This window comes from Acidipila rosea (assembly GCF_004339725.1).
Classification (GTDB): Bacteria; Acidobacteriota; Terriglobia; order Terriglobales; family Acidobacteriaceae; genus Acidipila; species Acidipila rosea.
The window spans coordinates 1-115343 of record NZ_SMGK01000007.1; the positions used below are offsets into that span (position 1 = coordinate 1).

84 protein-coding genes, 3 tRNA genes and 1 pseudogene (1 of these 88 running past the window's edge) are annotated in these 115343 nt (G+C 55.5%); 33 read left to right on the forward strand and 55 right to left on the reverse strand.

Going from position 1 to position 115343, the window contains the following annotated elements; translation table 11 throughout:
• Positions 1-195 precede the first annotated feature (195 nt).
• From C7378_RS16215 to C7378_RS16245, 8 genes and pseudogenes are all read right to left on the reverse strand, one after another.
• Positions 196-1968 carry a hypothetical protein gene (locus C7378_RS16215; protein WP_243648314.1) on the reverse strand — a complete coding sequence of 591 codons (1773 nt, stop codon included), beginning with the start codon at positions 1966-1968 and terminating at the stop codon, positions 196-198.
• 315 nt (positions 1969-2283) lie between these two features.
• A pseudogene (locus C7378_RS18235) lies at positions 2284-2556 on the reverse strand (glycosyl hydrolase family 28-related protein); the annotation flags it as partial.
• Positions 2557-2677: 121 nt separating this feature from the next.
• Positions 2678-2752, reverse strand: a tRNA-Gly gene (locus tag C7378_RS16220).
• A gap of 23 nt (positions 2753-2775) precedes the next feature.
• Positions 2776-3834, reverse strand: coding sequence for an acyltransferase family protein (locus tag C7378_RS16225; RefSeq protein ID WP_131999075.1), 1059 nt, complete (start codon positions 3832-3834; stop codon positions 2776-2778).
• Between the two features lie 24 nt (positions 3835-3858).
• Positions 3859-5190: a hypothetical protein gene (locus C7378_RS16230; RefSeq protein ID WP_131999077.1), complete on the reverse strand. Its 1332-nt coding sequence runs from the start codon at positions 5188-5190 to the stop codon at positions 3859-3861.
• A complete protein-coding gene (locus tag C7378_RS16235; RefSeq protein WP_165876857.1) occupies positions 5184-6371 on the reverse strand; it encodes a glycosyltransferase family 4 protein in 1188 nt (395 codons plus the stop codon). Before C7378_RS16235 ends, C7378_RS16230 begins: the two co-directional genes overlap by 7 nt.
• A gap of 34 nt (positions 6372-6405) precedes the next feature.
• Positions 6406-7248, reverse strand: a complete 843-nt coding sequence (locus C7378_RS16240; protein ID WP_131999081.1) for a glycosyltransferase family 2 protein — start codon at positions 7246-7248, stop codon at positions 6406-6408.
• A gap of 119 nt (positions 7249-7367) precedes the next feature.
• On the reverse strand, positions 7368-8162 hold the full coding sequence (locus tag C7378_RS16245) for a WecB/TagA/CpsF family glycosyltransferase (RefSeq protein WP_131999083.1): 795 nt from the start codon (positions 8160-8162) through the stop codon (positions 7368-7370).
• A 328-nt stretch (positions 8163-8490) separates the two neighbouring features.
• Between C7378_RS16245 and gmd the strand changes: the two genes are divergently transcribed.
• Together gmd and C7378_RS16255 are read left to right on the forward strand one after the other, a co-directional pair.
• Positions 8491-9576: a GDP-mannose 4,6-dehydratase gene (gene gmd / locus C7378_RS16250; RefSeq protein WP_131999085.1), complete on the forward strand. Its 1086-nt coding sequence runs from the start codon at positions 8491-8493 to the stop codon at positions 9574-9576.
• Between the two features lie 40 nt (positions 9577-9616).
• Positions 9617-10591 carry a GDP-L-fucose synthase family protein gene (locus C7378_RS16255; protein ID WP_131999087.1) on the forward strand — a complete coding sequence of 325 codons (975 nt, stop codon included), beginning with the start codon at positions 9617-9619 and terminating at the stop codon, positions 10589-10591.
• A 5-nt stretch (positions 10592-10596) separates the two neighbouring features.
• Here C7378_RS16255 and C7378_RS16260 read toward each other — a convergent pair whose 3' ends face one another.
• From C7378_RS16260 to C7378_RS16280, 5 genes are all read right to left on the reverse strand, one after another.
• Positions 10597-13299: an IPT/TIG domain-containing protein gene (locus tag C7378_RS16260; RefSeq protein ID WP_165876858.1), complete on the reverse strand. Its 2703-nt coding sequence runs from the start codon at positions 13297-13299 to the stop codon at positions 10597-10599.
• Between the two features lie 383 nt (positions 13300-13682).
• Positions 13683-14648: a polysaccharide biosynthesis/export family protein gene (locus tag C7378_RS16265; RefSeq protein WP_165876859.1), complete on the reverse strand. Its 966-nt coding sequence runs from the start codon at positions 14646-14648 to the stop codon at positions 13683-13685.
• Positions 14641-16959, reverse strand: coding sequence for a GumC family protein (locus C7378_RS16270; RefSeq protein ID WP_131999093.1), 2319 nt, complete (start codon positions 16957-16959; stop codon positions 14641-14643). The genes C7378_RS16265 and C7378_RS16270 overlap by 8 nt, the downstream gene beginning before the upstream one ends.
• Positions 16960-17289: 330 nt before the next feature.
• Positions 17290-18339, reverse strand: coding sequence for a glycosyltransferase (locus tag C7378_RS16275; protein WP_279388606.1), 1050 nt, complete (start codon positions 18337-18339; stop codon positions 17290-17292).
• Between the two features lie 44 nt (positions 18340-18383).
• On the reverse strand, positions 18384-19592 hold the full coding sequence (locus tag C7378_RS16280) for a glycosyltransferase family 4 protein (protein WP_165876860.1): 1209 nt from the start codon (positions 19590-19592) through the stop codon (positions 18384-18386).
• Between the two features lie 191 nt (positions 19593-19783).
• Between C7378_RS16280 and C7378_RS16285 the strand changes: the two genes are divergently transcribed.
• From C7378_RS16285 to C7378_RS16295, 3 genes are all read left to right on the forward strand, one after another.
• Positions 19784-20920 carry a glycoside hydrolase family 27 protein gene (locus C7378_RS16285; RefSeq protein WP_243648315.1) on the forward strand — a complete coding sequence of 379 codons (1137 nt, stop codon included), beginning with the start codon at positions 19784-19786 and terminating at the stop codon, positions 20918-20920.
• Between the two features lie 103 nt (positions 20921-21023).
• Positions 21024-23195 (forward strand): glycoside hydrolase family 3 C-terminal domain-containing protein, encoded by a 2172-nt coding sequence (locus tag C7378_RS16290; protein WP_131999101.1) that lies wholly within the window; start codon positions 21024-21026, stop codon positions 23193-23195.
• Positions 23196-23208: 13 nt separating this feature from the next.
• Complete coding sequence (locus C7378_RS16295) at positions 23209-25590, forward strand: glycoside hydrolase family 31 protein (RefSeq protein ID WP_131999103.1); 2382 nt, start codon at positions 23209-23211, stop codon at positions 25588-25590.
• Positions 25591-25936: 346 nt separating this feature from the next.
• Here the strand turns inward: C7378_RS16295 and C7378_RS16300 are convergent, their stop codons facing one another.
• The 5 genes from C7378_RS16300 to C7378_RS16320 form a co-directional block, all read right to left on the reverse strand.
• Complete coding sequence (locus C7378_RS16300) at positions 25937-27454, reverse strand: ABC transporter substrate-binding protein (protein ID WP_131999105.1); 1518 nt, start codon at positions 27452-27454, stop codon at positions 25937-25939.
• On the reverse strand, positions 27447-28625 hold the full coding sequence (locus C7378_RS16305; protein ID WP_131999107.1) for an anhydro-N-acetylmuramic acid kinase: 1179 nt from the start codon (positions 28623-28625) through the stop codon (positions 27447-27449). The genes C7378_RS16300 and C7378_RS16305 overlap by 8 nt, the downstream gene beginning before the upstream one ends.
• Positions 28622-29734 (reverse strand): beta-N-acetylhexosaminidase, encoded by a 1113-nt coding sequence (nagZ, locus tag C7378_RS16310; RefSeq protein WP_131999109.1) that lies wholly within the window; start codon positions 29732-29734, stop codon positions 28622-28624. Before nagZ ends, C7378_RS16305 begins: the two co-directional genes overlap by 4 nt.
• Entirely contained in the window at positions 29700-32285 is a 2586-nt protein-coding gene (gene mutS, locus C7378_RS16315; protein WP_131999267.1) for a DNA mismatch repair protein MutS, read from the reverse strand. Before mutS ends, nagZ begins: the two co-directional genes overlap by 35 nt.
• A 90-nt stretch (positions 32286-32375) precedes the next feature.
• Positions 32376-32639 carry a hypothetical protein gene (locus C7378_RS16320; RefSeq protein ID WP_131999111.1) on the reverse strand — a complete coding sequence of 88 codons (264 nt, stop codon included), beginning with the start codon at positions 32637-32639 and terminating at the stop codon, positions 32376-32378.
• A gap of 228 nt (positions 32640-32867) precedes the next feature.
• Between C7378_RS16320 and C7378_RS16325 the strand changes: the two genes are divergently transcribed.
• The 4 genes from C7378_RS16325 to C7378_RS16340 are packed head-to-tail and all read left to right on the forward strand — an operon-like array spanning position 32868 to position 36614.
• Positions 32868-33623 (forward strand): cytochrome C assembly family protein, encoded by a 756-nt coding sequence (locus C7378_RS16325; RefSeq protein ID WP_341539159.1) that lies wholly within the window; start codon positions 32868-32870, stop codon positions 33621-33623.
• Positions 33620-34927 (forward strand): glutamyl-tRNA reductase, encoded by a 1308-nt coding sequence (gene hemA / locus C7378_RS16330; protein WP_131999115.1) that lies wholly within the window; start codon positions 33620-33622, stop codon positions 34925-34927. Before C7378_RS16325 ends, hemA begins: the two co-directional genes overlap by 4 nt.
• Positions 34924-35832 carry a hydroxymethylbilane synthase gene (gene hemC, locus C7378_RS16335; RefSeq protein WP_131999117.1) on the forward strand — a complete coding sequence of 303 codons (909 nt, stop codon included), beginning with the start codon at positions 34924-34926 and terminating at the stop codon, positions 35830-35832. The genes hemA and hemC overlap by 4 nt, the downstream gene beginning before the upstream one ends.
• The gene (locus C7378_RS16340; protein ID WP_131999119.1) at positions 35829-36614 is read left to right on the forward strand and encodes a uroporphyrinogen-III synthase; all 786 of its coding nucleotides are present in this window, start codon (positions 35829-35831) and stop codon (positions 36612-36614) included. The genes hemC and C7378_RS16340 overlap by 4 nt, the downstream gene beginning before the upstream one ends.
• Positions 36615-36684: 70 nt before the next feature.
• Here the strand turns inward: C7378_RS16340 and nth are convergent, their stop codons facing one another.
• The 5 genes from nth to C7378_RS16365 form a co-directional block, all read right to left on the reverse strand.
• Positions 36685-37401: an endonuclease III gene (gene nth, locus C7378_RS16345; protein ID WP_131999121.1), complete on the reverse strand. Its 717-nt coding sequence runs from the start codon at positions 37399-37401 to the stop codon at positions 36685-36687.
• A 2-nt stretch (positions 37402-37403) separates the two neighbouring features.
• Positions 37404-38162 (reverse strand): chlorite dismutase family protein, encoded by a 759-nt coding sequence (locus C7378_RS16350; RefSeq protein WP_131999123.1) that lies wholly within the window; start codon positions 38160-38162, stop codon positions 37404-37406.
• A 43-nt stretch (positions 38163-38205) separates the two neighbouring features.
• A complete protein-coding gene (locus C7378_RS18240) occupies positions 38206-38481 on the reverse strand; it encodes a 4Fe-4S dicluster domain-containing protein (protein ID WP_131999125.1) in 276 nt (91 codons plus the stop codon).
• A gap of 16 nt (positions 38482-38497) precedes the next feature.
• On the reverse strand, positions 38498-39496 hold the full coding sequence (locus C7378_RS16360) for a cytochrome D1 domain-containing protein (RefSeq protein ID WP_131999127.1): 999 nt from the start codon (positions 39494-39496) through the stop codon (positions 38498-38500).
• Positions 39497-39599: 103 nt separating this feature from the next.
• Positions 39600-40346 (reverse strand): carbohydrate-binding family 9-like protein, encoded by a 747-nt coding sequence (locus C7378_RS16365; protein WP_131999129.1) that lies wholly within the window; start codon positions 40344-40346, stop codon positions 39600-39602.
• 125 nt (positions 40347-40471) lie between these two features.
• Between C7378_RS16365 and C7378_RS16370 the strand changes: the two genes are divergently transcribed.
• From C7378_RS16370 to C7378_RS16380, 3 genes are all read left to right on the forward strand, one after another.
• Positions 40472-41113, forward strand: a complete 642-nt coding sequence (locus tag C7378_RS16370; RefSeq protein WP_131999131.1) for a DedA family protein — start codon at positions 40472-40474, stop codon at positions 41111-41113.
• Between the two features lie 173 nt (positions 41114-41286).
• Positions 41287-42633, forward strand: coding sequence for an inositol-3-phosphate synthase (locus C7378_RS16375; RefSeq protein WP_243648316.1), 1347 nt, complete (start codon positions 41287-41289; stop codon positions 42631-42633).
• Positions 42634-42765: 132 nt separating this feature from the next.
• Positions 42766-43152 carry a YidH family protein gene (locus C7378_RS16380; RefSeq protein ID WP_131999271.1) on the forward strand — a complete coding sequence of 129 codons (387 nt, stop codon included), beginning with the start codon at positions 42766-42768 and terminating at the stop codon, positions 43150-43152.
• 21 nt (positions 43153-43173) lie between these two features.
• On the opposite strand, the gene C7378_RS16385 is transcribed toward C7378_RS16380, so the two are convergent.
• Genes C7378_RS16385 through C7378_RS16410 form a run of 6 tightly spaced genes read right to left on the reverse strand, consistent with a single transcriptional unit; the run spans position 43174 to position 51370 of the window.
• The gene (locus C7378_RS16385) at positions 43174-45699 is read right to left on the reverse strand and encodes an alpha-L-rhamnosidase-related protein (protein WP_131999133.1); all 2526 of its coding nucleotides are present in this window, start codon (positions 45697-45699) and stop codon (positions 43174-43176) included.
• A 57-nt stretch (positions 45700-45756) separates the two neighbouring features.
• Positions 45757-47013 carry an ABC transporter substrate-binding protein gene (locus C7378_RS16390; RefSeq protein ID WP_131999135.1) on the reverse strand — a complete coding sequence of 419 codons (1257 nt, stop codon included), beginning with the start codon at positions 47011-47013 and terminating at the stop codon, positions 45757-45759.
• Positions 47014-47065: 52 nt separating this feature from the next.
• A complete protein-coding gene (locus tag C7378_RS16395) occupies positions 47066-48178 on the reverse strand; it encodes a glycoside hydrolase family protein (protein WP_131999137.1) in 1113 nt (370 codons plus the stop codon).
• A gap of 14 nt (positions 48179-48192) precedes the next feature.
• Positions 48193-49056, reverse strand: a complete 864-nt coding sequence (locus C7378_RS16400; protein WP_131999139.1) for an IclR family transcriptional regulator — start codon at positions 49054-49056, stop codon at positions 48193-48195.
• Between the two features lie 2 nt (positions 49057-49058).
• The gene (locus C7378_RS16405; protein WP_131999141.1) at positions 49059-50204 is read right to left on the reverse strand and encodes a CaiB/BaiF CoA transferase family protein; all 1146 of its coding nucleotides are present in this window, start codon (positions 50202-50204) and stop codon (positions 49059-49061) included.
• A complete protein-coding gene (locus C7378_RS16410; protein WP_207901459.1) occupies positions 50201-51370 on the reverse strand; it encodes an ABC transporter substrate-binding protein in 1170 nt (389 codons plus the stop codon). Before C7378_RS16410 ends, C7378_RS16405 begins: the two co-directional genes overlap by 4 nt.
• A 112-nt stretch (positions 51371-51482) precedes the next feature.
• On the opposite strand from C7378_RS16410, the gene C7378_RS16415 reads away from it, so the two are divergent.
• The 5 genes from C7378_RS16415 (at position 51483) to C7378_RS16435 (ending at position 58151) form a co-directional block, all read left to right on the forward strand.
• Positions 51483-51947, forward strand: a complete 465-nt coding sequence (locus C7378_RS16415) for a MaoC family dehydratase (RefSeq protein ID WP_131999143.1) — start codon at positions 51483-51485, stop codon at positions 51945-51947.
• 47 nt (positions 51948-51994) lie between these two features.
• Positions 51995-53569: an alpha-L-fucosidase gene (locus C7378_RS16420; RefSeq protein ID WP_207901460.1), complete on the forward strand. Its 1575-nt coding sequence runs from the start codon at positions 51995-51997 to the stop codon at positions 53567-53569.
• Between the two features lie 93 nt (positions 53570-53662).
• Complete coding sequence (locus C7378_RS16425) at positions 53663-56149, forward strand: ABC transporter permease (protein WP_131999145.1); 2487 nt, start codon at positions 53663-53665, stop codon at positions 56147-56149.
• 87 nt (positions 56150-56236) lie between these two features.
• On the forward strand, positions 56237-57112 hold the full coding sequence (locus C7378_RS16430; protein ID WP_131999147.1) for an acetyl-CoA carboxylase carboxyltransferase subunit alpha: 876 nt from the start codon (positions 56237-56239) through the stop codon (positions 57110-57112).
• 46 nt (positions 57113-57158) lie between these two features.
• Entirely contained in the window at positions 57159-58151 is a 993-nt protein-coding gene (locus C7378_RS16435; protein ID WP_131999149.1) for a CPBP family intramembrane glutamic endopeptidase, read from the forward strand.
• An 11-nt stretch (positions 58152-58162) separates the two neighbouring features.
• Here C7378_RS16435 and C7378_RS16440 read toward each other — a convergent pair whose 3' ends face one another.
• The 11 genes from C7378_RS16440 to C7378_RS16490 form a co-directional block, all read right to left on the reverse strand.
• Positions 58163-59881, reverse strand: a complete 1719-nt coding sequence (locus tag C7378_RS16440) for an amidohydrolase (RefSeq protein ID WP_165876862.1) — start codon at positions 59879-59881, stop codon at positions 58163-58165.
• An 83-nt stretch (positions 59882-59964) separates the two neighbouring features.
• Complete coding sequence (locus C7378_RS16445; protein ID WP_131999151.1) at positions 59965-61179, reverse strand: M20/M25/M40 family metallo-hydrolase; 1215 nt, start codon at positions 61177-61179, stop codon at positions 59965-59967.
• Positions 61180-61234: 55 nt separating this feature from the next.
• A complete protein-coding gene (locus C7378_RS16450) occupies positions 61235-61984 on the reverse strand; it encodes a HoxN/HupN/NixA family nickel/cobalt transporter (protein ID WP_131999153.1) in 750 nt (249 codons plus the stop codon).
• Between the two features lie 117 nt (positions 61985-62101).
• Positions 62102-62623, reverse strand: coding sequence for a GNAT family N-acetyltransferase (locus C7378_RS16455; RefSeq protein ID WP_131999155.1), 522 nt, complete (start codon positions 62621-62623; stop codon positions 62102-62104).
• On the reverse strand, positions 62610-64076 hold the full coding sequence (argH, locus tag C7378_RS16460) for an argininosuccinate lyase (RefSeq protein WP_131999157.1): 1467 nt from the start codon (positions 64074-64076) through the stop codon (positions 62610-62612). The genes C7378_RS16455 and argH overlap by 14 nt, the downstream gene beginning before the upstream one ends.
• The gene (locus C7378_RS16465) at positions 64073-65287 is read right to left on the reverse strand and encodes an argininosuccinate synthase (RefSeq protein WP_131999159.1); all 1215 of its coding nucleotides are present in this window, start codon (positions 65285-65287) and stop codon (positions 64073-64075) included. The genes argH and C7378_RS16465 overlap by 4 nt, the downstream gene beginning before the upstream one ends.
• Before the next feature lie 39 nt (positions 65288-65326).
• Positions 65327-66325: an ornithine carbamoyltransferase gene (gene argF, locus C7378_RS16470; protein ID WP_243648317.1), complete on the reverse strand. Its 999-nt coding sequence runs from the start codon at positions 66323-66325 to the stop codon at positions 65327-65329.
• Complete coding sequence (locus C7378_RS16475; protein WP_131999163.1) at positions 66318-67565, reverse strand: acetylornithine transaminase; 1248 nt, start codon at positions 67563-67565, stop codon at positions 66318-66320. The genes argF and C7378_RS16475 overlap by 8 nt, the downstream gene beginning before the upstream one ends.
• On the reverse strand, positions 67562-68344 hold the full coding sequence (argB, locus tag C7378_RS16480) for an acetylglutamate kinase (protein WP_131999165.1): 783 nt from the start codon (positions 68342-68344) through the stop codon (positions 67562-67564). The genes C7378_RS16475 and argB overlap by 4 nt, the downstream gene beginning before the upstream one ends.
• Positions 68341-69387 carry an N-acetyl-gamma-glutamyl-phosphate reductase gene (argC, locus tag C7378_RS16485; RefSeq protein WP_131999167.1) on the reverse strand — a complete coding sequence of 349 codons (1047 nt, stop codon included), beginning with the start codon at positions 69385-69387 and terminating at the stop codon, positions 68341-68343. Before argC ends, argB begins: the two co-directional genes overlap by 4 nt.
• 2 nt (positions 69388-69389) lie before the next feature.
• On the reverse strand, positions 69390-69839 hold the full coding sequence (locus tag C7378_RS16490; protein WP_131999169.1) for an arginine repressor: 450 nt from the start codon (positions 69837-69839) through the stop codon (positions 69390-69392).
• A 182-nt stretch (positions 69840-70021) separates the two neighbouring features.
• Between C7378_RS16490 and gltB the strand changes: the two genes are divergently transcribed.
• From gltB to C7378_RS16520, 6 genes are all read left to right on the forward strand, one after another.
• Positions 70022-74524 carry a glutamate synthase large subunit gene (gene gltB / locus C7378_RS16495; RefSeq protein ID WP_131999171.1) on the forward strand — a complete coding sequence of 1501 codons (4503 nt, stop codon included), beginning with the start codon at positions 70022-70024 and terminating at the stop codon, positions 74522-74524.
• 164 nt (positions 74525-74688) lie between these two features.
• Positions 74689-76518: an AMP-dependent synthetase/ligase gene (locus C7378_RS16500; protein WP_131999173.1), complete on the forward strand. Its 1830-nt coding sequence runs from the start codon at positions 74689-74691 to the stop codon at positions 76516-76518.
• A gap of 190 nt (positions 76519-76708) precedes the next feature.
• On the forward strand, positions 76709-77458 hold the full coding sequence (locus C7378_RS16505; protein ID WP_131999175.1) for a YebC/PmpR family DNA-binding transcriptional regulator: 750 nt from the start codon (positions 76709-76711) through the stop codon (positions 77456-77458).
• Between the two features lie 87 nt (positions 77459-77545).
• On the forward strand, positions 77546-78277 hold the full coding sequence (locus C7378_RS16510) for an acyloxyacyl hydrolase (RefSeq protein ID WP_243648318.1): 732 nt from the start codon (positions 77546-77548) through the stop codon (positions 78275-78277).
• Positions 78278-78363: 86 nt separating this feature from the next.
• The gene (ftcD, locus tag C7378_RS16515) at positions 78364-79299 is read left to right on the forward strand and encodes a glutamate formimidoyltransferase (protein WP_131999177.1); all 936 of its coding nucleotides are present in this window, start codon (positions 78364-78366) and stop codon (positions 79297-79299) included.
• On the forward strand, positions 79238-80335 hold the full coding sequence (locus C7378_RS16520; RefSeq protein ID WP_243648319.1) for a hypothetical protein: 1098 nt from the start codon (positions 79238-79240) through the stop codon (positions 80333-80335). Before ftcD ends, C7378_RS16520 begins: the two co-directional genes overlap by 62 nt.
• Before the next feature lie 30 nt (positions 80336-80365).
• Here C7378_RS16520 and C7378_RS16525 read toward each other — a convergent pair whose 3' ends face one another.
• The 4 genes from C7378_RS16525 to C7378_RS16540 all read right to left on the reverse strand — a co-directional run bounded on the left by C7378_RS16525 (position 80366) and on the right by C7378_RS16540 (position 85092).
• Positions 80366-82222, reverse strand: a complete 1857-nt coding sequence (locus C7378_RS16525; protein ID WP_165876863.1) for a sensor domain-containing diguanylate cyclase — start codon at positions 82220-82222, stop codon at positions 80366-80368.
• Between the two features lie 479 nt (positions 82223-82701).
• Positions 82702-83502: a response regulator gene (locus C7378_RS16530; protein WP_131999181.1), complete on the reverse strand. Its 801-nt coding sequence runs from the start codon at positions 83500-83502 to the stop codon at positions 82702-82704.
• Positions 83503-83554: 52 nt separating this feature from the next.
• Positions 83555-84553 carry a UDP-3-O-(3-hydroxymyristoyl)glucosamine N-acyltransferase gene (gene lpxD / locus C7378_RS16535; RefSeq protein WP_131999183.1) on the reverse strand — a complete coding sequence of 333 codons (999 nt, stop codon included), beginning with the start codon at positions 84551-84553 and terminating at the stop codon, positions 83555-83557.
• Positions 84550-85092, reverse strand: coding sequence for a DUF6982 domain-containing protein (locus C7378_RS16540; protein WP_131999185.1), 543 nt, complete (start codon positions 85090-85092; stop codon positions 84550-84552). The genes lpxD and C7378_RS16540 overlap by 4 nt, the downstream gene beginning before the upstream one ends.
• A gap of 242 nt (positions 85093-85334) precedes the next feature.
• Between C7378_RS16540 and C7378_RS16545 the strand changes: the two genes are divergently transcribed.
• The 3 genes from C7378_RS16545 to trxA all read left to right on the forward strand — a co-directional run bounded on the left by C7378_RS16545 (position 85335) and on the right by trxA (position 88123).
• Entirely contained in the window at positions 85335-87251 is a 1917-nt protein-coding gene (locus C7378_RS16545) for a CCA tRNA nucleotidyltransferase (protein WP_131999187.1), read from the forward strand.
• 126 nt (positions 87252-87377) lie between these two features.
• Positions 87378-87454 (forward strand) — tRNA-Glu (locus C7378_RS16550).
• A 231-nt stretch (positions 87455-87685) separates the two neighbouring features.
• Positions 87686-88123 carry a thioredoxin gene (gene trxA / locus C7378_RS16555; protein WP_131999189.1) on the forward strand — a complete coding sequence of 146 codons (438 nt, stop codon included), beginning with the start codon at positions 87686-87688 and terminating at the stop codon, positions 88121-88123.
• Positions 88124-88181: 58 nt separating this feature from the next.
• Here trxA and C7378_RS16560 read toward each other — a convergent pair whose 3' ends face one another.
• Together C7378_RS16560 and C7378_RS16565 are read right to left on the reverse strand one after the other, a co-directional pair.
• Positions 88182-89570: an aminotransferase class V-fold PLP-dependent enzyme gene (locus tag C7378_RS16560; protein ID WP_131999191.1), complete on the reverse strand. Its 1389-nt coding sequence runs from the start codon at positions 89568-89570 to the stop codon at positions 88182-88184.
• Positions 89571-89599: 29 nt separating this feature from the next.
• Positions 89600-90049, reverse strand: coding sequence for a RidA family protein (locus C7378_RS16565; protein ID WP_243648320.1), 450 nt, complete (start codon positions 90047-90049; stop codon positions 89600-89602).
• 616 nt (positions 90050-90665) lie between these two features.
• On the opposite strand from C7378_RS16565, the gene C7378_RS16570 reads away from it, so the two are divergent.
• Positions 90666-92852: an alpha-amylase family protein gene (locus C7378_RS16570; RefSeq protein ID WP_131999193.1), complete on the forward strand. Its 2187-nt coding sequence runs from the start codon at positions 90666-90668 to the stop codon at positions 92850-92852.
• A gap of 13 nt (positions 92853-92865) precedes the next feature.
• Entirely contained in the window at positions 92866-93834 is a 969-nt protein-coding gene (locus C7378_RS16575; RefSeq protein ID WP_243648321.1) for an RraA family protein, read from the forward strand.
• A 180-nt stretch (positions 93835-94014) separates the two neighbouring features.
• Here C7378_RS16575 and C7378_RS16580 read toward each other — a convergent pair whose 3' ends face one another.
• The 3 genes from C7378_RS16580 to C7378_RS16590 all read right to left on the reverse strand — a co-directional run bounded on the left by C7378_RS16580 (position 94015) and on the right by C7378_RS16590 (position 101694).
• Positions 94015-96096, reverse strand: coding sequence for a beta-L-arabinofuranosidase domain-containing protein (locus C7378_RS16580; RefSeq protein WP_131999195.1), 2082 nt, complete (start codon positions 96094-96096; stop codon positions 94015-94017).
• A 105-nt stretch (positions 96097-96201) separates the two neighbouring features.
• Positions 96202-98046 (reverse strand): beta-L-arabinofuranosidase domain-containing protein, encoded by a 1845-nt coding sequence (locus C7378_RS16585; protein ID WP_131999197.1) that lies wholly within the window; start codon positions 98044-98046, stop codon positions 96202-96204.
• Positions 98047-98397: 351 nt separating this feature from the next.
• Positions 98398-101694 carry a TonB-dependent receptor gene (locus tag C7378_RS16590; protein ID WP_207901461.1) on the reverse strand — a complete coding sequence of 1099 codons (3297 nt, stop codon included), beginning with the start codon at positions 101692-101694 and terminating at the stop codon, positions 98398-98400.
• Positions 101695-101880: 186 nt separating this feature from the next.
• On the opposite strand from C7378_RS16590, the gene C7378_RS16595 reads away from it, so the two are divergent.
• Positions 101881-103743 (forward strand): HAD family hydrolase, encoded by a 1863-nt coding sequence (locus tag C7378_RS16595; protein ID WP_207901462.1) that lies wholly within the window; start codon positions 101881-101883, stop codon positions 103741-103743.
• Positions 103744-103806: 63 nt separating this feature from the next.
• Here C7378_RS16595 and C7378_RS16600 read toward each other — a convergent pair whose 3' ends face one another.
• Positions 103807-105471, reverse strand: coding sequence for a PQQ-dependent sugar dehydrogenase (locus C7378_RS16600; RefSeq protein WP_424221500.1), 1665 nt, complete (start codon positions 105469-105471; stop codon positions 103807-103809).
• Positions 105472-105692: 221 nt separating this feature from the next.
• Here C7378_RS16600 and C7378_RS16605 point away from each other — a divergent pair, with 221 nt between their 5' ends.
• On the forward strand, positions 105693-106640 hold the full coding sequence (locus C7378_RS16605) for a GlxA family transcriptional regulator (RefSeq protein WP_131999201.1): 948 nt from the start codon (positions 105693-105695) through the stop codon (positions 106638-106640).
• A 110-nt stretch (positions 106641-106750) separates the two neighbouring features.
• Here C7378_RS16605 and C7378_RS16610 read toward each other — a convergent pair whose 3' ends face one another.
• Positions 106751-107398 (reverse strand): HD domain-containing protein, encoded by a 648-nt coding sequence (locus C7378_RS16610; protein WP_131999203.1) that lies wholly within the window; start codon positions 107396-107398, stop codon positions 106751-106753.
• Positions 107399-107628: 230 nt separating this feature from the next.
• Here C7378_RS16610 and C7378_RS16615 point away from each other — a divergent pair, with 230 nt between their 5' ends.
• Complete coding sequence (locus tag C7378_RS16615; RefSeq protein ID WP_131999205.1) at positions 107629-108990, forward strand: D-arabinono-1,4-lactone oxidase; 1362 nt, start codon at positions 107629-107631, stop codon at positions 108988-108990.
• Between the two features lie 56 nt (positions 108991-109046).
• Here the strand turns inward: C7378_RS16615 and C7378_RS16620 are convergent.
• The 3 genes from C7378_RS16620 to C7378_RS16630 form a co-directional block, all read right to left on the reverse strand.
• Positions 109047-109120, reverse strand: a tRNA-Gln gene (locus C7378_RS16620).
• Positions 109121-109177: 57 nt separating this feature from the next.
• Positions 109178-111751: an ABC transporter permease gene (locus C7378_RS16625; RefSeq protein ID WP_131999207.1), complete on the reverse strand. Its 2574-nt coding sequence runs from the start codon at positions 111749-111751 to the stop codon at positions 109178-109180.
• A 2-nt stretch (positions 111752-111753) separates the two neighbouring features.
• Positions 111754-112437, reverse strand: a complete 684-nt coding sequence (locus C7378_RS16630) for an ABC transporter ATP-binding protein (RefSeq protein ID WP_131999209.1) — start codon at positions 112435-112437, stop codon at positions 111754-111756.
• Between the two features lie 102 nt (positions 112438-112539).
• On the opposite strand from C7378_RS16630, the gene C7378_RS16635 reads away from it, so the two are divergent.
• Both C7378_RS16635 and C7378_RS16640 read left to right on the forward strand, forming a co-directional pair.
• Positions 112540-113088: an arylesterase gene (locus tag C7378_RS16635; protein ID WP_243648322.1), complete on the forward strand. Its 549-nt coding sequence runs from the start codon at positions 112540-112542 to the stop codon at positions 113086-113088.
• Positions 113089-113146: 58 nt separating this feature from the next.
• On the forward strand, positions 113147-113593 hold the full coding sequence (locus C7378_RS16640) for a DoxX family protein (protein WP_131999211.1): 447 nt from the start codon (positions 113147-113149) through the stop codon (positions 113591-113593).
• On the opposite strand, the gene C7378_RS16645 is transcribed toward C7378_RS16640, so the two are convergent.
• Positions 113590-115343: the 3' portion of a family 20 glycosylhydrolase gene (locus tag C7378_RS16645; protein WP_131999213.1), read on the reverse strand. The gene runs 313 nt beyond the window's last position; the window shows 1754 of its 2067 coding nt (coding positions 314-2067); its start codon lies off the right edge, out of view; the stop codon is at positions 113590-113592. The two genes, C7378_RS16640 and C7378_RS16645, sit on opposite strands and share 4 nt — an antisense overlap.

Below are 115343 nucleotides of genomic sequence, written 5' to 3' on the forward strand. Positions count from 1 at the left end.
AATCTGCATAGCGATGATCCTCCTTGTTAGAAGCTGCCTTCACGATCCTCCTGCTCAGGCAGGGGAATCAAGCGGCGGACCATCTCATTAGTCGGTACTCGACTACCTGATGCCCATAGATTTTCGAAGGGAAAGGAGTGTGGCCTCTCTACCTTCACTGACGTGCATGAATCCCCGACAGATATTCCTGCGCTATTAGAGTGGCAGGCAGGTAATGTTGTATGCCTTCGAAGTGGCGGCCGGATAATTTTGTTTTTGACCCATCACGGCACTCCTCGGTCCACTTTTTAGAGAGGAATCCAAACGCACAGAACAATCTTCTGATTTTTCTTGAGTGAGTAGTGATGATGCGGATGTGGTGTCACCATAGACCTTCATATCTGAAAAAGCCGTTTTGCGAATAAGTCCGATGGTGGGCGGCATAACTCTAATGTGTTGGGTAGCTCCTGAATCCGAATTATTCTTCAGGTGTATAGTCTGGTTTGATAGACCATTATGTTCGTAGCCTCCCATGATGACAAACATCGCGTTAGGAAGCGAAGAGGATTGTCGGGCGGTAGCGCCTAGGATTTCTACTCGATTATGATCGAAAGTGAAGTTAACATAGGCACAAGTACTAGGACCTCCTTCTCCACTTCCGATGCCGAATGCGGCGATACCATCGCTACTGCCTGCTGTATATCTGAAAGTTGCTTCATTGTCGTAAACATGGACATCACTGATGGAGCATCCGTCAGGATTTACAAACTTCTGCTGGAAGCCAGAGAAGGATATAAAGTTAAAAGTGTTTCCTGACGAGAATAGGTGCGCGTCCACTTTAAGATTATGGATAGTTATATTGGAAAATGTGTTTGGCGTAGCTCTTGCGCCGGGGGAGAATCCAACACATCCTCCGGTGACGTTATAAATATCTAAATTTGATCCTGCAACTTCAATGAAACCACATGGAACATCTTTGGGGAAATTGCCAACTATTCTGCTATCGTGAATATTCATGCCATCTGCAAAGGCGGAGATAAGGCCTCCTCCTTGTGAATTCCTCCATATCATAGTGTTATGAGCAAACTCAACTCCATTGATGATACTTCGCGTAGGACTCCCTGAGTCAGCGGGATTATAGACGCCGAACATAAAAGGCTGGAGAAGCGAGTCATAGTTTGCATAACTTGGAGGCACTCCAGCATCTGTGGAGTCGAAGGGGGCGAATGTGGAGTTAACGAAATTGATGTTGCCTTTACCTAACACACAATTACTGACACCCCCGGTACTCAAGGCGTCGGCCATTCCCGCGGGATTCATCCTGGAATCGAGGTTCCAGCCGATTCCTGCGAATTTAGCACTATTAACATGGAGATTTTCCGGACAGTTCGCATTAATAACGGTTGTTCCTATATCGGTAAAGTTGTCATAGGAGAAAGACACATTTGCGCTATAACCAGCATCGATTGCAACGTTCGAATAATTGGTGAAGTCAACGTCAACTACATCGATATTTGACGCACTCGTGCTGATCGAGGGTCCCCTGAGCGCTAACAAGTAATTACCATAACTTGTCCCTTTACAGGATCTATAGCTGCAATCGCCCGTGATGGTTAGGTCTCGTATTTCGGTGTTATGAGCCCCTTTGTTGAAATCGGGGTTCGGTGCTCCGGACGAGAGATGCGACCTTGTGTCATAGGCCTGAATGGCGTTAGTGGGAATGAAAAATGTTCCCCCGGTACCTGATGAGGCGGTGGGTCGCACGCTGGAGCCTACTGTAAAAGTGAGTGCTGATCGCTGTGCTTGGACGGGAAAAGTAGGGTGGATACAGTTCTTGCAGGATCCCAATCGCAATACTGCTGAAGGCACTGCCAAGGCAGGGTAGCCAGCTGCATATGTTCCACCTGTAGAAGCATAACTGATGTCGGTAGGTGGCACCGTGTAGGAGCCGGGATCGGTGATTTTGAAGTGTAGGCCGCGATAAGACACAGTTGCGGAACAGGTAGCCTTCTTTGAATACTTCCCCCCATTGACACTGCAACTCCAGGTTCCTTGATATCCCGAACCTGGCCTTTCACTTGAAATGTATACTCCCACTGGAATACCGGCAGCACCATAAAAATCTGTACTAGAGGGGAAGAGCCCGTAGATAGTGGTTAGCGGACATGTCATCCCGATCGGAGGACAGTAAAATGTTTTGAGAGTACCGAGAACTGGCTTTGTCGTTGTGATCGTCAAAATGTAGGGCGGGATTGAGCCCTCATAGGACCACTTAGCGATCGGAAAAGATATTCCGTTCGAACTTTTAAGGATAGTACTTCGTCGCCCTTGGCCTTTAACTATTTTATGGCTAGGGAGAAAGAGAGGGCTAGTGCTGCCAATTAAATAAGTTCCCTTCGGGATAAAAACGATGCTTCCGGGAGCATCCAAAATGCGCTGAATAGCAGCAGTGGAGTCTCGAGTACCTGTTGGGTCGAGATTTTGGCCTACTACAGCCGGTCCCAGTTGCAAAGCTAAAAAGTAAACGATAAGAACCGCTAAATTACCTTTCGATCGCCGTGCTCTGTATGGAAACATAGTTGACACATTTTCTACCTGCCGATCTCATACGCCAAGGTTGGCTGCTGTATGAAGAGAGGTGATCGACCAACTCAACTTCCCTCATCAAGGCTAAATCGCGAGTTCACTTAGATGACCTTGGAGCGGGAGACGGGGATTGAACCCGCAACCAACGGCTTGGGAAGCCGCTACTCTACCATTGAGCTACTCCCGCTCTTCAAAACAATTATATACAAATCAGGATGAAGCCAATGAAGTGGTCGTATCAAGCTCTTTTTCTATCTTTACTTGGCGCGCTTTCTGATGGCCCCATCGCATGATGGGCTCCTCATAGAGGCGGTACGATACCCACGCAAGTAGGAGAGACCCCGCGAGAGTTAATGGGGAAAGCACACGATTGTGATGGAAATGTATTGCGGTTCCGAAGCGATCTACAAGGGTAATTACCAGCGGATGATAAAGATACAATCCGTAACTGATGAGACCAACAAAAGCTAGTAAGGGGTTGGAAAGAATTGCAGTCGCTGCTGAGTCGCGCTTTGTGGCTGCAAATACGAGAAATAAACCAATCAGTGATATCAAGCTGTAACCGATGGAATTAAATACGACAGTGTTGGCCACCCGATCAAAGGCAGGAAAAAAGCAAAGCGATATGAAACTGCCTGTAGTCAGCAAGAGTGCTGGCATGGACCATGGCTGATATCGTTTGGTCCATACGGCGTCCTCCATAAGGACCGCCAGGAGACTTCCCATTACCAATCCATCAAGCCTAAAAGGAGTGAGGAAAAATATAAACCAGAATGAGTGCGTGTAGGGCGTCACGACAGCACGTAGCAGTGGCTCTGCAAAGATGATGGCGACGGAAAGGTATATTAGACGTCGGCGACTCAGGAGTCGTACAGCTATAGGCCAGAAGAAGTAAAAGTGCTCTTCGACGGCCAGAGACCAGAGCACACCTAAGGATGCGAATTGGCCACGGGCTAAGTACTCACCGATGTTAGCCCCGAAGAAAATATACAAGACTCCATAGTGTCGCCAAGGCAGATGATACAGAAGTGCGGCGCCAAGGAATGCTATTACCAGCGGCGGAAGGATTCGAGTTGCACGCTTGATATAGAACGGCTTCCAATAAGAAGCCGAATGGCGCTCTTTTCGCAGGATGCCTGTAATAAGAAATCCCGATAGGACAAAAAATAAATCTACCCCGATCCAGCCCCAACGAAATCCAAGGACATGGGTAGCTAAGACTAGCCCGATGGCTAGTGCACGGATTCCGTCAAGGCTTTTTATTCTCATGTAGGAAAACCGAATAGATCAAAATCAGTTAGTGCTGCAAAGACTATTTACAGGCGACGCTTGGATGGTGAACTGTTTGTCTGACAAGGTAGGGCTATAGGCAAGTATTGAACCTATTAGCGCCATCTGATAATAGTCCGGGCCATAGGTGACGCAATAACCGAATATCAAGAGCATGAGTGCGACCATGATCCGTCCCGGATTCTCTTGGCCTCGATTGTTGCTGTAGTTTAGCTTAAGTGACTGCCAGAATGTTCCCAAAAGAAGGACGATCACGAGAACTACCCCAGCTGCACCGAGCCTTGCCAGGGTGTCTACCAAATAATCATGGGATGACATATCCACTGTTGTTCCATTGCTCATGACGCGTGGATTTGCCACTCCAAACGGAATGCCAAATATGTGAGAGATTGCGTCGGAGTTCTGCCAATTGGAGATGGTCCCCTGCCAGCTGTTGATGCGCCAGAGCATGGTGCCGTCGCTGGTGGCGGATAGGGTGAGAGCCTCCCGGAGCGCCGGTGCGATATTGGTAGTTAAGATAATTAAGAGTCCGACGCCGGTGGCTGCAACAATAACTATTGAATAGCGTCGAAAGTTTTTATCTTTGAGTCCAAGCCAGAAGATCGGGGCCATCAATCCCACCCACAGAGTGCGGTGTTGCAGAAGCACAACTGAGACGATGAGCACCAAAGGAGTTATTTGGGACCAGCGCGTTTGGGGGCGACGACTAAGATAAAAGCTTTCGATCAAAAAAGATTCAGCGACGGCAAGCGCGCAGATCGATGGTACAACCCGAAGGCCTCCTCCCGCGGACTCGTCCCCAGGAACTGCAAACATGGCAGAATTTGCGAGGCCAGTGCCAATCATCCCCCATCGGCAAATGGCAATAACCATTATCCCGAATGTCATCCAACGGAGTGAGATGAGAATTTCGTTCCACTCTTCTTCGCCAATCACAAAACTCAGGACATAGAGCAGAACTGCAAATGTGTAAAACCAACCACGTGCTTCCTGTCCTGCTGGCTTGACCCCGACCTCCAAGGCGCCTCGCAGGGACTCTACGAACGTTAAAATCATGCCAGATACAGCTAGGAAGCGTTTCCACTCAAGGAACTTAAAGTTAACTAGATACCGGACGGTTGCGGCAAGGAAAAGTACCGTGCAAACGAGATCTTCAGGGTAAATATTGATGCCGAGTTGTAAGCCCTGGGATCCGGAAAGAGCGGTGGTAGTTAGAAACGTCACAACGAGGGCGCCTAACCCTACTTTGAGTGAGCCCGCGGCCGCGCCTACGGCGTAGTACATAACCCAGGCCACCCCAAGGCCTACGGCGGCCATAATCAGCATGTTCAGCATGGATGGGTCTCCTTCTCGTCGAGTCTCATCGTGGGAACGGGGGCGTAGGCATAAGGTAAGCTGGTCGGAAGGCCTTTCTTAAGGCTCAGCGTAATCATCTCACCGACTTCATTACAGGTTTTCAGGCGGCGGAGTTCCGGCGGCGCAAGGTGGCCATCGATGGCATCGATCAATGCGGCGTCGAAGCTCTTTTTATCGAGCGGGTCGAATTGAGCTTCTGGTGGAACCAGTTCAGGGGCGCAGCCCGCGTATTTAGAACACAGAACCGGAAGCTCACATAGCATCGCTTCGTTAACTACCAGACCCCATACATCCTCAAGGGTAGGGAAGATCATGAAGTCTGCCGCGTAATAGAGGTTACGAAGTTCGAGCGGCTTCAGCGCGCCCCGGAATTGAATATGCTTGAGGCCAAGCTCAGACGCGTAACCTTCGAGGAGCTTATGGTCCACCCCGCTGCCGGCGAAGACCAGCGTAAAATCGCGGCCTGTCTGCTGTACACGGGCGGCGCTCTCCAGCAGGTGCTTAAGCCCTTTGCGAGCGATGAGTTGACCTACGATCAAGGCGGCAGGCCTGGCGGGGAAGGATTCTGGTGACGAACGCTTGTCCTGATAGAGTGTGTCGTCGACGCAGTTCTGTATCTGCAGGATGTTCTGTCTTTTCACGCCAATGGATTCGAGGTATTCGGTGGAGGTTGCGCCGTAGCTGATCCAGCGCTTTGCTCTGCCTGCTATGAAGGTGCGGAGTTGGCGTTTGAGGTTTGAGACGTCTTTTTCGGAGTGCATGGTGCCACCCCACCATATCCATACAGGGACACGCGCTATTGCGCCGTAGGTCATGGCAAGCAGTGTCCGGACGCCCATTTCGTTAGCGATAACTACATCAGGACGGAAGCGCCCGAGATCCCAAATGGCCCCCAGGTTGAAGTGGATGAATTGCTGGTCCTGCACTCCACCGGTCTTGATCTTCTTCTTCGCGTTGAGTTTGAAGCTCCAGGTTTTCTTGATGCGCAGGTGAGGGTTGCGTGAAGAAGCTTCCTCCCAGGCGCGGTTACTCTCTGCCCCACCATGAAGTACAAGTACATCAAAACTGCGCGCGAGATATTCATATACCGGCAAACGGTAAGGTGCGACCACGTTGACCATGATGGCTAGCCTTCGTCGTGGTTCGTGCGCTTGGCTCATGCCTAGAAGATCCTCTTCCGTAATATTGTTGAGTCTATTGAGGCTTAGACTGTGGTGCGATCGCCGTACGAAGGTAGGGCCATAGCCAGTATATAAACCAGAACGGACCAGCATGAGCACTGGTGAATGCCCGCCATTCCTGTAGGGGAAGGCCCTTTCTCTGCTGCATCGCCTTCAGGCGGGTGCTGAGAGTCAGCTCAGTGCTTCGCCATTTCGGTTGGCCAGGATTGCGAGCACAGGTGCCAACGGTTCCTGGTGCAACCACTACTTCAAATCCACAGCGGCGGGCACGAAGTCCGTAATCCATATCACCCATTGCATGGGAATAAGCGCTACTCATTGGCCCTGTGCGGTTATAAATTTCCCTGGGAATCAAAACGCAATTACCGTTCATGGTATCGCAGGAAACGGCGGCTTTACTCTCCGGCACCAGACGGAAGCTGACTGGCTGGGTCCAACCTGCGCGATTTACACCTCCGTAGGTCAAATCTCCCGAGATTGGATCACGGGTTGCGCCCACGACAATAGCTTGATCTTGGAGCTGATCAACAATCGCAAGGAGTCGCGAGATCGCATCCGGATCGAGATGCGTATCGTCGTTTAGCCAGAGATAGTAGTCGGGGTCAGTCCGGGCCGCTTCTGCCATAGCAGCTCGCATGCCCCCGTTCCAAAAGAGTTGACCAGTGCCGCGGATCAAATGAACTTCGGGAAATTCAGCTCGTACTGCATCCTCTGTTCCATCTGTGCTTCCGTCGTCGGTCAGGAAGATAGAGATGGATATCGAATGCAGATTGCTTTGGACCACCAGAGCGTGTAGAGCTGTGAGTGTTTTCTCCCGTCGATTAAAGCAGGTTAGAACCGCAGCTATATTTTTCATGTTCTGGCTGCACCTGGACTGAGACTGCGATCAATGCCTTCCTTTGGAACACTTAGAGAACATATTGACCAATAATCTGGCAGCAAAGGGATTTGCAATGACATTCGAGCACTCCGCATCTATTTGCAATCCTCAGCGGGTGCGGTAACAGTCGCTAGTTTCCTGCCTGAAAACAGGTGCCACAAACTGCACAAAACAAACTCGGTATTTGTGCTGATATAGCGGCCAGCCAGGCGGCGAGGTTCACAGGCCATGCGGTAAGCCCATTCCAGTCCCGCGCGGCGAAGCATGGCGGGAGCGCGGCGCTGTGTACCAGCCGCAAGGTTGAACGCCTGACCCACTCCAAGGAGCGCCCTTGCGTTAATAAGATCTTGATGTTCAGCGATCCAGATTTCCTGTTTTGGGCATCCAAGCCCAACCCAAACATAATCAGGTTCAGTGGCATTGATCGTGGAACAGAGTTGCTCATCTTCTTCCGTGCTGAGTTGGCGAAACGGTGGACTCATGAATCCCGCAATCTGAAGACCATGGAAGCGTTCCTGAAGGCGAACTGCTGCCTGCTCTGCGACGCCAGGAGCGCCACCTAGAAAATAGTGGCGTCTGCCAAGAGGAACGCCAGCCTTGCAGAGTTCAATCATGAAATCAGGCCCGGGTATCCGCGATGCATTTCCTGCTCCTGCTGTGGAAGCACACCACACTAAGGGAGCCCCATCCGTAAAGACGCGGTTAAAACCCGAAATGCAGTTTCGGAATTTCGCCTCCCGGTTGTGCAGCATTGCCATATGTACGTTCGCGAAGGCAACGGTGAGAGGGCGCACGCCTGCCGGTGTATGCAAAAGATCGTTTACGGCTGCAGCCATCTTTGTGACGTCTACTACAAAACCTAATGTCCGGATGCGCTTGGATGTATCCATGGATGCAGTTCTCACAAGGGTTCTGCAGTTTGGATGCAAGTGTATTTGCCCACGCTAGCTAGTGGACGCAATGGAAGACTCACAAGGAACTCTGACTGTATCTGAACTCTTCCGGACACAGTCAGCATGCTATGCTGAATTTGACATTTCAAGGCAGATATCCAATTAAATCTCATAAAAGGTTGTGATATTAATTTGCCAGTTCCCCTAGTAGCCACATTGCATGTAGATTTATAGAAAAATCCTCTCCGACTTACGATGGACTCTAGTTTTCATTTGTTCGGGGCTTTTTACGATTTTAACACATACCCTTGCAGGAGCATATTGCTTGAAGAAAGCACTCATTACTGGAATTACGGGGCAGGACGGAGCCTACCTTGCAGAGTTTCTTCTGTCGAAGGGCTATGAGGTGCATGGCATCAAGCGCCGCACTTCACTTTTTAACACTCACCGGATCGAACACCTGTACGAGGATCCGCACGAGGAAAATCGGCGCCTCTTTTTGCATTACGGAGATCTGACTGATTCTTCGAGCCTCATCCATGTAGTGGAAAAGACGCAGCCGGATGAGATCTACAACCTCGCTGCTCAGAGCCATGTCAAAGTATCCTTCGAGGAGCCAGAGTACACCGCTAATTCAGATGCTCTTGGACCACTACGTTTACTTGAGGCAATGCGCATCTTGGGACTTACAGAGAAAACGCGCTTCTATCAGGCATCAACTTCCGAACTGTATGGGCTGGTGCAGGAGATTCCGCAGACAGAACGTACTCCGTTTTATCCGCGTTCGCCCTATGGCGTGGCAAAGCTCTACGCTTACTGGATTACGGTCAACTACCGCGAATCCTATGGCATGTATGCCTGCAACGGTATTCTTTTTAATCACGAATCTCCGAATCGCGGCGAAACATTTGTGACGAGAAAGATTACTCGTGCGCTTGCTCGAATCAAGGTGGGATTGCAGTCGCGTCTGTACCTTGGCAATCTGGATGCGAAGCGTGACTGGGGCCATGCGCGTGACTATGTGGAAATGCAATGGTTGATGCTGCAACAGAAGGAGGCTCGCGACTACGTAATTGCGACAGGAGAGCAATACAGTGTGCGCGATTTCGTCACTATCGCTGCCGAGCACCTCGACATTCACGTTCGCTGGGAGGGTCACGGTATTGATGAAAAGGGGTATGACCAGAATGGCAATCTTCTCGTTTCAATCGATCCGCGATACTTCCGTCCTGCAGAAGTAGAAACGTTGCTGGGTGATCCATCGAAGGCGCGTGAGGAATTGGGCTGGACGCCGCGCATAACCTTCCGTGAACTTGTAGAAGAGATGGTCTCGGAAGATCTCAAATCCGCGGAGCGGGATGCCCTTGTGAAGCAACATGGCTACCAGACTTTCAGCTTCCACGAACTGTAAACTTTCAGACGCAAATATAGAAGCGAGGACGATTTCCAAGATGGACAGACAAAGCCGCATCTATGTGGCCGGCCACAGAGGTCTTGTAGGTTCGGCGATAGTGCGTAGTTTGAGGCAGCAGGGCTATGACAACCTGCTGCTTCAGACTCACGGTCAACTTGATCTTACCGACGCAGGTAGGGTAGATCGCTTCTTCGCGGAGCATGGCCCAGATTATGTATTTCTCGCGGCTGCCAAAGTTGGGGGCATCCTCGCCAACAATACCTATCCCGCGGATTTCATTCGGGAAAACCTTGCCATCCAGTCGAACGTAATCGAGAGCAGCCGTAAGGCAGGCGTGAAGAGGCTGCTCTTTCTTGGATCAAGCTGCATCTATCCAAAACTTTGCCCTCAGCCGATCAAGGAAGAATATCTCCTCACTGGGCCGCTTGAGCCAACAAATCGGCCGTATGCCTTGGCGAAGATAGCTGGCATCGAGATGTGTTGGGCCTATAACCGGCAGTATGGGACAAATTATGTTGCGGCTATGCCGACCAATCTCTACGGGCCTGGCGACAACTATGATCTCAAGAATTCCCATGTGTTGCCCGCTCTGATACGGAAAGTAGTCGAGGCGAAAGCGGCTGGAAGTAATGAATTGATTGTCTGGGGCAGTGGAACGCCGCGGCGGGAATTGCTCTACAGCGACGACATGGCAGAGGCATGTGTCTTTCTGATGAATCTCGATGATCAGAAATATGGATTGCTGCTGAAGGAAGACGAACCACCTCTTATTAATGTGGGTACCAATCAGGATGTGACAATTCGGGAGCTGGCAGAGACGGTGTGTGAAGTACTTGAGTTTGATGGGAAGCTCATTTTTGACTCAAGTAAACCTGACGGTACACCGCGCAAGCTGATGGACTCCAGCCGCATTAATGCATTGGGCTGGAAAGCTGCAACAGATCTGAGGACTGGCATACGCTTGACCTTTGAAACGGCAAAGCAGCAACTTCTCGGACATGCAACGGTGTGATCGCATTACGATTGAGGTACTACTAGAACGCCCTTATGATTGGCGGGCAACTGAAGTTGCGGCTCACCTCCCGCTGATGCATTTATTTGATTGTTACGAATCAATAGATTGCTGATTTGGCCGTTGCCTGTCGTGAGTATGCTGATGAGCGGCGTGGTGTTGTTCTCGATGATCACGTCGCTTAGGTTGGCAGAGGATGCTTGGCCTCGTATGAACCCTTTTATGCCATCGGCAAAGACGTTATCGCGGATGATCTGCTGTGACGCGGCGAACCCGCTATAAGCAGGTGAAGACTGCAATGCAGAACTCAGGAATTCTCCACTGTTGTTAGCTATGTGATTGCCAATAGCTTGGATGTGCCAGCCCGGGATGATCCCTGTACCTACTTTGCCATTTTTGAATCCGAGGAAATTTTGCCCAGTCGCTGATTCCATGATGTTATTTGCATGAATGACGTCATGCGACATGTAGTAATCCTGGTCGGTCGGATCCATGCCGAAATCATTATTCACGAATAGAGCTCTTCCTTCAAAAGCACAAATGCTGACGATTGAACTTGCATCTGGCGGTACATCCCAAGGCGCATTGACCATAACATCTGGACTGCCCGGAGTGTTGGAGGTCACGATCCGGTATTGACCCGTACCTCTCCCACTTACAACCATGACAACTCCGCCGGTCCAGAAAGCCGAAGGTGTCTTGGCTGAAGCTGCGCCATTGATGATGGGCAAAGTTGGTCCCGCAAGATGAAGGCTTGTTCCGGAGACTGAAGCTACTTGACCGAAGTAGACAACCGAGTCTCCGTCAGAAGTAATGCCGTAAAAACCCGGCTCTCCAGGGCTAAATGACTGCTCGCTGGTACTCGTATTATTTGCGTAATAAAGATCGCGGACATATGGGGAGGAGTAGGCCGCAAACCAAAAACCTGGATTTGGATTGTTCCCGTATCCATTGATCATCGCATTTCCGCGAAGTGTGTAGCGATTATTCGAAATGATCATGTCCTGCGAAACGCTGCCCATGCTGATAGTTCCGTAGCGCCAGAAGAGATTGCAGTTTTCTATACGGACGTGGAAGACACTATTTTGTTCGATGATTCCAGATGGTGCGTCGATGTCGGCATTAGTAATCTCTACATTCTGTATCTGACGCAAAATGATGCCCGTTGCCGATCCATGACCGGAGTCTGTATTTGCGAGCAGAATCTTCACATTGCGTGCAAAGACATGCGAACTGGATTCCGTCGTTGGCATGTATGCCATAAAAATGCCACTGCCAGAAGTCTTTTCAGGCGCCGCTATCGTTAGATTCTCGACGGAAAATAGTCCCAATCCCCAACTGTTGAGTTTAGCTCCAGAGATCAATGGTTCACCTCCGGAGAAATTGAGGACAGTCTCAGCCTTTCCGGCCCCGGTAAGTAAGGTATGGTTTGGCAGTAAAAGACTCGCCCTCAGGTGATAGCTGCCACCCGGTATCTGAATGATCCCCCCATGATTTACTTTTGCCCACGCGTTCGCTACGGCAAAGCTATCGTCGTCTGGGCTACCATCCGGATGGGGAGGCGCAACTCGGTATACTACCTGGGGCCAAACAGATGGATGCATGATACTTATTGTCGAAATGGGCTGAGGTATGACATTAGTGAAGTCTGGCGCAGCACCTGGGCCAAAGGAGGAAAATCTCGTCCAGGCGGCAGGCCCTCCTGCGCCGTTATGAACATACAACTGATAGTCGCCTGCTGGCATGTCTGGAGGTATAGCGTAGGATTCAGCGTAGCTGGCCGTCGCTGCATTCTGGGCGAAGCCGGGGTCTGCATTTATTGTTTCGACCACTACGCCATTGCTTACTAACGCAATCTGCGGGAGTTGATTACTTCCCAGAATCGAGAGCGAGTTGCCGAATATACGTAGCCAACCGCTAGGTGATGCCGTACGCCCCTGGTCCCCTTGAATGAACCAGACGTCAGGGCGGTTAACCAGGTAAGTTGCGCTCGTAATACTTCCACCGTGAGTCTTTAGCCGATAGGCAAAGACCCCATTTTCGTCCGTAGCGGGAATTACAAACTTAATCGAGGAAGCGCTGACTTGCAGTGGGCTGACTGAAGTCCAGTCAGAAGGCTCAGGAGGTATGGATAATGTGGGGTCACCCGGATTGTCGTCTGGCAAGCGAGCAACTTCAACAGTTGCATCAGGTGAGATATTGGCCCCACTTACCAGTACTGTTTCATTTGGCTTAACCGGCTGAGAAGCCCAGAATGCCAGCGCAGCATTCCCTTGAACGTTAAATACTTCGTTCGATGTCGCAATGCCTTCAGGTGTTGTGACTGTAATGGACCCGGTAGTGCCTTCGGCTGGTATCTGCGCCAGAATCTGACCATCGTTGACAACCGAGAAGGCAAGTTGGACTCGATTTAAGGCGACGACCTTAGCCTTGTTAAATCCAGTTCCCGTAATTTCTACAACTGTTCCGCCAGGGCCGCTAGTGGGAGCGACTGCAGTGATTGCAGGCGGGGGCGGATTCACCTTGAGCGACGTTTTAGTTGTGCTCTGACCTTGGGTTGCGTAGACAGAAATTGGCCCTGTGGTCGCATGTTTACTAATGATGAAACTAAGTCGTGTGGGACCACTGAGAGTGAAATCCACTGGAATGCCATTGACTGTAACGCCGTCGACATATTGAAGATTCAGGCCAGTAAGATGAACCACCATTCCCGGCGATGCGCTTGCTGGGCTGAAGGTGCTTATATAGGGTGCCCCACTCGAGGCTATGCCACTCGTCTTGAACTGTCGGGGGCCGCCGCAAGCCAACAGGCTCATAAAGGGAATCGTTAAAGCAAAGTATGTAGACAGTCCAGGTATGGACAGGCTAGCTAGCTTGGAAACTATGTGAACGCAAAAGCCTGGAAGTATGTCTGAGTTGCGCGGCATCTCGGCTTGCCACGGCTCCCAGATGGAGTATCGTGGGCCTCCACCGTACGCGTGGGGCAAAAGAGGTGCCGGACGAAGCAGAGATGAGTTAGAGCTTGCTAAGACGGGGTTGTGTAGGGGGAAACGGCCGTCCAAGGACGGCCGCTGGTGAAACCGGAGTCATTTTACTGATAGATGTAGAGAAGGGGCGCTACAGTATTAATTGCTATGATGCGTATTGCCTGTGTTGTCTGTTTCCAAGCGCTGTTCGGGACATACACGATATCGTTAGGCTGAAGTATGATGTCCTGCTGTTTCCCCTGAGTTACCTTGTTTGAATCTACTTTGATTACGGTGATTGTGCCATCCGGCATCTTTCGAATAACTCTGGTCTTGTTTTCGGCCGCTGTATCCCTGTAGCCGGAAGCCAGTGAGCAGAGACGAAGGGCCGTCATGCTCCCGCCATCGAGTGATGCATATCCGCCAGGATGGCTTAGTTGTCCGAGAGCGTAATAGATGAAGGCCTTTCGCACAATTACGGTATCTCCAGGATAAACCTTGAACGAAGACAATTGTGTGCGGTCGTCGGCAAGATCCAGTCCCAAGCGCAATGTCTTTTCCTTGCCGAGTGGAGTGCGAATAGTAGCAATATCACCACCGTCTTGTGACAAACCTCCAGCCATACCGATTAGTTGCGGCAAAGTTACAGCGTGAGTAAGGGGAACAGGGCCAGGCGTTTTAACTCCACCGAGTATTGTCACGAGCTGGGACTGCGATTCCTGCAGATAAACAAGTACCTGAGGGTCATAAAGTATTTCTTTTGCCAACAGGGCCTTCCGTATTGTCAGTTGAACATCTGCAACCGTCATATTGCCGATGTGGACAATTCCCAGCAGTGGAAGGCTTGCATCTCCGCCCTCACTTAAGCGTGTGGAGATGTTGTAGCTGGGCAGGTTAAGCACTGAGATGGTAACCAGATCACCAGGGTGCACAATGGCATCGGGAGCAGACTGCATGGTTGCCATAGTCGCTGCCCCGGTTTGAGCTGAGGAGCTTCCTGATCCACCCGCTTGAGAAGGAGCCTGCATCTGCGCCACAGAAGTGCAGGTATAGAGAGCTGCAAAGCTGAGTAGTAAGTATAGTTTACGCATCTGCATCCGTTTTGACGTAATAGTTGTCGTAGGAAGAATAGCCGTAATATTCGTGATATTCCTCGCGTCCCTGTGCAATGTCGTTAACCACAACTCCCAGAAATCGGGCATGATTATTAGAAAATGTAGTGGCCGCCCGTGAAAGAGCCTGACGAGTGGTTTTAGAAAAGCGCACTACAAGAAGGGATGCATCTGCGAGGTGGGCAACGATAGCAGCATCGCTGACAGCAAGCAATGGCGGCGTATCGAGCACCACATAATCATATTTCTCCCGCCACTCGTCCATTAGCTCGCGCATACGCATCGAGGCGAGCAACTCGGGTGCATTCAAGGATGCCTGTCCGGCCGTTAGCACTGAGAGGCCAGGCAGCTCTTCCGAGATAGGTTGCACCAGCGTGTTTGTGTCTGCACCCAATAAGGCACTTGCTAGCCCTCCGTTATTAGGCAGGTCAAGATAGCGTTCAAGCGAAGGCCTGCGCAGATCGGTTTCGGCTAATAGGACCCGCGCTCCGCGCTTCGCCAGGGTAATGGCGAAGTTGATTGAGACCACGCTCTTACCTTCGCCGGGAAGTGAGCTTGTAATCATAATGACCTTTGGAGGATGGTCGACAGAGGAAAGTAATATCGCTGTGCGCAATGTTGTAAACGCTTCAGCCTGGATAGAGCCCGGGACCTTTAGAGAGATGCTGGCGGGCTGAACGATCTCATTCTTATGGTCACGGTTGCGCACATTATCGAGGTTAGGAACGACCGCAAGAATCTTCGCACCTACGATGTGCTCGGCCTCATCGATTGTGCGAAGCGTCCGGTCAAGATGTTCCAGAGTAAATGCCGTAAATATGCCGAAAAACATTCCAGCAAAGACTCCGAGAGCCATATTAATCTTAGGATTCGGCACGACCGGCGTTACAGGCGGCCGCGCAGGATCTATGACGCTGACATTGGTTGAGCGGAGACCTGCAAGGACGCCGGCTTCACGAAGCTTTGAGTCCAGATCGGTGTAGAGGGTGTTGCTGGCCTCAGCATCACGCTTGGCAAATCCATATTGCAGAACAATGTCGTTAAGCGCAGTCACCTGCTTGCGCTGCGCTTCAAATGCATTGCGTATTTGGTTTTCCGTCCGCTGGGATGTTGCATACTCGGCTTGGAGCCGCTGCATTACTTGCTGCGACTGCTCCGCGATTAACTTGTCTGATTCCGCGAGCTCACGTTGCAACTCCTGTACGTGCGGATAGCCCCGCCCGTAGGTTGCCGCTGCCTGCGCGATTTGCAATTGAAGTCCAGCCTTGTGGCCTTCGAGTTGCTGCAGGATACTACCCTCGCCGCTATTGATGGAGCCCTGATGAGCCTGAGCGGCACCATCACTGCTAGACGAGGTAGTAGCTGCCTGCTGGCTTCCTTGGCCGCCACTTTCAGCTTCCATGCCAGACGAGGCTGGCGTACCGGTGGAAGCTGCTAACCCAGCATCCATTTGGTCGGCTACAGTAATATTGCCCCGTCTCGCCGTCTCCAGAATAGCCTGATGCGCGATGCGATTGGATTGAGCGAGTAACAGTTCGTTATTGAGCTGTTCGAGACGGGCGAGTTCGATATTGCCGCGGTCTGTTTCACTGAAGAAGCCGGCCTTGTGCTGCAGTTTGGCAAGTGTCTGATCCGAGTCATTGATTTGATCTTTAAGTCCCTGGATCTGCTGACCAAGCCACTGAGACGCCTGCTGAGTTGCTTCATATTTGCGTTCAAAGTTGTTGGATATGAATTCCTGAACTGATGTATTGACGATCTCAGTCGCGAGACGGCGATTCGGATCCATATAGCTGACATCAACAATGCGGGATCCAGCCAGAGGCTTGACTTTCAGTCGCGAGTGAAATGTTCCAAGCATGATGACTCGGAGCTGATCATCTGTTGCGGGATCAATCTTTGGATCGTAAAGCTTCCCAAGGAGATGAGGTGCGAGGTGCATTTTCTTGATGACGCGTAGGCCCAGCGTATCGCTGGTCAGAATCTGCAGCTGGGACTTCAGCGTGATGTTATAGTCCATCGAGTCGCCGCCCATCTGACTGCCAGCTTCATCGCCGAGATTAAGTGAGTCTGTGCTCTGCTTATCGATCATGATGCTGGAGATGGCCTGATATTGCTTAGGAGTACGCAGGGTGGTGATGGCTGCAGCCGCGATGAAGAGGCAGAGAGCCCCGATAATGATCCACTTGCGTCTGCGGATGACCCGTAGAAACGAGTTTAAGGAAAACTCACCCGAAGTCTGCGCCGCGCGGGAGGTGCCAATATTTCTAATCTTAGCTGTATCTTGCATATATCAGATGAATTTTCTCTCGTTGTGCGCGTGAGCAATCGCTAAGTCCGTCAGGCAGAATTTGAGTATCTTTGCTTGCACCTGAATCTCGTGACTAGACAATTCATTGCCGATTAATACGGTTAAATCCCTGTCTGAGGAAAGGAGTAGTGTGATAATTTGCCTTGCAGGCCCTAGTCTGATTTGGATGATTATGTACGTGTTAGATATCCCATGGTAACATGGCATCCGCTGAATATCGCAAACTTAAGTCATGCCATTCTTGCATAATATTCGTTTACGCGAGTTACCCTGCTATGGCAGACTAGGAGAATCTCAATCGCGGTAATTCTATGAAACTTTTGCATATAATTTAATAAAAGCCTGAAGACTATGCGGCATGCTAAATGACTCCTTGATGGCTGCAGCGTCTGAAATCGAAACATCCCGACGCTGTCGTTGAGGAATGTTTCGTATTTTGATGATTCCTTCGTAGATTTCTTTTGGACTTGTGCCAGTCCAGGAAATTCCTTGGCAGTATTGCCGAAAGTCTTGGAGGCCAGGAGCAGCTGACATAAGTGTAGTCGTCGCTGAGCCAAGGGCTTCAATGCCAGCTATTGGGATCCCCTCATAAAGCGATGGCATAAGAAAGCAGTCCGCCGCCCAAAGAAATTTTCGTACCTCGCTTTGCTGTCCAGAGAAGACCACCTTTTCCGTGAGCCTGTTTCGGCTGACAAATTCGCGCTCGGCTGATTCCTGTAAGCCGCGGCCGACGTGAAAGTAACGAAAGTTCAGATCGGATGGCAACATGGCCAATGCTGCAAGAATGCCCATGTGATTCTTGGCTGGGGCGCAATTTGAGACGCTGACCAGAACAAATTGATCGTCGATAACGCCGATTTCTTGTCTCGCCGCTAGCCTCTGCGCGTCAGATGGGGGGACGAAATGGGCAGAGTCGTACCAGTTGGGCACGTATACAGTTTCATTGCGGAAATGCTCACGCTCGTGCTGTTGGACAGACCTGCTCACCGACGTTGATACGACTCCCATACGAGCCATTAGCTTGCGCTGTAATGTTCTCCTGCGGCGCAAGCCGCCGGAGAATGGGAATGCATTATGAATCGTGCGAACGATGCGAGGAATTCCTGCGGCCTTGGCAGTCAGGGCAAAATAGGGAAAAGCGCGTTCTGCATGAATATGAACCGCGTCATAACCCTCACGTCTCAGAAATCCCGCCAGTTCAAAGAAAAATCCAGGAGATTTCCTGAAGGGAAGATGATGGACTCTCCACCCAGCTTGCTGTAACGTCGGCGCGTATTCTCCTGTTGTGATCCCCGTCGAGAGTATCTCAGCGGTCACCCCATACTTTGGCCATTCGCGAGCGCTAAGCATCAGCATCACTTCCGCGCCCGAGGGGCGCAGCTCATTCAGGATATGAAGAACCTTCAGCGGTGGCCTCCTCGCATCCGTTCATACGATCGTTCGTACCCGTCCGCAACTAAAGCCATGGTGAGGCGCTGTTTCGCGAGCTGAATCGCTTTGGTATTGTAGGCATGTCGCTGTTCTGGCGATTTAGCAAGGTCGGTCATATGCTTGGCCAACTCGTTGGGCTGTCGCATATCTGTGAGAATTCCAGCCTCGCCCTCGCCGAGCAGGTATTTCATTCCAGCCGTGTTCTTATCCGCAATTACGGGAAATCCCATGCACATTGCCTCGGCGACCGCCATGCAGAGCGCTTCTTCGAGGGCTGGATGTACAAAGACATCCACATCGTCCTCCAGTCGCTGAGCAAGCTGATCGTAGGGCACCATGCCGATGAATTCAACACCGCCCGTGAGTCCGTGCTCTTTTGCCCATTTATGACCGGGCTCGCCCACCGCGTGCCCAGCACCAAAGAGCAGAAGGCGTGTCTCTGGATTCTCGCGGTGCACCTTGGCGAAGGCCGTCAGTGCGGATGGGCCATTCTTGCGCCCGGCCCATCCTACAAGGACACATGCAAACGTTACGGGACGGTCGGGCCTGGTTTTTCCCAGCCGCCGTTGAGCGCGCTCAAAGAAGCTCTTTGGCATGCCATTGGGTACACTCTCGATTGAGCCGGAGAAGCCCATCTTCTGCCGCCAGTGATCCACTACCTCATCTGAAACGGCCGTCATAAACTTCGCCTTCTTCGCGACCCGGAGCGCCATCAGTGTCCGGAGCAGGCGGTAGGGATGCTTATCAAACTCCAGCACGCTGAAGGGCGCGTCGTGTGCTGTTACCAGAGTCGGCAATCCAGTCGCTAGAGCCCCTAGCGCAAATTCGTATGTCCAGTGAGCATGAACGAAGTCAGGCTGATCCTGCCTGATAAAGCTTTCGATGGCAGAGCGCTCGACTCTGAAGAAATCTACAGCTCGCCAGCCCGAGGGGCGATATGGTCCTACGTACATCTTTAATTGTGGGCCAGTGAGAACGACAGGCTTTGTGAGCTTAGCGTCGAGGGTGTAAACAGAGACCTGATGACCGCGGCTTAAGAACTCATTCACCAGATGAATGACTGGAGTACCACCCAGGCCTTTGGGCAGTGTGGCAGGGTCACTCCCCCTTAAATCAAAATGATCGAGGAAGGGGCGCACATCGCATGGGCCAGCGATTCCTATGCGTCCAAATTTGCTCACACTCCCCCTGTATCTACCTGAATGAAAGAAGCTCGTTGTGAAAGATGGCTTAGCCAAAGGCTACCATACCCGCTCGATACGCAGAAGTATTTCTTGGCGTAGAATTGCTCCTTTTGCAGATGTTTAACAGGGGGATAGAAGGAATGAACTTTGTGCAGAGGCTTCTCGGTTGGGCAGCTTTTTCGTGTTTGATGGTTACGCCATTTGCCGTCGCGCAGACGCAGTTGGCTGCGACGCCGCCTATGGGGTGGAACAGTTGGAATCATTTCGCGGGCAACGTGACGGACGCGGATGTTCGCGCTGCCGCCGACGCATTGGTATCCAGCGGGATGCGCGATGCCGGATATATTTACGTCAATATTGACGACACATGGGAAGGGCAGCGCGATGCTCAGGGCGTGATACAGACCAATAGCAAATTTCCTGACATGAAGGCGCTCGCGGACTATGTGCATTCAAAAGGGCTGAAACTTGGTATCTATTCATCGCCTGGACCGAAGACCTGCGCTGGTTATGCCGGGAGCTACGGCCATGAAGAGCAGGACGCGAAGACCTATGCTGGATGGGGGATCGACTATCTGAAATATGACCTCTGCAGCTTCGGAAAGATGATGAAGGACGAGGCAGGGGACGACCGCACCAAGGCCTTTGCAATGGAGAAGGCCGCCTACGACAAAATGCATAAGGCGCTTGTCTCCACTGGGCGTCCGATTGTCTTCAGCATGTGCCAGTATGGTTGGAATAACGTGTGGGAGTGGGGCCCGGAGGTGGGCGGCAATCTGTGGCGCACCACCGGCGATATCAACGACCACTACAGCCGGATGACCGAAATCGGCTTTTCTCAGGCAGGGTTGGCGAAGTATGCAGGGCCCGGTCACTGGAATGATCCCGATATGCTCGAAATCGGTAATGGCGGCATGACCGAAGATGAATATCGCACGCACATGACTCTCTGGTCGATATTGGCCGCACCGCTGCTCGCAGGCAATGATCTGAGCAAGATGACTGCTGAGACCAAGGAATTGCTGATGAACAAGAGCGTGGTCGCGGTCGATCAGGATCCACTCGGCAAGCAGGGGGATAGGGTATGGGCTGTGGGTCCGATGGAGCTCTGGTCGAAGCCTCTGTCAGGTGGCGCGAAGGCGGTGGCGCTCTTCAATCGTGCGAGCACTGCACGTGAAATGACGCTCAAACTTTCTGATGTCGGCGCCTCCGCCAGTGCGAAGTTGGAGGATCTGTGGGCAGGGAAAGTGGTGCAGTCTACCGATGGCAGCTACACGGTTCTGGTGCCCAAACATGGTGCAGTCCTTTTGAAGGTAAGTGAGTAAAAGATGCCTTGCTGCCGGCGACAGGATCAAGATCCTGTTGCCGGCTTTGCCAAATAATTCGATTTAGTGAATCATGGTCTGCGGGTCAGCCCCGGAGAATCTCATGAAGTCGAAGATCATCGCCATCTGCTGGACTGGAGTGCTCACTGCCATTCCGCTCTGCGCACAGTCGCAGTATCCCTTTCAGAACCCCTCTCTTCCAGCCGAGCAGCGCATCACTGATCTGATTTCACGGATGACAATCCAGGAAAAGATCGATTGCCTGGGGACGGACCCGAGTGTGCCGCGGCTCGGCGTAAAAGGAACGAGGCATGTTGAGGGACTACATGGCCTGGCGCTGGGTGGACCCGGACACTGGGAGGGCCGCAAGGGCGAGACCGTGATTCCGACGACCCAGTTCCCGCAATCGCGTGGGCTGGGGCAGACCTGGGATCCGGCGCTGCTGGAACAGGCAGCAGCTGTGGAAGGGTATGAAACGCGCTACGCCTACCAAAGTCCTAAGTACCACCGGGGCGGCCTGGTCGTGCGTGCGCCAAATGCGGATTTGAGCCGCGATCCGCGGTGGGGCCGCAGTGAAGAGAGCTACGGCGAAGACCCCTATCTGGTGGGAACACTTGCTGTTGGCTTCGTTAGAGGACTCCAGGGGGGCAGTCTGCATTACTGGCAGACCGCTTCGCTGATGAAGCACTTTCTCGCCAACAGCAATGAAGATGGACGCGACGGGTCGTCGTCCAATTTTGATACGAGGCTATTCCACGAGTATTACTCGGTCCCTTTTCGAATGGGTATCGAAGAAGGACTCTCGAATGCCTTCATGACTGCTTATAACGCCTGGAACCACATCCCAATGGCCGCGCAGCCTGTGCTGAAAGATGTGGTGATGAAGGACTGGGGATTCAATGGCATTATCTGTACCGATGCCGGCGCCCTGACAAACATGGTGACGGCGCACCACTACTACCCATCACTCGATAAGGCCGCAGCAGGCGCGCTACACGCAGGGGTCAACCAGTTTTTGGATAAGTACAAGCAGCCAGTGCAGCAGGCTTACGACGAGAAGCTGATTACAGACGCGGAGATCAACGAGAACCTGCGCGGTGTTTTCCGGGTGATGATCAAGCTGGGAATGCTGGACCCTGCGTCGATGAACCCTTATGCGAGCATTGGCAGCGACGCGAGCAAGGGCGATCCTTGGGACTGGGCTGACCACAAAGCACTGGCGCGGAAGGTCACAGATGAGTCAATCGTGTTGCTCAAGAATGATGGCAGCATGTTGCCGCTTGACGCTACGAGGCTAAGGTCGATCGCTGTCATTGGCCCGTATGCGGACAAGGTGCTGCTCGACTGGTACAGCGGCACGCCGCCATATTCGATCAGTCCTCTGGAAGGTATTCGTAAGCGCGCCGGGGCAGGCGTCGATGTGCAATTCGCCACGGGCTATGATCTGGATGCAGCAACGGCATTGGCGAAGAAATCCGATCTGGCGATTGTCGTTATCGGCAATCATCCGACCTGCAATGCAGGCTGGGCGAAGTGTCCGCTGCCGAGTGACGGGAAGGAAGCTATCGATCGCAAGTCGTTAACGCTCGAACAGGAAGAGATTGCGAAGCGTGTGTATGCCGTGAATCCTCATACGATCGTCGTGTTGAACGCGAGCTTTCCATTCACCGTGAACTGGACGGCCCAGAACATTCCCGCCATTGTAGAGATGACTCACAACAGCGAAGAGGAGGGCGATGGGCTGGCCGATGTGCTGTTCGGCGATTACAACCCAGCGGGCCGCCTGACGCAGACCTGGCCGGCATCGATGGATCAACTGCCGCCGATGATGGACTACAACATTCGACACGGGCGTACCTACATGTATTTCAAGGGCAAGCCCCTCTACCCATTTGGATATGGGTTGAGCTATACCTCCTTTGCCTATTCAAAGCTGAAGGTAAGCACATCGAAGCTGAAGGCAGGTGAGAGCGTCGTGGTCAGCGTGGAAGTGAAAAATACAGGCAAGCGACCCGGAGACGAAGTGGTGCAACTCTATGTGACTCATCTTGGCTCGCAGGTAGAGCGGCCGCTCGAAGAGTTGAAGGGCTTTGCGCGAGTCAGTATCCCTGCAGGCAAAAAGCGGATGGTAAAGATGCCACTGAAAGCCAGCAACCTTGCCTACTGGGACGATGCGACGCAGAAGTGGGTAGTAGAGGCAGATCAGGTGGCGATCAAGGTGGGTTCTGCCTCGGACAATATCAAACTGCAGAAAACGATAGAAGTTACAAAGTAGAGGAGCGAGAGTGATGGCGCGAGTAAGAGGTGTCTCCTGTGTATGCCTGCTATTGGGAGCTGCTCTGTTCGCTTGTCTGGATGCTGACGCCCAGAATACGGTGACGGTATCGCAGCAGGCCAGTGGAGTGCTGGTCAAGACAGCTACCGATGTGTTGCGTCTGACCGTTTGTAGCCCTACTGTCGTGCATGTAGTCGCAAGTCCAGATGGTTCCGCTCAGGATGCGACACCGAAACAGCCGTGGCTGACTGGGGCTTGTACGCCGGGAAAGTTCACACTCACGATGCCGAAGGAGACTCCAACCGCTACGGCGGACAATCACCCTGGGCGGATGAATGATGCTGTGGTTGATACCGGCGAGATTAAGATTCTGATCTCGCTCGACTGGGGCAATCTGGAATTTCAGGATGAGCAGGGCCATCGAATTCTGCAGGAGTTCCAGGATGAGCCGCGCCGGTATCAACCAGTGACTATGAACGGGGAGCAACTCTATGCGGTGAAAGAACGCTTCCACCCGCAGGTGCGCGAGGCGCTGTATGGGCTGGGACAGCATCAGAACGGAGTATTCAACTATCGTGGCGCAACTCTGAATCTGGCACAGATTAATACCAGCGTGACGATTCCGTTGATGGTGTCGACGCAAGGCTATGGCCTCTTCTGGAATACTGCGGCGGCATCCTCTTTCGACAATCGCTTTGCTACTGAGTTGAAGCTGTCAGCGAATGCGGCGCATGCTATCGACTACTACTTTCTTTACGGGCCGGAGATCGACCAGATCGTCCATCAATATCGCTCGATGACAGGCCATGCGCCGCTCTATGGGGAGTGGGCTTACGGATTTTTTCAGTCCAAGGACCGGTACCAGAGCTCCGATGAACTGCTGAGCGTGGCGAAGGAATATAGAGACGCACACGTGCCGATGGATGTGCTGGTGCAGGATTGGTACTGGTGGGTGCGCCAGGGAGATCCGGAGTTTCGTCCGGATGCATACCCAGATGTACCCGGTCTGCTCGATAAGCTGCATGCCGAGCATGTTCACGCGATGCTGAGCGTGTGGGCCATGATGGACACAAAGTCAAAGAATTATCAGGAGATGAGTTCTGAGGGGCTGACTATCCCAGGTACAACCGATTACGATGCGACCAACCCGGCGGCTGGTAAGTTCTATTGGGACCATCTGGTCGGGAAAGAATTTGCGCAGGGGTGGGATGCCTTCTGGCTGGATAGTTCTGAGCCGGAAGTCGCTTATCCGCATGGCGGTGAGAGTGACGCGACTCTGGCTGACAAGAAGCTGTTTCTCGGCAATGGCGCGCTCTATACGAATTTGTTTCCACTGATGCACACGGGGAATGTTTACACTAACTGGCGCGCTACTACGGATAAGAAGCGGGTCTTTATCTTGACGCGGTCCGGTTTTGCAGGCGATCAACGGTATGCCGCGACAACCTGGTCGGGTGATGTCTACAGCACCTTTCAGTCCTTCGTTCGGCAGGTTCCTGCGGGGTTGAATTTTGCCCTTTCCGGCATGCCCTATTGGACCACCGATATCGCAGGTTACGGACCGCCACTGGCACGGGACACGCATGATCCGGAGTATCAGGAGCTTTACGCCCGCTGGTATGAATTCGGTGTGTTTTGCCCGATCTTCCGCACCCATGGGCATCGCGCGAACAATGAAAATGAAGTATTCAGCTATGAACCGATCACGCCGCTGCTGATCAACTATGACAAGCTTCGTTACCGCATGTTGCCTTACATCTATTCACTTGCGTGGAAGGTGACCAGCGAGGATGGGACCATCATGCGTCCGCTGGTCATGGACTGGCGGACGGATCGCAAGGTTTGGAACATCGGAGATGAGTTCATGTTTGGACCGGATCTTCTTGTCAGTCCAGTGACGGAGGAGGGTGCAAAGGAGCGATCCGTGTATCTGCCGCCAGCAGCAAGCTGGTATGACTTCTGGACCGGCAAGCAGATTGCCGGAGATCAGAGAATCTCTGCCAGCGCGCCTCTTGAGCGGATTCCGGTGTATGTCAAAGCCGGCTCGATTTTACCGCTGGGGCCTGTGGTCGACTACGCAGGGCAGCATCCTGAGGCTCCCATCGAATTGCGAATTTACCGGGGAGCTAATGCTGCATTCGACTTATACGAGGATCAGGGCGACACCTACAACTATGAGAAGGGTAAGCATTCGGAGATACCGATTCAATGGAATGACGCAACCGGAACTCTAACCATCGGATCGAGGCGGGGAACATTTCCAGGGATAGTGAAAGATCGTAAGTTCGAGGTTGTCCTGGTGCATGAGGGACATGGAGCGGGACCGGATGCCTCGGAGCATGCGGATCGGGAAGTGAGCTATTCCGGCACCGAGCAAAGCGTCCGCATGAAGTGATGAGATTGCACTCCCCTTGTATGAAGAAGCGCTGCCATCTGTAGCACCATTTTTTGCGTCTAAGTTGCAGGAGCGATTTATGGCTGGTTCTTGGTTCATCTTTCTCTTGGGCAGTTGGGTGGGCGTCTTTGTAGGGTTTGTAATTGCGTCGATGCTGGCTGGTCTCAAGCGGAGTGATCTTGAGTCAGCGATAGCTCTCGATCCGGCTAATGGCCAAGCCAGACACATCCGTCAGGTCAAGCGAAAGGTTATCGCTCGTCTGCGGCCTGCGGTTCGTCATCATCACTATTCCCACTAATTGCATTCGGGTATGAGTGAGGCCCGCGATGGCCGCGCGGTACTATTCTTAGTGCACAAAGGCCGTACGCAGTCCGTTAAAGTCTCCGGAAGGCGAAATTGTCAGGTTCTTAAGCCGGCGGGTGTGGACCGCGACCGTATCCAGATACCAGAGATCGATTGTTGGCAGATCATGAGCGACGATCTGCTGGATTTGCTGATAGTCCTGCGCCTGCTTTGTTTGCTGTGAGGATGCAGCGGCATCTGCGAGGAGACGATCGACCTCCGGGTTTTCATAATAGCCGCGGTTTGCCCCGTGAGGCGGAAAGGACGCCTTTGCGTAGGAATAGCGGAATATATCGGGAGCTTCATTTCCACCGATCCATCGTGAGGGCGCCATCTGAAAAGCGCCGCGCGTGATATCTGCATAGAACGTAGCGAACTCAAAGCTTCGCAGATCGAGCTGGATCCCAACCGCCGCAAGCTGCTGTTGTAGAACCATGGCCAGCAGCCGGGTCGTTTCGTCTGTGGAGGTCTTCATTGCAATGTGAAAGCGTGTCCCCCGGGAATCGCGCGGGTGGCCTGCGCGGTCCAATAATGCATTAGCTGCCTGAGGGTTGTAAGGGTGATGCTCAACCTCGGCCGTCCACGCCCAATGCTCCGGTGGCAGCAGACTTTCGGCGAGACGTGCTCGTCCATCGAAAAGGGACTGGATGATGAGAGGACGGTTGATGGCCAGGGCAATTGCCTGGCGAACGCGGATATCGCGCAGCAGCGGGTCGCGGGTATTGAAAGTGATGTAGTTGAGAATGGTCCCGGGACCCGACTCCACGATCAGATTATTATTGCGGGCAAGCGCTGCGACCATGTCGGACGGGAAAGCATTGATTGCAAGATCGGCCGAACCTTTCTGCAGTTCAAGTGCCCGAGTGGTCGCGTCAGGAACGACCGCGAAGCGCACCTCCTGAAGGCGAGGCGGAGCCTGCCAATATGCGGGATTTCGAGAAATCAGAACATCCCTGTCCTGCGCCTGACTCACCAATTTGAAAGGTCCGCTGCCGATTGGATGGCGCCAGAAATCGGCGCCGCTGCCATACGGAACAATTCCCGAGGCTCCATCGCAGAGATTCCAGAGGAAGGAAGAGTCCGGCCTCTTGAGGTGAAAGATGACGGTCAGGCGATCGGGTGTGTCGATGCTCGCTATGGACTGATAGCCATTTGCCTTCACCGTCACGACTGTGCCGTTGAGAATGGAGTCGATCGTCCACTTTACGTCGCGCGAGGTCAGAGTACGACCGTCGGTAAAGTGAATGCCCTGATGCAGATGAAAAACGTAGGTTTGCGGATCAGGCGTTTCCCAGCGCTCGGCCAGCCAGGGCTCTATGCCAAAGTGCTTATCGCGGTGGACCAGGGCATCGAAGAGCAACATATCGATACGTTCGGATGGTGCGTCCACTCCAATCCGAGGATCGAGGTTAGTGGGGCTGCTCTCAATGAGTACGGTGACTGTATTTGTGGGCCCAGGGCGGCGATGGCATCCGCTGAGAAGCATCGGAAGCAGGATGAGCGCGAAGCAAAACTTACGCATAGGTAATGCTTCCAAGGAGCGCAGGACGAGCCGCGCCTGTAGCAGAGAGAATATTGCCGGGACGCATGTGCCAGGTGTAATAGGCCAGCAGTGCGAAGGCGGCTGACTCTTTTGCTTCGACAGGCAAGCCCAGCTGGCCACTCTCAAGAATCGTCGCGCCGCGTAGCTCCAGCGTCTCGCGAAGCATTCCGATGAGGGTTGCATTGTGCGCTCCCCCGCCAGAAAGCACATAGTCAATCTCGCCGGTAATAGTCGGCAATACGAAGCGATCCATGGCCACGGTAATGCTCCGGGCGGTCAGGGCCGTTGCAGTCGCGATGATATCAGCATCCCTGCTGCTTACTTTGCGGCAGGCAGCGAGAAAGCGATCAACGTAGGCCTCGCCAAATTGCTCTCGGCCTGCGGATTTCGGCGGAGATGCTGAAAAGAAGCGTTCCCTGAGCAGCGGGCTAAGTACGCGCTCGAGCGGCTCGCCCAAAGCGGCGACTCTGCCTGCACGGTCGTAGCGCTTGTCGAAGAGCCGCTGCATGCAGGCGTCGATGACCATATTGCCGGGACCTGTATCAAATGCGAGGACATCCTCAGGAGCGGAGCCAGCGGGAACGCAGGTGAGATTTCCGATGCCGCCGATGTTCTGCAGAACTCGTGCCCGCCGTGGATGGCGGAAGCAGGTGTAATCGAGGAGTGGGACGAGCGGTGCGCCCTGGCCCCCTGCAGCCATGTCGGCCGGGCGGAAATTTGCAACGACGGGTACGCCGTGGGCTTTCGCCAGCAGCGCCGGCTCGCCCAATTGCCATGTGCAGGCAAAGCGGCGGCCTGCATAGCTTGTCTTCGCGCCCTGATGGTAAACGGTCTGTCCGTGGCATCCGATAAGGTCGAGGGTCGCCGGATGCTTCGCCAGTGTGTCCTTTACTGCGTCTGCGTAAGCAATACCGAGGCGCCAATTGAGGCGTGCCAGTTCGGCGGTGCTGATTTGTGGGGCATCCATCGATGCGAGTACTGCTGCACGCAAGGCGCCGGGGAAGGAGAAGCCCTGATGCGCGAGGAGCTCCAGTACAGGCTGTTGGCGGTGGGGAGTAATGCGTACGATGGCGACATCGATTCCGTCGGCAGAGGTGCCGCTCATGATCCCGGCGACAGTCAGTGCGCGAAAGGGAAGAGGCTTCCTCATGAGGACTTCTCCACCGTCGCGCGGAACGCCAGTGTCTCGCGGCGAAGGTTTTCAATCTCGGCGGTTGAGGGTGTTCTGAGTGGCCTTCGATCCAGGAGTCTCTGCTTGTGGCTGCGAACTTTTCTGGCCGCGGTTTCGACGCGGCGGCGAAAGGCTGAAGACTTTTCCGCCCTGGTCAGCAGCGCCTCATAGGCGGCAAGAACCAGGGCAGGGTCCTTACAGATTTCAATTAGATCAGTACCTGCCGCGATGGCTGCGATGGAGGCATCTTCTATGGACGTCTGGGTAAGAATGCCTCCCATCTCCATGTCGTCTGAGATGATGAGGCCTCTGTATCCGATGCGCTTGCGCAGCATATCTGTGATCCAGTAGCGCGAGATCGAAGCGGGGTTCGGGTCACGTGAGGCCTGGGGGTAAGAGGCGTGCGAGACCATCACCATCGGAGCCGCCGGGGCAAGCTCACGATAGGGAAGTAAGTCTGCTTCGTACAGTTCCTTTGCTGTGCGCTCAATGACGGGCGTTGCGTGATGCGAGTCGAGAGTGCCGCCGCCAAGCCCTGGAAAATGCTTGAGACATCCCAGCACCCGCTCACCCTGAAGTCCAGCGAGGAAACTGCGTGCATAGCGTACGACTTCTGCGGGGTTGTCGGAGACAACCCGGGTCCGCATTACATCCTTGGAAACAGGCAAAGCCAGGTCAATGACCGGCGCGAAGGTGATGTTCAACCCTAACCGTCGCGTGGAGCGGCCAATGAGGGCGCCATGCTTGCGATATAGTGCGGCCTTGCCCGTTGCCGCGACCGAAGCTGCAGAAGGCATTGGCGCAATCAGATCGCGAAAGCGGTCTACGAGGCCGCCCTCCAGATCAACACAGCGGAGCAGGGGCGCTCCTGCAGCTTCTGTCGCTTGGCGCAGCAGATCTACTGTTTGCGAGGCTGCTTCGATATTGCGCCGGAAGAGAATTACGCCAGCGGGTTGTAGCAGTCTCAACCACGCGCGCTCGCTTCCGGTCAGAGCGAGAGATTCGAGACCGACGACCAGAAGCTGCCCGACATCCTTTCGCAAAGTGGCGCGGTCAGCCATTGCCGCCCCGCGATTGCCTGATCTCATTCTTCAGTTGCTCTATCAGGTTGAGAGCCTGCAGTGGTGTGAGCGTGTTGACATCGGTCTCTTCCAGGCGATCGAGGACCCTTTGCGAAAGGGGAGTGAAGATTGTCAGTTGAACCGGCGCAGCTGTTTCCGCGGCGATGTTGCGCCGCTCCGAGCGCTCATGTTGCTTGAGCACCTGGCGTGCGCGCTCGATAACTTGCGACGGAAGGCCGGCAAGGCGAGCTACCTCGATGCCATAGCTTTTGTTGGCGGGTCCACGCTCGATGGAGTGCAGGAAGACGATGCCCCGCGGCGTTTCCTTGATCGCGACGCGAAGATTCTCAAGCCTGGGCAGCTGTTCGGCAAGCATCGTGAGTTCATGATAGTGGGTTGCGAAGAGGGTACGCGCGCCAATTTTGGCGTGCAGATATTCGATGGTGGCCCATGCGAGCGAAAGGCCGTCAAAGGTGGCCGTACCGCGACCCATCTCATCGAGCAGCACGAGCGAGCGAGCGGTTGCGGTGTTGAGAATGGTTGCTGTCTCGGTCATCTCGACCATGAAGGTGGAACGCCCCCGCGCAACGTTATCGCTCGCTCCAATACGTGTGTAAACACGATCGACGATGCCATAGCGCATTCGCTCGGCGGGGACGAAGCAGCCCATCTGCGCAAGGATGACGAAGATGGCTGCCTGCCTCAGGTAGGTCGACTTGCCGCCCATGTTGGGGCCGGTGATGAGTAGCAGGTTTGGTCCGGCATTGTCGAGGTAAAGGTCGTTCGGCACGAAACGTCCCTCACCTGCCGACTCCATGAGGCACTCGATGACCGCGTGGCGACCAGCCGCTACCTCAAGCACGCAGGTTTCGTCGATGGTCGGGCGAGTGTAGCTGCGCAGGGCCGCCAGGTGTGCAAAGTTTGCCAGAAGGTCGATTTCCGCAACAGCGGTGCTCGTTCGCCGGATGCGCCCTGCATGTTCAAGAATGCTCCGTCGCAGCTCTGCGAAGAGGCGCTTTTCAATTTCGATGGCTCGCTCATGGGCGGTCAGTACTTTGGTTTCGTAGTCCTTGAGCTCGGGTGTGGTGAACCGCTCAGCGTTCGCGAGCGTTTGTTTGCGCTCATAATCGGCGGGAACATGGGCGAGGTTCGCCCTGGTAATTTCCAGGTAATAGCCAAAGACGGAGTTGAAACGGACCTTGAGCGACTGAATGCCGGTGCGGGTACGCTCGCGCTCCTCGATGGCCGCGATCGACTGCCGTCCTGTACTGCTGATCGAGCGCAGTTCATCAAGCTCGGCGTCGATGCCGGATGCGATGACGCCGCCTTCCGCCAGGGTAAGCGGGGGCTCCGTTTGCAGCGCGGATTCGATGCGTGCGCGGAGATCTTCCATTGCGTCGAGACGCTCGAGCGAGAATGCGAGGAGAGGCGCCTCACAACGCTTAAGGGCCTCGCGCACGGCTGGAAGCGGCCGCAGCGAGGAGGCGAGCGCCAGTACATCGCGGGGGCCCGCACTGTCGAGAGACAGTCGTGCGAGCAGACGTTCAAGATCCTGCACGCCTGCGAGCGGCCGGCGCAGCTCCTCGCGCAACACCAGATCGCCTCTGAGGCAATCGACGGCCTCGTAGCGCGATTCGATGGCCGCGGCATCGATCAGAGGACGAAGGATAGAGCCACGCAGCAGGCGTTTGCCCATGGGGGTCTGGCAGCAGTCCAGGGCGCGGAAAAGCGTAGCATCCGCGTCCGAGCCGCTGAAGATCGGCTCCAGCAGCTCAAGATTGCGTACGGTAACCTGATCGAGCTGCAGGTGTTCGGTGCGCTCATAGAAGCGGATGCTGTCAATGTGGTCGGGGTCGGCTTGCTGCGTTGTCCTCACATAATGCAGGACAGCCCCGGCAGCTATGGCCGCTGCGGGATGCTGCTCCAGTCCGAAGCCATCAAGCGACAGCGCGCCGAGCTGCCGCTCCAAGAGCGGCAGGGCATGGTCGCGTGTGAAAACCCAGTTATCCAGGAGCGTCCGGGTGCGGATGCGTTCGACTTGTTCGCCGTGGGGCCACCCCGCTGGCAACAGCAGTTCGCTGGCCCCGGTCTTCAGCAATTCGTCGATAGCCTGAGCGAGAGCTGTGGCGCCGGTGAACTCGGAGGCGCGGAAGTCACCTGTGGAGAGATCAAGCAGCGCGAGCGCAACAGCAGTGTCGGTGGCGAAGAGCGCAGCGAGAAAATTATTCTGTCCCGAATCGAGAGCGGGATCGAGTGCAGTGCCGGGCGAGAGAACGCGAGTGACTTCTCGCCGTACAATTTTTTTCGTTAGCTTAGGGTCTTCGAGCTGTTCGCAGATGGCTACCCGGTAGCCCTTGCGCAGCAACCGCGCGATGTATCCTTCGGCAGCGTGGTAGGGAACTCCACACATGGGGACGGATTTTTCACGGTCGCGGGAGGTGAGGGTGATCTGAAGCTCGCGCGCTGCGGTTTTGGCATCGTCAAAGAAGAGTTCGTAAAAGTCGCCAAGGCGAAAAAAGAGCAGCGCGTCAGGATTCTGACTCTTTGCAGCCGTGTACTGGCGCATGAGCGGGGTCATGGCCCCGCCGGCGGGTTGGATGATTTCGTTAGACACCGGGAAACGCCAGCATACCGCGAACGGCGTGCTGGCGGGTAATCCGGGTTGAAATCAGAGCACTTTAGCCTGTGCGTCGGACCCGTGCTGCTTGACCATCTTGTTGTAAGTACCGAGGATCAGGAATGGAGCGGCCCACTGCCCGATGAAAAGCGACATATTGTCTTTGCCCTGTGCCTTGAGCACGAGTGAGGCTGCCATTGACGCGAACGCCGCGCCGAGGAAGAAGCTGGTCGGCCACTTCGCCGAATAGCTCTCCATCATGGCTGTCATCTGATCTTCGTTAATTTCCCCTGCGCGAACCCGATAATCCGACATTGATTCCTCCTGCAAGCCTGGTATGAAATTAAGACGCCAAAAGCGCCCTCACCGGAAGAGATGCAGAGTAGCCGCCGATCCCTTGCCTGAAAGGTAAATAATATTGGGTGTGGTCAAAGTGCCGGGCAAAGCCGTTGATTTGCGCCACAGCTTATACTGAAAGTTCGCATGTACCTGCTATGGCTTAGAGTCGCGGCCGTTTTTTATGGGTTGGGCAGTATTTCCGCCGTGCCGGCTGTTCTGGGGCGCCGTCCGCGCTGGCAGCAGCTGTGCGTTTGCTTCGCAATCACCGGTTGGCTCTTCCATTTTGTTTCATTTGTGGAGATGCTCTCCGGCGCGCGGCACCTCGCCGCTCTAGGGCTTCACGAGGTGCAGTCGACGCTTTCGCTGCTTATCGCCACCGCCTTCATGCTGGTTTGGATCCGCTACAAAGCCGTTTCCTTCGGCATGTTTGCAATGCCGCTGGCGCTACTGCTGGCACTTGTGCCCGCCCTTGGACCGGACAGGCATGCGTTTTCCTCACCGTTTATCCGCAGCGGATGGATTTTTGTCCATGTTACGACCCTGCTCGCGGCCTATGCTTCGCTGATCTTTTCGATGATCGCCAGCATCCTGTACCTGGTGCAGGAGCGGCGAATGAAAAACAAAGAGACCCCTGGCTTCCTGGAATGGCTGCCTCCTCTGGACACGATGGACCAGATTGCTCAGACATCACTGGTTGTTGGCTTCTGCTGCATGACGGTGGGTCTGTTGGCAGGTTCGTTGATTGCGCAAGAGCATATAGGCGCTGCGTATTTTCTCGATCCTAAAGTGTTGCTGTCCTTCGTGATGTGGATTCTTTATGTGGTACTGCTCTTTGTCCGGCGCAGCACCGGATTGCGGGGGCGGCGCGCTGTGTACCTCTCCTCGGCGGTCTTCATCGTGATGCTCAGTGTCTGGGCGGCAAATTTGCTGAGTTCGGTCCACAGGTTTTCAGTGCCATGAAGCTTGTAGTCGCAGGCGTGAACCACAAGACGGCTCCTGTCGAGCTGCGGGAGAGGCTCGCAATTGCGCAGGAGCGACTCGCAGAGGTGACGCGCTCGCTGATCGAAGAGGCGGGTGTGCGGGAGGCGATGGTGCTCTCCACCTGCAATCGTGTCGAGGTAGTGGCCTGCCACGATCAGGCTGAGTTGCCGGTCTTCTTTCAGAAATTTTTTGCAATCGATCCGGCCGAGTTGAGGCCACATTTCTATGAGCATGCCGATGCTGATGCGGTTCGCCACCTGTTTCGCGTGGCATCCAGCCTTGACTCGATGATCGTCGGAGAGCCGCAGATCCTGGGACAGGTAAAAGAAGCTTATGCGGTGGCCCGCTCGGTGGGCGCGGCGCATGCGCAGATGGACCGGCTGCTTCAGGCTGCATTTGCTACGGCTAAGAAGGTCCGCACCGATACCCAGATCGGAAGCTCGTCGGTGTCGATAGCCTCGGTAGCGGTTGATCTGGCGCGGAAAATTTTCGGCTCGCTCGACAACCGTAGGGTATTGCTGGTGGGAGCCGGCAAGATGAGTGAATTGGCGGCGAAGCATCTCATCCAGCAAGGGGCCAACTCGATTCTGGTTGCGAACCGTACCCATCAACGGGCGATGCATCTGGCTCAGAGCTTTGGAGGCAGCACGCTTCGATTTGAAGATCTTTACGCCACAGCCGACCAGGCAGACATCATCATCACCTCGACAGGTTCCGCTACTCCACTCTTCCGTCGCGAACATGGGCAGCAGTTTATGCACCGACGGCGCAACCGTCCCATGTTCTTCATCGACATTGCGGTGCCTCGCGATGTCGATCCCGAGATGAACAAGGTCGACGGGGTGTTTCTCTACGATATCGATGATCTGCAGTCAGTCGCTGCTTCGCATCTGGCTAACCGTAAGCTAGAAGCGGAGAAGGCAGAGGCCATCATTTCCCTCGAGGTCGAGCGCTTTCAAAGACGATCGCTCGCGGTCGATGTTGTGCCCACGATCGTGGCCCTGCAGCGGTCCATTGAGGAGCTGCGCCAGGCAGAGCTGCGACGGGCCCAGTCGCGACTGCAATCACTCAATCCGGAGCAGATCGCAGCAGTGGATGCGGTTACGCGCGGATTAGCAAATAAGTTTCTCCATATGCCGCTGGCGGCGATCAAGGCCGCGTCTTTGGACGGCAATGCGGCTGCGATTGAGATGATGCGGAATATATTCAAGCTGACAGAGGTCGGTGAGGAGGATGAGTCCGTCGTGACGGCGCTCAACACCAGCGGCAAGGAGCAGGAATGATCCGCATCGGTTCTCGAGGTTCGCAGTTGGCGCTGTGGCAGGCAAATCATATTGCGGACGCGCTCAGGGGAGCAGGCCATGAGGTAGCGATCGAGATTATCCGCACAACCGGCGATCGGATGCAAGCGACAGCCTTTGCGAATGTCGGAACAAAGGGCATGTTTACGAAGGAGATCGAAGAGGCGCTGGCAGATGGGCGCATCGATCTGGCAGTGCATAGCCTGAAGGATCTGCCTACCGAGCTTGATCCACAATTCACCATAGCTGCGATACCGCAGCGTGTAGACCCTCGCGATGCATTCGTCTCCCCGAAGTATGAGGCGTTTCCTGCGCTTCCGCATGGGGGCCGCGTGGGCACCAGCAGCCTTCGCAGGCAGTCGCAGCTGCGCCATCATCGCCCTGATCTGGAGTTTGTGGAGTTTCGCGGGAATGTTGACACCCGCTTGCGAAAGCTCGGCGAAGGTGAGGTCGATGCGATCATCCTGGCTGCAGCAGGATTGGAGCGCCTCGGGCGCACGGAGTGGATTCGTGAGCGGTTTTCCCCCATGACGCTCTGCCCGGCAGCGGGCCAGGGAGCGTTGGCTATCGAGACACGCGCTGCAGACGTGGCGATGCTGGAGTCGCTGGCTTTCCTCGACCACGCATCCTCGCGCTATGCGGTGACCGCGGAACGCACTGCGTTGGCAGCGCTGGGTGGTGGATGCCAGGTGCCTATCGGTATTTACTGTGAGGCGTTTCCGCAGGGTTACAGCATTACGGGCGTGGTTGCTGTGCCGGACGGGGAACTAATCCTCCTGGATGTCTATGATCGCCAGCGTGAAAAGTCAGCAACGGAGCTGGGGCTGCAGCTGGCCGCGCAACTGCTTGAGCAGGGTGCAGGGGACATTCTCAAGGCTGCAAGATGAGTGCGGGGCCGTTGGCGGGGCGCAGGATCGTTGTCACCCGGGCTCGCCACCAGGCAAGCGCACTTTCAGCAAAGCTGATTTCGCTGGGGGCTGAAGTCGTCGAGCTGCCCGCGATCGAGATTGTTCCGCCCGTGTCCTATGCGCCGCTCGATAATGCTCTCTCTAATCTGTCGAAGTATCAGTTTCTTGTTGTGACCAGCGCGAATACTGCCCGCGTTCTGGTCGAGCGCAGTCTAGTCCTGGGGATTGATCAGGCCGTATTTGGCAGCCTTGGGGTGGTGGCTATCGGCAGTTCCACCCGGCAGGCGCTGGAGAATGCCAGAATTCCGGTCAGCATGGTTCCAGAGCGCTATGTAGGGGAGGCGCTGGCAGCTGCACTTAAAGACAAGGTGAAGGGCAGCCGTGTACTGCTGGCTCGAGCTTCCGTTGCTCGCGATGTGGTGCCTGCGGAACTGACGAGATGTGGCGCCGTGGTGGATATCGTGGAGGCCTACCGCACAGTGCTGCCGCAGGAATCCGTCATACGCTTGCGCGAACTATTCGCGCCGGATGGCAAATTGCCGGATGCGGTTACTTTTACGAGCTCTTCAACTGTCAGCAATTTTTTTCGTCTGCTTGCGGAAGCCGGGACGCGCCTTGGCGGCCAGGTGAAGGCAGTTTCGATCGGACCGATCACGAGTGCAACTCTCCGCGAGCATGGATGGGAACCAGCGGCGGAGGCTTCGGAGCACAATGTTGCTGGGATCATCCACGCGACCACGGAGCTGCTTTTGCGGAGTTAGCCTGACCGGCTTACGGGATGGAGGCGGCGGGCCAAATCATTGTCATCCGATGGTGCTAACTGATAAAGAGCTAAATACTGGTCCAGGTCTTATCGCCGGAGTAGCAGATGTTTTCCAGGGGACATTCGGCGCATTTCGGCTTACGCGCTATACAGACCTGACGCCCATGGTGGATCAGCTCATGCGAAAAGGCGATCCAGCGATCGCGCGGGATAATCTTCATCAGGTCCTGCTCGACCTTCTGCGGGGTGGTCTCCTGGGTTAATCCCAGGCGGCGCGAAAGACGCAGTACATGGGTGTCGACCACCACCCCCTCGGCCTGCTGATAGGCCACGCCAAGCACCACGTTGGCAGTCTTGCGGGCTGCGCCCGGAACCGTCAACAGCTCATCCATGGTGCGCGGCACTTTACCGCCGAATTCACTGACGATTCGTTTTGCTGCGCCGGAGATCGATTTCGCCTTGTTGCGGTAGAAGCCGGTGGTGCGGATCAGTTCCTCGATGGCCGCCGGCGATGCTTCTGCCATTGCCCGCGGGGTAGGGAACTGGCGAAACAGTTCGGGTGTGACCATGTTCACCCGCGCGTCTGTGCACTGCGCTGAGAGGATGGTTGCGACGAGCAGCTCCCAGGGCGTGCGATGGATCAGCGCGCACTCGGCATTCGGATAGGCCGCCGCGAGCCTCCGCAGAAGCTCCTCAATGCGTTCCGGAGCAAGGTCGGCCTTCCGGGTGCGCTTTGAGGAGCGAGGCGCTGACTTCGCTGTTGAGGTGGTCTTCTTAACCGGCATCGTTAGCCCAGGCGGTCAAGCATCTCTTCCGGAGTCATCCGAATGCAGGTGAAGATGGGGGTGTCTTTGAGCGTGTAGGGACTGATCTCGGTCTCGCGAAGCTGCTGCACGAGGTCGAGGAAGTCCTCGGGGAAGTTCGTCTCAAAAGCCACCACGAACTCCTGATCATCGATGCCAAAGGAGTAGGTCGTATTGAGCTTGACGCGGGGATAGAGATGGCCGACGCGGATATGTTCGTTCATCAGCCGTTGACGCTCTTCCATCGGCAGCAGGTACCAGGCGCGGGTCTTCCAGAAAGGATAGATAAAGATATACTTCTGCCCGCCAGGGCGAAGAAAACCGCGGGAGTCTGCCTGCCCTTCGTGTTCATGGCCGATCAGATACTGAGACCGCTTGGTCATCGAAAGGTAGTTGTAGGGCGTCTCGAGATAGCCTCCCAGGGGGGTTGCCATGAGCTCGGCCGTCATCTGGCTAAGGTCGTCCGGTGAGTAGCAGATGCGCCACAGCACCATGTCGCAGTCGCCGCGCAGGCCAACGGTCGAATAGCTGAGCGAGAGCAGCCGACCGGGCTGATTCCACCGCTTGATGACCTCGGCGAAAAGGCGCTTGTGCTCAGCACGTTCGCTTGCGGGAAGCCGCCGCCACTCTGGCATCACCTTGAAGAAGGTAAACCCGATGGTCTGGCGCTGTACTTTCTTCTCTTCTTTGTGTGCGGGCTGATTCTGATCCTGGGGACGCTCTGCGACGGCTGCTTCAGACATTGGGTTCGCTCCTGTTTGGCTCACTCACCATGCTAGCAAAAACTTACGGATGGGTTGAGCGCAGGCGGATGGCGCTTTCAGGACACGCGATAACACATAGATTACAGCCATGGCAGCGCTCGGCATGAACAGCGATAGCCTGCCACCTCGGTTTGCGCTTGTGCGGGCGTCCAATCTCGCCAGGCGAAAAGAGCCTCATCTCGAAGACCTCAAATGGACAGACAGCTACGCAGTCCTGTTTGCCGTCGCAGCGGTTGCGATCAATAACCGGAACGACGTTGCCGGATTCCGGCTGGCAGGAACCTGGACGATAAGGCATACAAATGAGATGCTCGTTACTTCGCCCATGCAAGCCCGTCAGCAAAGTTGCCTGCTGTGATGAGCTTTTGAACTTTCCAGTGGGATAGATCGATGGCTGCGACTTTAGCGCTGGTGTTGCACGACACGTAGGCGACTTTACCGTCGGGGCGAATCAGAACCTCCTGTGGCTTGCTCGGGACGGCGATGTTGCGAACCACCTTCATCGTGGCAAGATCCACTACAGATACCTGATCCACGGTCGGGACGGCGACCAGCAGCCACCGTCCATCGGCGGTTGCAGCGCTTCCATAGCCAAGGCCCGGAAGCGCAACCCACGTCTTTATCTTGTTCGTTGCTGTATCGATCACGGCCAGCCGTGGCTTGATCTGGTCCGAGGTGAACGCCAGTTTGTCGTCGTGGGAGACGGAGATCCTCTGCACCTTGTCCGATACTGGAATGACCGCCATCGTCTTCCGGTTGACCATGTCGAGCACCGAGACGGTGCCCGGGCCAACATTTGCCGTATAGCCGCGCGTGCCGTCGTGGGAGAGCGCCAGCATGTGTGACTGCTCCTGGCCGGTTGGAATAGCGCCCAGGATCTTGTGTGTCTGCGGATCAATGATGGTCACAGTTTTGTCGAGCTCGGTGGTGACATAAAGCAGGTTCCGCGCGGGATCAAGCACCGGAAGATGGGGCCGCACGCCGTGGCCGAAGTCGACGTGGCCGACGATCTTTCTCGATGGCAGGTCGATAATGAGCATTTCGTGGCCATTGAGTCCCGGTTTTCCAACACCCACATTTCCATAGATCGGCATGTAGGCTGTTTTTCCGTCCGCCGAGGTGGTAATTTCGTGGCCGTGTACCCCGGGGGTTCCTTCATGGATGATCGCTACCTCCTGGCCGGATGCAGGATTGACGATGCTGAGATCGCTGTCTCCCTGATTCACTACCAGCAGGGACTGAGCTGGAGCGGCGACGATAAAGGCAGAAAAAAAGCCAATCGGTAGGAGACTCAGGAAAAAGGACTTTCTCATAGGGAGAGAAGTATAGCCTCGCGGAGATGTTTCTCGCAGCAAGGATTTTGATTCATCCCCTTTGCCGATCGGTGCACTGCTGGCCTCCGGGTGATGACGGAGCCTAGCGGAAGCGCAGATAGCCCCAGCGATCCGGAACGTGCATATTGATGACGCCCTGCGGAGACCAGACCCAGTTGTCTTCCTTCGGCTGGCCTGGCTTCCACTCTACCCGGCTGAAGTTGATGCGCCACACAGTCCCGTTATGCGGTGGAGGCACATGCTGACGGGAGTTGAAGGCGCTCAGGGGATAGGCAATTTCCAGCGTCCATCCCTGATCCGTGTCACCGGCATGATTAATGGTTCCCTGGACCGCAACAGCTGTCTTCAGCCCCGCAATGTCCCAGCTGTTATCTGGCTTCCCATTCTCGTTGTAAGGCTTGTTCAGGAAGAGGTCCCAGCCGGTATTGAATGCATTCATTTCAAATTCATAGTAGCTTTCCGTTTGCGGCAACGGTTTGACGAAGACCTCGAAGTCATTGTCGTGAAAGATGACAGAGTCATGTTTCCGCAGCGTCGCCGTCACATTCGGCTCCTGCAATTCGGCTGCAATGTAGAGATACTTGTCATCCCACAGCATCTTGACGCGGGTGCGAAAGCGCGGTGCGGGCCTGGCTGTCCCTTCAATATCGACAAAGTCTGAGGTCCATTTAGCCTCCTTCCACGCCGGATCATCGAGCTTTCCGTCGATGTGGATGGGGGTGCTGGCGCGGTAGCAGTCATAGGACAGCGGCGTTGTCTGCTTACTCTGTGCGTGGGCGGCAGGGGCGATCAAGGTCGCCAGGCTGAGAACGATGAGCGGTCGAATCATGGGTGCCTCTTGTATGCATGTTTTGGAACTTTGGGCAGAAGGCAAACTTATCATGACCGCGGATTGAAGAATGAAAGCCCGCGTCAGGTCAAAAGAGCATTTTCCCGTAGGTATACTCAATTTGAATGACTGAAAAGATTCTTGCTGTCCTGGCCCATTTTATTATTGCGACCATCTCAGCCTCTGGGTACGGGGGCGTGGCCCTGCTCATGGGTATCGAGTCGGCGTGCGTGCCGCTACCCTCTGAGATCATCATGCCATTTGCGGGCTACCTGGTGCACCTGGGCCAGTTGAAGCTCTTCTGGGTGGCAACGGCGGGTGCGATTGGCTGCAATCTCGGCTCCGCAGTGGCCTACTGGATTGGCGCATATGGTGGCCGCCCGATGGTCGAGCGTTTTGGCCGGTATGTGCTTCTAGGCAAACACGATCTCGACCGCACGACTCACTTCTTTAATCGCTTCGGCGGCATCACCGTTTTTGTTGCGCGCCTGCTGCCGGTGGTGCGGACCTTTATTGCTCTTCCTGCGGGAATTGCCAGGATGCCGCAGCTTCGCTTCCATATTTATACGTTTCTGGGCTCGTGGCCCTGGTGTTTCGTGCTGGCCTACGTCGGCGCAAAGCTGGGGCAGGGGTGGGATAGCGACCCACGCTTCAAGGCGATCTTTCATCGCTTCCATACCGCGGTCGTTCTGGTGCTGCTGATCAGTTTTGTATGGTTTGTCTGGTCGCACTGGCGGCGCTCGCGGAATGAGCCGGAGACGGCGTGACTTTGATTCTGTGAATACCGTAACTGCATTCAGAGTTTCATGGCTTCCATTCAATGTCACAAGTCACCGTTCAGGGCAGCTGGTTTGCCAAATAGCCATTTGCGGGGCGAGACTGAAGTGTTTGCAACACGCTCCATTTTTTTATCCAGTGAGAGGACGGTCTAAAGAAAGCAATGCCAACACCCAAAGACAGCGGTCATGAATCCGCTGCCGGAGCACAGATCAAGCCAGCAACAGGAAAACTCGGTGTCATGCTGGTCGGCATGGGGGCCGTCGCTACGACCCTGATCGCCGGAGTAGAAGCAGTCCGCCGCGGGAAGGCAGCGCCTATCGGTTCGCTGACCCAGCTCGGCACGATTCGTCTGGGCAAGCGCACCGACAACCAGACGCCACTCATCAAGGATTTTGTTCCGCTTGCGGACCTGCAGGACGTTGTTTTCACCGGCTGGGAGATTTTCCCTGAGAACATGTACGAGGCCGCCAAGCATGCCAAGGTGCTCGATAAGGAACTCCTGGAAGAGATGAAGGAGTACCTGGAATCAATCCAGCCGATGCCGGCTGTATTCGATCAGCACTACGTCAAGCGTCTGAATGGCACCCATGTGAAGAAAGGCCGCAGCAAGTGCGATCTCGCCCAGCAACTGCGCAATGATATTCAGGAGTTCCAGAGCAAGGTCGATCGCGTGGTTGTTCTATGGACCGGTTCGACTGAAATCTTCCTTGAGCCGACCGCGGTTCACCAGTCGCTGGAGGCCTTTGAAAAGGGTCTGCTGGAAGATGATCCGGGAATTGCGCCTTCGCAGATCTATGCCTATGCAGCCCTCAAAGAAGGTGTGCCGTTTGCTAATGGCGCTCCGAATCTGACTGTTGACCTTCCCTGCATGCAGGAACTGGCGAAGATCACCGGTGCGCCAATCTGTGGCAAGGATTTCAAGACCGGACAGACTTTCATGAAGACTGTACTCGCTCCGGCCTTGAAGACGCGAATGCTGGGACTTCGTGGCTGGTATTCGACCAACATCCTCGGTAATCGCGATGGTGAGGTGCTCGATGATCCCGAGTCCTTCAAGACCAAGGAAGAGTCGAAGCTTGGTGTGCTCGACTTCATTCTGCAACCGAAGCTGCATCCAGAGCTCTATGGCGATATCTACCACAAGGTTCGCATTAATTATTATCCGCCGCGTGGTGACAACAAAGAGGGCTGGGACAACATCGATATCTTCGGTTGGCTGGGCTATCCGATGGAGATCAAGGTGGACTTTCTCTGCCGCGACTCGATCCTGGCGGCTCCGCTGGCGCTGGATCTGGTTCTCTTCCTTGACCTGGCCAAGCGTACGCCTGAGTTGAGCCATCTCGGTATCCAGGAATGGCTGAGCTTCTACTTCAAATCGCCTATGGTGGCAGAGGGGCTCTATCCAGAGCATGACCTCTTTATCCAATCGATGAAGCTCAAGAACACGCTGCGCCACATCATGGGTGCAGACCTGATCACCCACCTCGGCCTTGAGTACTACGACTAGTTCCGGGGGAGTTCTCATTTGGAAAGCGGGGGTAGGCTTTGGCCTGCCCCCTCTGTATCTGTCTCGCTTACCAGACCAGGCTGCAGCAGAAAAATCCCGATTGATGCGCAGGCGCATCTACCCTTAGTGACGATGACAACTCCTGCCGAGCAGAACGCCGACCCGCGCACTTACTTCGCCTCTGAGCGCACCTTTCTTGCCTGGATTCGTACCGGCATCGCCCTGATGGGCTTTGGCTTTGTGGTTTCACGGTTCGGGCTGTTTCTGCGTGAGCTCAGACCGAATGATGTCCGTCTTCCCAGTCATGCGACGGGACTTTCGCTTTGGCTGGGCATGTCGCTGGTAGGATTAGGCGTCGCGGTCAATATCGGATCGGCGATCCGTCACATCCATCTCACCAAGTTGCTGCGGGAGGGGCGATTCCATCCGGGCAAATTGTCGACACTGGCTACGGTGGTCGCCCTGCTGCTGGCGATGGTTGGGCTCGGAATGATGGCTTATCTGCTGCGCGTTCATTGATCGGATAATCGAGTCCTCAAGCTACTCCGCCTGAATCTCATAGTGCCCGGAAGATTTGAGCATTAGCCGTAGGCGAGTCCCGCCCTCAGCAGGTATGCCGTCCATGGGCTTGCCGTTCACCTGGATGGTGGTTGAGCCTTTTGCCACAGGGAACAGGACCGTTGCATTTAGCCCCGCAGGCACATCGATGGATGCCTTCATCCCATTCTCTGCGTGCAACTCCACCTTTAGCGGTCCTTCGGGGGTTGGCTCCTGACCGCGTGCCCATTTCAGGTCGAGCAGGTCAGGGCGAATCACTACCCGGCTGAAACCCTCCGCCACTGGTTGAATGCCGAGTACCTGTTCCATAAGCCAGTAAGTTGGAGCGGCAGACCACCCATGCGCCATGCTGACGAAGTATCCAGCGCGCCCGTCTGCCTGCAGATCCAGATGTGGATTGTCTTTAGGCCAGGATGGGTCATAGGCTTCCCAAAAAGTTGTTGCTCCTTCGTCAATCATTCCGCCCCAGTACTCGCGAATCCACTTCAGTGCGGCGTCACGATGGTCCATCTTTGCCATTGCATCCAAAACGTAAGCACCATAGTACGGAGTGATAAGGTTGGGGCGGAAGGTCGGCTCGCCCACCTTCGAGAGTACGTTCGTCCAGATCGATCCGTATTGATCCGGGTCAGCTACTCCTGATAGGACAGCCATGGCATTCGTCTGCCAGCGTGGTCCGAAATCTCCATCGGACTGCGACCATAAAGATCGCTGAGCCGCTTTCTTCAATTGCGCTGCACGGCTCTTGAAGTGGTCTGCGTTCGACGTGTCGCCAAGCTCCTTCAGCAGGTTCGCGCCGTCCACATACGCGCGATAGTATTCCAGCGTGGTCGCCTGCCGTACCTCCGGATTGTCCCCGTATAAGTTAATCGCCCAGTCCACAAAGAGCCATGCATGTGTGCGGTTTGTGAATTGATTCTGCGCGTCGAACTCCTTATCCATGACTTGCAGCAACTGTAAAAGCTGAGGGTGAACCTTTTCCAGAAACTGTTTGTCACCGGTGTGGCGATAGTAGTTCTGCAATTCCGTGACCCAGAAGGCGGAGTAGCCCGGTATCCCATTCACATGCTCCTGGACAGGAACATCACCCACCAGTCGCGACATCGTGTCCTTGAGAAGAAAGTGGTCGAAAAAGATGGTGTCGCTGACGTGGCCGCTGATATCTGTGTCGCCCATCCAGCGCCCCCGGTCGCGTTTGGGAGCATCCCAGATGTCATCCTGCATGCAGAGGTGGACCGTGTACGCGCCTATCTCCCAGATGCGATTCAGAAGGGGATCAGAGGACTCAAACGATCCCGCGTAGTTTACGGGGTAGTAGATGTCTTCAAGGTGAATCGCCTTGAAGCGTAGCTCGGAACCCCCGGAGAGAAACCGGATGCGCGCATAGCGGAAGGCAGACTTCGGTCCATGTGCGCTTCCGTGTGGCGGAATCCTCAAAAGGTTCACTCCCAGGTAGGGGCCGTTGTTCACCTCTCCTTGCGACTCGCCGTACTGAATCGAAACCGTGGCTTCGTTGTCCGAGTCCGAAATTAGCTCGACGCGGCCGGTAACTTCCCGGCCAAAATCCAGGGTCAAGCCCGGTGCATAGCTATTACCCGGGGCTACGCTCCCCACCTTCACTGTAAATTCGCTCTGTGGACTGGTTGAGTCTGCGGTCAGCGTGTGCAGATTGTAAAACTCGCTTCGGCCTGCAATTACGTTTTCGATATTCTCGGCTGGCATGTACATATGCGCCAGAAATGGTGATGCCCCTTCGTATCCGGGCCAGTCGTAGAGGCCCGCGTCCGCATTCCACTGAAAGAGATTGATCGATCCCTCAATGGGGCTGATAGCTGTGGCATGTGGCCATGCAGAATCGTCAAACTTCGCATGCTCCCAGCCTTGGGATGCGTGGAGTGTCGCCTTCCATTGTGGACCACTGATGAGAATCGCCGGACCGTCTACTCCTCCGGGTTCGGGGATGATCTTCGCTACCATCACCTCGCCGAAGAGCTGTTGCATGCCCATGGGACTGTTCATCGAGCCGGGAATGCCCCGTCCGCGTACAACTTCCATTGCTATTACATTTCGCCCTGCGTGGAGCAGCCGTGCGACATCCACACGGAAGACGTGCATTCCCAGAGGGTCAAGCGTGTTGCTTGAGATCTGCTCCGCAAGCACTCCATTCAGGTAGATTTTTGCCGATCGCGGACCCGCCACGTACAACGTCGCCTGAGCCGGGGCGCTGGCGAGACTAAAGGCCGCACGGAAGTAGTGAGGCTCTATGCTTCCGTTAGCACCAGGACTGATGTACTGAATAGCGCCAATCCGCCCGACGAGCGAGTCGTCTTTGGTCCAGATGTATTGCTCAGGAAGCGGTTTGTGAAATGAGGAGAAGAGTTGCGGATGACGAACCGTACGGGTTGGATCGAGCTGGCCAGGGGGAATGGTGGACTGTTTCTGCGCGAAGCCACAGCATATGACTGTAAAGGTGAAAAGGGACAGCAGACTGATGCTGCGATGTGGCATGTACGAGCTCCGTATGTTGAAGAAGTTCACTGACAGAATCCGCTACTCAGGAAATATTCAAGTGTCCAGAGTTTGCGCAGACTCCCGCTGAAAACGGATGTGCTTTTCGAGTGCGATGGCCTGGGCCCATCGCAGAATAGATTCGGAGGGTTCGCTGGTTCTGAGCGACCGCTCGATAATCTTGTTGACGATGTCTGCAAATTCCGGGAGGCTCGGAGTTCGCGGCAGACGCCGGGCGCCGCGGGAAATCTCTTCAATCTTGCAGAAGGCTGGAATTGTGCTCTGTACTTCCAGATCTCGCCAGGTGGAAAGCCGCACACCAACTACACCATGGCGCACAACCTCACGATCCTGTGCCGCCTGCGCCAGAAAGCGCAGGAAGTCATAAGCAGCCTGTTTGTGCTCTGTGCCGCTTGCAATGGCGATGGTCCAGAAGACGGAAAGCGATATTGGGGAGAGGCCTTCACTGCAAGGAATTGGCGCGAGAGACACCCTTTCATTCAACGAGGAACCCACGCGCCCGGCGCGCGCTGCGAATCCGAACCAGTTCACCATCATGGCGACGGAGCCCGCGAGAAACGTGTTGCCGCACTGGACTGAATCGAGGTCAATCGAGGCTGGATGACAGACTGTAGCGTCTTGCACGATGCGGCGATAGTAGTCCAGCGCTGCAGCAGCCTGTGAGGTGACGAGGTCAGGGTATCCGGATCGGTCGTAAAACTCGCCGCCTCGGCTCCAGACCTGTAGCGCAAAATCGTAGAGGGTGTTGTGGCCATCCGGATAACAAGCGAAAGCGGTGCCGTAAAGCCCTTGCTCGGGCCGCGTGAAGAAGCGCGCTACGTCTTCAAATTGCTTCCATGTCCTCGGAGGCTCCAGATCATAGCCATAGGTGCTGCGGAAAGCCACCTGCTCTTTTGCTGATCTGAAAAGATCGCTGCGATAGATCAGACACTCCGGACCGTCATGCCAGGGAATGCAGTAGTAGCTTCCATCAAAATTCAAGGGTTCGAGAATGGAAGCCGCCCAGCCTGAGGGCCAGTCCGGTAGAGGTGCCGCGGCCATATAGGGCGACAGGTTTTCGATAGCACCCGCTGCCACTGCATCGGCCAGCCAGTCCGTAACCATCATTCCCATATCCCATCTTCCGGAAGTCAAGCCGGCCTCCGTCAGCAGTTCCTGGTGAAGTTTCTCCAGGTTCAGAGGTACTGCGTGAATGTCTATATCGGGTCGCAATTTACGGAAGGCCGCGATTTGTGCTGCGAATGCAACTTCGAAATCTGAAAATTCACGGAGAGCAATTCGCAATGTGATCATCGAAGATCTTTCCTTCCTGTGGGGAGCTCTGTGTTCGCCGTTGGTCCGGAGCCTATGCCCATGGACGTGAGCGTGCTACCGAAATCCCGCGAATGTCATTTGGATATTTTCCTGAGACGGCGGTATAGAAATGATAGAAATCGCCGTTCCACGCAATGACAGAAGGTTTGTGCGCGTAGTCATCATCGACGGAGCCCGGAGGACCTGCATCGACAAGAATGCTGTCCGTCTTGTGCAGGTGGTCGGGCTGACGGCCCAGAGCGAGCAGGTCGCGTGCTTTGCCGTCCCTGGAGCTGAGGCCGTAATAAAAGACGGCCCACTGATTCTTCCAGAGGACTGCGCATGGGTCGCTGGCGAATCGGTCGTCCCAGCTCCCGGCTGGGCCATTCGCTATGACGGGATTGAGTGGAGAACGCGTCCAGTGGCGCAGATCATTTGAGGTGGCCAGGCCCGTCTGCTCATGCCAGCCGCCACCTTCGCTGCGGGGTAGATCAACGGTCTTCGCGTTATAGAAAAGATAAAAAGTGCCATCGCTTTCGACCAGGCAAGGTTTGTAAAGTCCGCCTCGCTCCCAGGCTGTGGCATCGGGATCGTCCGGGCGCAGGCAAGGCTGCTCCAGTTCCCAGTGGATGAGGTCGTCGCTCCAGCACAGGCCGATCACGGCTGGTCCAGCCTCCATGCCAGGGTTTGGATAAGCGTGCCAGGCCCCCAGATATCGCCCATGTATCTTCTTGAGATTACCGGCGCCCATTGCGTTGTTTTCGCGCACGATCCACATCATCGCAATGTTGTACCGGAAGACAGGAGAATCGGGCTGTCTTCGAAGTATGCAGGCAACACGACTCCAGTTAACCAGATCCGGTGAGGTGGCCAGGCCAGTCTGATATCCCTTCCCGTCAAAGCCAATGTACGTCATGCGGAAGCCGCCTTCATGGTGGAAGACAAATGGACAATCAACAAATTTGTCATCGAAGTCGCCGGCAATGGGGGACTTCTCGAGTACAAGACGGTTCAGCTTGTAAGGAGTCTGAAGTGCGTGGGGAGTCGGAACCGCGTGCTTGCCCGCGCCTGGCTGCCTGCCAAAAGCGCGCTGGCTGAGAGCGGAAGCGGTCAGCAGGGTTCCCGTATCTCGCAGGAAGCTGCGGCGGCTAAGAAATGCGCTCATTTCTATTTCTCCTCTCAACGACCAGCAGGACCTTTGGTCACGGTCGGGGTTAGACCGAGGGCCCTGGTTATTTGTTCCGCATAGCTTTGAATGGTGGGGATCAGTTTGCGCTCTTTGCCATCGTTTGCCGAACCGGGCAGGAATGGGACGCCCAGGGCGGCCACTATGCCCATTTCGGGATTGCCTACAAAGCAGGATGCATCCAGACCTGTTCGACGGGTGCTGGTAGCCAGCAGGTATCCCTCCTGACGGATGCGATGTAGCTCGGTAACAAGCGCGACTCGCTCTGTTCTGCGCATAGCTTTGTAGGTGGGATCGCCCGCCAGGAAGTATTTTTGCGCCGCAGGCTGAAGGAATGCAGTCAGCACGCGACCGGACGCGGTGCGTAGAGGTGGCACCCGATCGCCAACCTCCACAGAGAGGCGCACTGGTTCAGGGCTTTCCGCCTGTGCTATCACGACGAGCATGCTCCCGTTCAGCACACACAAGTGGCAGGACTCGCGGATCGCCTCTGCAAGCTCATACATCGGAATCAGCGCGGCTTTAAGTAGCTGATCGACTGGAGAGTGCGTATGCGCCAGTTCAAACAGCTTCAGCGTCAGGTGATAGGCCTCGGAAACAGGCTCGCGCGAGATATAGGCTCGTCTTTCCAGCGCGTCCAGCATGCGGAAGAGCTCGCTGGGAGTGCGTTGCAGGTTCCGTGCAAGGTCGGTAAGCGATTGCGGCATCTGAGCTGAGGCCAATGCTTCGAGGATATCGAGCCCCTTTTCCAGGGCCGGAACAAAGTACCTAGTTTCCTTGTTAGTCTTCATCGCTCCAAGTGTTGCATGAGGCAAGGCGTTGTGATCGACAGTTTCAAACGGTGCCGTAGCCTGCATTTTCACTTTATGCCGAACTCCTTATTAAGTCGCTCTGTATGCTCTCCTAGTCGTGGCGCGCCCCGAGGACTCTTCAGTAGCATCTCGTCGATACGGATTGGGCACCTCGTGGTGGTCATCACGATGTCCTCGCCACGGCTGACGGTCTGTAGCATGTCGAGATTCAAAAACGCCTCATGCTCCATCAACTGCGGCCAGGTGAAGATGTCGGCGCACCAATAGTCCGCGGGTTCAAGGCGACTGAGCCAGTGTCCGGTTGTCTCCAGCACGAGATGTTCAGCGAGCAGAGCCTTGATTTCGTCACGCTGATCAAAGGCTGCTTTCGGCTGCGTATATGCGATCAGCGCAGGGCATTCCAGAAGTTCCCCGAGCCGTGCAATTGAACCCATCGCAAGCGCCAGATAGCCGTCTTTGGTCTCGTATATGCCGTAGGGTGCGCCAAGGTAAGCGTGCGCATTGTTATGATGACTCCGCTGCGGCAGCTTGCCGCCATCGTTCAGATGGGTCGTGAGCACCTCGAACTGCAGATCGAGGACTGATTCCAGCAGGCTCACTTCAACCTTGCCGCCCTTGCCTGTAATCCCGCGCCGCACAAGACATGCCAGCACTCCCTGACAAAGATGCGCACCTGCATAAAGATCTGCGACTGCGAGGCCGAAGGGCACGGGCGGCTGGTTCGCATCGCCGTTGAGCCATGGTAAACCCGAAAGCGATTGCACCAGCAGGTCCTGCCCTGGCTTGCGGGCCCATGGACCGGTGCGTCCATAGCCACTGATCTCGCCGTAGACGAGTTCCGGACGCCGCATGCTCAGAGTGAGGTAATCGAGTCCAAGCTTTTCGATGACCCCAGGGCGAAAGTTATGGAGAAACACATCGGCATGGTCGATCAACTGGAGAACCGCAGCGCGTCCCGCTGGATCTTTAAGATCGGCACAAAAACTCTCCTTGTTTCGATTGATCGAGTGGAAGAGCGTGCTGTCACCATCGAGCGCCAGATTAGAGATGTAGAGTTCGCGACACAGGTCGCCGGTAGCCGGCTTCTCGACTTTAATCACGCGTGCGCCCAGATCCGCCAAGCGCAGGGATGCCGATGGCCCGGAGAGAAACTGGCTGAGATCGACAACAAGCAAACCATCCAGAGGCCTCATGCTGCTCCACCTCTGCGCGTTGGAAGCGCTTGTCTAAGCATTCTGTTCATCTCGTCTGCGACGTCCCTCTCTTCGCCGCCAGCGATAAGGTAGTGGTGAAGCAGTTCGGAGGCTTGCTGCTGAAATTGCAGGTAACCGTCGAAGCGCGGACGAAGCCATGCGCGGTCGAGCACCGGCAGAGTTCTCTCAAAGAAGCCATTCGAACGGCGATTCACCTCCTGATCGAGCCATGCAGTTCGATGACCCGGCTGGCCTCCTGAATCGAAATAGAGCGTGCGCTGGCACTGTCCGCTGGCTACGAATTGTGCATAGGCTGTTGCTGTGTCACGATGCGCGCAGTGGGCGGAAATTGCGAGCCCGGCGCCGCCCAATGTCGAACGCAGCGGCGCTCCGTTCATTCGGATCAACTCGCCTGCCTCTACTATGTGATCTGCGTACCCACGTCGGGAGTAGTTTGAATAGCCATAGGCAAAGGGGCAGTATGCCCAGCCATCCTCCGCTGCGAGTCGGTTCCAAACCTTGATGGGATTCGCCTCGTACCACTCCGGCCCGCATGCCAGCAGCAGTTCCCGCAACAACCTCATCGCTTCGGAACTCACTGGTGCAGCAGTTACCTGGCCCTCGACCGAAAAGGGGGCCTCGCCCAGCGCCAGACACAGCATGTAAAAGTTCATCAGGCTGTCGATAGCCAGACCTGGAAGGGCAACCACGCCTTGGCGCGCAAGATCGAGCAGATCTTCCCATGTCCGTGGGGCGCCGCCCGCCTGACGCAGCAGTTCGGGACGGCAAAGGCTAACCGGCGTGGCTGCGTCAATTGCGACCGCCCAGAGATGACCCTCATTGATATAGCTTTGATGGCTCGCGCCTACTGAGTTTTCTGCCTGATCCTTAAGGAAGTCAGATGGGAGGATTTCATCAAGAGGCAGCAGTATCCCTCCCTTGGCGGCGATGCCCGTGGAAGGATGGTCGATCACCAGCAGATCATACTTTTGTGCCAGGACATCCAGCGGTTCATCAGCAAAGGACTGCAGGGAACGGGTCTGCCACGAGATTCTCACATTAGGGTAAAGCTCTTCGAATCGTTGTGTCGTAGCCTGCATCGGAACGAGTCCGCGAGTATGTTTCCAGGTGATGCCGTGCAGTTCTACTTGAGATGAATTGATCATTGTGTGCGGCATGTACGGGTGCTATAGTTGACCGGCGTTGATTTTATCAGCAAAAAACAATTTTATGCACGGAGTACCTTGTAATTCGCAATAGAGGCCTGGTGCGTCCTGAATGAATATTCAAGAAATTTACTTCGAAGAGTATGGCGAGGGTCTGCAGCGCTCGACCATGGGCCGCACTATCACAGAAGCGGACATTGTGATCCATGCAGGCCAGACGGGGGACTTTTATCCTCACCATATGGATGAAGCCTGGTGCCGGACGCAGCCTTTTGGACGCAGGATTGCGCACGGCACCCTGATCCTCAGCATCGCCGCAGGTATGACGGCTGGGGATATCAACCCCCGGGCCATATCGTATGGATACGACCGAGTACGTTTTATTCGGCCGGTATTTTTGGGCGACACCATTCGGGTTACGGCAACTATTCGCGAGAAGCGGGAGGACAAGAAGCGGCCCACACATGGAATTGTGGTGGAGATGCTGGAGGTTCTGAACCAGGAACAGAAGCTTGTGCTTGCCGCTGAGCATCTTTATCTGGTTGATCGCAAGACGCCAGTTGCGAGTGTGATCTGATGTTGGCTATACGAATAACAGAGCAAAAGGGACGTTCCGGTGCGGCGATGGCGATATTACTTGCCGTTTTCACCGTGGGTAGCGGCTTTGCCCAGGAGCATAAATATGCTGCCGCTGAGGCGCGACAAGCAGCGATGGTGATGAGTATCGATGAGGCGGGGCCGTTTCATTCGAACTGGAATTCGCTGGGAGCCTATCAGATACCAGACTGGTTTCGAGACGCGAAGTTCGGCATCTTCATCCACTGGGGAGTTTATTCCGTTCCCGCGTATGGAAACGAATGGTACCCGCGCAATATGTATATCGAGGGTTCGCCAACCTATCAGCATCAGATCGCGGAACACGGCCCGGAATCGAAGTTTGGGTATAAGGACTTTATTCCGATGTTTCGCGGCGAGCGATTCGATGCGGGACGCTGGGTAGATCTGTTCGCGCGCGCCGGGGCAAAGTATATCGTTCCCGTTGCCGAGCATTGCGATGGTTTTCCGATGTACGACTCGGGGTTTACGTCGTGGGATGCAGCAAAGATGGGCCCAAGGCGGGATGTAGTGGGGGAGTTGGAGCGTGCCTCCCGCGCACGCGGGCTGCGCTTCGGCGTCTCTTCCCACCGTGCTGAGCACTGGTGGTGGTATGACGGGGGCACGCGTTTCGACTCGGACGTGCGCGACCCTCGCTATGCTGGCCTCTATGGTCCGGCACAGCCGCAGACAATGCCCGGTGAGCCGGTATCCTCTAAGGAGCCGGATCCGGATCATCTGGAGCGTTGGCTGCCCCCCGACAAGGCATTTCTGACGGACTGGCTGGCCCGCAGTACGGAATTAGTGGACAAGTATCACCCGGACTTTTTCTATTTCGACTGGTGGATAAGCCAGCCGGCGTTCCAGCCATATCTGAAGAAATTTACAGCTTACTACTACAATCGTGCGGCGCAGCGAAAGCAGGGAGTGGTGCTGACTTATAAAGAACATGCACTGCCGGAAAATGCCGCGGTACTCGACATCGAGCGCGGGAAGCTTGATGCGGTGCGCCTGCTCGCTTGGCAGACCGACACTTCAGTAAGTGTGAAGTCCTGGGGATATGTCAGGGGAGACACCTATCGAGATTCCGCGTCGCTGATCGACGAACTGGTCGACATCGTAAGCAAGAACGGTAACCTATTATTGAACGTAGGCCCACACGCGGATGGCACCATTCCAGTAGAAGCGCGCAAGGTGCTTTTGGAAATGGGGGCGTGGCTGAAGGTCAATGGGGAGGCTATCTATGGCAGCCGGCCATGGCTGGTCTATGGCGAAGGCCCGACCAAGGTGCCGGGCACGGGCAAGATGGGTACAGACCAGCAAAACTTCACCGGGGCTGACATTCGGTATACCACCCACAAAGGTAGCCTCTACGCCATAGCTCTTGGCCGACCGCAGAACGGCAAATTGTTGTTGCGTTCGCTCATGAAGAGCACACCTTATATTGTCGGCCCGGTGTGCAGCGTTCAATTGCTGGGCAGCGCGCAGGCAGTGCGCTGGAGCCAGGGTACAGATGGACTTTCGATCACGATGCCCAATGACTCGCCAGAGGAGGCGGCCTATACCTTTAGAATTCGCACGGCAGCGGCAGGAAGTTGTATATAAAAGGGCATACCGAACAACCGCTGATCTTGCCTGGGGTTGATGCGAAAATCGTGCTAACGTGGGAGAACTCCATTGCTCGCGAGGGACTGACCCGTGGAAGCCCTGCTCACGAACCTGCTTAGCGACCTTCGCTACTCGACTCGCCAACTGATCAAGACCCCTGCCTTTACCCTTACCGCTCTTATCACGCTGGCGCTCGGTATCGGTGTGAATGCGGCGATGTTTTCCGTGATCGACCAGGTTCTGTTGCGGCCGCTGCCATATGAGAGGGCGGACCGTATCGTTGAGGTTGGAGGCCAGTCTCAGACAGGCAGAAGTCTTGATGCTGTTTCGTGGCCAGATGTTCGCGACTGGCGAGCCCGTAGCCATGCCTTCCAGCAGATCGGCTTCTACGCCATTCAGTTCGAGACCATGGGCGAGAAGGATAGCGCAAAGCTAGTGCCTGAGCCGCTTGTGAGCGTCAACTTCTTCGATATTTTCGGCGTACAGCCTATGCTTGGCCGCGGGTTTACTGCAGATGACATCAAGCCAGGCAGAAGCAATGTGATCGTGCTCGGCTACTCAGTGTGGAAGAGTGCTTACCACGGAGATCCAAATATTGTCGGGCAGACGGTGAAGATCAATGGCGATCCTCATCAGGTGATCGGCGTGATGCCGCAGTCATTTGTATTTCCAGCGGACATCGGCGACGAAAGCTTTGCCCCGCTGCCGCTCGACGATGCAGAGATGCAGAAGCGTGATAATGCCGGTCTCGAGGTGGTAGGACTGTTGCGACCAGGCGTGTCGATCGAGCAGGCGCGGAATGAGATCAACTCAATTCATCGGCAGTTGCTGCATGAATACCCCAAGGATGAGAGTAAAGACCCGCTCAAGGTGGAGACCTATCGTGATTTTGCCACCGATCGATTCCGGCCGGCACTGTATGCGCTCAGCTTCGCGGTCGTTGCTGTCTGGCTGATCGCATGCGCCAATGTTGCCGGGCTTATGCTGACGCGAGCCAGCAGCCGCAGGCGCGAGATCGCCATTCGCGGCGCTCTTGGTGCGCCGAGGGGCAGGCTGCTGCAGCAGTTTCTTACGGAAAGCATGCTGTTGGCGATGGGTGGCGGAGCTATCGGCCTGTTGCTCGCGGTGGGCGCTCTGCGGGTGTTGAAGCATTATCTCGCACACCAGGTATTCTATGGTGATCACGTCCAGATCAACGTTCCCGTGCTGCTGTTCCTGCTGTTTGTTTCCTGCTTATCCGCGCTGCTCTTTGGCCTCATTCCCGGCTGGGAGGCAGCCAACCTGCCGGCGCAGGAAGGACTGCGCGACGGCAGCGCCTCTGCCGGAACTGGAAAGGGACAGGCGCGTCTGCGCGATGCATTCGTCATTGGAGAGGTGGCTCTGACGCTTGCTCTGCTGATCGCGGCGGGTCTGATGATGCAGACGCTGTTCAGGCTGCGACACACCAGTCTTGGATTTGTGCCGGAGCACGTAGTGACCGGCTCAATCTACCTACCAACCCATGGTGTCTGGTTTACGCAAAAGGCTAATGAAAATGGGCCAACCATCATGCAGGCGCTCTACCAGCCGATGGTGGACAAGCTGCGAAACACACCCGGCATCGAATCTGCCGGTTTAACTACGGTTCGTCCGATGATGCCGAACTGGAGTTTCAGTGCAGGCATCGTGGTTAAGGGAAGACCTAAGCCGGACCACGGCGATGAGATGAACGCTGCCGTTCGAGCCGCGGATGCAGGCTACTTTAAGACCTTTGGGGTGAGGTTACTGCGCGGGCGCATGTTCGATGGTGAAGACACTGTGAGTTCGCCCGTCAGTCTGATCGTCAACCAGGCACTGGTGAAGAGAGTATTTCCCAATGAAGAGCCGCTCGGTAAACAGATACAGATCTCCGATAGCGGGCCGCGGGAGTGGGCAACGATCGTCGGTGTCGCTGAAGACGTCCATCAACAAACAGCCGGAGCCGCGCCTCTTCCCGAGGTTGATATCAACCTGAACCAGCTGACGCCTAAGGACGATATGTATGTGATCGTAACCAGTTTCCTGATGAACGTAGGGGTCCGCACAAGATTGCCAGACGCTGTGGCAGAAGCTGCGATCCGCAATGCCGTTCACCAATTAGAGCCCGATGCGGCGATCGACAACCTCGAGTCAATGCAGCAGGTCATCGACGATTCCCTTGGTAGCCAGACATTGACGGCCCGGCTGCTGGGGCTCTTTGGATTTGCGGCACTCCTGATTGCCGCCGCTGGAATCTACGGATTGCTGGCCTACTCGGTCAGCCAGCGAACTCGTGAACTGGGACTGCGCCTGGCGCTGGGGGCGCAACGTGGCGATGTGCAGTGGCTGGTGATGCGTCACGCACTTTGGCTGCTAGGAACTGGGGCGGCTCTCGGCATAGGGGTGGCGCTGCTGGCTAGCCGTGCCATGCGGGCATTCCTTTACGGCTTTCACGGCTTTGACGTGTTCACGATTGCCGCTGTTGTCGCTGTGCTTGGCCTGTGTGGCCTGCTGGCCAGCTATATCCCTGCGCGACGTGCTTCGCTTATCGATCCGATGGAGGCACTGCGGAGTGAGTAATCTAACCCTCCGCGGGGGCGAATTGGTGATTTTATGCAGCCCATTTGTATCCCTCCTGCTCAATCCATACAATCGTGAAAGAGCGTTATGACCCAGCAAGCAGCTAAAGTCGAGCAAACGGGGACAGGAACACCAGAGCAGGTAAGGGCAGCAGCAGAGCCAGTGCTGCCACGCTGGCAGAAGACGGAGCTGGCGCGCCACCCTCAGCGGCCCGACCCTATGGCATTCATCGAAAGCATTTTCACGGACTTCAGCGAAATTCACGGTGACCGCGCCTTTGGCGATGACCCGGCAATGTCGTGCGGATTTGCCCGTTTTCAAGGCCAGGAAGTAATGGTGATCGGCAATGTGAAGGGCCGGACCACCAAGGAGAAGGTCTTTCGCAAGTTCGGCATGCCCGACCCTGAAGGCTATCGCAAGGCACTGAGGGTGATGAAGATTGCGGAAAAGTTCAACCGGCCCGTTTTCACGTTTATAGACCTCATGGGTGCGAACCCTGGTCTGGGAGCGGAAGAACGCGGACAGGCTGAAGCTATTGCCCGTAATCTGCGGGAGATGTCGCGGCTGCGGGTGCCTACGATCGCCACGATCACCGGGGAAGGCGGCTCCGGCGGCGCGCTGGCGCTGGCTGTTGCCGACCGGGTGCTGATGCTGGAGACGGCCATCTACTCCGTGATTTCGCCGGAGGCCTGTGCCTCGATCATGTGGCGCGATGCCTCAAAGCGCGCGCTTGCCGCGCAGGCGCTCAAGGCGACAGCAGAGGATGTCAAGGCACTGGCATGCGTCGATGACGTTGTACCGGAGCCGGGCGCTGGAGCCCATACTGCTCCGGAAGAGGCATCACGGTTGCTCTCGGAAAAGCTGGCATGGCACCTGAGCGAGTTGAAGGCGCTGCCGGTCGAGGAACTCCTGGCCCGGCGCTACGATAAATTCCGCAACATCGCGCAGTTCTATACCGCTTGATGAAACACATTCCAAGCTCCAATTCGGTGCCCACCGGGGCGTCACGATGAACTCATTTGAGCGCGTACGAGCGCTGGGATGGTTCTTCATCGCGATGTTCTATTTTATTTTTGCCCAGATCGTTGCCGACCACGCAGCGAATGGGCTTAGCTCCGGCGACAGTTTTGAGCTGGTCAGCCGCCTTATCCTGCTTTTTCTGCTCCTGGTCGGCTACGCGGCTATGGGCTATGCGGGGCAGCGGCAGCGTGAGCCCATCAAGCAGATGGGGCTTATGCGACGGCCAGGCTGGGGCAGGGAGTTTGCCCTTGGGGCGGCTCTCGGTTGGGGAGGCATTCTTGCCTGCCTTATCCCAATTGTCTTTTTCGGCGGCCTGGTCGTCACCGTCTGGACAAGCCCGCACCAGTTGCTCTTGTTGCTGGTTGATCTTGCGGTCCTGGCAGTTGCGGCGTTAACGGAAGAGATTGCCTTTCGCGGCTATCCTTTTCAGCGATTGATTGAAGCTCTTGGGCCTACCTTGGCGACGCTGGTGATGATGAGCATCTTCGCGCTCATTCACTTGCGCAATCCGGGAGCATCCGGCGCCAGCACACTTACAACGGCGCTTTTCGGGTTGGTGCTGGCGGTGGCTTATCTGCGTACCCGCGCGCTTTGGCTGGGGTGGGGACTGCATTTTGCATGGAATGCCAGCATGGGTATTCTGTTCGGGTTACCCATCAGCGGACTGACAACTTTCTCTCCGGTAGTATCGTCGAACGCCTCCGGACCAATATGGATAACCGGTGGCAACTATGGGCTGGAGGGAAGTGCGACGGCTGTGCTCGTGCTGCTCGTGCTCATCATTCTGCTCGTAAAGGTTACCCGGGATTACGCCTACAAATATAACCAGCCGGTGATTGTTGCTGGTGGTATTCCGGTTGACATCGACGCTGCTGCACGGCGGCAGCACGAAGCCGCAATGGGTACGACAGCGACAGCGCCTGCACTGGTGCAGATAGCGCAGGCTCCTCCTGTTCCAGGGGAAACCAGAAAGCTCGAATAAAGCGCGAAGCGCTATTTCCCGGACGTGTAAACCGTCCTGCCTCCGACCACTGTTCGGAGAACCTGCGTTTTGAGTATTTGAGGCGCAGGGATATGCGTCAGATCGCGATCAAGCACGATGAAGTCAGCGACATACCCTGGCGCAAGCTTTCCCTTCCATCGCTCGGCAAACTCCGCATAAGCTGAACCCTGGGTATAGGCATAAAGGGTCTGCCAGATGGTCAGCTTTTGTTCGGGGTGAAAGGTCATAGTCCCCGCATCGTTCATGCGTGTCACTGCAGAGTAGACGCCGCGAAAGGGCGTGATGGGCTCTACGGGATAGTCCGTACCGAAGGCCAGCGGAACCCCGGCATCGAGGAAGCTCTTCCATGCATAGGCATACTTTGACCGTTCAGCCCCTAGGCGAGCTGAGGCCCAGTTCATGTCTGTAAGCAGATGATTCGGCTGCATCGAAGCAATGACGCCAAGTTGTTTGTAACGCGCAAAGTCGCCTGGCGAAACAACCTGGCTGTGTTCGATGCGATTGCGAAAACCAGTTGGGGTGGCGCTGGTCTGGCGATAGCTCTTGCGAGTTATGGTGAAACGCAGCGGGGCATGGCTCTGTGCGGCGGCGAATGCATTGAGCGCCATGTCGACCGCACGGTCGCCAATCGCATGGAAACCCATCTGAAAACCTGCCTGCTCCCGCGCGATGGCCATCTGGTTTAACTGTTGCTGCTCATAGCGCGGGAGGCCGGAGTTAGTAGGATCATCGGAGTAGGGCGCGATCATGGCAGCGGTGCGCGAGCCGAGCGACCCATCCATGAAGCCTTTCAGCATGGTCGTACGCAGCATGCGGTCATTCGCCGGGTGAGCAGCCCGATGCGCCTTGAGGGTATCTATAGCATCATCAAAGGCAAGCCACTCGCTGATGCGAAGAGGCAGCCTGCCCTCGCGCTCCATCTGCTCATAGATGGGAAAGTAGGCCCATGCAGTATTGTCCTGCACGGTTGTCACTCCGTGTGAGATTGCATCGGCTATGGCCAGTTCCACACCTTTGCGCATCTCTGCGGCGGTCGGTGGGGGAATGTGCTGTTCGACGAGTTGCCGTGCGGGTGTCTCCCGCAGAATTCCAGTGGGCTCGCCGTCGCGGCCGTGATCGATCTTTCCACCGTGCGGGTCGGCAGTGTTGCGGGTAATGCCTCCTGCGGCAAGGGCTGCCGAGTTGGCGACGGCAATATGGCCATCTACACGACTGAAAATGGCCGGATGCCCGGCAGTCACTTTGTCGAGATCGTAGCGTGTTGGCAGAGTCTTCGAAGGCCACAAGGTATGATCCCAGCCCCCGCCCGTCAGCCACGCTCCCGCCGGGGCAAGGCTGGCAGCAGCGGCGATGCGCTGCTCCATCTCTGTGAGGGAGCTGGCTCCGATCAGATTGACAGAAAGCTTGATATGTCCGGCTTCGCCCATGTGAGTGTGCGCGTCATTGAAGCCAGGCATGGCGAAATGCCCGCCGAGATCGACGAGCTGCGTGTGGGGACCCTTGAATCGGGATTCAATGCTGGTATCCGTTCCAGCCCCGATCACATAGCCGTGCGCTACGGCGATGGCAGAGACGCGCTCGGCATGTGGTCCGTCGAGATTTTCGCCGGTGAGGATGTTGCCGTGAAGGTAGATTGTGTCGGCCGTCTGCGCAGGCAGGGAAGAGGCAGTGGGGCAGATGGCCAAGGCGAGCAGCATGCGGGTAAGCATCACGCAGCGAGTGTATCAAGCAGACGCTTGCAAGTACCTTGTAACCATAATCTGCGGCCCCCGTGATATTCAGCGGACAGGCTTCAGTAGCCAGCCATCATCAGCAGGAGAAGCAGCGCCCGGCGAAGCCCCAGTTCGCGGCCGTGCGCATCGTACCACTCGGCGCGAGTATGGATGCCGCCGCCCTCGCCACCTGCACCTATGCTCACCGCCGGTACGGCCAGAGAGAGGGGGATATTTGCGTCTGTTGAGGCCACGCGCATTTCAGAGCGGATACCCAGATGCCTATCAACCGCCTCAATTGCATGATGGAGCGACGATTCCTTAGCCAGGGAACCTGCCGGTCGATCGCCGATGATCTCAATCGTATAAGTGAGGGGGAAGGAGCTCTTCCTGTTTGCTTCAATCACCGAGTCTTCGACCGCACGGTAAAGTTCCACCTCAAGGCGGATGATCTGCTCGGGGGCGGTGGAGCGCACGTCGAAGCGGGCCGCCGCCTGTTCAGGAATAGAATTGACTGCGCTCCCTCCCTCGATGGTCCCCACATTGAGCGTGGTGCGCGGCGTGCCGCTCAGATCGAGCTTGCTCAGGCGCGTGATGACACGGCTAAGGACGACAATGGGATTCGGGCGCGCGGCATCCGTCCATGAGTGACCGCCTGACCCGGTAAGGGTAACAAGATAGCGGCGGCTGCCAAGCGCCTGAGTCACGGCAACCTCATGACCTGCGCCATCGAGCACCAGATGCGAGCCGATAGTCGTGCGCCACATCTTTTGGTTGTAGATATGGCGAATCCCGCGCAGGTTTCCCTCTCCCTCTTCGCCAACGTTGCCAACGAAAAGAATATTGTGCTCAGGTTCTATGCCGGCATGCCTCAGGGAATGAAGGATGGCGATCATTCCGACGATGCCTGCACCGTTATCACAGGCGCCTGGAGCGTATAACCGAGTTCCTGCGATGCGCGGAGCAATTGGGGTGTCGGGCGGAAAGACAGTATCGATATGCGCTGAGATCAGTACTGTACTCTGTCTATGCTCTGCGCCGGGATAGACTCCGAGGCAGTTTCCCTCTTCATCAATGCTGGCGCCCTGCAGGCCGGCGGCCTGGAAAAACTTCAGAAGCCAGTTTGCGCGCGTGTGTTCGTGAAAGGGCGGAGCAGGTACCGCAACAAGCTCTTCTTGCCAACCCATGATCTGCTGCTGATGGAGATGCAACCAGCCGAAGGCTTCATGCACGCTCCGCTGAGAAGCGATGGCGGAGAGGCGGGAATAGGCAGACGGCGATGTGGTGGCGGCCATGAAATTCAAGGGTAGCACTAGAGCTTTGCGTTCATAGGTGGCGGAGCAGACCTCCTCAGCCACCCAAGGATGGCAGCCTGCCGCTCGCTCCGAAAAGGAAGATGACTCCAATGGCCAGGCTGTAAACAGCGCCTGCCAGGGCCACCCAGCGATAGAGCTGTGGGCGACGCTGCCCAGCCTGAAAAATGCCACCCAGTGAGGCTGTCATGAGCGAATTCATCGCGATCAGACCGACGGCGAAGCAGAGCAGCCCAAGCAATCCAAGCCCCGTGCCTCCGAGACTTGCGGCCAGCAGGAAGAGCATCAACTGCGAGGGCGTTTCGGCCCCAATTCCATGCAGCACACCTATGCCAAAGACCGACGTACTGCTGTAGGTCCAGGCAAAAGGCGCAGGCGCGGGGGTGTCTGGCTGAAAGACGCGCTGTACCCGCCATTTCGCTCGCTGAAAGCCGGAGATCGCGAGAGCCCAGCGGCTTCGCATTGCAAGATGGGAGTGGTCGCGATGCCGCGATATATTTGCCACTACGGCGATGCCAAGAACGATGAGCGTTGCGCCAATAAGTCTTTCTGTCCAGGCATCCAGTCGGGCAGGGAGTGGCAGGTGCAGCATAATTACCGCTGCACCCATAAGTACCACTGTGAGTGCGTGGCCGAGCGCATAGGTTATACCCAGACGCATCCCGCTCTTCCATGAGCGCTCGACCGCGGTGATATCAGAGATTGCCGCAAGGTGGTCGTAGTCGAAGCCGTGGCGCAGGCCCAGCAGCGCGCAGGAGGCAAGTGCGAGTTCAATCTTCCAGTTCATTGCTGTGAGCCCGTCAGATGCAGTGTAGCCGAATCGAGCTTGTGTACAGAAATGTCAGAAGTCCCGGGAAGGACGTGAGCAGAAAGGAGTCTGCCGAACGGGCGGCACACTCCTTCGCTATCCCGTAAGTCTAACCAACTGCTCCGCCTCGATCCTGGGGCCCAGGATCGAGACTTTTGGTACCAGACCACGGGCCATGGCGACTTCGTCGCAGCGATAGAGCCGCGGACAGTTCTGGCAGTCCTTGTAGATCTTGTCTGGCAGTGCGACCTTGTCTTCCACCACACGAAAACCATAGCGAAAAAAGAAGTCGGGAATGCGGGTGAAGAGACAAACGCACCCGACACCGTGATCGTCGGCCTCTTCAAGCAGAGCGTTCAGCAACTTTGCGCCGGCGCCCTGACCTTTCGCCTCCGGCTTAACCACTATGGAGCGCACTTCTGCAAGGTGCGGCCCGTAGAGGTGAAGCGCGCCGCAGCCAAGAAATACTCCCGAATCTGACTCGGCTACCGTGAAGTCGCGGATGTTCTCGCATATCTCCGCGAATACCCGCCGCAGCAGCGTGCCATCATGCGAGAGGCTATTTACCAGTTCATAGATGTTAGTCGCATCCTGGAGTCGAGCCTTACGTACCAGCATGGGCAGCCTCCGGTGTGCCTATATCTGGTAAACCCAGATCGACTTTGCCGCGTGCATTGACGAGTTCGCTGATGCGCTGCTCGGCGGAGCGTAAACCTTCCGCTACGCGCCTGCGTGCTGTGCCGCCGATGACGTCATGGCAGTCAAGAGTTGCTTCAAGTGAGATCGCGGTGAAGAAGTCCGTGTCAAACTCCGTCCCGAACTGCTGGAGTTCTTCAAGGGCGAGGCCGTCAAGTTCACACCCTTTATCGAGTGCATAGCGGACTGCATTGCCTATTTTCTCGTGTGCCTTGCGAAAGGGAACTCCCTTATGGACGAGATAGGTGGCTGCGGCCATCGCATTGAGAAAGCCACTTTGACTTGCAGATTTCATGCGATCAGTTCTCAAGATAAGCGCGTGCGTAAACTTTGCCAGCAGGAAGAGCATCTGGTGCGTGACGAGCGTTGCCTGAAAGACGGGCTCCTGCGTCTCCTGCATATCTTTATTGTAGGCAAGCGGCAGTCCCTTGAGGAGCAAGGTGACGGTCTCCGCCGAACCATGAATGCGTCCCACCTTGGCTCGAACCAACTCCGTCAGGTCCGGATTCTTCTTCTGCGGCATAGCGCTTGAGCCCGTGGAATATGCCTCCGGCAGATCGACGAAGCCGAACTCGGCGCTCGCATACAGGGTGATCTCTTCGGCGAAGCGGCTTGCGTGCAGTGCAATCTGGGTGAGCGCCTGCAGATATTCAAGCAGAAAATCGCGATCACTGGTCGCATCCATGCTGTTGGAGGTGGGCGCTGCGAATCCCAGCGCCTGTGCGGTAATACTGCGGTCGAGAGCAAGAGTCGCGCCAGCAACAGCGCCTGAGCCCAGCGGGCAAAAATTAAGCCGTCGGGTTACATCCTCCAGCCGCGATGCGTCCCTTAGCAACATCTCTACATAGGCGAGCAGCCAATGCGAGACCAGCACCGGCTCGGCTCTCTGCAGGTGTGTGTAGGATGGCATCACCGCGTCGCCCGCGACCTTGGCCTGGTTGAGCAGCATCTGTGCCCAGGCTCCGAGGTGCGCTTGCAACATCTGCGCTCGTGAGCGCACAAAAAGGCGCAGGTCAGTCGCGATCTGCTCATTACGACTCCGGCCCGTGTGGAGTTTGAAGCCGAGATCGCCGACCGTGGCGACCAATTGCAACTCGACGAAGTGATGGATATCCTCCGCTTCTGAATTGCTGACCACCCACTGCGGTCCTGAGCCATCAGGTGCATGAAAGCGCGCCGCGATCAGATCGAGGGCATTGTGTATCTTTTCGCGCTCCTCTGCGTTAAGTATCCCGGCTGCTTCGAGTGCCAGAGCGTGCGCTTTACTGGCAGCTGTCTCCTCAGAGAGTAGCTGCCAATCGAACTGAAGTGAACGCTGCCAGTGGTCAAAGAGCGGGTCGAGTGGGTCGCGAAAACGACCTGACCACATCTTCACTTTACGGCCTCTTTCTGCTTCTGCAGCAACCGGGCGCGGGTGCGTGCAGGCAGGCCGAGAATCTGAATGAAACCCTTGGCATCCTTCTGATCGTAGCTGTCGCCCATAGTGAACGAGCTGAGGTCGTTGGAGTAGAGCGAGAAGTCGCTTGTCCTGCCCTTAATGCCGATGTTCCCTTTATAGAGCGAGAGTGTAACCGTTCCGGTTACATTCTGCTGCGTGTTTTCGACAAAAGCATCCAGAGCTTCCCGCATAGGGGTAAACCAGAGGCCGTTGTAGACAATATCCGCATAGCGCAGCGCGACGTGCTGCTTATAGTGCGATACTTCGCGATCGAGAGTAAGCGCCTCGAGTTCGCGGTGTGCGGCGACGATCAGAGTTCCGCCCGGGGTCTCATAGCAGCCGCGCGATTTCATCCCGACGAAGCGATTCTCTACGAGGTCGATGCGCCCGATCGCATTGCGCGCGCCGATTTCGTTCAGCAGTTCAACCAGTTGCACCGGTTCGAGCTTCATGCCTCCAACAGAGACAGGAACGCCGTGTTCAAAACCGATTACTACTGTCTCTTCGCGATCAGGAGCTTCCTGAGGGCTGCGCGTCATGGTCCATGTGGTTGCGAGCGGTGCGTTATTCGCGTCCTCGAGTTCACCACCTTCGTGGCTCACATGCCAGAGGTTGCGATCGCGGGAGTGGATCTTTTCCCTGCTTGCAGTGACCGAGATTCCGTGTGCCTCTGCATAGTCAAGGCAGTCTTCCCGTGACTTTAGCGTCCACTCGCGCCATGGGGCGATCACCTTGAGTTCAGGAGCGAGGGCCTGGTACGCATGTTCAAAGCGAACCTGGTCATTTCCTTTGCCTGTGCAGCCATGAGCCACTGCCTCGGCACCCTCTTCGAGCGCTACCTCTACCTGGTGCTTCGCGATCACAGGTCGAGCAATGGAGGTCCCAAGCAGATATTTGTTCTCGTATACAGCGCCAGCTTTGACGGTAGGGAAGACGAAGTCGCGTACAAACTCATCGCGCAGATCGCGCACCACGACCTGCTTGGCGCCAGTTTTGTAAGCTTTCTCGACGACGGCGTCGAGTTCTTCTCCCTGACCTACGTCCGCGACCATGGCAATCACGTCAAGGCCATAGTTTTCATTGAGCCACGGAATGATGATCGATGTATCGAGACCGCCGGAATATGCAAGAACAACTTTCTTCGACATGAAACAACTCCTGAATAGCTGAGAATCGGTTATTAGAAATTAAGCGTGCGTCGGACTTTTCTTGAGGGAGGCGCCACCAAGCAGCATCAGCATCAGTGCCTTTTGCGCGTGCATGCGATTCTCGGCCTGTTCGAAAACTACCGACTGCGGACCATCGAGCACTGCGTCGGTCACCTCGGCATTGCGGTGTGCGGGCAGGCAGTGCATGAAGACAGCAGATGGCGAGGCGTGTGCCATTAGTGTCTCGTTGACCTGGTAGGGCTTGAAGATGGGGGCGCGCTTGGTCGCTTCGTGCTCAAAACCCATGCTGGTGCAGACATCTGTGTAGACTGCATCGGCCCCAGCCACTGCAGCGACCGGGTCATTGACCAGCGTGATGTGGCTGCCGGTTTCATTGCCGATGGCGCGTGCCTGAGCCACGATATCTGCTTTGGGTGCATAGTTCTTCGGCGTTCCGACGGTGAAGTGCATGCCAAGCTGGGCGGCGGTCAACATCAAGGAATGGCATACATTATTCCCATCCCCGACATAGGTAAAGTGAAGTCCCTTCACATTTCCAAAACGTTCCTGCACCGTCATGCAGTCTGCCAGGGCCTGACACGGGTGCTCAAGATCGCTAAGAGCATTAATTACCGGGATGCTGGCGTATTGCGCCATTTCAGTAATGGTTTCATGCGCGTAGGTGCGTAGGACGAGTACCGAACTCCAGCGCTCAAGGTTGCGCGCCATGTCTGCCAGCGACTCACGCTCGCCAAGCGGGGACTGGGTCTGATCTACAAAAATTGCGTTGCCGCCGAGCGTGTTGATCGCTGTCTCGAAGGTGAGACGGGTGCGCAACGAGGCCTTCTCAAAAAACATCACCATCTGCTTGGCGTCAAGCGCATGACGGTATGCTGCCGGGTTTGCCTTGACCGCATGGGCGAGTTCAAGGATAGCCGCGGTTTCAGCGCTGGTGAGATCTGCGATGGAACAGAGATCGCGACCTGTAAGTGAATCGGCAGGGGAGATATCGTTCAGGACGTATGCCTTGCTAGCCAATGGTGTGTCCTCCAGGTGTGTGAGAGTGGCCAGCAGTTTGTGCAGGTCCTGACTCGGTAAGAATCTCATTCAGCGCTGCGACAGCTTCGTCTACATGCGCAGTAGTAAGGATGAACGGCGGCAGGAAGCGCAGCACCGTCTCGCTGGTGCGGTTGATGAGTATGCGACGTTTCATCATCTCTGCAGCTGCGTGTTTTGCCAATTCTGCAGATTCGAGTTCGATAGCAAGCATCAGCCCTTTGCCGCGAACCTCCGTAATGGCAGGGTGGTTCGTCTGCAACTGCTCAAGCGCGTTATGGAAATATGCCCCGGTTGTGGTTACATGCTCCAGCAGTTGTCCACGCTCGATGGTGTCAATAACAGCAAGGGCCACAGCACAGCTGAGAGGGCCACCGCCAAACGTAGTGCCATGCATCCCAGGATGGATGGCTGCCGCCGCTTCCTCCGTGCAGAGCATCGCGCCTAACGGCAATCCGCCTGCGAGGGGTTTCGCGATGGTAGTGACATCGGGCTGGATTCCATAGTGCTGATAAGCAAACCACTTGCCTGTGCGGCCCAGGCCAGCTTGTATCTCATCGGCAACGAGCAGTGCACCGGTGGATCGGGTGAGCTCGCGCGCGGCCTGCATGAACTCTTGCGAGACTGGACGAATTCCGCCTTCACCCTGGATTGCTTCAATAAGAACAGCGCAGACTTCGGTTGAGAATTTCGCTTTCAGATCCGCGATATCGTCAAAGCGAACGAATTCAACCCCGGGCATAACGGGCGCGAAGGGTTCACGGTATTTTTCTTTGTGGGTGGTTGCAACCGAGCCCATCGTGCGTCCGTGAAAGCTATGTTCGAGCGCAAGAAACTTTGTGCCGAGGCCCTTTGTCCGTGCGTAGGCACGCGCGAGCTTCAGCGCTGCTTCCCACGCTTCCGTTCCGGAATTAGAGAAGAAAGCGCGATCCATTCCACTCATCTCGGTCAGACGCATGGCGAGCTCGGCCTGCCCCTCGTGGAAGTAGAGGTTGGAGATATGAATCAGCTTGCGCGACTGGTCGGCGATAGCCTGTTCAATGGCAGGATGTCCGTAGCCGAGGGCATTGACGCCGATGCCGCTGAGCAGGTCAAGATAACGATTGCCACTCTCATCAATCAGATGTACGCCCTCTCCGCGCACGAATAGCACAGGATTGCGTTCATAAGTCGAGAGCAGCAGCTTCGACTCTGCGGCGCGAATGGTATCGAGTTTCGTCATGCGACGAGCACCTCCGTTCCTTGAATCACTTTCGAATTGCAGAGGTCGGGCAGCAGTGCGGCTGCATCGGCCGGTAGAATGCGCACGCGTTTGACGCCATGCAGCAACGCCTCGCGGCACGCACTGAGCTTGGGCAGCATGCCGCCACTGATGACTGCATCTTTTGTCAGTCCAGCGATTTGCGTGACGCTTAGCCAGCGCATCACTTCTCCGTCTGCACCACGGACTCCCGGTACATCGGTCAGAAAGACCAGTGCGTCCGCCTTGCAGCAGGTAGCACATGCCGCGGCCATTTCATCAGCATTGATGTTGTAGTACTCGCCGTCAAAGCCAAGCGCGAGGCTGGACAGCACAGGTACAGAGCCCATTTGCCAGATTGCGTGAAGCCAGCGAGGGTCCGATGAAACGATCTCTCCGACAAATCCAAGGTCAGGTGCAGTGCGCTTCTTGCGCGCGCGAAAGACCAGTCCATCGCCGCCAGACAGCCCTACGGCAGACTGGCCATGCGAGCCAAGTGCGCCAACCAGGAATTTATTTACCTGGCCGCCCAGCACCATCAGTGCCGTATCGCGCGTCTCGGCGTCGGTGATCCGCAAGCCACCGACAAATTCGCTGACCTTGCCGAGCTGCTTCAGCGTTCTTGTCAGCTGCACGCCTCCGCCATGCACCACAGCCACCTGGTTGCCGTTCTTAACCATCTCGGCAATTGCCTTTGCGCAGCTATGAAGCAGTGCGGGATTTTCGAGGGTCGCTCCTCCGAGCTTGACGACAAATTTCATTCGAGCCCCTCCGATTCCTTCCATCCTTCGCTTACATTCAGGTTCTGCACCGCCTGGCCGGCAGCGCCTTTGAGCAAATTATCGAGGCAGGAAACGATCACGCATCGTCGCCCGTCCTGCGCCAGCTGAAAGCCGATATCGCAGTAGTTCGTTCGCACAGAGTGCTGTATCTGTGGCAGCTCGCCCCGCGCGTAGAGACGCACCATAGGACTAGATGCATAGAACTCCCCGAAGATCTTCGCGACGCTTTCCGGCGTCTGTGCCTGGCGGAAAGATACATAAATTGTCGACAGAATTCCCCGCGGTATCGGCAGCAGATGCGGTGTGAAGATGATCTGCTCTGATGCGATGCCCAGCTGTTCCAGCAGCTCGCCTGTGTGCCTGTGGCCGAAGACAGCGTACGCTGATAAATTGTCTGCCGCGTACATGAAGTGAGTCTTCGCCGTCGGAGCTTTGCCGGCTCCGGATACGCCGGATTTGGAATCGCAGACGATGCCGCGTTCCAGGTCAACCAGCCCTGCGGAGGTTAAAGGCTTGAGGGCCAGGATGGCTGATGTTGCATAGCAGCCTGGATTGGCAATTAATTGCGCATCGCGAATCGCTTCGCGGTGCAGCTCGGGCATTCCATAGACGCTCTTTGCCTGAACCTCCGCCGCGAGAGCTGAGTCCTGATCGGCGAATTTATACACGGCGCGGTTGCCTTCATCGTTGAGCCGCCACGCACCACTTAAATCGATAACGCGGATGCCCTGAGCCAACGCCTGGGGCGCCCACTCGCGGGACTGCTCATGCGGGGTTGCGAGGAAGAGAACCTCAATACCGCTGGATTGCAGCAACTCCCACGAAAACGGCTCAATTTGCAGCGATGCGGATCCGGTGCTGTCGCGCAGTTGCGGGTGTAACGCTGTAAGGCGGGCCGGCTCTCTGCCAAGAAAGAGGGGCCTCGTTCCCGCAAGGCGCGGATGATGCAAAAGCAGCCTTGCCAGTTCTGCGCCTGCGTAGCCTGTCACTCCCATGAGCGCAATGTGTGGTGTCTTTTTCATCTTCAACCAATCATCTCTTCAAGGCGGTCGCGCAATTGCGCTGCCTGCTTCTGGTCAGGGCAAATAATCAGTACCGTGTCATCACCGGCGATGGTGCCGACTACCTCCGGCAGATCTTCGTGATCCATGGCTGCTGCAACGGGCTGTGCCCCTCCGAGAGTTGTGATCAGTACGAGCTGGTTCTGCGCCTGCTTCACCTTAAGGCCAAAGCCGCTGAGCACTTCGGCAAGGGTGGGCTGATCGTCATCTTCCTCATCCCGGCCATTGCCGTTGGGGAGAGCATACCCATTTGGGCCTTTATACAGGCGGAGCTCGTGAATATCGCGGGAGAGCGTCGCCTGAGTCACATCGAAACCGCGGCGGATCAACTTGCGGCGCAGCTCATCCTGACTGGTTACAGCAATTGTTGCCACCAGGTTGCGAATTGCGCTGTGCCGTTCTGTCTTGCTCATCTCTTGAACTCTATAAGCCAGAAAAACGCGGCCTGGAGGCCGCGCCCTCAATGCATAAAAATACAATACAATGTATAAATATGCAGAGCGCATTTGTCAACTTCCGGGAGCGCTCAAAAATTTCTTGCCATCTCACATTAATTTTTCGCCGCAGTTGCCGGCGTTGAGGAATATAGTTAGTCATGGGCCGCATAACTTTTTCTAATTCGCCGGTTTCTCCGGCTTGCGATCGTGTCTCTCAAAGCACCCCTGCGGGGAGCTCTTCACGCCATACTCTTATTGACCCGCGATTTGAACATGACTCCTGCGGTGTAGGGTTTGTTGCGACGCTTGAAAACAAGCCATCCCATGACATCTTGGCCAAGGCGCTAACGGCGCTGGCACGGCTGGAGCATCGCGGCGCGGTTGCCGCGGACGGCAAATCGAGCGACGGAATTGGAATCAGCACTGCCATTCCCCGCGAGCTGCTCCTTTCTTCTGCGGAAATTACGCTTGAAGACGAAAAGCCGCTGGCAGTCGGCGTGGTGTTTTTTCCGGTCGGAACCGGCAGTGAAGCCGCACAGCATGAGCTCGAGCGGGCGCTGGAGGCGCAGGCTCTTGAGGTGCTCGCATGGCGCGAAGTCCCTACGCGAACGGAGATACTCGGCGAGCTGGCGCTGGCCACACTGCCGGAGATCCGCCATGTGCTGATCACGACCCAGGATAGTGCAAAACTTGAGCGGCGCCTTTATCTCGCGCGCAAGCAGTTTGAGCGCAGCGGGGCAGCGGGCTATGTATGTTCGCTTTCGTCGCGGACCATGGTTTACAAGGCCATGTGCGCAGGCCGCTTGCTGGCGGATTTCTATCCTGATCTTGCTGATCCTCGGTTTATTACTCCCTATGCTGTCTTCCACCAGCGTTATGCGACGAATGTTGCGCCTTCCTGGGATCGGGCCCAGCCCTTCCGGTTGCTGGCCCACAACGGAGAAATCAATACCGTATGGGGCAATCGTGCCCGGATGGACGCCCGCGCAGCAACGCTTCCCGAAGAACTGAAGCCTGTCTTCACGCCGGATGGCTCAGACTCCACTAGTCTGGATGAAACACTGGAGCTGCTCTCCCATAATGGCCGTACCATTGCCGAGGCCGTGCGCATGCTGCTGCCTCCCGCACAGGATCGGCGGCAGTCCGCATTTTTCTCATACAACGAAGATTGCATTGAGCCATGGGATGGGCCTGCGGCGCTGGCTTTCACCGACGGACGGTTGATCGGCGCTGCACTGGACAGGAATGGTCTGCGGCCCTGTCGCTTCTTCGTGACAGAGGACAGGCTTGTAGTCGTCGGCTCTGAAGCCGGGCTGGTTGACCTGGACCCGGAAAAGGTAGTGCACAGTGGACGGCTCGGTCCTGGGCAAATGCTCGTAGCCGATCTGATCGATCATGTGCTCTATGAGAATGACGAACTTCTGGAGATTTTCGATAAGGCTGCCCCGCAGTATGAGGCTTTGCTGGAAGACACGACTCTCGATCCTTCCACTCCGGTTGAGTCCCTTGATTCGGCTGAGTTGATGAGGCTCCAGCTTGGCTTCGGCTACAGCCGCGAAGACGTAAAAATGATTCTGCAGCCGATGGCCGCCGATGGCAAAGACGCAGTCTGGTCAATGGGCGATGACACTCCGCTCGCGCCTCTCGCCCGCACGCCTCGTCCGGTGTATGCCTACTTCCGCCAGCGCTTCGCCCAGGTTACGAATCCACCCATTGATTCTCTCCGCGAGGCGTGCGTGATTCAGCTTCATACGCGCCTAGGTCCTTGGCCACATATCCTCGACAAACGGGCTCACCTGCCGGGCCTCTCTCTCTCTTCGCCGCTGCTGTCTCTCGGCCAGATGGAGGCGCTGCGCACCCGGCATCATGGCCTCATCGACAATCTGCCACTGGCTGTTCTTGAGTGTGTTTTCAATCCAGCATGCACTCTCGAAACGGCGCTCACCGATCTTGCTGCCAAGGCGATCGAACTCGTTCGTGGTGGAGCGGCTATTCTGCTGCTGACGGATCGCGTCTGTGGCCCGCAGGCTATCCCCGTGCCGATGGCTCTGGCGATCGGGGCAGTGCACCAGGCACTGATCCGCGCAGGCGAACGCACACGTGCCGGTCTTGCCGTGGAAGCCGGCGACTGCCGCGATCTGCACCACGCAGCCGTGCTGCTCGGTATGGGCGCGGGCGCTGTATGTCCCTGGCTTGCGCTCGAAACGGCGCGCAGTATAAATCCAGAGTCAGGGGAAGCAAACCTGCTGCACGCCTTTGACGCGGGTCTCGCAAAGATCATGTCAAAGATGGGCATTTCGGCCGTGGACAGCTACCGTAGCGCCCATCTCTTTGACTCGATCGGTCTGAGCGAGCAGGTGATAGACCGGTGCTTCTACGGCACACCTGCCCCTCTGGGCGGAGTAGGCTTCGCTGAGCTGGAGATCGGTGTCCGTGAAACCTGGCTCGGCAGTCAGGGGAATGGTGATGCACCTCAGGCGCCGGGCGGCCAGGTGGCATCGGTCGCTGTGGCTAAAGATCTGCCCGACTATGGATGGGTACGCTTTCGCAAGGCAGACAAAGCCGAACCGCACTCCTGGCAGCCGCAGACGGTAAGGATGCTGCAGACTGTTGTCGGCACGGCCCGTGGCGCTGCGGTCGCAGCAGCCGTCACAGAGCCCGGACAGGCATGGGCAGCCTTCAGCACGCAGGCTACAGAGAAGCAGCCAGCCACGCTGCGGGATCTGCTCGAGTTCAGACCGGCAGGGGCGCCGCTGGCGCTGGAACAGGTTGAGCCTGCTGAGGATATTTATCCGCGCTATATCGCAAGCGCTATGTCGTTGGGGTCGCTGAGCCCGGAAGCACATCAGACGATTACTGCAGCGATGAACATGCTGGGCGCCCGCTCAAACACAGGGGAGGGAGGCGAGGATCCGGCGGTCTATGATCCCAACGGTGAGCTGATGCTCAACGGCTCACTCGTGCCCGCTAAGCTGCTCAATAACAAGATCAAGCAGGTCGCCTCGGGAAGATTTGGCGTTACCGCCGCCTATCTAATGAATGCTGAGGAGATCGAGATCAAAGTCGCGCAGGGCTCCAAGCCTGGCGAAGGTGGTCAGCTCCCCGGTCACAAGGTGACTGAGTTGATCGCGCGTCTACGCCACTCCCAGCCTGGTGTTTCTCTCATCAGCCCGCCGCCACACCACGATATCTACTCCATCGAGGACCTGGCCCAGCTCATCCACGACTTGAAGCGGGTAAACCCCAAGGCTGCTATCGGAGTAAAGCTCGTCTCAGAGTGCGGAGTGGGAACGGTTGCTGCCGGCGTGGCTAAGGCCTATGCCGACTACATCGTAATCGCAGGGCATAATGGCGGTACGGGTGCTTCGCCGCTGTCCAGTATTAAATATGCGGGAAACCCGTGGGAGATCGGCCTGGCTGAAGCTCAGCAGGTGCTCCTGGCCAACGGCCTGCGCGGAAGGGTCCGTCTGCGCACTGACGGTGGACTGCGAACTGCCCGTGACATTCTCTTCGCCGCGATGCTTGGTGCGGATGAATTCGCTTTTGGTACATCGGTACTCGTAGCCCTGGGCTGCGACATGGCGCGGCAATGTCACCTGAATACGTGCCCGACTGGGATTGCGACACAGCGACCTGATCTTCGAGCGAAATTCCGCGGCAGGCCTGAACATGTTGTCAAGTTCTTTGAGGAACTGACGCGTGACCTGCAGGCGCTGCTGGCTAAGCTGGGTCTTTCATCTCTTAATGCTGCGATCGGCCGTACTGATCTGCTTGAGCAGCTACGCCATGAAGGAGGTCTCGATCTGAAGCCGCTACTGGCGGCGCCGACCAAGGGGGAAATCCGCTGGCAGGGAAGGCGCAATGCCCGACCGTATGAGCACGCACCGATGGATGACGCGTGGGTCAACGCGGCTCTGGCGGCTTATAAGGCAGGTAAGCCTTTCGAGCTCTCAAGCCCTGTTACCAACGAAGATCGCACCCTCGGCGCACGGCTTGCTGGGGAACTGGCGATGTTGCAGGCTCGCGGCATTAAATCGGACGCTACCTTGACTTTTCGGCTCACCGGCGTTGCCGGTCAGTCTTTCGGCGCGTTCGCCACTCAAGGCATGAAGCTCGTTCTCGAGGGGTTAGCGAATGACTTCGTCGGCAAGGGTCTTTGCGGCGGCGAACTTATCCTGCGTGGCCAGGGCCGTGCGGCTCTCGAAAGCGAGCAGCACGTCATTCTCGGTAACGTAGCACTTTACGGTGCAACGAGCGGCGCGCTCTACGCTGCGGGCCGGGCGGGGGAACGCTTTGCGGTTCGTAACTCAGGTGCGCTCGCGATTGTCGAAGGTATCGGTGACCACGGCTGCGAATATATGACCGGGGGGCTTGCGGTTGTCCTAGGGCCAACCGGCATGAACTTTGGAGCAGGCATGACAGGAGGTCTTGCCTGGGTCTTTGATCATGACGGGCACTTCATGCAGCGGGAGCGCTATCATACCGGCTTCTTGATGCCCGAGCGGTATGCTGATCTCGACGACGAAGCCCGGCAGAGTATCCGCGAACTGGTTATGCTTCATGCTGAAAAGACAGCCAGTACACGCGCCCGCTGGCTTCTTGCAGAATGGGACACGCTGGCGCAGCAGTTCATTCGTCTGACTCCCAAGCCGCAGTCTTAAACAAGCCAGGCTGCTTTTATCGGGGCGCTTTGAGCTTTCGCTCAGGGCGCCCATCGTTGTCATTGCTCCTACTTTCTCCAGGATTGAGGGGCTATTCTTCTGCTGCTAAAAATTGAATTGATCTTTCTCCCCCATTAGCAACTCTGCCGTACACTTCTTGTTGAATGAATCTTCAGGTTGATACAGTGCCGCCCTCGTCGTTTGCAAAGGATTACGAGAAGTCTTCTCTTGGTCTCACCACCATCAACGATGTTTTTCTGCGCGTAGCGGGCCGCGGTCACCAAACAGCCGCTTTGTGGCAGGACCGGGCGGGTGCGTGGCTTCCCATCAGCGGGGCCCAGTTTTACCAGAGGGTCCGGTCGCTGTCACTTAGCTTCTCCTCTTGGGGAATTCGTAAGGGAGACCGTATCGCTCTTCTCGCGGAGAATCGATGGGAGTGGCAAGTGTCAGACTTTGCCGCGTCCATGCTGGGGGCGGTCAGCGTGCCTATCTATCCCACACTCACGGCTGACCAAACGGCTGAACTGCTGTTTGACTCAGGAAGTCGCATTGCAGTTGTTTCTACTCGGCAGCAGTTGAAAAAGCTTACCGCTGTTCGCTCGCGGACAGCTCTCGAGCAGATCATCCTCATGGACGAGGATGAAGCGGATGGCGCGGTACTGTTCTCTTCGCTCATCGAGGGGGCGGACGATCGCGGTATCGAGAGGGATGCGGCATTCGAACGACGGGCAGGCGAAGTCGGTCCTTCGGATCTCGCTACCATCATTTACACCTCGGGAACGACGGGTGAACCGAAGGGGGTTATGTTGACCCACGGGAATCTTGCGTCGAACCTCAACTACTCTACACGTGACTTCCAGTTCACGGAGGAAGACTCCTGCATCTCCTTCCTCCCGCTCTCGCATGTCACTGCGCGGCATCTTGATTACGTATTGTTAGCCCGCGGGGCTACGGTCGCGTACTGTCCTGGTTTTGAAAAGCTGCCGGCAGCGATGAAGAGCGTGCGTCCAACAGTTTTCGTGGCTGTGCCCCGCGTTTATGAAGAAGTGCGGCAGGAGACGGAGCGCCGCGCGGCGCGCTCTCCGATAAAACTGCGCATCTTCAACTGGGCGCTCAAGGAAGGAGCTCGGCATAAGGGTGCAGTTCTCACAGGCCGCACGCCGTCCTCGCCACTTTGGAAGCTGGCCGATAAGCTCGTCTTTTCGAAGCTGAGAGAGAGCTTCGGAGGGCGTGTCCGCTATTTCATCGCAGGGGGCGCGCCGCTCGGACTCGACAGCGCGGAGTGGTTTGCGAGTGCCGGCATCCGCATTCTTGAGGGGTACGGTCTCACCGAGACATCGCCGGTCCTCTCGCTCAACTCGACCCGCGAATACCGCATTGGTTCGGTTGGCCCAGCCATGCCAAATGTGGAGTTTCGCATCGCTGAAGATGGGGAACTGCTGGTGCGCGGTCCGAGTATTTTCAAGGGCTATTGGCAGCGGCCCCAGGCGACCAGCGAAGTCATTGATCCGGAAGGTTGGTTTGCGACGGGGGATATCGGGCGTTTTGATGATGCTGGATTCCTCTACATCACGGATCGCAAGAAGGAGTTGATCAAGAATTCCGGTGGCAAGCTGATTGCTCCGCAACCCATTGAAAATAAATTAAAAGCGCACCGCTTCATCGCGCAGGTGGCTATTGTTGGAGACCGCCAGAAGACGCTAAGCGCCCTTATCTCGCCCAACTTTCCAGCACTGGAGGAGTGGGCAAAGCAGCAGGGAATCACCGTCGCCGATTGGACCATGCTGGTAGCTGATCCTCGAGTGACGGCCGAATTCAAAAATATTGTCCGCAGCGTAAACAAGTCGCTAGCCAGCTTCGAGAGCATTGGCAAGTTCAAGGTGGTGCCCGATGAGTGGTCGATCGATTCCGGGGAACTCACGCCTAGTATGAAGCTCAAGCGCCGGGTCATCCTGGAACGCTATGCGGCGGAGATCAGGGAGTTTTATTTATAGCCTTCGACCGCAGAGGACTCCCTGGCCGGACCGGTCAATTTTTCTCTGCAATACATGATCGCCGAGGGGCAAGTGCCTCTCCCAGAGTGGGAAGAAGGCTAGACCGGCTGCTATACTCGTAAGGTTGTGACAGCCGGATTGCACTCGACTGTCCTTGCACCCAACTCAACGCACAAGCTCCGAGGTTTTTATGTCCGGCCATTCAAAATGGGCGACAATTAAGCACAAAAAGGGCGCGCTCGACGCCAAGCGCGGCAAGACTTTCACCCGTCTGATTAAAGAAATAACGATTGCCTCGCGCCAGGGCGGGGGCGATCCTGACGCAAATCCGCGGCTCCGTACTGCAATCGCCGCGGCAAAGGCAGAGAATATGCCTGCGGATAACATCAAGCGCGCCATCCAGCGCGGCACTGGCGAGCTGCCCGGCGCAACCTATGAGGAGATTTCCTTTGAGGGCTATGGCCCAGGCGGAGTAGCAGTGATTGTTGAGGCAACGACAGACAATCGCAACCGTGCGGTGAGCGAGATTCGCCATACGTTCTCAAAGAATGGGGGCAATCTTGGCGAGCCGAACTCTGTACGCTTCATGTTCTCCAAAAAAGGAATCATCGCTATTCCTAAAGAGCAGGCTGATGAAGAGAAGCTGATGAATATTGTGCTCGAGGCCGGCGGCGACGATCTGAACGACGAAGGCGACACGTGGGAGATCATCACCGAACCCAGCGCGTATGAGGCTGTTGCCCAAGCCGTTCGTGATGCGAAGATCGAGACCACGATGTCAGAGATCACGATGGTGGCGTCTACTTACACGAAGCTTGAGGGCGCGACAGCAAACCAGATGATCCGCCTGCTCGAAGCGCTTGAAGACAACGATGACGTGCAGAATGTCTATTCGAATTTCGATATGGACGCTACACAGATGGAAGAAGTTGCTGGCTGATTTAGCCGATTTGGCAGAGACAGGGCCGCCGCCGGCGGCCTTTTTCTCGCGTCTAACTAGTTATCCCATCGCTCCGGAAAAGGATTCATGCTGCCAGGTAAACTCGCGACCCTCTGCTCTCTTCTCGCTTCGGCGATGCTCTCGCTTCCCGCAACCGCACAGACCTTTCAGAAACCTGCTCCAGGAAATGACAAGCCAGCATCCGCGATGCTTGCAACCGATCCGTGGGAGATTGGTGCATTTTTCCAAGGGGGCGTAGGTATAGGGAGCGACCGATCGGATTTTCGCTTCACCAGTGCGGGCGTACGCGTAGGAAAGGTGATTACGGATCAGCATCTTCGTGGACCTTTACGCGGCCAGTTTGAATATGCAGGAGAGCTGATGCCATATTGGCAGGCATTCACCCCCGCGCCACACACCCAGGTCATCACTACCACAAACAACGGAACTACGGAGTACACCTATGCTCCGGTGGGCGGCGGCACTTACTCCGGTCTCAGCATCACGCCGATCATTCTGCGATGGAACCTCCAGACCACAGCGCGCTTTGCTCCGTGGATCCAGGGAGCGGGTGGTCTGATCTGGACCAATCATAAGTTTCCGCCCGACTTCATGGTGCAGCATGGTCAGCCGGGAGGCACGAGCGTCTTCAACTTTACTCCGCAGTTCGGAGTGGGATTTCATTACTTCATCAAAGACCGCCGCTCGATTGATTTTGCGGCTAATGCAATTCATATCTCCAGCGCCAGCCTTGGCGACCACAACCCGGGCGTGAATGCCAGTGTGCAGTTTCAAATTGGGTACACCTGGTGGAAGTAGATGCTGGAGGCTCCTCTAGTCGTTTCAGCACAAAAGAAATGCAGCCATGAATGGGCACTGGCAGTAGACTTTCCAGAATGAGCGTCATGTCTGAACCGCTGATAGAGTGTGTCCCAAACTTTTCCGAGGGCTTGGACCGCGGCAAGATTGAATCGATCATTGCTGCCATGAAGATAGACGGCGTGCGTCTGCTGGATTATTCGCTGGATCCAGACCACAACCGTTCCGTGGTTACTCTTGCAGGGGCTCCGGGTGTTGTAGTCGAGGCAGCGGTACGCGCTGCCGGCCGGGCCGCAGAGCTTATAGACCTCACGGCGCAGCAAGGCGCTCATCCTCGCATCGGCGCTGCAGACGTAATCCCATTTGTGCCGATCAGCGGGATTTCTCTCGAACAATGTGCGCTGCTGGCCAGGCAGGCCGGGCAGGAAATTTGGAAACGCTACGGCATACCGGTGTACTTCTACGAGGCGGCGGCGGCTCGCCCCGATCGGGCACTCCTGGAAGAGGTGCGACGTGGCCAGTTTGAGGGGCTGCGCGATGCGGTCGCCAAAGACGTCACCCGGCGGCCAGACGTTGGAGGACCCATGCTGCATCCTACCGCTGGAGCATCTGCCGTAGGGGCCAGGCGCTTCCTTATTGCGTACAACATTTATCTGGATTCGGCAGACGTCACGGCGGCGCGGGCGATCGCCCGCGAAATTCGGGCATCCGGCGGCGGCCTTTCAGGCGTAAAAGCTATGGGAGTTTTTGTTCAGGGACTGGCGCAGATTTCCATGAACATCACGGATTTTCGCAAGACCTCAGTCGGGGCAGTTTATGACGCGGTAAAGCGTTGCGCGGCCCGATTCAAGGCCTCTCCTGTGCGCGGGGAACTCATCGGCCTGCTTCCAGAGGCTGCTTATGAGCGGAACAGCGAGTGGGTGCGTCAATTGCATGAGTTTGATCCAGAGGAAAAACTGCTTGAGCGTAAGCTGGAACATCCGCTCGCATGGCCTGAACGTATTACCAGCGCAACAGTCTAAGATAGAGAAAGCACGCTGGTGGATTACGCTGGATGTCTGCCTTTTGAAAAACACGATGAAAACAAACCATATGATCTCGAAATACTGCTTCCGTTTCGCGCTGGCCGTTTCTCTGGGCTGCATGTCTGCCGGCTCCCTGCAGGCTGCTCAACTAGCTAACGATGCGCGTGCTGCCATTCCAAGGGAAGTACAGCAATTGATCTCCGTTGATTATCGCGCCATGCAGAACTCTCAGGCAGCGATGGATTTGAAGTCGCGGGTATTGCCTCCGGAACTGAAGCAACTGGAGACAGCGCTTAGGCAGTCCGGACTGAATGATACCAATGATGTAGATGAGTTAGCCTTTGCATCGTTCCGTACGCCGGGAAGCTCAAACCCAGACGACATTCGTATCATCGGCCTCGCCCAGGGTGAGTTCTCTCTGCCTGATATTCTGGCGAACTTCAGAAAGCACAAGATTAAGCCGACTCTGTTGCGGGCTAACAAGATTTACACAATGGGAAACAGCGGGATGCTGGTCAGCTTTCTGAATCCGACAACAATGGTTTTCGGGAGCAAGGATGCTCTCACCGCTGCTCTAGATGCGCGGGACGGCCTGCGGCCCAGTTTCCTGGCTAATGAGGCTGCGGTGCAGCAGATGGAAGCGGTCGACTCCGAGCCAGTGTGGAGCATTCTTGATCAGAAGGGGACGCAGACCATGATGCGGAGTGTCATGGGAGAAGCGGCTCAGCTTAGTGATTTCGATACGGTTAAGAAGCGGTTGCTTAGCTCTCGTTACACTATGAACTTCCAGAACGGCGTCAAGTTCAGCCTTGATGTTATTACTCCTGATACTTTTACTGCGGCCACCATGTCATCGCTGATGAATGCAGCAGCCATGTACAAAAAAATGAGCGGAACTCCAATCGAGCAGCAGGCTATCGACAACACCAAAATTGACTCGAGCGCCGGCATTCTTGAAGTGCGGTATGCCTCTTCAGACAATCAGTTTTCCACGTTATTGCACTCGTCACTTTTTCAGACGGTGGTCCACTAGCGAGCTGTGGCGCAATGCACCGGATGGTGCTTAGTCACTGACTGAAAGAGGTTCTGGGCCGGAGGACATGGCCGCGATCTCAACCCGGTTACGGCCGGATCTCTTGGCTGCATAGAGAGCGCTATCTGCGGCTTCGATAATCTGGATGACGGATGATCCGCGCTGGGGAGTCACTGTGGCGCAGCCTGCACTTACGGTCACTATGCCAGTGTCATTTCCTTCATGACGTAGCGCGCGCTTCTCAACAGCCGCACGCAGTTGCTCGGCGAGTTCAAATGCTCCCTGGCCGTTTGTCGCGGGCAACACGATCGCAAATTCTTCGCCACCGAAGCGAGCGACGAGATCCGCCGGTCGTCTCACCACGTCTAGGGCCGCCTCGGCGATCTGTTTCAGGCAGCTATCCCCGCGTATGTGGCCATAGAGGTCGTTGTAGGCCTTAAAGTGATCGACGTCGAGCAATATCAGAGAAAGCGGCAGTCGTGTACGTATGGACCGCCGCCATTCAATAGTCAGTACCTCGTCCAGGCGGCGGCGGTTGGCGATGCCGGTAAGTCCGTCCACCGTAGCCAACGCTTCGAGTGCAAGATAGGCGCTCTGCAGATCCTCCTCAGATGATTTCCGAGTGGTAATATCGCGCGAGACATTTACGAATCCTATGATTTCGCCGGTTTTTGGGTCGGGATAGGGACTCAGGTTTGCTTCAAGCCAAGTGTAGTTGCCATCCTTGCGCCGCATGCGATAAGAAACTTCCTTCACGACCGCGCCGCGCGCGATGGCGGCCAGTTGGCTTCGCATCATGGGCACATCTTCCGGATGCCCCAGCTGTTCGTAGGTGTTGCCGAGCAGCTCCTCGGGTGTCCAGCCTAGGATGTCCACGCAGGCTGGAGAGACATACTTCCTTGTGCCGTCGAGCAGCCCCATGATGATGATGTCTCGCGAGTGCTCAGCAATCAGCCGATAGCGTGCCTCGCTTTCGAGCGCCAGCTGTTCCAGGCGCCGCCGCTCTGCAAGGACCATGGCCAGCACCGCAACGGAAAAAATACATGCGGCCAGAAAGAGTTGAAAAACCCACATCGCGGGAATCGGAGACCCCGGACGGATCAGCATAAGCGGGCCGTGTCCGAGAGAAGTAAAGGCACTTCCGAGGATGGCTATGAGTACGACGCCGATCACCCCGCCAGCGAATCCGAGATAGGTGACAGTTAACAGCAGTGCAGGAAAGTCTAGGAAAAACAGCGGAAGAGAACTCTGGCTGAAGATCAGACAGGAAAATAGCGCGGTCGTTAGAAGCAGAAGTAAGGTATTAGACAGTTGACGACGCCCAAACGGCATGGCGATGTCGCCAGTGGTCAGGCCAACCACCAGTGGAACGACGATACCGAGGCCGAGTGCGCCCGTGAAAAACCAGCTAAAGGTGTAGTTCCAGGAGAATGTATGCAGAAGCAGGTATTGAGCTACGGAGACCAACGCTGCGGATGCGGCCGACGGAAGTAATGCTCCAAAGCCGATCAGCGTCAGCAGCCGGCCCAGCCCGATCGGTGGGGGAGCGAAATCAAGGATTCGTCCAATCAGGTAGGCCGCCAGTGCAACCTCCACTATGTCCGCACTGACATGACAAATTCCTTGAAGCAAGGGATAGTGAAGCAGCCATCGTGCCGCCAGTGAGCCGGCAAAACCGGAGGTCAGAAAAAGTGTCCATTTCCTTGTGCCCGCGATCAGGATGATGGCGGTGAGGAACCCATTCGTCCACCACAGAGGATACAAGTCGTGATTACTGCCCGCCAGGGCAAGATTGGCTGTAGCAACGATTCCAATTACCAGGCTTAGTCCAAGAAAGGAGGCAACTCCGCGCATCAGAGCAGATTGTAGAAATTTCCTCCTGCGCATTCCCTTTGAACTCCAGACCATATTGAAAATAAAAGATTTATCGCGGGGGAAAATACAGGCAAAACTTACCTATCTGATTTGAACGAAGAACATCTAAATCGGGACGTCTTAAGCGTACTACTGCATAGACAGGTGCGTCTGCCAAGTCGTTTTATCGGCAGGACCAATTAGTACCGTTAAAGTTCCCTGTTGCCCTGAGTCAAGCGACGGTCCGGAAACCTTATGAACGTGGCCAGTAGCGTCTGTGAAAGTGAGACTGACCGGTCCTGCACCTTGTACCTTAAAACGATACGAGTAAGCGGCCCCGGCTGCAAGAGAATCGACTCCGAAGCTTGCACTTGGGTAATCCATCTCGAGGAGCTGGAGCGCAGAGCCGCTATGGTTTTCTATTTTTACGCTTATAAAGGGTGAACGACACCCTGAGCAGATCAGGGTAAATACCACGAGGGAGAGTAATGACAGTCGTTCGAGTTGTTGCTTCATATTCCTGACTTGCGCTGCAGTATTCGCGCGGTAAGCACCACGCCTGTTTCGTTATTATGCAGCGTAATCGGGAAAGCTAAAACATTCCACACCCACTCCTCCCCTTTGCGGGGCAGGTTGAGCAGGCCACGATAAGTCCGATCGATATATGTTTCGCGGGTTGCTGCCACGGTACGCAAGATTTCCCGCCAGTCATCGGCCAGTTCAGGCATCTCTACAAACATGTTTCGCCCTGGAAACCACTCGCGAGGACGCTCCAGGAGCCGCGCACAGGATTCATTCACGTAATGCCAGTCTCCATCCCCGTTCAATATTTCGAGCACCACATCCTCGCCCATCGCCATGTTGATTCTTGAGTAGAAAAAATCCCGGGCGTCGACCACCACCGGCTTACCTCGGCGTTTGGCCTCAAAGGAGCGTAATGCCGTTACAAGGTCATCAATCGAACTGTACCCTTTCAGCAGATGCATATCTTCGGGACCGCCGAAACGGCGTTCAAGGGTAGCCGATAGGATGATGATCGGCACCTCCGGATGCTGGCGGCGCAATTTGGCTGCTACTTCCGTACCGAATTTTCCTGCACCGAGATGATAGTCGAGCACTGCGATATCGATCTGATCAAGTAATGCCTCGGCTTCTTCAACGGTGGTGGCCGTTTCCGTAAGGTAGCCCCATTTACGGAGAATGGTCGACCGGAGCAATAGGTTCTCCGGATGATCGTCAAGCAGCAGTACGCGAACAGGTTCTGCGACCACCTGTAAACCGCCACTTCCGTTTGGTTCGTTTTTATCGATCATGTGCTTGTTTGGATGCTACCTTCTTTAAGATTCGATGTAACGGCCTGACCGACTAAGTTTGAGGCTTTCGGCGGATCTGCCTGAGAAGCTCAGGCAGGCGGTTAAAGACAGCAGAAGACTTCAGCCACTGCCGGTTATCAATGGCCGGATAGCCACTCACCACTTTGCCCGCCTCAACATCGTTGGCAATTCCCGACTGGGCAGTGGCAATGACGCCATCTCCTATGGTGCAATGACCAGCAACCCCCACTTGCCCCGTCAGGATCACATTTCGACCCACGCGAGTTGAGCCCGCAAGCCCAACTTGCGCACATAGCAAAGTGTTTTCCCCGACGCTTGATCCGTGGCCGACCTGCACAAGGTTATCGATCTTCGCACCGCGCCCGATGCGCGTTTCCCCAATACTTGCGCGATCAATGCAGGCGTTGGCCTGCACCTCGACCTCGTCGTCGAGAATCGCTGGGCCAGATTGGGTGATCTTATGCCAATTTCCTGTCGCGTCTTTCGCAAAGCCGAAGCCATCCGAGCCGACTACCGCGCCGTTTTGGAGGATCACATGATCGCCAAGCCTGCATTTTTCCCGCACAACTGAGTGAGTATGTGCAAAAAAGAAATTACCGATTGCTACATCGGGATAGATCACTACATGGGGAAGGATCGTCGCATGGTCCCCAATGCTTACCCCGCGTCCAATCACCACGTAAGCCCCGATGTGCGCACTGTGTCCAAGTTTGGCGGAGTCATCGATGACCGCAGTAGGGTGAATGCCCGGCTCGTACACTGGCGGTGGATTGAAAAGTTCAATAGCTTTGGCAAATGACAGGTAGGGGTTGGAGGACCTTAATGTTGCCGTTGCCAGTGCAGGGAAATCAGGATTTACAAGGATGGCGCCTGCGGCCGTCGTATGGGCAAGTGATGCATACTTGGGATTCGCGACAAAGGTCAGGTCGTTTGCTGTAGCCTCTTCAATTCCAGCCACCGCTGTAATCTCAGTCTCTCCGTCTCCGTTCAGCGTGGCTCCCAGGCGGTCCGCCAACTCCTTCAACTTCATAGCGACGATTGTATCTTGCCGAGACCTGAATGTTCGTCCGGAAACAATTGTTCTTGAGACGGTAGTAGAGGAGGCATCTTTGCAGCGCCTGCCCCAGCACGTTGACTGCTTCCTAAGAGGGCAACTACTTCAAAAGCTGTGATCGAGCTCCGCGGTATCCAGATTCGCTGCGTGTTGCTGCGCAGGTCGGGAGGAGTCAGGAAAATGCCAGGCGGCGTCACCAAGGTTAGATCATTCTCAGCAAGCCCTTCGACTACATCTCCATCTTTAAGCGTAAGGCGAAGCCACAAGCCTCGGCCGCGTGGTCGTCCAGCAAAGCTTTTTCGCAGGAGGCGCTCCGGGTTTTCTATCTCTCCGGAATTGAAGTCACGCACAAAACAAAGCCACTTAAGCTGCGCATAAAAGACCGGAAGGATCTTGCCGTCCAGACTCAGTACTTCCAACTGGTCCCCGTCTGCCCAGAGGCTACTGGAGAGATATCCGGCGAGCCATTCCTGATTTAGCATCCGCGCGACGATTTTTTTCCTGGAGGTAGGCATAACAACTCTTTATGCCAGATTGTCGCACGGCTATCCGACTTCTTTATGCCAGATTGTCGCACGGCTATCCGACTGAAGCCGCGGAAATAGTGCAAGGCGGGGTAGCCCATGACTGGAAAGATGTGTTAAAGTACTGCTTTGTGTAACCTCTAGGATGATCCATAAGCTATTCATTTTCAGAGGCTTAGATTGGGATCAGCTGAACGGTTTCAAGACCGCTTCTGCAGACTGGCAAGGCATGCATGCCCGACTATATTTACCTTCTCGAGAACCGGCTTTCTCCCGCCCAGCGTAACGCATTACAACTTGTGCGTGACATCGCTCGGGACGCCTCGATGACCGTTTTCCTTGCCGGAGGAGCTGTCCGCGATCTGACAAGCGGCTCTTCGGTTCGCGATCTTGATTTCACGGTTCAAGGAAACGCCCTCAAGCTATTGAAAAAGCTCGAGAAAAGTGGCGTTGTGTTGCTTGGAGAGCATGAGCCTTCAAGGAGTATGTCTCTCTGGTTTCCAGGCAGCGTACGAGTAGAGGTGTCAACTGCCCGGCGCGAAGAATATCCAAAGCCTGGCAAGCCGATTTATCACTGGGCGACTATTCACGAAGACCTGCGCCGGCGTGATTTCACAGCCAATGCGATGGCCCTCTCGCTGAATGAAAGCTCCTATGGCCTATTGCTCGATCCTTTAAACGGGGTCGCAGATATTGAGGCAAGGTTGTTGCGCCTCGCCAGCAACTATGGCTTCCTGGAGGATCCTTCGCGACTGGTTCGCGCATGGCGACTTCACCATAGGCTTGGGTGGGAACTGGAGGAGCGGACCCTCGTACGTTACCAGAACGCGAAGGAAGAGGGAGTCATCTCGGCAATTCCTCATTATCTGCTCGGAGTGGAGATTGAAGCCATTGCCCACGAGGAAGATGCACTTGGCGCCTTGAAAGCTTTGGAAGCCGAGGGCTGGATGAAACATCTGGATCCTGCCTGGATCTCAGCTAAGGCAGACAGCACCGGATTGGCGGCACTGCACCGCACACTTACGCAATTACAAATTCAAGGTGTGTATCCTGACCCATCGGCAGCACAGATGGAACTCCTGACGGCCAAGATGCAGCCCAAAGAGCTTGCAGGTCTGAAAAAGCTTTTCCCAAACCCCGGCTTCGTGGCGCAATGGGAGAGCCTGGAATCTGATGCGAAAGAGTTTGCCAGAGTGCTGAGTGGCAAGGATGCTGCCAGCCCCTCGGCTACATGGAAGCTGCTTACCTCCTATCAGGCTGAGCCAGTGTTGTGGCTTGCCTTTAGCAGCAAGTCGGCTCCGGTTCAGACTAAGTTCAATAACTTTTTCAATGTCTGGCCCGATGCAAAGCAGAGGGTTCCTCTCGCCCTGCTTCTGGAGATGAGAATCACGCCAGAATTGCCTGGCTATGATGACCTTCTGCAGGAAATCTTCTTTCACCTGATTGATGGGCAACTGCAGACGGAAGAAGAAATGCGCGCATTTCTTGAGCCATATTCGCCTCCTGCGCCGCCCGCACCCGTCAACGTACGGAAGACTCGCGGCCGTCGTGCTGAGCGCGTACGGATCGAAGAAGAGCTTGAGGAAGAGACAGATCTTCATGAGGATGCGGAGTTGGCCGCTGAGAGCGAAGACGATATGGATGAAGAGCGGCCAGAAGCCGACGATGCGCCTCCTCCACCAAAGCCAGCTCTAAAGTCAGTGCTTCCTGGGGAAAAGACCACTGCGGATGGCGGCAAGAAAGCCTCATCTTCGACATCGAAGAAGGGATCTCTCCAGCCAGCCGGAATTGTAGAGGCAGCTACTTCGAAACAGAGTCAAGCTGCGCCAAAGCCAGCAGGCAAGGGGAAAGCTGCGAAAGCCGTTCCAGCTCCCAAAGAGGAGGCGAAGCCTAAGCAGGCTACGCCTGCCCAGTCCCAAAAGGTAGCCAAGTCTACGCCCGCGAAAGCGATACAAAAACAAGTCAAGCCCGTGCCGAAAAAAGTCGTTGCCGCGAAGCCGGCTCCAGCAAAGAAGCAGGCTGGCAAAGCAGTCCCGAAGAAAATTGCTTCTAAAGCTACCCCCAAGTCAGCTCCATCCAAAGCAGCAGCGAAGTCAAAGCCCGAGCCCAAGGCACATGGAAAGAAAGTGGCGGCGAAGAAGAAGCACTGAGAGGGATAAAAGGAAGGTCTACAGCATCTCTTTGCCCCAAGGAGAAGGCGAGCTGAACGGGCGCGAAGATGCGGTCAATATCTGTTATATTCATTAAGTCAGCACACCTCAGAAGCAGTTCTTCAAGGCGCCATGGTGTAATTGGTTAACACGCCGCCCTCTCAAGGCGGAGAGTTCGGGTTCGATCCCCGATGGCGCTACCAAGCAGTTTAAAGAGCAGTAATTGCAAGCTGCTAGGAAGTTACCCGTTAGTGTGGCAGTGTGCTGAAGAGTTAGTCCAGCTATTTGCTGTTGACTGCCGGCATCTGTATCAATATCCATACTCAATTGAAAAATGGTCGCCATCAGAACTGATGAAACATACAGTCTGCGCGTATCCTAGTGTCCTGTGGCTCAATTGCCGTTGCGCCGAATTCATCTCAGAGGTCAGGCTTATGCCAGTCATTCGTAATTGTGCTCATTGTGGCCAAAAGAATCGCATTCCGGCTAAGCATCTTGCAGACACTGGCCGTTGCGGTTCCTGCAAGGCCGCAATTGAGCCGCTCTCGGAGCCGATTGCCGCAGACGTGCCCCTGTTCGATGAAGTTGTGCAGAACGCGTCAGTGCCGGTTCTTGTGGACTTTTGGGCTGAGTGGTGCGGGCCTTGTCGCATGGCAGCTCCCGAAGTTACGCGAACCGCTGCAGAGATGGCTGGAAGGGCGATTGTGCTCAAAGTTGATACCGAACAGCATCCCCAGCTGGCGGCGCGCTTCAACGTGCGGGGAATCCCTAACTTCGCCGTCTTTCATCAAGGACGTAAGGTTGTGCAGCAGGCCGGCCTGGTCGATCATACCCAGATGGAGCAATGGATCCGGCAGGCAGCTCAGTCATAGCCTGACCAACGAGTGCAAGGATTACTGATAGTATCTTTCACGCTTAAGCTCCGAAGACCTAAGCCTTCGGAGCGGCGCTGAAGATTTCAATGAGCCGGTCGGCGATAACCTTATCTTCGCCTTCTTTGAGCTGCCAGACGGCAAAGCCAAAGGTCGTCGGATCGGCTAATTCGCTTTTACGGCTGGGGCGACGTTCAGCCGCAGGCTCATCCGGATTGCGTCCCCGCATACCACCCACGCCAGCGCCCATGCTCCCGATTCCCATCGGACGCGTGTCAGCGAGCTGTTGCATAACCTCCGGCCCGGTTATCCGCAGCTTGGACGGGTCGATATGCCAGCTATAGTAAGGGGTCACGTTCCCCAGTGCTTCCGGGTTAAACTGCCGCGGGAGCGCCGCCACTCCAAATTCCTTCACCGCATCCGTGATAACTTGTGCGCGCTCATCATACATCCGTAGAGTATCGGCGTAGTCCTGATTGACGAAGATCTCTAGAGCTTTAAGAAGGCCGAAAATCGTCTCTTTGCCTACCTTGCAGCAGCGGCCGATTCGATCTTCCTGCGGGCTCATATTAAGCAACGAATAACGGATAAGCTCTTCCTTGCCAATCAGGATGCCGGATGCCTGCGGTCCGCAGATATCCTTGCCACCGCTAAAGGTTACGAGGTCGAAGCCGATTTCAGGGTACTTCCAGAGCCGCTCGACTGGTGGCACATCTGCCGACGCATCGTTGAAGGTGTAGAGATTATGTGCCTTTGCGATAGCTACGGTTTCCGGACCGCTAACCTTTCCTTTGTCCGACAGAATGTTCGTGAAGTGGATGGCTACCGTCCTAGGGTTGATAGCGGCAATCATCTCTTCGCGTGTCTCGACCTCTACTAGCTTTGCGCCCGTCTGGCGAATCTGGTGATCAAACGGATATCGATGGCTTTTCTGGATGATCACTTCATTTCGGGGAAAATTGCTGACATCGGGAATAGCGCGCATGCGTGGCTCCAAGTCTTCCGTCATCATGCCCGCGTACCCAACCACCAATGCCGCAGCTGCGCCGCCCGTCACCAGACCAGTGTAGCCAACGGGGGATTTACATAGCTTGGCAATAAACTTTCCTGCGGCAATTTCCAGTTCATCGATCAAGACGAAGTGCTCATTGCCCCGCCGGATCAACTCCATAACCTCCGGCTTCATCACTGATCCACCCATGACGGTAATCGTGCCATTGATGTTGATGAGGGGCGTTATTCCAAGCTCGGCATAGATATCGCCGGTTGAGCCCAGGCCGGTTGTAATGGGTACGATCGGATTGCCATCGACAGAGGAAGCAGGCAACTTGGGCTTTTTGGCAAAGAGCCCCGAGGCGTTCAACCTGGCAGGGGCAAGCAGACTGCCGCTCGCAGCCCCTAGCGCAGATAGGAATGAGCGTCGGTTCCAGCCGGACTTCATGTTCATGCGTAACTCCTTGCAATATCTTTGACGAACTATTCACCAACGGGCGACGGCGATTGAGCGACTACCCGGGCACTGCCGACGATTTCTATCAATGAGTCGCCGGGGATCCATTCAAGAGCCATGCAAGCGCGGGAAGGAGCCCGGCCCGGGCTGAAGTATGTCCCGTAGATCTTGTTAAGCGCGTCATACTGTACCTTGTGGGCATCGAACCTTGCCCTGCCGGTAGGCATAGGGATGTTGTCTGCGAGAGGCAGGCAAAGAAAGACCTCCAGATGGATGATGCTGTCCATGGTGCAGCCTGCACTTTCAATTGACTTTTTAAGCGCCTCCATGGTGCGGGTGACATGCTTCTCAAATGGATCAGTTACGAGCACATGATCCTCTTTGGAGTAGCCGTCATTCGAGCCTGTGCCAGAGAAGTAGTAGATGTCATTGTGTATATGTTTGTTACTGCTGGCGCGATGAGTTCTTTCTTGCATGGGTACACCAGCAGGAGCCTGCTGCGAGAATAGACGTGGGGCACCGGCTATGGCAGCCGTCATTGCTGCTATTTTGCCAAAGAAACTCCGTCGAGTGTCTATCTGCACAAATGGTCTCCTCCACCTTCATCTGGCTCTTGCCCCACTATGTGGCTATGCTTTATCAACGTGGATGCTGAGGGCCTTCAGGTGTCGAACTGCTGAAATCGTACAACCTTATAGAGCGTTATACATGGCTTAGGTAGGCGAAGTTCAAGCACTGATCGCTAACGATGTGCGAATATTGGTCCCGATACCACAATGCGGACCTTGTACCCGTTAGTACGATTGTGAAAGACCATAGGTGCACGGGAAGAACGAGCGGTGCTTTATTTCGCCAGAACGTGGAAACGAGTCTTGAATCTGTCGTCATAGTGAGGGCAGGGTATTCGACAGCCAATCTCGCTGCGATATTCCATGCTCAAAAACATCCGACATACTGCACCTGGCCGATATTTCTTTAGCAGAACTTTCCACATTAGAAGTGGGGCTTGTTATCGTGCTTGTCATGGAAGGTCGCCAGCTTTTAGGGATCCTCAACTGAAGCGACGCGGCATTTGAAGTTTGGAGGTTGTCAATGAAAGTTGCACTCTATCTGCTGTTGCGCGCTACATTTCTCCTGTTCTTCTTTGCCTCATCTGTCGTCAATAGTTTCGCGTCTCCTCGCCAAAGCGCAAAAGCAGGTTTGAAGGATAAAGCAAGCTTGATTACGTTGCAGTCAAGTCTTGTCACCATCGAATACCACCAACAAACCGGAATGATGGATATTCTGTGGAGTGATGGTCATAAGCTTCTTGGCATTTCCAGTGGCGCACAACTATCGAATGGGTCGACTATTTCTACGACCATGTACCCTGCCCATACTCTCCTGCAGACGAATCAGGGAGTGGAGGGTAGCTCCGTCTCTGCAGCCTTAACTGGACGTGAGTACACCGTCCGCAGCACAGGGCCGGGACTTCCAGCCTTTCTGCAGCATATCTGGATTTATAACGACAAGCCCTTCATTGCGATTGAGGCTGAACTTGGTGCTGATGCGAGCGCAATCGGCACCAGGCACTTTGATGTGGTCGAGTTTCATGGCGCGAATGCAGTGCAGATTCACGCGGCCGCGAGACTACGACTTTTACACGTACCTTTCGACAACGACATGTGGTTCCGCTACATCAGTTGGCCGATTGCAGAGATGAAGACGGCGGGAAAGTATTCGAGCAGCGAAGTAACTGCAATTTACGATAATGTCAGCCGAGAAGGACTCATCCTGGGATCTATCACCCACGACACTTGGAAGACTGCAATCGATGCCCATGCCGCAAATGGTGAACTGGCGGACTTGGATGTATATGGGGGCATCTCATCTCCAACAGGCGTGCGTACGGACACGCATGACACGGTCCCGCATGGGATTGTGCATGGTTCAAGGGTTATTTCTCCCCGCATCTTTATCGGCTCCTATTCGGACTGGCGAAATGGTTTGGAAGCCTATGGTGCAGCAAATGCCGCCATCCGACCACCGCTGGTGTGGCCAGCGGGTGCGCCCGTGGGCTGGAATAGCTGGGCGGCGTATGCCGAAAAGATTAATTATGACCGCTACCTGGGATCAGCTGCATTCGTGCACAACTCGCTTGTGCCACAAGGATTTGGACGGAATAAGGTGGTCTACATCAACCTGGATGCTTTCTGGTCAAATCTTGACGCAGTGCAGCTCGCAGATGCGGTGAGAACCATTAAAGCAATGCATATATCCGATGGTACTCAGTTTGAGCCTGGAATCTATTGGACGCCTTTCGCCTATTGGTCTGACAATCTGGATGCTTGTGTCGAAGGCACCGGAATGAAGTATCGATATCGTGACATCATGCTCAAAGCGCCTGATGGAAGCTTTCTTCCCAAGGTCGACGGTGGGCGCCCGCTCGACCCGTCTTCGCCTGGGACGAAGGCGCGGACAATCTACTTCATCAAAGAGTTTCAGGCGCTGGGGTTCCAATATTTGAAGCTGGACTTTCTTTCGCACGGTGCTCTCGAAGGGGTCCATGCGGACCCGGCCATCCAGACTGGGATACAGGCTTTCAACGAGGGTATGCAACAGATTGTCGATGAGGCAGGGAATCGCATGTTCTTGAGTCTCTCGATTGCACCACTCTTCCCCTCAGGTTACGGCCACGCGCGCCGCCTTTCGTGTGACACCAAAGGACACATGAGCGGTGGTGATCAGAGCACTGAGTACATGCTGAACTCACTCACTTATGGGTGGTGGACGGCTGGCTCTCTGTACATCGCTGACCCGGATCACGTTGTCCTCGGCGAGAAAGCTGATCATGGAGCGCGAAGCGTAACAGAAGGGAAAAGTCGTCTGCTCTCAGCGATCATCAGTGGTGGCATGATCTTGGACAGCAGTCGCCTGGCAGATGATCCACAGGGCAGGCAACTAGCTGCGCAGGTCTATAACGCTCGCGATCTCTTCCAGGTTGCCAATGAGCAAAAGGTATTTCGCCCAGTTGAAGGCGATACCGGTGATCGCGCCGCCTCGGCGTTTGTGCGGCCCTTCAAAGGAGGATTCTATCTGGCCCTTTTCAATTACGATGAACTGCAGCCTCAGACCATTACGGTGCCACTCGCGCGTATTGATCCGGCGCTCGCAACTGCCACCGCAGTATCCGTGATCGAGGTTGAGACGGGTAGGAAGTTGCCGGAAGCGCATGGCACAGTCTCGATACAGCTTATGCCCGCGGAGTCGAAACTCGTCGCATTGCGTCGACAGCAATAGCTTCGATCCGGACATGCAGCAATACTTCGCATCGCTGAAAGGAGAACGCATGTATAGAGTTATGTCGGCTCTACTGGTTTGCCTTGCGGCCGTCACGCCTGCCTTTTCGCAAGTAAAGACCACGAAGCAGCAAATCATGTTCTACACCTCAGGATGGAAGGGACCGCGTTTTCAGGACGGTCGTCCGAAGATCCCAGATGATCTACTCAAGCGCGCCCTGGACGTCTCCATCGAAGATGTGTGGGACTACCTTCACGAACGCGGATACAAGTGCCAATTCGAAGCCGGTTGGCAGGCTCTCCATATTGCCAGGCCGTTTGCGGGCCGAGCCCTGACGTCTCAGTACATGCCTATGCGGCCAGATATGGCTCAAGCTATCGCGATCGAAGGCAAAGCAGAGGGGCGCCTGGGCGATACCAATAGTTGGCCTATTAACGAATTACAGCCGGGAGATGTTTATGTTGCGGATGGTTTCGGAAAAATAGTTGAAGGCACACTGATTGGTTCTAACCTGGGTAGCGGAATCGCTGCACATACACGCGCAGGATTTATCTTTGACGCCGGTATCCGCGACCAGGAGGAGAACCGGAAGATACCTGATTTGAATGGATTCTATCGGGGCTATGACCCTTCTGCCTGGGCTGACATGATATTGACCTCTATCAACTCGCCGGTCCGCATTGGACGAGCGATTGTGTTGCCCGGAGATCTGGTTTTGGCGAAGACTGATGGGGTAATCTTTATCCCCGCAATTTTGGCTGAAGACGCGATCAGTTCAGCTGAGTTCACGAATCTTCAGGATGCCTTCAACTTTCAGTTGAACCGTGCTGGCGAGAACGGAGCTGAATTTGAAGGTGGATGGACAGCCCGAAAGTATGACGCTTTCGCCAAGTGGATTGATGCTCACCCAGAGAAGTTGAAGATGCCGAAGGCTGAATTCGATACACTCCTTGCAAAGAAGCAACACGAGAAAGCAGACTGATCTGATTTCGGTGAGGGGCGCAGTGCTTCACCCGCGGACCAGCTACTCGTGAGTAAAGTGCCAGGGCAGGCTGAATGGGCCTGCCCTGGCACCATAGCGCAATCAGAAATCTGGCCGCTTGTCCGGCGGCTGATGCTGGTTTGAGCATGAGCCTGTCGTACGATTCTTCCTCTACATAATTCAGACTTCTGCGGCTGCAGCGGCAGGTATCCAGACTTGCATGGAAGTAGGCTCACGGTTGTTCCATGCGTAATAGGGAATCATTTTGAGTGATGTAGGAGCGCATCCCGCAGTCGTACGGTCCAGCTCCGGCTGGTAAAGACTATCTGGCTGAGCGGCAGGCATGAGCACCCCCGGATGAGAAAGAACAACAACACCATCGAGGAGTTGTGCGTCGTAGTGCATCTCAGTCGCCGGGGAAAGACGGGCAGCATATAGCGGGAACTGGGCAGGATCATGACCAGCAGGCTGATCCATCTGTTCCATGCAGTAAACAATGGGGCCCCGTTGCAGCGCGATGCGTCCTGTGTCATCTGCAACAGCCGGATTTGCATGGATCACCTGAGGCTCCATGTCAAATATCAGTTGAATCATGTCATTAGGCTTCCAGCGGCGCCGCAATGCAAGGTAATGCCCTGCTACCACACCTTCCACGGACGATCCATTTACTTTGACGCGGGAGTGCTTTGACCAGCCAGGGATTCTAACGAAGACTGTGAAGATCTCAGAAGCTTGCGGAGTCACTGTAATAGCTACCTCTCCGTCCCAGGGATACTCTGTCTTTTGCGTCAGACGCAGAGGTGTCCCGCTGGCAAGATGCCAGTTCATCTCGGAGTTGTCATAAAGGTGGACATAAACTCCCTCCTCAGATGTTCCATACATATAGCCAGGAAGGGAAGCAAGTGTCCTTTCCAGGTTGGGCGGACAGCATGTGGTGTCATACCAGGGATTTCGGATCTTGTCTCCTGTCGAGGAATCGTAAGCTAGCGGATTGCGATAGCAGTAGAGCTTTCCATTAAGGGACATGCCGGAGTTTATACCGTTGTAGAGGGCGCGCTCGATTACATCCGTGTGTCGCGCATCTCCTGTGGCAGCGAGCATTCGCCAGTTCCACATCATGTTTCCGATGGCCGCGCAGCTTTCTCCATAAGCACGAGCATTCGGTAGCTCATAAGGATTGCCGAAGGATTCCCCTTCGCTGCGAGCGCCGACCCCGCCCGTGATGTACATCTGGTCTGTGATCAGATCGGTCCAGAGTGTATTGAGAGTGTGCAGATAAGCTGGATCGCCGGTTTCCAGATAGTAATCTGTGGCGCCACAGCAGGCGTACATGGCGCGAACGGCATGGCCTTCAAGTTTGGTACGCGAGGTAAACGGTATTCCACAGAACATGTAAACAATTTGGCTGGGTTTGAGCGGAATACGGCTGTCACCCTGCAAAATATAGCCCGCCAGATCAAGATATTTGCGATTGCCGGTAGTGCGATAGAGTTCGATCAGCGACATCTCGATTTCAGGATGGCCGGCAACAATGGGTTTCTGGTTTACGCCGGGTCCATAGTTAGGCAGTAAGAAGTTATCTACGAATCGTATGCCTGCATCAAGCAGGGTAGGGTCACCTGTAGCCCGGTAGTATGCGATAGATCCTTGAAGTAGATGCCCGATGTTGTAGAGTTCATGGCCGCGCTCCTGTGTGAGAGGAAGCATGCGCTCTGCAGCGCGATCGCCCACATAGTAAGTGTTCAGATAGCCGCTTGGCTCTTGCGCGGCAACTATCTCGCTGATCATTTTGGCAACTGTCTCACGCAAGGCAGGTTGGTCGCTACTTTGCAGGACGAAGCCTACTGCCTCCGTCCACTTATAGATATCCGAGTCGGAGTAAACGGGGCCTTGCTGCGGCTTGCTGGACTTGTCCTCAAGCCGAAGAAAGTTATCCATACGTCCATGCGCAAGGAGTTCGTCGTGCATGCTGGGAATGCTGCTTTCAACGTTGGTTGTACGTCGCTTCGACCAGAAGCCATCTGTAATGACGACTGCGCGAATCGGCACAGTCTTCACCTTTGCATGAGGAGAGTTAGAAAGATCAATAATTCCTTCGTCTCGCCACCGATTGGCAGACAGGCGCGCATCAGCGGCATAGGCTCCAGTCTGCACAGGTTGAGCGGCAAAGGAACTAGCGGGCATCAGCGCGGTAGCTGCGGTAACGCTGGCTGCCCGGGAGAGAAAGGTTCGGCGGCTCATCTTTGTGCGGATAGTTCTCATGGCATCTCCTGGGCGAGCAGGCACAACTAATGGCCGCCGCCCTCATTCCTTGGATTTATATCGCTCTGCATTCAGTCACTTGAGTTTCATTAAGCAGGAGAAGGATCAGCTCTCCAACTCTTGATAGAGTCGATACTTTTCGTTCCGGATGGTAGGAAAGCTCACCATCCTAACCTCTTTGGAGGAAGAATTCACCCGCCATTCTTTCGACCCGTTTGAAATCTGTCGGGCCGACATCAATTGCTGGCGTGTGAAGCTTCCCGGTGTATCCCCGATTGCGAAGAGCGTTAGCGGGCCTTGCATCAATGCGACAACCCGGGGATGCTGTGGATCAACTGCCTCCAATTGAAGTGGCATATTTAAGGTTAGTTCTACTCGATCTCCATTTCTCCACTCCTGCTGGAGTGTGGCCCAGGTGCCCGGGATCAATTGCACATTAGAGCGCCGTCCATTGACCGCCACTGTGCTTCCAGGTCCTGCCCATGCAGGAATTCGAAGACGGATTGCAAACTGTTCCGGGCGGTCCATTTTTACCTCTAAACTTGTCTCAGGAAGATAGGGATAGTTCGTCTGTTGTACGAGACTTACCCTTGCTCCACCCTGGCGCCATGTAACACGTGAAGGAACATAGAGGTTTACATAGACTCCATCCCCGTCGTGAAAGTAAGAACTGATGCCATAGTCGGCGGTGATCTGAGGAAAAGTACCCGAACAGCATGGCCACTTATCCGGGTGAAAGAACTTGGACCCGGAATTGTTGTAGTCCGAGTAATAGAAGCTATGGCCGTCAGGCTGAATGGGCCTGGCACCAAGAATCGTGTTATAGAGCACCTTCTCCATGCTGTCGCCATATCTGCTATCTCCGGTCGCCCGCATCAAATAGCGGGCAATCTTGAAGTGGCCATAGGCGCCGCAGGGCGTCTCGAAGCTCGCATGCGTCTTGGTGAGGCTTGCTCCCAGATCCCCGCTGCCTGGCGCACGGAAGCTTTCGTCTGGGCCCCATCCACCGGTAGCAAAACTCTGTGTTGTGCGCACGAAATCGAAACCATTGTGTGCCGCTCGCAGGTACTTCTCGCTGCCCATTACTAACCAGGCTTGCGCAGCGGAGCTAAGCGCGTTGACATGGCTGTAGGCATGTTCACCTGGGAGTATATTCTGCCCCGCCGCAAGTGGATCGAAATACTTCTGGTCCTGCAGATAGCGAATTGCGAGTTGTCGAAAGCGCGTTCCTGCCCCACGCTTATATGCCAGGAATAAATTCTCCGGCAGGGTATAGCTTTCATCCCAGGTGTAGGCAATGTTGGGATGTGGCCTCGCTGCCATTTCAGGACGTGTTAGGGCACGCTCCGGCAGGAAGGGCAGAACAGCGTCTGTCGCATGATTCAGTACATCAAGTGCATTCGTTGAGCCGGCAAACTGGTGAGCATCGATGAGTCCGCAGTTAGTCTTGTCAAAGGTATATGCCGGCAGGCAATACCCGACATAGAATTTCCTGCTAACTGTGGGAGCAAAACCTTCGACGAGCCTCTGTACCTTCTGCTGGGTTGGCTTGTCACCAGTGATTGCATAGGCGCGTGCCAGCCCTGAGAGGTATTGGCCGAAGCTATGTCCGGGTATATAGCCCGTCATATTATGGGGCGGGTCGAAAACCTTTGAATAGGAATACCAGCCACCCATGTCTTCGCCCGGAGCCGCAAGCCCGGCACTCTGGCGAAAGGGTTTGAGGAGTGCATCCTCGCTCAGGTTCATGAAAAATGCATGATTGGTGTTGAACTGATCGAGCATTGGGCCGTCTAGCAATTGCACGTCACTATAGGAGAACTGAGAAAGTTTTGTTCGGGGTGGTTGCGGCGCCTGCTGGCTGAAGAGGGGCCCCTGCCGCGAGACGGCTTGCAGTGCCGCCGCTGTGGCGCTCGCCTTGAGAAATGTTCTGCGTGAGAAATACGTCATAACGCTCCTGCAATGTTGGACGGATGCAGCCGCCCGAGTGGGGTATTTACCGACTGGAAGCAGGCGTCGATGGTGCTGCCTGTAAGAGGTGCTTCGCACGTACCTGGGTTCTGCCTTCGTAACTGTGTGGTGACGGCAAGATAGCTGAATGTGGCAACCAGATGTTGAGCAGACTTCGCCAAGCACGCAGAAGTGAGCGGCGAGACTGGTTCTACGTATTTGTCTTGATGATCCATTACCGAGTATTTGGATTCCGCTCTAGAAGCATCGTGAACGCGCTGGCCTTAAGCCAGCGCGCTCGTCGAATTTACTCTGCATGATAGGCATACTCCGTCTATTGACGGAGCTTCATTAGAAGACCAAATTAGCTCCCAGTTGTATAAAGCGTGGTGGTAGTTGTCCGGTTGCCTTGCCGAAGTTAGAATCCGGTAGATTGGAATCCATGTTCGTCAGATTCGGCCTGTTGAACAGGTTGTAGAACTCAAAGCGAAGTTGCATTGCCAGTCCCGCATGGAGAGTGGTGTTTTTCAAGAGGGCAGCGTCCCACTCCTGGAAATTGGGCTGACGGAAGCTGTTGAAGCTTTCGTTTCCTTCAGTGCCAAACGCAGGCTGTGGGAAGTTGCTCGGTGTAAAAACCCCATTCAGATATGCGTGGCGACTTGTGCCGTAATGATAGCTACTGACATTGGGGAAGTCATAGTTATCGCCGTCGGCATTATAGTCGCCGCTGCCCGGAGCATAACCTACATATTTGCCCGTACCATCTGTGAGTGGTTGGAAAGGTGCGTTTGTGTACACATTAAAGGGGTTTCCACTTTGAAGGATTGCGGTCCCGCTAATAACCCAACCACTTCCTACTCGGCCTACAAGCCCCAGTCCCTGATTGACATCGGGCACTTGATAGTTCCATGCAAGTGAGAAGCGGTTAGGGACATCCCAGTTGGAGGGCCCATACCACTGATGTGGATTGATGTAGCTGGGATAAACCTGCGTATCATCTTTCGAGACAGAGTGAGTGTAGGACGCGTTAAAGAATGCGCGTGAGAATCTGCCCTGAAGTGAGAGGATCAGAGCATCGTAATTCGATACCCGGTCATTGCGTGTATATTGCACCTGGCCGAAGTTTGGGTTAAGACGTTGAGGAATCGGGCTGTTGTGAATGATTAAATCGCCCGGCAACTCATTAATGTCCTGTCCGTAACTTACGTTGAAAACCTGACCTCCGCCGGAGAGCAGATTTTGTCCGTTAGACCCTGTGTAGGCAATTCCGGCTACATAGTGTGAACCGATTTCGTGGTCTAGTTCAGCAGAATATGTGTATGTAACTGGGGACACCAGGTTCGGATCGATACCGCCAATTGTAAATTGCAGTCCTGTGATTCCGCCTGCAGCATTGAGTTGGCGTGCCGGGAGGGTTGGATAGGGAAAATTGTAGGGCTTGCTGTTGCTTGTTCCGAAGCCAAAAATTGGGGCGGGAGTCTGGCCGCCATAGAAAGTGGGGAAGATGTTTCCGGGAGGATTGCCTCGGAATTCTTCCTGAAGGTTGGCCAACGTCGGCCAGTTGTGGAAGATTCCTGCTCCACCTTTCACTACCCATTTGCCATCGCCGGACACGTCCCAGGCTACGCCGGCGCGCGGACTGAACACATCTGTAATAGCTCGGTTGAGGGCGTGTGTATGGCGAACGACGATGCCATTCGCAATCTGCTGCTGCTCTGTCTGTCCGGGGCCGAAGAAGAAATTGCCAAATGCCGTACTGGCGCTGCGGGAGTACGGATTGCCATAATCATCCCACCTCAATCCGTAATTCACGTTCACACGCGAATTTACTTTCCAGTTGTCTTCGATGAATGCTCCACTTGTAGTTCCGGCGGCGTTCCAGCTGTACTGAGACTTCTGCCCGGTTAGAGGATCATAGGCTACATTTGTCTCCGTATAGACATTGTCAGTAGCAAGTGCCAGCAGATTATTGAATTGGAAGTTTGGTTGATCGTATGGGCCGTCAAAGACCTCTACATCGTCTGCAAACAGGCCTTCATATCCGACTCTGATGTCATGTGAGCCGATGACATGTGTAAGCACATCGCGCCAGTGGTAGTTGTGCTGAATAAAGTCGCCCTGTGCGAAGCCATCGCCAAATCCAGAACTGAGGCCTGTTACGTTAACCACGGGAACCGTGAAGAGTCCGGTGGCGGGCTGAATGCCTTCGACCCGCATGCCCGCGAAGGCTGCTTCGTTGATTGTATTCGGGCTGAAGGTATGTGTTTCGTTGACCTGCAGCGCATATTGATAAAAGTTATTGGTCGATAGGAATGCAGTGCGTGCGTTGGGGTTGTTATTGCTAAGTGTAGTTCGGTAGAAGGTGCCGTAGAGACGGTCTCTGCTGAAGTCCTTGTCGAGGCGAATACTGTATTGCATGCCATTGCGATAGGCGGTGTCAGAGTAATTTGCCGAGTCGATCATTGCAGTCGAGCACGGGAGGTTGAATGTTGATGCTGTTCCGCATATAGGTGAACCGCTGGTGTTGACAGGGTAGAGGCTCGCGGCTGTAGCGGCCACAGTCACATCCGCAACTTTACTGACGGGATAGCTGGTAAGAATCTTGGTGCCAACTGTGTCGGGAAAGGCCGTAGCAGCAAATTGCGTAAATGCCTGGTCTTCGAAGGTGATGCTTTCGGTCACAGCATTTGATGCTCGCAACGGCTCTATGGAGAAGAAGAAGAATCCCCAGTTGTGATGAGGAACAATTGGGCCCCCGATGGTTCCCGACATGTTATTGCTGTGAAACGGTGGATATTTGTGCGTGAATTCAGTTCCCGCCGTGAGCTGTTGGTTTGTGAAATAGTCGCTTATGTTTCCGTGATAGTGGTCTGTTCCCGACTTGGTCGTCATCGTCATCTGGACGGAGCTGGCGCGTCCATAGTCGACGCTGTAAGTGTTCGTCTGGATGCTGGTTTCCTGAATCGAGTCCGGATTAGGTGTGAGATTGAGAACACCTGGACGGATTGAGCTGGTGACATCAAGTCCGTCGATGATGTACATGTTGCCCACGGCGCCCTGGCCATTGGCACTTGCGTCTACCTGGGTTTCTGTTGAGTAATTGTCTCGCCCCGACCCAGGGCTGCCGTTCGATGTGATACCGGTGCCGGTAACACCGGGCGCGAGCGTAACTAGAGAGACCATGCTGCGACCGGCTAGAGGCAAGGTCGAGAGTGTTTGCGTCGATAGCGTCTCCTGAATGCGGGTATCCGCTGTGTCGAGTACTGGAGATTGTGTCGTGACCTCTACTGTTTGCGCCTGGCTGCCGATGGATAACTTGACGGGAATGTCGAGGATCTGATTGGTCTGCAAAATGACCGGAGTCACGGAGTTTGCGAAGCCCGCGGCGGATGCATTGAGATGATAGTTGCCCGGCGCAAGACTCACAAACCGATATAGGCCTGTGGCATCCGAGGTTGTGGACCGTTGTTCGCCTGTAGCATCGTTAGCGAGAGTCAGTTTGGCATTTGGAATAGAGGCGCCGCTGGGGTCCTGCACGGTGCCAGTGAGCGAGCCACTGAACTGTGCGAACGATGGCTGTGTCAATGCCAGACACAGAGCCATCAAAATGCCAAAGGTGTATGTGATTGATCTGATGTTGCCTCTCATACAGCAAGTCTCCTTGAAAAGGTCACGGCAAAGGATCATTTCCGAATCGCGTGAGAGAACGTTTTCCAGTGCGCGAAATACATGATCCAGAATGTGGAAACGTTGATACATTCGAGCGAGGAGAGCTGTCAAGCATATTTTTTGTAGAAGGCAAAGTAGTGCTCTAAATGTGGGATATGTCAGCTTTTGAGCAAACGATTGCTCTACTTCGCCATCGATAGCAGCGAAATGGTGAGCGGATCACCATTTATAGTTCGCCTCGAGGAGGATACTATTGCAGCCGGGGCCTGGATGAGGTTTTTAGCTGTTGCATTGGACTACGACGGCACTATCGCGAAGAGTGATGTGCTTGATGCTGAAGTAAGGCAGGCAATAGCGTCCCTTCGCGCCCAAAATATTGTGATCGTCATAGTGACGGGACGGATTCTCTCAGAGTTGGAGAGGGTGGCAGGCGACCTTCAGTTCGTTGACGCCGTCGTCGCGGAGAATGGCGCCGTAATCTACGTTCCCGAGAGCGGCTATTCTAAGCTTCTTGGGGAACCGCCTTCAGCGCTTCTGCTGAACGCGCTTCGGCTTGAGGGTGTTGCCTTCAAGTCGGGACAGTCGATTATTGAAGCAGACGCTAAGGATGCTCCACTTTTGCTGGAGAAGCTGCGGGTACTCGAGCTACCTCTGGCGCTCATCTTCAACAGAGGACGAGTCATGGTTCTGGGCCAGGCTATCAGTAAGGCGACCGGTCTGCGGGAGATGTTCAAGATCCTCCGCCTATCTCCGCACAATGCGGTAGCTATTGGTGATGCCGAAAACGACCATGAATTGCTCCGCTCCTGCGAAATTGGAACTGCCGTGGCGTGGGGCAGCCCTGTGCTGATGGCTACAGCTGACTATGTGCTTCCTGGAAAGGGTCCAGAAGCGGTTGCAGATTATCTATTGACCTTAGCTTCCAGTCACCAGATTCCGACTTCGCTTAAGACCCGCCGCAGCTTGCTGCTTGGATATACGGATGCAGGAGATCCGTTTACGCTCGCTGTCAGAGGCCGTACTGTGTTAGTTGCCGGAGATACGAAGTCCGGCAAATCATGGGCGGCTGGTCTGCTTTGCGAACAATTAATTCTTTTTGGGTACTCTTTGCTGATCGTTGACCCAGAGGGCGACTACACTTCGCTGGAAGCTCTTCCCGGCGTTATCGTATTTGGAGGGGAGGACCCACTGCCACGTCCTCGTGACCTGTTGCGAGCCTTGCGCCATGGCGATGTTAGCGTAGTGATTGATCTGTCCCATACTCCACAGCATTTACGTTTGGAATATGTACGAAATCTCCTTCCCTCTATTGCAACGTTAAGACACTACACCGGCTTGCCCCATCGCATCGTTGTAGATGAAGCGCACTATTTTCTGCATGACGAGGGTTCAAAGGGCTTGCTTGACCTGGATGCGCGTTCTTATATCCTCGTAAGCTATAGAGCTTCCAAGCTCCATCCAAGCATTCTGGCCAATGTAGAGGCGGTCATCGTAACTCGGGAGTCCGATCCGGCAGAGATCGCTACTCTCCGAAATATCTGTGGCGCTCAGACGGGCAGGATGAGCGAGGCGGACTGGATGCACATGTTTGCCGGCATGGCCATAGGTGAGGCAGCGGCGTTGCCTATCACGTTGGAGTCGGAGGGTGAGGTGACCCGAATACATCTGGCTCCCCGCCTGACTCCCCATGTTCGCCATGTGGCGAAATATATAGATATTCCTGTCTCGGAAGGGAATCAATTTGTTTTCTGGAGATATGGCCAGATGTCGGACGAACGCGCACGGTCTCTTCGTCAACTAGTCTCAGTCCTTGAGACATGGCCTGCCTCGGCGCTTGCAGATCATCTGAAAAGAAACGATCTCTCGCGATGGATTGCGGATGTTTTTGGAGACTACCCGCTCGCGAAAACTATTGAAAAGATTGAGAATGCGTCTCGTTCAGGAACGCCCAACGATGTGTCGTCCGATATGATCGAGGCCATCCGGACACGCTACGACTTCGTCGATCCACTTTCTGATCTTCATTGAAAAAGACGCAACCAGGAAGAGCTTCCTGGTTGCGCCGTGGATTTTCTAACTTAGACAGCCGCGCTACTGGCCCGTGTAGGAGACGCGCCAGATAGAGTTGGAGCCGTCGTCTGTGACCAGCAGTGAGCCATCAGGCGCAGTGGTGACGCCTACTGGCCGACCCCAGGCATCGCCGCTGGGGAGCACAAAGCCAGTGAGGAAGTCCTCGTATTCGCCTGTGGCGTGTCCGGTCTGATGCAGCGGGACACGAATGACCTCGTAGCCGGACCGAACTGCCCGGTTCCAGGAGCCATGTTCAGCTGCAAAAATATCTCCGTCATACTCCTTCGGAAATTGTTTGCCGTTGTAGAAGGTCATCTCCAGGGAGGCGTTATGCGGCTGCAGCAGTACGTCGGGCACAATAGCCTTGTCCCTCAGTTCCGGATGTTTGCCCGCGAGCCTGGGATCCTGATGTGCACCCATATACCACCACGGCCAGCCATAGAAGCCGCCCGGCTCTACATGGGTTATGTAGTCAGGAACAAGGTTGTCACCCAGTGCATCGCGCTCATTAACTGAGCACCACAGTTGGCCCGTCTGCGGATTGACTGCCAACCCGACAGGATTACGGATGCCATATGCATACACCTTCATGTCGGAACCGTCCGGATTGAACTCCAGAATGTTGGCACGATTCTTTTCTGCGGGGTGTGTATCCGGATCATCGACGTTAGAGCCTGAGCCGACAGCAACGAACATTTTTTTGCCATCAGGAGAAAACTGAACGTCACGTGTCCAGTGCCCGCGGCCGCCGGGTAGATCCGCCAGGTGCTGTGCTGCCCCACTCGCTTGCAGATCCCCGTTTTTGTAAGGAAAACGAACTACAGAGTCTGTATTTCCTACATAGACCCACTGCGGATTCGGGCCCGCAGGGTAAAAGGCAATACCGAAGGGCTTGTTCAGACCGGTGGCAAAGACGCTGGTCATCTTCGGCTTTCCGTCAGGAGTAATTCCGCGGAAAATCATGATCTGACCTTTTGTGCTTTCAGCGACGAAGAAGTCGCCATTCGGAGCAGTACGAATGAGCCTGGGAGCATCGAGGTTGCTGGCATAGAGCTCCACCTTGAAACCTTTGGGAGCCTGCGGCCATACATTGTCGGGGCGAGGAACGATCTGGGGGCCGTTGCCTGCCGATTGGGTCGCATACGGCGCAGGGAGGTCTTGCACTGTGACTTTGTGAACCGTCCCGGGCTTTTCAAATCGAAAATCCGTGAAGGGGGCTTTTGGGGGAGGTGCGTTGAGTGTTCCAGTGCTTGCCGGTGCGCTTTGGCTGGCGGGAGCAAGCTGGGCTCCGCCAGGACTACCTAAAGTCTTCAAATAGGTGATGATCTGCCAGCGCTGCTCGGCTGGCAGGCTTGCCCACGACGGCATCCCGTTTGCAAGGTCGCCGCGGGTTATGTACCAAAAGATCTCACCAGGCTTTGCGGTCTGTGTTGCTCCGTGAGCGAGCGCAACGATATTACCTGTCCCCTGAGCATTCTGACCATGGCAGGCTGCGCATCTTTGCCCGAAAACTTTCTGGCCTGCCTCTGCATTCTGCTGGCCGGTGAAGGGGTTTTCCTGGCCGGCAGCCGAAGCCGGGGCATTATGAAAAGTTTGCGATTGGGCGGGTATCGATACAGATAACGCAAAGACAGTGAGAGCAGAACTAACGATGGAGCGTGTTAAGTTGAATTTTCCCGGTTTCAAGTGTTTCTCCCTGCATCCAGATATGTCTTTCGGTGGCCACTCGTTGCGGCTAATTATATAGAGGTCAGGCAATCGTCGCGTTATGCTCCTGCAGATGGTAGGAGTGCCTTGCGACGAAACTGATTTCTGCTGCCTGGACAGTACGATACGCATAAACCCAATCGGTTAAGACTATGAACCTTTCATCTCTCACCTGACCGGCAAATCCATACAATCCAGTCATGCGCACTGTACTCATCACCGGGCCGCCACCAGTACAGATTCTCGACATCACCGGACCGCTTGAAGTGTTTTCGCAGGCGCCTGGTTACGAGATTATTCTCGCGAGCCCGGATGAACATGGCCTCCTGCTTACGAGCAGAGGCCTCTCCCTCACTGGCGCGAAATCTCTTCAATATCTCGACTCACCCATCGATACTCTCCTGGTCGCGGGTGGTCCTGGGGCTGAAGGCGGCCACTATGATGACCTTTTCCTCGAGTGGCTGCGTGACGCCGCTGACAGATCAAGGCGGATAGCATCCATCTGCACTGGGGCTTTCCCGCTGGCTGCGGCAGGCCTGCTTGATGGGAAGAAGGCAGTCACCCATTGGGAGTTCTGCGATCGGCTTGCGCGTGAATTTCCCAAAGTACTCGTTACTCCTGATCCTATCTACATACGCGATGGAGCTGTTTACACGTCAGCAGGAATTACCGCCGGTCTGGATCTGGCCCTCGCTCTGGTGGAGGAGGATCACGGACACAAAATAGCACTTGATATCGCCCGTAAACTGGTGATGTTCCTTGTTCGCCCGGGTGGACAGGCACAATTCAGTCATATGCTCTCCCATCAGGCTGTCACGTCGCAGCCACTTCGTGAGCTGCAGGTGTGGATGATGGAGCATCTCCGCGACAACCTCACCGTGGAGCGTCTGGCTGAGCATATCGGGATGAGTCCTCGTCACTTCACCCGAACCTGTTTGCGAGAGACAAAGATGAATCCAGGCCAGTTTGTGGATCGTTTACGTGTCGAGGCAGCCCAGCAAATGATCGACAGCTCTGACATGGGACTGAAAGAGATAGCGGACGCGTGCGGATTCCAGAATGCGGATGCAATGCGGCGTACCTTTCTCCGTATCCTTGGTGTGACAGCGGGTGATTACAGCCGTCGTTTCAACCGTAAATTTAGATAATCCCGCCGTGTGATCTATGGAAGGTGTCCATTCACAAGTGAAATACCGCCCGCCAATGAGATGCTCAGCTGGCCTCCAGTGAAGTCAGCTGAATCAGCCCTGAAGGTTTATCAGGCATTTGAGTTCGCAAATGGCGAATTCGCGATCAGATCGCAGAAGTTTGGACTTTTGTAGCCAGAAATGAACCGTTCGCATACGTCAGCCTTGACCGTGCCCCACGTAGAAGCTGGTTTGTGTGCGAAGCCCCCGAAGAATGCCTTTACGATCCCGGCTTTGAAGTCGATGCGTGGGTATGCGGCGACGACCTCCTCGCGAACATCGGAGGGAAAAACATCGAAACCATCCCCAAGCACATCGAGCCCTACACCGGAGAACAGCAGTGCAACTTCCGGTTCCATATATTGCGTCACGCCCGGTGTGGTATGCAGCGCAATCGCTCGCCACGCGACCTGAATCTGGTTCTCAGGGATCTTGTGGATCGCCAGAAATTGGCGTGCGGCATTTGCACCGTCGACCTCGAAGCGTTCGTCCGAACTCGAAAATGATTCGCTAAGACCAAGGTCATGAAATGCAGCACTGACGTAGAGCAATTCGGGATCAAATTGTAATTTGGCCTGGCGGCCCTGTTCCGCTGCGAAGAGGTACACACGCATGGAGTGGTTGAAGATCAAGTCCGTCGCATGTTCACGAAGGATCTCTGTTGCTTCTTTGGCAAGTCTGGTGTCTGGGATGGCGGTGGTGGTATGAGTAGTAGTCACGTCCGTATCTCCTTGGAGTTAATGCTGGATAAGAGAAACGTTAGGCCTGCGGTGGCCATGGCGCCACGACATGAATGCAGCAATTTAGGACACGATCGGGTTCCAGAGGTCGGGCATACTTCGATATCCAGTAATCAGCGCCAACAGGGAACAAATGGAAAATTTCTTCCAGCAGCCTTGTGCGGTTGATTCGCTGCTGTAGATTCAGTATGAGCAACAAAGAGGGGAACATGGATAAGAGGCAGTTTCTAAAAGGATCGGGAGCGGTGCTCGCGGGAACCGCTCTTGCTGGTTTTGCTTCCGCAGACGTCTCTGTTGCAGCAACCACAGCAGACCCGCGGACGAATTGGGCAGGGAACTACACCTACCGGGCCGCTCATTTAGATCAGCCATCAGGCGCGTCCGAGGTTCAGCAGTTGGTGAAGACGTTGCCGCGTGCCAAGGCCCTTGGGGCACGCCACTCGTTTAACGATATCGCCGATACGACAGGTGACCAGATATCCCTCAAGCAGCTTGAAACAATGACGCTGAACAGGGAAGCTCGTACAGTGACCGTTGGCGCGGGCGTGACCTACGGCAAGTTGGCTCCGTGGCTGGATGCACAGGGATTTGCGGTGCATAACCTCGCATCTTTGCCGCACATTTCAATTGTGGGCGGCTGCGCTACCGCGAGTCATGGGTCTGGTATTCACAATGGCAATCTGGCGACGATCGTCACCGCGATGGAGTTCATTGACGGAAGCGGCAGGCTTGTCACGCTGACCCGCGCGGGCAACCCTGATCAGTTTGCCGGAGCGGTTGTTGGGCTCGGAGCACTCGGTGTTATCACCTCGATCACGCTCAAAGTGATTCCCACCTTTCAAATTGCACAGGTTGTCTATGAAAATCTCTCCTTTGACCAGCTGGAGCATAACCTCGATGCCATCTTCGCCTCAGGCTACAGCGTAAGCCTCTTCACTGACTGGCAGAAACATCGTGCAACCCAGGTCTGGTTGAAGCAAACGACCTCAGGTGCCTCTGTCGCACCTCTCCCTCCGCTGTTTTACGGAGCAACGCTTCAGAAGACAAAGCTGCATCCACTCGCTGGCCACTCTCCGGAGAACTGCACCGAGCAACAAGGAATTCCGGGCCCCTGGTATGATCGCCTTCCGCATTTCCGGATGAACTTCATTCCATCCAGCGGGGCAGAGCTCCAGACCGAATACTTCGTTCCGCGTGATCACGCGTACCGGGCTATCCTCGCCGTCGAAGAGTTGCGCGACCATATTTCCCCGCATCTGCTTATCTCCGAACTCCGGACCATCGCTGCTGACGATCTCTGGATGAGCATGGCCTATCAACGCGATTCCATGGCGATTCACTTTACATGGAAGCCCGAGGAGAGCGCGGTCAAACAGGTTCTGCCGCTTATTGAGGAGAAGCTAGCGCCCTTCAATGCACGCCCTCACTGGGCTAAGCTATTTACCACTCCGAAAGGGCGGCTGGAGAAGCTCTATCCGAGGTATGCCGACTTTCAAGGCCTTGCCAGCAACTATGATCCTGCAGGCCGTTTCCGCAACAGGTTCCTTGAAAGGAATATCTATCGCACGTGAGTGGTAGGGGCTTTAAGGGGGCGTACTGAAGAAAGGAAGGGTGCGAATCGTGACATTGGTTGCCCCCCAGGGATTCGAACCCCGATAGGCTGCTCCAGAGGCAGCTGTCCTACCATTGAACGAGGGGGCAATACCGATTTGCCGCTTCTTCATAGTAAAAGCGAAGTCGTTTCCGGTCAACACGTGCCTACTCTTCGCGCAACACTTCAAGGGGTTTTTGCCCCAGCATGCGAAAGCTTGCCGCCCATCCTGCGGCGGTTGCGAGAATGGCCGTTCCGAGCACAGCAGCGACGCTTCCCACCCAGGAGTAATGGAATGGAACATCCATTTTATGAAGTAGTATCCGGCTGAGAAGATTTGCAAACACTGCACCCACAGCGCCCGCGAGCACTCCCAGTACCATAAATTCGACACTGAAGACAGCAGCGATCCGGTTCCGTGTTGCTCCGAGTGTCTTGAGGACAACCACTTCACGGATGCGCCGGTAGCGGGTGCTTGCGATGCTTGACGCTAGGATGACTGCTCCGGAGAGAATCGAAAAGCCTGCCAGGAAACGGATGACAACGGTGATTTGATGGACAAGTCCCTGCAACGTTTCAAGGATGTCAGCGATGTTAATGACTGTGACGGTGGGGAATGTATCAAAAACAGCTCGCTGCACTGCCCCTATCCGCATCGGATCAACGTGAATGGCCGCATACCAGATTGTCGGCAGTCCTTCGAGCGCCTTGGATGGAAGGATAAATTCGCTGCGCTCCCATACGTGCTGGCCATCGGTGTTGTAGATGGCTGAGATATGGGTGCGAATAATCCTCTCTCCAGCGTAGAAGACAAGCTCAGAGCCGGGATGCAGCTTAAGTCTTTTCGCAACCCGGTCCGCAATGGCGATTCCGTCAGGATTGCCGGCGGCAAACCATTTGCCGGCGATTATTTTTACTCCCGGCGGCTGCGCGTCTGACCATGTGAGCGAGAGCGACCGCAGCAGTCGCTTGGGGTAGTTCTTGACCTTCAGATCTTCTGTCTTGACCCCATCGATGGAATCTACCCGGGCGGACACGATCGGCAGAGCCTCCATCTTTCCCTGCACGCCGGCCTGCCCGGATAGTAATTTCTTTAACCCTGGTAGCTCTGTTGAGCTGATATCGATGAGGAACACGTTGGGAATTTTAGGGTCGGCGGTGAGGCGCATGTCGTGCACGACTGCCCGCTGCATCAGGAAGACACTGAGAATCAGCATCACGCCAGTGCCCAGGGCTGCCAGCACAGCAGCGGACTGGTTGCCTGGGCGGTAGAGGTTCGCAAGCCCGTGGCGTACCGCAGAGTTGAGGTGTAGACGGGTGCGGTCAAGAAACGCGTGCAGCACACGCAGCGTTGCCGACGCCAACGCCAGCACGAAGACAAGCAGTGTACAGAGTGCGGCCGCAAACCATTTGCCCACAACCATAGAGTCCGACAGTGCTGCGGCGATACCGCCCAGTGCGGCGACGATCACGATAATTGAGAGCCACTCGGCCTTGTTTGTCCGTAGACGCCCTATCATCGTGCGCGTGCCATCGCCGCCCGACTCTATCGTCCGTCGGAGCACAACGCTGGGGCGCACATGCCGGATATCCAATAGCGGTGGCAGACAGAAGAGCAGGGTTGTGAGAACGCCCGTGCCAAAGGCCGCAGAGATCGATCGCCAGGGAATCGTAAGCGGTGGACGCAGCGGGAGGAGCTTTCCCAGAAGCGAGGGAAAGATCCATTCGACGCCAAGACCCATGATGACGCCAAGCAAAGCACCTAGGGATCCAAGCAGAAGCGTCTGTAGCAAATAAATCCGCAGGATGCCTGAAGAGCGCGCTCCTATCGACTTCATGATTGCCAACACCTCGATTCGCTGCTGCAGGTGCGAGCGCATGGCCATTGCAACGCCAATAGCCCCGAGCACCATGGCAACCAGGCAGATAAGGCTTAGCAGGCTGGTTGAGCGATTCAGGCCTTCGGTGAGCGCAGGGCTGGTCTCGCGGAAATCGGACACCTGCGCGTCGGGCAGGATTTTCTCTATTTTCGCGCGTATCGAGGCTATCTCCGCCTTATTTGGTGGAAGCTCGAATAAATACCGCTCAGTGGCACGGCTCTCCGGCTGCAGAAGTCCGGTCTCTTCGACTGCACGTCGTGTCATCATCACGCGCGGTCCCAGGCCAATGCCCGCGGTCATTCGGTCGGGTTCTCGCAGTAGAACCGCGGCAATGCGGAAGTGTTGGCCCCCGATCTTCAGCGAGTCTCCGATCCGAACCCGCAGGCGCACGAGCAGATTGTCGTCCACGACGACGGTGTTGTCGGTCAGTGCATTGGTGAAGGGCTGTGTCGGATCGAGCTGAACCGTGCCATAGAAAGGATATTCAGCGGGGTCGACCACCTTGAGTGAGACGAGCAGCGGCACCGGATCTCCTTCGGCCGAGACCATCGACACCATCTCCGTCACTGTCGTCCGCCGAACTCCCTGAACCGCCAGAGCATCAAGCTGCTGGTTTTGCTGCGGTGTTGTCTGGTGAAACATGCGTGCCGAAAGATCGGCGGCCATGATGCTGCGCGCCTGGTTCAGGAGCGCCTTCTGAAACGATTCGCTGAAGCCGCGGACGCCGGTCAGTGCCGCAACTCCGATCGCGACCGACAGCACTACAAAAAGGAACTTCGCCCGCGACGCGTGCAACTCGCGTATCGCAATCTTTGCGGCGGTTTTCCATGCAAGAGTAGGGGCATTGGTGACGGTGCTCATAACTAGACCCGCACCGCTACTTCATCGGCCACAACGCGGCCATCGCGCAGGATGATGCGCCGGTCTGCACGATCTGCAATCTGAGGGTCGTGGGTCACCAGCACGAGGGTAGTCGTCGCATCACGCTGGCGCTCTGTCAGCAGGTCGAGCACGTGTTGCCCATTCGTCGAGTCCAGATTTCCGGTGGGCTCGTCTGCCAGGACGAGCGGTGGGTCAAGCACGAAGGCGCGTGCCAGGGCAACCCTCTGCTGTTCACCGCCGGACATCTGAATCGGATAGTGTTGCAGTCGGTCCTGAAGTCCTACCGAAGTAAGCAGAGCGGTAGCACGCGCTCTGCCATCGCCGCTACCGCCGTTCAGTTCATGGGGCAGCATCACGTTTTCAAGAGCAGTCAGGGTTGGAATGAGCTGGTAGGACTGGAAGACGAATCCAATCTTGCGCCCGCGTACCTGGGCAAGCTCATCTTCGGGCATGCGGCTGATGTCGGTTCCATCTACGAGCACCTGACCCTCGGTCGGAGTGTCCAGACCGGCAAGCAGCCCCAGCAGGGTGCTTTTTCCGCTGCCGGAAGAGCCCATGATGGCTACGAACTGGCCCTGGGGCACGATAAAATCGATGCCTTTAAGTATCTCTACCGTCTTGGCGCCATTGGTGATGGACTTTTTGAGCCCGCGCACTTCAATCATTCAATCCCACCCCATTGCTACAATCGACTCGTGAATCGCCGCTTCTTCCTTATTGCGCTGCTCGCCATCTTTTGCTCTGTTCGAGCTTTCCCACAGCGAGGTTTGCCAGTCGTCGCCTGCTTTGGCGACAGTCTTACCGCAGGCTATGGCGCCGCTCCGGGCCACTCCTATCCAGACTACCTGCAGCAGGCCCTCAACGCCCGGCACCTTCGCTACCGTGTCGTAAATCTGGGTATTAGCGGTAACACTACAAAAGACGGAGTGGAGCGGCTGAAAGACGTGACTGGGCTTCATCCTGCTGTTGTTATTGTCGAATTTGGGGGCAATGACGGTTTGCGAGGGCTGCCACTTGCCGATACCCAGCGGAACCTTGACACGATTGTTTCAACGCTGCAGAGGTCTGGCGCCAAGGTGCTGCTTGCCGGCATCACGCTGCCGCCAAACTACGGCCCTGACTATATCAAACCTTTCGACAAGATATTTCCCGAGCTGGCGCTGAAATATAAAGTGCCGCTTATGCCGTTCCTGTTGAGGAATGTCTATAAGGTGCCGGGCTGGATGCAGGCTGACGGAATACACGCTACAGCGCCGGGGAATCGACAGGTCGCACAGGATCTGATGCCGCTGCTTCTCCCCCTTCTGCATAAATAGGGCTTGCTTTCGCAGCGCCCCTGTGACAGTCTGCGACTACTTGTAAGGAGAGACTGATATGAAGGGTCTATTCGCAACCGCTAACGATATGACGCTGACACTGATGCGTCTGGTCCTGGGAGTTGTATTCTTCGTGCACGGCGCGCAGTTGACGCTGGGCTGGTTTGGTGGCCATACGCTCATGCAGACGGCGCACGGCTTCGGAATGATGGGTATACCTCTTCCCTTGGCGCTTATCGCTATACTGGCGCAGTTTCTCGGCGGACTGGGGCTAATCCTGGGCTGTCTCGCCCGAATTGCCGCATTCGGCATTGCTATTGACATGCTGGTTGCGATTTTTACCGTTCACATCCATGTTGGTTTCTTCATGAACTGGTTTGGAGTGCAGAAGGGCGAGGGATATGAATATCACCTGCTCGTCCTTGCTCTTTGCGTTCTCATTATGGTCAAGGGAGCTGGCGCTTTATCCATCGATCGCGCCCTTGGCTCCAGGAGCAGCAGCTAGTCTGGAATTCCGATCTCTTGAGGCGGGGGCAGCTTATGGTCGGCTGCCCAGCCTGCCCGGGCCTGGCGTAGTTTCTCTCCTCGTTCAATCCATAGCTGCATAGCGGCCTCATATTGCGCTATCACATTGTTGAGCCAATACGGCCGATTTTCGAGCAGCCACACGGAAGCGAAGTCATCCTTTAGATACCCATACCCCTCGCGAATGTCCTGGCAACGTCCATTGACTCCCGAGATGGTCCAAAGATCGCGCGAGACTGCGCTATGCAGCGTGGGATTATTCTGTTCGCGGTAAAGCTGGCGATAGGTATCGGCTATCTGATCTGCGGTCAGGAACTTGAAGGCAAGGAAGTCCATTCTCCTTGCACCAAGCTCAAGAGCAGCGAGCGCATCCTGCTGACGCAGATCCGTCCCGTGTCGCGCCTGTGCGAGCAGGGTGATGGCCCGCTCCGCATCGAGCCGCACCTGGGGAATTACGGGCCTGATTTTGTCAGCTATTCGCTGCCCGTCTTTGCTCCAGGGATCGACCCAGAAGAGCAGGTCGCGGCCATCCTCCAGGCCCGCTTTTGCCAGTGTGAGGTGAGCGTTGATCATCAATTGCTGCGCCTGATTGATCGCCCCGGTCTGATCTCCGTGAAAAACGAGGCCGTAGGCTTTCTGATATTGCGCAATATCGCTCGTCCCGGACTGCCATGAGGCAGCCGCACCAAACAAGACACCATACCAGTCCTCGAGGAAAAGCCCTTCGCCGTCATCGTTCCAGATGGTGTCGAGCATGCCGGTACTGCCAGCCTTCTGGCCAGCGGCGACGAAGCCCTGAGTGTTCCTGAGCGCAGTGTCAAAGTTGGGGTAGACGCGGTTCCAGTTATTTACGCCCGGCGCGACCCAGGTCTCCATTCCCGCATTGGTGTAGGGCGAGAGCCACCGGCTGAAATCTGGTTCCGGTTCATAGTGCCAGGCGACGGCAATCATATCCTTTGGCAGATTTTTGACCAGCGGCGGATCGTTCATGGCGACGTCGCCCCAGAAGAGCAGCCGCCGATGCAGCGGAGCCAGCTCTGCGTGGATACGCGTGAGAAAGTCGATATACACTGCGCCTAGTCCGCGCTGCTTGACTTCAGAGGCCGTCTGACCCCGGCCGAGTTCGAACGTTTCATCCGCACCGATGTGGAGAAACGGTCCTGGGAACAACATAGCCAACTCGCCGAAGGTTTGGGTAATCAGGCGCATCGACCCGGGCTGTCCGGGTGCCAGCACGCTGCCCGCCTGTGTCTCGCCAAGATTCGCATACTGCTGCCACTCCAGCCAGCGATGCAGATGTCCAAAGGCCTCCTGCTCGGGAACGATCGTTACGTGGTAGTGCTTCGCATATTCCACCAACTCCTTCACATCCTGCTGGCTCATGGAGCCGCCTGGTAGTCCCGGCAGGGGATTTGAGTTGTATTGCAGCGTATTTTCAAAGTAGGGCGAGTAGACGTTCAGCTTGTATGCCGCAAAGGTGCGAATCTGCTTCTTCTGGAAGTTCAGAGTTGGTACCGGCCCTCGTGAAAGGTCATCGTGAACACCGCGCCACTTCATCGCGGGCCAGTCTTGAATGGTGCAGCCCTTGAAAATGAGTTCGCTCGACGACCAGCTGATGAGCTGCTTTGCCGTTTGTGCACCGTAGAAAAGTCCCTGGGCCGTATGTCCGATGATGTAGACATGATGCGGCTCAGTAAAGAGGATGTAGCCCTCCGGCCGCATTGCTGCGT

Excerpts from the sequence above, each read along its gene's own strand:
- C7378_RS16225 (WP_131999075.1), bottom strand. The coding sequence starts at position 3,834 with ATGAGAATAAAAAGCCTTGACGGAATCCGTGCACTAGCCATCGGGCTA.
- C7378_RS16230 (WP_131999077.1), bottom strand. The coding sequence starts at position 5,190 with ATGCTGAACATGCTGATTATGGCCGCCGTAGGCCTTGGGGTGGCCTGG.
- C7378_RS16235 (WP_165876857.1), bottom strand. The coding sequence starts at position 6,371 with ATGAGCCAAGCGCACGAACCACGACGAAGGCTAGCCATCATGGTCAAC.
- C7378_RS16240 (WP_131999081.1), bottom strand. The coding sequence starts at position 7,248 with ATGAAAAATATAGCTGCGGTTCTAACCTGCTTTAATCGACGGGAGAAA.
- C7378_RS16245 (WP_131999083.1), bottom strand. The coding sequence starts at position 8,162 with ATGGATACATCCAAGCGCATCCGGACATTAGGTTTTGTAGTAGACGTC.
- C7378_RS16255 (WP_131999087.1), top strand. The coding sequence starts at position 9,617 with ATGGACAGACAAAGCCGCATCTATGTGGCCGGCCACAGAGGTCTTGTA.
- C7378_RS16260 (WP_165876858.1), bottom strand. The coding sequence starts at position 13,299 with ATGGTGGTTCATCTTACTGGCCTGAATCTTCAATATGTCGACGGCGTT.
- C7378_RS16265 (WP_165876859.1), bottom strand. The coding sequence starts at position 14,648 with ATGCGTAAACTATACTTACTACTCAGCTTTGCAGCTCTCTATACCTGC.
- C7378_RS16270 (WP_131999093.1), bottom strand. The coding sequence starts at position 16,959 with ATGCAAGATACAGCTAAGATTAGAAATATTGGCACCTCCCGCGCGGCG.
- C7378_RS16285 (WP_243648315.1), top strand. The coding sequence starts at position 19,784 with ATGGTTACGCCATTTGCCGTCGCGCAGACGCAGTTGGCTGCGACGCCG.
- C7378_RS16290 (WP_131999101.1), top strand. The coding sequence starts at position 21,024 with ATGAAGTCGAAGATCATCGCCATCTGCTGGACTGGAGTGCTCACTGCC.
- C7378_RS16295 (WP_131999103.1), top strand. The coding sequence starts at position 23,209 with ATGGCGCGAGTAAGAGGTGTCTCCTGTGTATGCCTGCTATTGGGAGCT.
- C7378_RS16300 (WP_131999105.1), bottom strand. The coding sequence starts at position 27,454 with ATGCGTAAGTTTTGCTTCGCGCTCATCCTGCTTCCGATGCTTCTCAGC.
- C7378_RS16305 (WP_131999107.1), bottom strand. The coding sequence starts at position 28,625 with ATGAGGAAGCCTCTTCCCTTTCGCGCACTGACTGTCGCCGGGATCATG.
- nagZ (WP_131999109.1), bottom strand. The coding sequence starts at position 29,734 with ATGAGATCAGGCAATCGCGGGGCGGCAATGGCTGACCGCGCCACTTTG.
- mutS (WP_131999267.1), bottom strand. The coding sequence starts at position 32,285 with ATGACCCCGCTCATGCGCCAGTACACGGCTGCAAAGAGTCAGAATCCT.
- C7378_RS16320 (WP_131999111.1), bottom strand. The coding sequence starts at position 32,639 with ATGTCGGATTATCGGGTTCGCGCAGGGGAAATTAACGAAGATCAGATG.
- hemA (WP_131999115.1), top strand. The coding sequence starts at position 33,620 with ATGAAGCTTGTAGTCGCAGGCGTGAACCACAAGACGGCTCCTGTCGAG.
- hemC (WP_131999117.1), top strand. The coding sequence starts at position 34,924 with ATGATCCGCATCGGTTCTCGAGGTTCGCAGTTGGCGCTGTGGCAGGCA.
- C7378_RS16340 (WP_131999119.1), top strand. The coding sequence starts at position 35,829 with ATGAGTGCGGGGCCGTTGGCGGGGCGCAGGATCGTTGTCACCCGGGCT.
- nth (WP_131999121.1), bottom strand. The coding sequence starts at position 37,401 with ATGCCGGTTAAGAAGACCACCTCAACAGCGAAGTCAGCGCCTCGCTCC.
- C7378_RS16350 (WP_131999123.1), bottom strand. The coding sequence starts at position 38,162 with ATGTCTGAAGCAGCCGTCGCAGAGCGTCCCCAGGATCAGAATCAGCCC.
- C7378_RS18240 (WP_131999125.1), bottom strand. The coding sequence starts at position 38,481 with ATGCCTTATCGTCCAGGTTCCTGCCAGCCGGAATCCGGCAACGTCGTT.
- C7378_RS16360 (WP_131999127.1), bottom strand. The coding sequence starts at position 39,496 with ATGAGAAAGTCCTTTTTCCTGAGTCTCCTACCGATTGGCTTTTTTTCT.
- C7378_RS16365 (WP_131999129.1), bottom strand. The coding sequence starts at position 40,346 with ATGATTCGACCGCTCATCGTTCTCAGCCTGGCGACCTTGATCGCCCCT.
- C7378_RS16370 (WP_131999131.1), top strand. The coding sequence starts at position 40,472 with ATGACTGAAAAGATTCTTGCTGTCCTGGCCCATTTTATTATTGCGACC.
- C7378_RS16375 (WP_243648316.1), top strand. The coding sequence starts at position 41,287 with ATGCCAACACCCAAAGACAGCGGTCATGAATCCGCTGCCGGAGCACAG.
- C7378_RS16380 (WP_131999271.1), top strand. The coding sequence starts at position 42,766 with ATGACAACTCCTGCCGAGCAGAACGCCGACCCGCGCACTTACTTCGCC.
- C7378_RS16385 (WP_131999133.1), bottom strand. The coding sequence starts at position 45,699 with ATGCCACATCGCAGCATCAGTCTGCTGTCCCTTTTCACCTTTACAGTC.
- C7378_RS16390 (WP_131999135.1), bottom strand. The coding sequence starts at position 47,013 with ATGATCACATTGCGAATTGCTCTCCGTGAATTTTCAGATTTCGAAGTT.
- C7378_RS16395 (WP_131999137.1), bottom strand. The coding sequence starts at position 48,178 with ATGAGCGCATTTCTTAGCCGCCGCAGCTTCCTGCGAGATACGGGAACC.
- C7378_RS16400 (WP_131999139.1), bottom strand. The coding sequence starts at position 49,056 with ATGCAGGCTACGGCACCGTTTGAAACTGTCGATCACAACGCCTTGCCT.
- C7378_RS16405 (WP_131999141.1), bottom strand. The coding sequence starts at position 50,204 with ATGAGGCCTCTGGATGGTTTGCTTGTTGTCGATCTCAGCCAGTTTCTC.
- C7378_RS16410 (WP_207901459.1), bottom strand. The coding sequence starts at position 51,370 with ATGATCAATTCATCTCAAGTAGAACTGCACGGCATCACCTGGAAACAT.
- C7378_RS16415 (WP_131999143.1), top strand. The coding sequence starts at position 51,483 with ATGAATATTCAAGAAATTTACTTCGAAGAGTATGGCGAGGGTCTGCAG.
- C7378_RS16420 (WP_207901460.1), top strand. The coding sequence starts at position 51,995 with ATGGCGATATTACTTGCCGTTTTCACCGTGGGTAGCGGCTTTGCCCAG.
- C7378_RS16430 (WP_131999147.1), top strand. The coding sequence starts at position 56,237 with ATGACCCAGCAAGCAGCTAAAGTCGAGCAAACGGGGACAGGAACACCA.
- C7378_RS16435 (WP_131999149.1), top strand. The coding sequence starts at position 57,159 with ATGAACTCATTTGAGCGCGTACGAGCGCTGGGATGGTTCTTCATCGCG.
- C7378_RS16440 (WP_165876862.1), bottom strand. The coding sequence starts at position 59,881 with ATGCTTACCCGCATGCTGCTCGCCTTGGCCATCTGCCCCACTGCCTCT.
- C7378_RS16445 (WP_131999151.1), bottom strand. The coding sequence starts at position 61,179 with ATGGCCGCCACCACATCGCCGTCTGCCTATTCCCGCCTCTCCGCCATC.
- C7378_RS16450 (WP_131999153.1), bottom strand. The coding sequence starts at position 61,984 with ATGAACTGGAAGATTGAACTCGCACTTGCCTCCTGCGCGCTGCTGGGC.
- C7378_RS16455 (WP_131999155.1), bottom strand. The coding sequence starts at position 62,623 with ATGCTGGTACGTAAGGCTCGACTCCAGGATGCGACTAACATCTATGAA.
- C7378_RS16465 (WP_131999159.1), bottom strand. The coding sequence starts at position 65,287 with ATGTCGAAGAAAGTTGTTCTTGCATATTCCGGCGGTCTCGATACATCG.
- C7378_RS16475 (WP_131999163.1), bottom strand. The coding sequence starts at position 67,565 with ATGACGAAACTCGATACCATTCGCGCCGCAGAGTCGAAGCTGCTGCTC.
- argB (WP_131999165.1), bottom strand. The coding sequence starts at position 68,344 with ATGAAATTTGTCGTCAAGCTCGGAGGAGCGACCCTCGAAAATCCCGCA.
- argC (WP_131999167.1), bottom strand. The coding sequence starts at position 69,387 with ATGAAAAAGACACCACACATTGCGCTCATGGGAGTGACAGGCTACGCA.
- C7378_RS16490 (WP_131999169.1), bottom strand. The coding sequence starts at position 69,839 with ATGAGCAAGACAGAACGGCACAGCGCAATTCGCAACCTGGTGGCAACA.
- gltB (WP_131999171.1), top strand. The coding sequence starts at position 70,022 with ATGGGCCGCATAACTTTTTCTAATTCGCCGGTTTCTCCGGCTTGCGAT.
- C7378_RS16500 (WP_131999173.1), top strand. The coding sequence starts at position 74,689 with ATGAATCTTCAGGTTGATACAGTGCCGCCCTCGTCGTTTGCAAAGGAT.
- C7378_RS16505 (WP_131999175.1), top strand. The coding sequence starts at position 76,709 with ATGTCCGGCCATTCAAAATGGGCGACAATTAAGCACAAAAAGGGCGCG.
- C7378_RS16510 (WP_243648318.1), top strand. The coding sequence starts at position 77,546 with ATGCTGCCAGGTAAACTCGCGACCCTCTGCTCTCTTCTCGCTTCGGCG.
- ftcD (WP_131999177.1), top strand. The coding sequence starts at position 78,364 with ATGTCTGAACCGCTGATAGAGTGTGTCCCAAACTTTTCCGAGGGCTTG.
- C7378_RS16525 (WP_165876863.1), bottom strand. The coding sequence starts at position 82,222 with ATGCGCAGGAGGAAATTTCTACAATCTGCTCTGATGCGCGGAGTTGCC.
- C7378_RS16530 (WP_131999181.1), bottom strand. The coding sequence starts at position 83,502 with ATGATCGATAAAAACGAACCAAACGGAAGTGGCGGTTTACAGGTGGTC.
- lpxD (WP_131999183.1), bottom strand. The coding sequence starts at position 84,553 with ATGAAGTTGAAGGAGTTGGCGGACCGCCTGGGAGCCACGCTGAACGGA.
- C7378_RS16540 (WP_131999185.1), bottom strand. The coding sequence starts at position 85,092 with ATGCCTACCTCCAGGAAAAAAATCGTCGCGCGGATGCTAAATCAGGAA.
- C7378_RS16545 (WP_131999187.1), top strand. The coding sequence starts at position 85,335 with ATGCCCGACTATATTTACCTTCTCGAGAACCGGCTTTCTCCCGCCCAG.
- trxA (WP_131999189.1), top strand. The coding sequence starts at position 87,686 with ATGCCAGTCATTCGTAATTGTGCTCATTGTGGCCAAAAGAATCGCATT.
- C7378_RS16560 (WP_131999191.1), bottom strand. The coding sequence starts at position 89,570 with ATGAACATGAAGTCCGGCTGGAACCGACGCTCATTCCTATCTGCGCTA.
- C7378_RS16565 (WP_243648320.1), bottom strand. The coding sequence starts at position 90,049 with ATGCAAGAAAGAACTCATCGCGCCAGCAGTAACAAACATATACACAAT.
- C7378_RS16570 (WP_131999193.1), top strand. The coding sequence starts at position 90,666 with ATGAAAGTTGCACTCTATCTGCTGTTGCGCGCTACATTTCTCCTGTTC.
- C7378_RS16575 (WP_243648321.1), top strand. The coding sequence starts at position 92,866 with ATGCAGCAATACTTCGCATCGCTGAAAGGAGAACGCATGTATAGAGTT.
- C7378_RS16580 (WP_131999195.1), bottom strand. The coding sequence starts at position 96,096 with ATGAGAACTATCCGCACAAAGATGAGCCGCCGAACCTTTCTCTCCCGG.
- C7378_RS16585 (WP_131999197.1), bottom strand. The coding sequence starts at position 98,046 with ATGACGTATTTCTCACGCAGAACATTTCTCAAGGCGAGCGCCACAGCG.
- C7378_RS16590 (WP_207901461.1), bottom strand. The coding sequence starts at position 101,694 with ATGAGAGGCAACATCAGATCAATCACATACACCTTTGGCATTTTGATG.
- C7378_RS16605 (WP_131999201.1), top strand. The coding sequence starts at position 105,693 with ATGCGCACTGTACTCATCACCGGGCCGCCACCAGTACAGATTCTCGAC.
- C7378_RS16615 (WP_131999205.1), top strand. The coding sequence starts at position 107,629 with ATGGATAAGAGGCAGTTTCTAAAAGGATCGGGAGCGGTGCTCGCGGGA.
- C7378_RS16625 (WP_131999207.1), bottom strand. The coding sequence starts at position 111,751 with ATGAGCACCGTCACCAATGCCCCTACTCTTGCATGGAAAACCGCCGCA.
- C7378_RS16630 (WP_131999209.1), bottom strand. The coding sequence starts at position 112,437 with ATGATTGAAGTGCGCGGGCTCAAAAAGTCCATCACCAATGGCGCCAAG.
- C7378_RS16640 (WP_131999211.1), top strand. The coding sequence starts at position 113,147 with ATGAAGGGTCTATTCGCAACCGCTAACGATATGACGCTGACACTGATG.